We start from the raw sequence: 115343 nt of genomic DNA, 5'->3' as shown, positions 1-115343 counted from the left end.
GCCGATATCGGTTATCATGCTACTTATTGCGGTAATAGGTGTGCATATCTTTTTGACGTATACGAAATATGGTCGCCAGATGTACATTACAGGCGGTAATGAGGAAGCTGCACGTTTGTCTGGAATCAAGGTGAAAAAGGTGCGTACACTCGCCTATGTAGCCGCTGGAGTGTTTGCAGCAATCGGGGGTATCATCTATGCTTCCAAAGTAGGATCTGGGCAAATCGATGCGGGATCGCCGTTGTTAATGGAATCCGTAGCTGCAGTATTTGTCGGTTTCTCTGTGTTTGGCGCGGGTAAACCAAATGTCATCGGAACCTTCATTGGGTCGGTTCTGATTGGTGTTCTTGTGAACGGGTTAACGATGATGAACGTACAGTATTTCACACATGATATTGTAAAAGGTGGGGTTCTCGTGCTTGCCCTGGCGGTTACATTTTACGTCTTAAACCGCAACCGGACTTGAAATTGTGGGCTGTCTGTATTAGTATGAAATTTGTTCGGCGTCTGAAATGCCCGTGGTTTCAGACGACATTCTGCCGAAAATGACTGTTGACCGCAGGCGGAGATTTGTGTTCATCGCTCAAGATGTACGTAGATTTTTTGCGTATGAACGTATATTTCGCTATAAAACGGAAACACAGTATAACATTCAGGACATTGATACAGGAGGTGAAAAACAAATGAACAAATCAGACTTGATTACACACGTATCTGAAGCGACTGAATTGTCCAAGAAAGATGTAACGAAAGCGGTTGATGCCGTATTCGAAGCAATCTCTGAGGCTCTTCAAAGCGGAGATAAAGTACAATTGGTTGGTTTTGGGAACTTCGAAGTTCGCGAGCGCTCTGCACGTAAAGGACGCAACCCGCAAACAGGTGAAGAAATCGAAATTCCTGCGAGCAAAATTCCTGCATTCAAACCAGGTAAAGCGCTCAAAGACGGAATTAAATAAGATTTCTACATATTCCATATGTCGACAAAAAGACCGTGACTTGTTCACGGCCTTTTCTTTTGCCCTTTAACGATGATTCTTGCGGGTATCCGAGTGCTCAGGATCATCCGGTTGCCCGGTATAAGCAACCAGAATCAGTTCTTCACCAGCAGCTGTAGACAGATGCTGTTCGATTTCTTTTAACTGATGAATATGCTCGTCTGTAAGTGCGGCAGGGGTGTACTTCATGCAGATTCTCCTTTCTGTGGCTGTACAACTGTAGTATGACCCGAGGGTAGCTGATTCTTGCGGTTCATTCGTATAAGGCGCAGGTTGACAAATGAAACAATCTTAATCATCATTAACGCTATCGAACTAAAGAAGGGGACATGCGTGATGGATCATCCAACCGGCAATGATTATATTGTAATTAAGGCAGAGGAAAATGGTGTCCAGGTGATCGGATTAACCCGAGGTCAGGATACACGTTTTCACCACACCGAGAAATTGGACAAGGGTGAAGTGATGTTTGCCCAATTTACCACCCATACTTCAGCTATTAAAATCCGGGGCAAAGCCACGCTGATCACCAAGCATGGACAGATTGAATCGGAGTAATGGACAGATTGAATACATTCAAATGAAGATTGCAGGCATAGCCTGCTTTTTTTCATTGTACAATGAGGTATGAGCCTTTACCGGACAGACTACACTAACAGGTAAAGGCAGGGAGGCGTATATGAAACCGCGGATGATTGTTACTGCTTCAATGCTGGCAACGGTTGCGGCGGTCTTTCTGCTTGTTGCGATACAAACCTTACATATGCGTACATGGGGCGGTGACAACGTACAGCCTGCCTCTGCATCACATCATCCAGTTCAGCTGACGAATGACAATCTGGTTGATGTGCTAAGCTCCATGCAACTATCTACACCCATTGCAAGAGTGGAATGGAAGCAGTCCATTTTGACGCTGGATCTCAAGGTTAAAGGAACGGGTACAAGTTACACTGAAATCTATGAAAACATGGCAGCTGTGGCGGATCTGGGCTTTCGGAGTCTGGATAACGTGGATCAGGTGCTGCTGCGTGTGATGGCAGAAGATGAATGGATGCATAAACGACATCTGTTGCTTGCTGCTGATATTCGGCGTGGAGAGTGGCCCCTGTATGCGATTGAAACATTACGGAACTGGAAAAGTGCGGCCTTTTCAGATGAATTGAAGGGCTGGTTTCATTTGATGGAGACCGAACTCTGGAAGAAGCAATTCGAAATGACAAGTCAGGGGTAATAGAATAGCAGGATTCAGTGCGTGCCCGATCAACATATGCTATAATATATAAGATTGTAGTGCAGAAATGGTTTAACAATGTTAAGGCTCGGAGGCTGAGAATGAATTCATATCGCGTACCCCAACTAGCAAAGAAATATACGGATTACGACATGATTCGACAACATACGGAAATCCCATCATTTCCGGATAGCCGGGCACGTCTGTTGCAGGTATTTGTGGGCCGCACAGGCGAAAAGGTGCATCAAGAGTTATATGCTCTTGCAACTTCGCTCGTTCAGTTGGCCATGGATACGCATGATCGAATCGATACCATTTCCGGTGAGCGGAGAGAGCAGGAGATGCGTTCACGCCAGTTGAATGTACTCGCCGGGGATTATTTAAGTAGCCGTTTTTATCAATTGCTTGCCCAAGCGGGCAGAATTGAAATGATTGGCAAACTCAGTGGTGCTGTATCCGGAGTGAACGCACGCAAGATGACGCTGTATGAACGGATGAAGAAGCTTCTCGTTTCGGCTGACGAATACTTGCGTGAAACGGTACAGCTGAGGATGCAGCTGTTTCTTTCATTTACAGGCATGATTCAACATAACGAAGAGTCATTATGGAACAGCCTGTTGACCGAATTCAGCTCCTGCGAAACGATCGTGGAAGAACTGAAGCGGATGAATGACGAAAAACAATATCTTCACAGCTATGCATACTGGCACATATACGAGCATGGTAATGACGATGAGCGCAGTGTGTTGCGTCAGTCTGAACCGGATGCACGTGCATGGAACGCTATGGTGCTGAGGCATAGGGTTGGCGAGGTTTTGCTGGACAAGCTTCGCGAGTGTACACACCGCATCCAACTGTTGTTGCAAGACGAGGAAGGGCGGATGGGCTTGCATGAGATACATGCAATTCTAGAGCCTTACTTGGCATATTTGCAGCCTTCACATGCGGCAGTAAGGGAAGATTGAGGGGGAGACAGACGAATGGGGAGCGGAGAGACCAAACCGAAAGAAGAATATGTCCATTCGGTTTTTCAGAGTATAGCCGGAAAATATGATGTCATGAATGATATTCTAAGTTTTCGCAGGCATAAGGCTTGGCGTAAATTCACCATGAAAAAGATGAATATGTCCAAAGGCGATACCGGTCTTGATTTGTGCTGCGGCACATGTGACTGGACGCTTGCTATGGCAGAGGCAAGTGAAACGGGGCACATGCACGGACTTGATTTCAGCAGCAACATGCTGGAGGTCGGCCAGACAAAGATCAATGCGGTGCAACGTCAAAAGCAGATTACCCTGACACAGGGAAATGCCATGTCACTTCCTTTTGAAGACAATTCATTTGATTATGTGACGATCGGGTTCGGGCTGCGTAATGTACCTGATCTCAGACAAGTGTTGTCTGAAATGAAACGTGTGGTCAAACCGGGCGGTATGGTTGTGTGCCTGGAATTGTCCAAGCCAACATGGCAGCCGTTCAAAGGCATTTATTATTTTTATTTTGAGAAGGTTTTACCGAATCTTGCCAAAGTGTTTGCTAAAAGTTTTGAGCAGTACAAATGGCTGCCGGACTCACTGGCCATTTTTCCGGGAAGGCAGGAATTGGCAGACATTTTTGCAGAAACTGGATTACAACAAGTGCAGGCCTACCCTCTGACCGGAGGTATCGCGGCACTGCATATTGGAACCAAGGAGAATCAGCATGTTTAGGAAAATTCGCATCTTTTTAGAAATGATCAAGATTGAACACACGCTTTTTGCTTTACCTTTTGCATTTATGGGGGCCATTCTCGGCTCCATGGTAGTGAATGATACCTTCCCAAGCTGGATGCAGATCATGTGGGTATTGCTTGCGATGGTCGGTGCACGTAGTGCGGCTTTTGGTTTGAACCGAATTATTGACCAAGCGATTGATGGCAAAAACCCGCGTACCGCGATGAGAGCGATCCCGGCAGGACTGTTGAAAAATGGGGAAGTTGTTATATTTGTCATTATCTCTTTTATATTGTTATTCTGGGCCTCATCCAACCTTAATGTATTATCGATGCAGCTGTTGCCTATTGCTGTGTTTATGTTGGTACTGTATTCGTACACCAAACGATTCACATGGTTATGCCACATTGTTCTCGGAATGACGATTGGTTTGGCACCACTTGGTGGCTGGGTAGCTGTAACAGGAACGATGGATTGGACAGCGATTGTGCTGTACGTTACGATTGTGTTCTGGACTGCCGGCTTTGATATTATCTATGCATGTCAGGATCTGGAATTTGATCAGGGAGAGGGTCTTCACTCCATACCTTCCCGCTTTGGCCTGGTCAAATCCTTGCAGATCGCCAAGTTCTTCCATGTGATTACTGCCATTGGTTTTCTTGCGTTATTATTGATGACAGATCTGAGCTGGTGGTATGGCGCAGGTATGTTGGTGACGTATGGAATTCTGTTCTACCAACACTATATTGTATCGCCTAATGATATGAGCCGTGTTCAAACGGCATTCTTTACTATGAACAGTATGCTTAGTTTAATCGTATTTACGTTCACTCTGATTGATCTGGCGGTGAAATAAATGGTGCAGCAGCCGGACAATAAACGACTGGTTGTCGGAATTACCGGAGCGAGTGGCAGCATATATGGCATTCGATTAATTGAAACGCTGCTTGATTTGGAATATAACGTTCATCTGGTCATATCCAATGCAGGGTGGCGTGTACTGAAAGAAGAATTGGACTGGGATGTGACGAATCGGGACGCGGTGCTGGAAGAAAAATTCGGCAACCGTGCCGGTTCTCTGATCTATCATCCTGTGAGTGATATAGGGGCCTCCATTGCAAGTGGTTCTTATCTGGCCGACGGCATGATTATCATGCCATGTTCTATGGGAACTCTTTCGTCCATCGCGCAGGGATCGTCGGATAATCTGATGTCTCGCGCAGCTGATGTCATGATGAAAGAGGGAAGAACATTGATCCTCGTACCACGTGAGACGCCTCTTCATGCAATCCATCTGGAGAACATGCTGAAGCTTTCTCGTCTTGGTGTACGAATGATACCGGCTATGCCTGCTTTTTATTACAAACCTCAGACTATGGATGAGTTGATTCTGTTTTTGGTGGGGAAAGTGCTGGATAGCTTGCGCATCCCACATCAACTGTTTACAAGATGGGGAGAACCGGATGAACGGGGATAACGACTGAGTCCGATACAAGGCTGTTTTTTGCCAAAGTGTTGCTCGGTTTATTTGTCCCCCGAATCCCGGGGTATTGGTGAGTGCTGATGGTTGAGTCTTCATGAACCACAGTCTTGACCCATGCTCCGGCAACTTCTGTATTTTGTTTCAGAACAAGTCGCAGAGTTTAATTTCCGGGTGTCGGCTATGACATGCGGAGAAGAAAAATACGTTAGATTACCTTATAGAAAAACACAAGCAAGAACGGTAAGCCGGGTTTTTCGTAATGCCTGCAGGCCCGACTTGCTGGAGGGGAAGGTAAGCATGGATTTATGGACTGACAATACGCTGATACGGGTGAACGAATGAAACTATTGGATATTTTCGGGTTGTTAAAAAAAGACATGGATTACATTGAGAAAGAGTTGTATCGCAGTGTTCGAGGAGAACAGAAGCTGCTGAGTGAAACGTCACTTCATTTGCTCAAAGCAGGAGGAAAACGGTTGCGGCCCGTTTTTGTGTTACTTGGTGGGAAATTTGGTACATATGACATTGAACGTCTGAAGCTGGTTGCGGTTCCGCTGGAACTCATTCATTCCGCATCTCTCGTTCATGATGATGTTATTGATAATGCGGAGACACGCCGAGGCAAACCCACGGTGAAGTCAAAATGGGATAATCGGATTGCCATGTACACTGGAGACTATATCTATGGTAAAGCACTCGAAATGACTGCCGGATTAACTGATCCAGCTATTCATCGTATCCTTGCCAAAGCCATGGTACAGATGTCCATTGGTGAGATGGAGCAAATTCGCGACTTTTTCAATACGGGACAAAGTGTTCGTAACTATCTGCTGCGGATTCGCCGCAAAACAGCACTTCTGATTGCGGTTAGTTGTCAGTTAGGGGCTTTGGCCACACGTGCGCCTGAGCATGTATCTTCCCTGCTGTATACGTACGGATACAATGTGGGCATGGCTTTCCAGATTCAAGATGATGTACTTGATCTGGTAGGTACCGAGAAACAACTTGGCAAGCCACCTGGCAGTGACATGAAGCAAGGGAATATCACTCTTCCTGTACTTTATGCTTTAGAAGAATCCGATCTGCGGGAACCTTTGCTTAAGGAGATTTCCCGTGTCCAGCATGAAGAAGGACGGGCAAGTGCATCGGATGCAATTGGAATGATTCGCCAAAGTCAAGGAATTGCTAAAGCAGAAGCCCTTGCTGACCGATATATGAAGAAAGCGCTCGATGCTCTCGATCAGCTACCTAACATCAAGACGACCAAAAACCTGCGTGATATCGCTCATTTTGTGGTTAAACGTACGCATTAAACTTTGTATGACCTTCGACTCTCGGATTGCTCATACCCAAAGATGAACAGAACTGTGAGATTCCTCATTGGGAGGATTTGGACATGTATGTTACAATCAGAGGGATTGCGTTTACATAGTGATTAACTTTGAACCGTGAGTGAGGAGTGAGCTGATGGATCGTACATTTTTGATGGTGAAGCCGGATGGTGTGCAGCGTGGATTGATCGGTCGAATTATTAGCCGTCTGGAAGACAAAGGATTTAAGTTGGTGGCAGGCAAATTGGTGCAGATGTCTGAGGATCAGGCAAAACGCCATTATGCTGAACATGAGGGTAAACCGTTTTTCGATGATTTGGTTCGTTTTATCACATCTGGGCCTGTATTCGCCATGGTGTGGGAAGGGGACGATATTGTGGCGCTTGCGCGCATCGTCATCGGAAAAACCAATGTGAAGGAAGCAGCTCCGGGTACCATTCGAGGAGACTTCGCCAGCCACACACCACATAATCTGATTCATGGGGCAGATTCACCGGAAAGTGCTTCCCGTGAAGCAGCAAATTTCTTTGCTTCAGATGAACTGGTGGTATACGACAAGAGCATCGCAGCCTGGTTGTAATTATTAGCCAAAAGGGTGATACACGATGCTGGAGCAAGAACAACTATTAGACCCGGATTACACCGGATTCATTCGTAAAATCAAAGAGAGCACAGGCATTGATCTTGCTCAATACAAGGAAGGCCAGATGAAAAGAAGGCTGACCACACTTCGCAACAAAAACGGGTTTCATACATTTTCTAACTTTTTTGAAGCTATGCAGAAAGATAAATCATTGTTCTACGAGTTCCTTGATCGCATGACGATTAACGTGTCGGAATTCTGGCGTAATCCCAATCGTTGGGAAGTGCTGCGGGACGAGATCCTGCCTGAGTTGCTGGGGTCCAAGCGTCGTGCTAAAGTTTGGAGTGCAGCCTGTTCAACAGGTGAAGAACCTTATACACTCGCCATGATTCTGGACACGATGGGCATTTTGAAGGACAGCTCGATTACGGCAAGTGATCTGGATGAAGGTGCATTGGCCAAAGCCAAGGAAGGGCGTTATATGGAACGCTCACTTAAGGATGTGCCAAAGGAAACGGCGAACCGTTACTTCAAGCAGGATGGCTTGGTATACCGTATCGATGAGCAACTCAAAAATTCGATCAAGTTCATGAAACAAAATTTGCTGGTAGACCGTTTTGACGATGGGTACGATCTGATTGTGTGCCGAAATGTCATGATCTATTTTACCGAGGAAGCCAAAAACCTGTTGTATCACAAATTTGCAGCAAGTTTGCGTCCAGGCGGTATTTTGTTTGTGGGCAGTACAGAGCAGATCTTCTCCCCTGGACAATATGGTCTGGAGACAGCAGAGACATTTTTCTATCGGAAAAAATAACGATAATGCTTGTTCAGCCGTCTGAAGCACATCTACATGTGTTCAGGCGGTTATTTGTATACCAAGTACAAGAAAGAGCCGACTTTCTTGTCAAAGCCGGTCAGCTATACTATAATAAGCAAAGAAATTATGGGATTTTAGCAATGTGAAGTTTAACAGTTTAAAGGGGGAACGTATTATGAGTTTACGCTATTTAACCGCAGGGGAGACGCACGGACCCCAATTAACCGCTATTATTGAAGGATTGCCAAGTAATTTGACGATTGACTTTGAAGAACTGAATTTCCAGCTTCACCGCCGCCAAAAGGGATATGGTCGTGGACGCCGGATGCAGATCGAGAAGGATCAGGCGAATTTCGTTGGTGGTATCCGTCACGGATATACAACAGGTGCTCCGGTAGCGCTAGTTGTTCAAAATAACGACTGGAAACATTGGCAGAATATTATGAATATTGAGCCGATCGAAGGCAGTGACGAAGAGAAACGTCGCGTTCATCGTCCTCGTCCTGGACACGCTGATCTGAACGGTGGACTCAAGTATAATCTCAAAGACTTGCGTAACGTACTGGAGCGCTCCAGTGCACGTGAGACAACGGTACGTGTGGCATGTGGTGCCATTGCACGTCAATTCCTGGCTGAATTCGGAATCAAGGTAGCTGGACGTGTACTTCGTATTGGAGAGATCGAAGCTCCGTATCAGGACCTTCCGATTGATGAACTGATCGCAGTGACAGAAGCCTCCTCTGTGCGTGTTACCGATGCTGAGACAGAGAAGAAGATGGAAGCCTACATCGACCAGATTAAACAAGAAGGCGATTCCATTGGAGGAATCGTGGAATGTATCGTTGAAGGTGTACCTATTGGTCTTGGTAGTTATGTTCAATACGATCGCAAGCTGGATGCACGAATCGCTCAAGGCGTAATGTCCATTAATGCATTCAAAGGTGTAGAGATCGGTATCGGATTCGAAGCCGGAGTCATTCGTGGATCACAGGTGCATGATGAAATCATGCATACGGATGAGCGCGGCTACCACCGGGCAACCAACCGTCTGGGTGGATTCGAAGGTGGGATGACGAACGGTATGCCAGTCGTTGTACGTGGTGTGATGAAGCCAATCCCAACGTTGTATAAGCCACTGCAAAGTGTCGATATTGATACAAAAGAAGCATTTACGGCTCAGGTTGAGCGCTCGGACGCTTGTGCTGTACCCGCAGCGAGTGTCGTTATGGAGCATGTTGTAGCATGGGAAATTGCCAAGGCATTCCTGGAGAAATTCGGCGGGGATTCCATGGAAGAGATCCGTGCTAATGTTGCAAGCTATAACGCTCAACTGGAGAATTACTAATATGCGTCAGCTGACGGTACAGTTGGAGGAACGCTCATATCCGATTCTGATTGGCAGCGGCCTATTGGCACAAGCCCCTCAATATTTTGAGCAATATGGCTTAACCAAAAAAAGTCCGTTACTCATCATTACAGATGAAAATGTGGCTCCCAAATACTTGTCAGGTTTGGAGCAAACGCTGCGTACGGCTGGTTATACAGTCGTATCGGCAGTTGTACCCTCTGGTGAAACATCGAAATCCCTTTCGGTGTACCAGGATATGATGACCGTTGCGATCGAAGGCAAACTGGATCGGAGTTCTGCGATTCTGGCCCTAGGTGGTGGTGTCGTAGGTGATCTGGCTGGCTTTGTTGCCGCTACATATATGCGTGGAATCAAGTTTGTTCAAGTACCTACAACGATTTTGGCGCATGACAGCAGTGTAGGCGGTAAGGTAGCTGTCAATCATCCGCTGGCTAAAAATATGATCGGTGCATTCCACCAACCCGAGCTAGTACTCTATGATGTGGACACACTTCAATCCTTGCCGCCACGAGATGTTTCGGCAGGGTTGTCAGAGATGCTGAAGCACGGACTGATCCGTGATGAGGCTTTTGCAAATTGGTGTGAGGAACATGCTGAAGAACTGCTTGCGCTTAATCCGGAAGCACTTGGATACGGCTTGGAACGCGGTTGTGGTATTAAGGCAGAGATTGTATCCAGAGACGAACGTGAAAATGGAGAACGTGCGTTGTTGAACCTGGGACATACGATTGGTCATGCCATTGAAGCGATTGCCGGTTATGGAGAATTCCTGCACGGAGAAGCGATCTCGATCGGTATGGTTGGATCAGCATTGCTTGGTGAGAAGCTTGGTGCGCCAGCAGGGCTCTATGAAGATACGGTCCGCATGCTGCGTTCACTTCGCCTTCCAACAACGATGCCTGCACATCTCGACACGGATGCATTAATGGAAGCGATGATGCATGACAAAAAGTTCCGTGAAGGTCATATGGTGTTTATCATTCCTGATCGGATTGGGGCTGCAAGAATTGTGAAGGACGTACCTGTGTCGGCAGTTCGGGACGTCATTGAAATGCTCAGGAAGGGAGAATGACAGCAATGGTCACACGGGGAATTCGCGGGGCTACAACAGTCACGCAGAACAACGAAGAACAGATTTTGAAGGAAACGGCTGTATTGTTGCAGGAGATCGTGGATCGCAATGAGATCCAACCGGAAGATATCTGCAGTGTGTGGATTACGTTAACTGGGGATCTGGATGCTGCTTTCCCGGCAAAAGCTATTCGCCAACTGGATGGCTGGGAACTGGTACCACTGATGTGTGCACTGGAGGTCCCGGTTAAAGGTGCTTTGGCGCAGTGCATTCGTTTCATGGTGCATGTGAATACGAACAAAGCTCAGAATGAAATCAACCATGTGTACCTGAACGGTGCACAGGCATTACGTCCGGATTTGGCAGCACCTTCTGGCTCTTAAGTAGTGGGTTGTCAAACCGATCATAATGATGTATAGTGAGAACCAGTTGAGTAGAGTAGAGATTGAGCTGAGAGCAGCTGAGCTAGTGGAGTATATAGCAGAGTCCAGTGGGTGGTAACCGGGGCAACAGAAACCGGTCAACTGATTCACGGTACGTCGTGCTACGGAATAGGTAACAGGAACAGGGAAAACAAACGTGTCATAGGACATCTTTGTTTTAATATATTTTTGGCATAAACACAATCAATGCACTCTCCTATATTTTACGAAATATTGGAATGAGTAATTGAAGTGTTATAACTGATATATTTTCCCGAATTGGATGATGTGAGATGCATCAATTCAGCGACCTGTGAATAATCCGACAGCGAAGTATAGGGACTTGTTATTTATGAAGCATCACCCTGTTGAATACAGCTTATAACCAAACCTCTACCTGATGGTAGAGGTTTTTTTGTATATTGAATTGTTTCTTCTACACCTATAAGTTCTACTAAACTTTTACACAAAAACGGAGAGGACAGAAATAACGTGAAGAAGCGAAGCGTTCGCCTAAAAGCTTTCTGAAAGAAAGCTACATCGGAAGCATACACTATCACCGGATTTTCCCTTTTGAAAGGGAATCAAAAAAATCTGGGGATAACAGTGATTGGAAGGTTGTTCTGTCATCGAAGTGCTCAGTGTAAAAAATCTTTAGTTGAACTTACCTAAATCTGAAAGGACGTGATCTGATGATAACGCCAAACGTTAATCAAGTACTGAAAATGTCGAATGAGTATAATCTGATTCCGGTAGTCAAGCGGATTCTGGCAGATATGGAGACTCCGATTCGAATATTCCGCCGTTATGCTGACAACGATCGGGCATTCCTGCTGGAAAGTGTAGAGGGTGGTATTCAATGGGCGAGATACTCGTTCATCGGTACAGATCCGTTCCTGATGATTTCGGCCAAGAAAGGCCGGATCGTTGTAGAAGAAGCAGGGAAGACCCGTGAATTGCCAGGCAAACCGATCGAAGAACTGAAAGCACTGCTGCGTAAGTATCGCAGTCCAAAAGATGATGAACTGCCACCATTCACAGGAGGGGCAATTGGTTTCTTCGGATATGATCTGCTCTCCTATTATGAGAAACTTCCAGCTCACGCCTTGGATGACCTGAATATGGATGACATTCGCTTTATGTTCTGTGACCAGATTATCGTGTTTGACCATGTGAAGCAGCAGATGCTGCTCGTCGGGAATGTACACGTCAAGGACGGTGCAACAGATGACGAGATACGTCAAGCGTATGCAGTGACTTCGGAGAAGCTGGAGCAGGCCGCAGAACGTTTGCAGCAGCAAGGACCAGGGGAGAACCTGAATCCGCGTTCTATTCCGGGAGACGTGGAACTGGGGGATATTCGCTCCAACCTCACGAAGGAGCAATTTATCGGTAATGTGGAGCAAGCCAAAGATTACATTCGCGCAGGTGATATTTTTCAAGTGGTATTATCCCAGCGTTTCCACATTGATACGGAGGTTTCTCCGCTTCACGTGTATCGTGTGCTTCGGACCCTGAATCCATCACCTTATATGTACTATCTCAAAATGGATGATGAGATTATCGTGGGTACTTCGCCTGAAGCGCTGGTCAAGGTGGACGGGAATCGAGTGGAGACACGTCCGATTGCAGGTACACGTCCAAGAGGAGCAACAGAAGCGGAAGATCGTGCACTCGCTGCTGATCTGCTCCAGGATGAGAAGGAACGCGCAGAGCATCTGATGCTGGTTGATCTGGGACGTAACGATCTGGGCCGGGTATCCAGCTTCGGCAGTGTGAAGTGTGACATGTTCATGGAGATTGAACGGTATTCTCACGTGATGCACATGGTATCCAACGTTACGGGCGAGCTTAGAGAAGACAAGGATTTTTTCGATGCGTTCCTCTCATGCTTGCCAGCGGGTACCGTATCCGGTGCACCGAAACTGCGAGCAATGGAGATTATCGCGGAACTGGAGAAAGAGGCACGGGGTGCTTATGCAGGAGCAATCGGATACCTTGGTTTCTCGGGTAACATGGACTCCTGTATTACGATTCGTACGATTATTTTCAAAAAAGGAAAAGCATATGTACAGGCCGGAGCGGGAATCGTATGGGATTCTGTGCCTGAGAATGAATATGAGGAAACGGTTAACAAAGCTAAAGCATTGCTCAAGGCGATTCGAACAGCAGAAGCAATGTTTCCTGCCAAAGAAAAGGACAGCACGTTGAGACTGGCGAATGCAGACTACTTTGTCACACCAGCGGCCGCTAAGAACTGAGAGAGGAGAGACCGGAGATGAACATAAACCCAATAATGAATGAGAACCCTGTAACCCCCATTGCTGAGATTACTCGTGAGGAAGGCATGAAGAATGGCCTGGCGAAGATTTTGGAGGGCAGCCATCTGGAGCAAGCCGAAGCAAGAGATTTGATGTACTCGATTATGAGAGGTGAGGCAACGCCGGCTCAAATCGGAGGTTTGCTGATGGCGCTGCGGATGAAGGGGGAAACGGTGGATGAGATCACCGGTTTTGCTGAAGCCATGCGTGGTCAGGGCGGACGAATTCTAACGGATGGCAGCGGCTTGCTGGACACTTGTGGAACAGGTGGATCGGGTATTCACAAATTCAACATTTCCACAGCATCCGCCATCATTGCTTCGGCCGTCTCGGTTCGGGTCGCCAAACATGGCAACCGTTCAGCTTCAGGCAAAGCGGGTAGTGCAGATGTATTAGAGGCACTCGGTGTAAATATCCATCTGAACGGGGAGCAGGCCAGACAATGTCTGGATGATATCGGAATCTGCTTCTGTTTTGCCCAGGTATATCACCCTTCCATGCGACATGCGGCAGGACCAAGAAAAGAGCTGGGTGTTCGTACCATTTTCAACATGCTCGGACCTTTAACGAATCCTGCGGGAGCAGATCGCCAATTGCTTGGCCTGTATGATCGTTCCCGGACGCCGATGATTGCTGAAGTACTGAATCGTCTTGGTCTCAAAAGAGCGTTGGTTGTGGCCAGCCATGATGGTCTGGATGAAATCAGTATCTCGGCACCGACTCAGGTGTCTGAACTTCGCAATGGTGAAGTGCACACCTATGATATTGAACCACGTGATATGGGCTTGTCTCTGCATCCGCTTGAAGCAGTACTTGGAGGAGATGCGGCACAGAATGCCGAAATTATTAAGAGGATCTTCCAGGGTGAGCAGAGTGCCTACCGTGATGTCGTTCTGTTGAACGCCGGAGCTTGCATCTATGTATCCGGTCTTGCAGATAGCATAGCTGAAGGGGTGACACTTGCCGCAGAAGCGGTAGATTCGGGCAAAGCTGCCGGGAAGCTTGAACAGTTAATTCATACAACGGAGGCGTACAGTCATGTATCTTGATCGAATCGTTGCAACCAAACATAAAGAAGTTGAAGTTCTGGCACAGACATTTCGCATGGATGAAGCTATCCAAAAAATCGAACAACTACCCGCAACCCGGGGGTTTGAACAAGCATTATCGAGCGGACGCAATCGCAAACTCGGCCTTATCGCTGAAGTGAAGAAAGCTTCGCCATCCAAAGGGTTAATTCGTCCGGATTTTCATCCGGTAGAGATTGCTGCTGCTTATGAGCGGGCGGGTGCAGACTGCATCTCCGTATTAACGGATGTGTCGTATTTTCAAGGGAGCAACGAGTACTTGCAGGCGATTCATCAGGCGGTGAACATTCCGCTGTTACGCAAGGATTTTATTATAGATGAACGACAGATTGCCGAGGCAAGATTGCTGGGTGCGGATGCGATACTGCTGATTGCCAGTATTCTGACACCTGAACAGATTAGTCAATATCTGGAATTTGCCAAAAGTTTGGGGCTGGATGCCTTGATTGAAGTTCACGATCGAACAGAATTGGAGCAGGTATTGGAGATTCCGCAGGCAACACTTGTGGGCATCAACAATCGTAATTTGAAAACATTCGAAACCAGTCTGAACACGACACTGGATTTGATGGAATTGATTCCGAGTGGCGTTACCTTGATTAGCGAAAGTGGTATTGACGGACCAGAATCAACAGTACCTCTGATCCAGGCCGGTGTTCATGGTATTCTCGTAGGTGAGCATCTCATGCGCAAGGATGATGTCGAGGCGGCTGTATATGATCTGATGGGACCCAAATGATGAATACTTCCATACACGATGGCACAGGCGACAGTATGTCAGAACTGAGAAACCCGCTGCCAGCGGCCGTAAAAATATGTGGACTTCAGGACGTTGAAGTGCTAAAATCGATGATAAACTTGCCTGTGGATTACATTGGTGTTGTTTTTGCCAAATCACGCCGCCGAATCGAACCCGAGCAGGCTGCTGCATTAAGAACGGTATTGTTCGAATGGTCTACCTATGATCGGCCGAAGCTTGCGGGTGTATTTGTGAATCCTACGCTCGAAGAGCTGGAACACATTATGGAGATTGCTCAACTGGATGTTATTCAGCTGCATGGACAGGAGACTGCGGAATTTTGCCAGCAGGTGAAGCAGCGGTGGAATGCCAAAGTGTTCAAAGTTTTTTCTTTTCCCAAAGATGAAACGGGGCCGGAAGCTGATGATGCAGCCATAAGGGCTCTTGATACTTACGATAAATTCGTGGATGCGATATTGCTTGATACCCATGATCCTCTATATGGAGGGGGCTCCGGGAAAACGTTTGCCTGGGAGCGAATCCCTGCCTATGCTGAATGGGCGAAAAGTCGTGAAATTGCTCTGTTCGTTGCAGGAGGTTTGCAGCCGGACAATGTACAACAACTAATACAGACATATGCACCTTTCGGCGTCGATGTATCCAGCGGCGTGGAGACTGAAGGTGTGAAGGATATTGCCAAAATTACAGCATTCGTAGAAAGGGTGAAGCAGGCATGACACATCAATTGCCGGATCAACACGGGCGTTTCGGTCACTTCGGAGGCCGCTTTGTACCTGAGACACTAATGAACGCACTTATTGAGTTGGAGGAGGCATATAGCCACTTCTCTGAAGATGAGGAATTCAACAAGGAACTGAACTATCTGCTGAGCGAGTATTCTGGACGTGAAACGCCATTGTATCATGCAGAGCAATTGTCACGCCGATTGGGCGGACCAAAAATTTATCTTAAACGTGAAGATCTGAATCATACAGGTGCGCACAAAATTAATAACGCCATTGGACAGGGTTTGCTTGCTAAACGGATGGGCAAAAAGAAAGTCATTGCCGAAACAGGTGCAGGTCAACATGGCGTTGCAACGGCAACCGTAGCTGCATTGCTTGGATTGGAATGCAAAGTATTTATGGGCGAAGAAGATACAGAGCGTCAACAGTTAAACGTATTTCGGATGAAGCTGCTCGGAGCAGAAGTGATTCCGGTTACGTCTGGAACACGGACACTGAAGGATGCTGGTAATGAAGCACTTCGCTACTGGGTCAGCAATGTGGAGGATACGTTCTATGTGCTCGGATCAGTGGTTGGTCCTCATCCATATCCGATGATGGTGCGGAATTTCCAACGTGTGATTGGTGATGAGACCCGTCGTCAGATTCAGGAGATCGAAGGGCGTTTGCCAGATGTAATTGTAGCAGCTGTTGGTGGAGGAAGTAATGCGATCGGTATGTTCTATCCATTTATCGGTGATCAGGATGTGAAGCTTGTTGGAGTTGAAGCCGCAGGCAAAGGGGTCGAAACCGAGTATCACGCTGCGACGATGACCAAAGGTACACATGGTGTATTCCAGGGATCTATGAGTTACCTGTTGCAGGATGAGTATGGGCAGGTTCAGCCAGCGCATTCCATCTCGGCAGGACTTGATTATCCGGGTGTTGGTCCGGAGCATTCCTATCTCAAGGATATTGAACGGGCAAAATATGTACCGATCACGGATCAGGAAGCACTGGATGCCCTGCAACTCCTATGTCGGACGGAGGGAATCATTCCTGCTCTGGAGTCTGCACATGCGGTAGCTCAAGTTGTCAAACTGGCGCCTGAACTTACAGCAGATGATATTGTAGTCATTTGTCTGTCGGGACGTGGAGACAAGGATGTTGAATCGATCATGAAATACACGGGAGGTGACTTGGGATGAATCTGATGGACCAGACCTTCCAGCAATTGAAGCAACAGAATCGCACGGCACTTATTCCATTCTTAACCGTGGGAGACCCGGATGTGGATACAACGATTGATATCATCAAGGAGCTTGAACAGGCTGGAGCGGATATTTTGGAACTGGGTGTCCCCTATTCCGATCCTCTTGCAGATGGCCCAGTCATTCAGCGTGCTTCTGAACGTGCGCTGAAAAGCCAGATCACTATTCGTACTGTTATGGAAACCGCTGCAAAAGCTCGTAAGGCAGGTGTGAAACTGCCGTTTGTACTGTTCACCTATTATAATCCGGTATTGCAGACCGGACTGGATGTATTCTTTGATGAATTGGTCAAACATGATATTAGTGGCATGATCATTCCGGACCTGCCGATTGAGGAAGCGGAAGAGATGCGACAACGCGCAAATCGTGCTGGTGTGCATCTGGTGCCGCTTGTTGCACCTACATCTAATGCCCGGATTGAGCGGATTGTAACGGGAGCGAGTGGCTTTATCTATTGCGTATCATCCCTTGGGGTAACCGGAGAGAGAGCTTCTTTCTTTGATGGCGTAGAGAGCTTCATTGAGACGGTGAAAAGTCTGACAGACCTCCCTGTAGCGGTAGGTTTCGGTATCTCCAGTCATGAGCAGGTAGCACATTTCTCCCGCATCTGCGATGGCGTTGTTGTAGGTAGTGCCATTGTTCGTCAGGTGGAAGATGCGATTCCTCTGCTGGAAAATCCGGATACGCGTGCAGTAGGACTGTTGCAAATTCGCAACTTTGTGGCACAATTAAAGGGATAGGCATGTCCTGAAAGACATCTTTTGGACACGTTAGGTGCACGCTGATTCGTGTCTAACATTATTTCAATAACAGGAGGCGGTCGGGTTGAAACCGAAATCCCAGATTGTCAATCTGCCTGTGTACCAGCCGGGCAAACCGATTGAAGAAGTGAAACGTGAACTGGGGCTTGAACAAGTCATCAAGCTGGCCTCCAACGAAAACCCGTACGGCAGTTCTCCTGCCGCCCTGGAAGCCATTACGAGAGAAATGACTAATATAAGCATATACCCAGACGGTAGCTCAGTTGAGCTGACGGGAGTTCTTGCCAAGCATCTTGGCGTTGAACGGAACAACTTAATATTTGGTTGTGGTTCCGATGAGATTATTGCTTTGATCACGAGAGCTTTTTTCTTGCCGGGCGACGAGACTATCATGGCAGATCAGACATTCTCCGTATATAAAAGCAATGCAGATATTGAGGGTGCCGTGACCATCGAAGTGCCTCTGAAAGATGGCACGCATGATCTGAGCGCGATGCTCGCGCAAATTAACGACAAAACCAAAGCGGTATGGGTGTGTAATCCAAATAATCCGACAGGTACGATTATCTCCGAGCAGGAACTTATAGCCTTTATGGACCGCATGCCTGCTCATGTGATGGTCATACTGGACGAAGCTTATTATGAATTCGTAACCGATGAAGCATACCCGCAAAGTATATCATTGATCGAACGGTATCCGAACTTGGTCATACTGCGGACATTCTCCAAAATTTACGGTTTGGCTTCACTCCGGATCGGGTACGGCATTGCACGTCCCGAAATTATTGATTTGATTAACCGTGTACGTGAACCGTTCAACACCTCCCGTTTTGGACAGGTTGCGGCAACCGCTGCACTACTGGATCAGGATTTTGTTCAAGAGTGCTCGAAGCGGAATGCAACGGATCGGGATTTCCTGCAAAATGAATTTACACGGCTCGGATTGTCGTATTTCCCTTCACAGGGTAATTTCATTATGGTTGATCTGAATATGCCTTCAGCAATTGCGTTCCAATCCTTGCTCAAACAAGGCATTATCGTTCGCCCAGGATTCCACGTATACCCAACTTACATTCGTGTGTCCGTCGGAACATCAGAACAGAACCGTGCATTTGTCACGGCACTGGAGAACACGCTGGCTGAGAAGGCGGTAGCACGCCCTTAATACTGGCGATGAAAGAGTGAGGACCCATGAAACTAAAAATTGCAATGATCGGTGTAGGACTTATCGGCGGTTCACTTGCGCTCTGCTTCAAAGGCAAGCCAGGTGTAACCGTGATGGGTTACGCCCACTTGGATGAACTGAAGGACAAGTACATAGCGAGCGGTGTAGTGGATGATGCTACGCTCTCTCTGGAAGAAGCGGTAGAGGATGCCGACTTTATTTTTTTGTGCGTTCCTGTAGGTTTGTTAGAATCCTATTTCGAGAAGCTCTCCAAGCTGCCATTGAAAAAAGGATGTATCATCACGGACGTAGGAAGCACCAAGGCTTCCATTGCCGCTTGTGCCGAGCATGTGCGGTTGACTGACGCTTATTTCATTGGTGGTCATCCTATGGCAGGGTCGGAGCGTGCAGGCGTAGATGCGGCCTCAGCCGTGTTATTTGAGAATGCATATTATGTCTTAACCCCTTCAGAACATGTACCTGAGGAAGCCTACAGCAGGTTGTCTGGGCTGCTTGCGTATACGCGGGCACAGATCGTGCGTGTGGAGCCTCTGCTGCATGATGACATTGTGGGGGCGATTAGTCATCTGCCACATGTTATTGCTGTTGCGCTGGTGAATCAGGTGCGTGAATATAATGAGTCGAATCCACTGTATAAAATGCTGGCTGCAGGTGGTTTCCGGGATATTACCCGGATTGCGTCCAGTGATGCGATTGTATGGAGGGATATCTTGCTTAGCAACCGTGATGTACTGCTGGGCTTGCTTAAGGACTGGAATAGCCAGATGACGGCCTTTACGGATATGCTGGAGCATAAGAACGGTGAAGGCATAGAGGAGGCATTTCGTCAGGCCCGTGAGTTCCGCAGTGTATTGCCAGAACGACGCAAAGGCATGATTTCGCCGTTATTTGATCTGTATACTGATGTCCAGGATGCACCGGGTATGATCGGTAAGATCGCAACTGAGCTTGGGGCGAATGACATCAACCTGAGCAACTTGGAGATTATCGAGAACCGGGTGGATGTGCCGGGCATTATGCGTCTGTCTTTCCGTCAGGAAGAAGATATGGAACGAGCCAAGACGTTATTGGATTCCTTAGGTTATCAAGTGTGGATATAAGACGAGAAAGAGGGCGAAAGCCCTCTTTTTTGTGAGGTTATATTGGAATTGTTATTTGATTTTCAGTTACGAAAAAAAAGGATGTATTATCCTTATTTACCGAAAGATATAATTAATTCAAACAATTTTACTGAAAGTGTTGACAAAATGAAAACGTATACATATAATAAGGGTACAGTATGGTTTCTCTCCACTCCTATCCAATAACTGTATTGCTCCACGTGAGCAATGGCCGCTTATGTAAGCGGTCTTTTTTTTGTCTTAAAAAGTGATGGGTAAGGCATTTATATGTTAATAGTTACATTTAAACTTACATCCTCTATTTACATCTCTCTCCTTGATCAGTTAGGATACCTTAGATCAAAAAAATATCACATTTTTGTAACCTTTTCAGTATGTCGTCCGTCTATATAAGAAAGGCTTACCAAAAAGGCTCAAAATGAAGTCATGAACGTGAAAATGACTGCATATGAATGACAGGTCGGGTTCTGGCGATAGCAATGGATTTGCCAGGATGATGCAGACCGTTGTACAATAAATACTGTTAATGTAGAAACGTTGGGGAAATTGCCATTACATAGGGGAATTTGGCGGGAAGACCAGTTATGGTGCTGAACGCTGTTTATATGCGGTGAGAACCGCAACTTTTTTGTGCCTGTTCGGTAATACATGGATAGAGTCGAACGGGGAGAAGCACATGGATGGGCGAGGAGGGGTCGCACTCAAATGACGGATTCCCAGTTGATTCGAGAGATCAAGGAAGGTAACCTGGAGTTATATTCCGAGCTGATGAGTCGTTATCAGCGTAAAATACTGGCTTTCGTATATCATATGTTGAAAAGTTCCAATATGGAGCTGCTTGCGGAAGATCTCTGTTCTGAGACTTTCTATAAGGCGTTCCGCAGTCTGCACTCTTTCCGTGAGGTGGATGCCTCATTCTCAACTTGGTTATATACCATTGCGAGAAATACGGTACTGAGTGAGCTTCGCAAACAGCGCAGCGGAAATGTCCCACTTGAAGAGAGCGGGATCGTTCCCGTTGCTCCTTCGGAGAATGCACCGGAGTATGCTGTACTACGCAGCGAGCGGGTGATGCTGGTTAGGGATGCGATTAACAATTTGCCAGAGAAGCAGCGTTCTGCGATTATACTCCGCGAGTATGATCAACTAGACTACCAGGAGATTGCGAATATTCTTGGGCAGAGCGTCAGTTCTGTGAAATCGCTATTATTCAGAGCAAGATCAAGCGTAAAAACTCAATTGGAACCTTATTTCTTCGAACCGGTGTACGAGCCATATGAAGGGATGAAGAACCGATGAATTGCAATGAAGCCCAGGAACTGTTTGCACTGGTCTGGGACTTGCCGGAAACTCATCCTCAGCGGATTGCATTTCATGCTCATCTCGCTGGTTGTGAAGAGTGCTCTGAGCAGTTTGAGGTCTGGGAAGAAGCTCAGATCTTGCTGCACAGCATTCCGGTTCCAGTGACAGAACAACAGGCAGAGAGAGTGAACCGTAACGTTATGGACCGGATCTACGCGGAGTCTCCATGGCTACTGCCGGAAGAGGCAAAGGTTAATCGTTTCTCTGCTGCGATCCGCAAGCATATGTCTTTGTGGATTGCCGCGTTCCTGGCTATTTTTTTATGCAGCTTTCTGTATATGGCAATGTTTAAGCCAGACGTATCAGAAGCTGAGCAAACCAAGGTTGTTGCTACGGGTATTCTGGAGACAGGGGTTGCCGGAAGCGGACCATCGTCCTCTGGAATGTATCAGTACAACATGACTGGGGCGGATAGAGGAAGCATCATAGAACCTTTTGTAGTGAGCATGGGACCTGCTTATCCGCAGTATTGGATGGCCCTGTCTTTACTTGCAATAGGCATGGCGTTATTTTCTCTTGGACGTATGCATCGAACAACGAATAAACGTAAACAAGGTGCGAGTGCATAGGTAATAACCTTTCGTTCGCCGTGTGGAGAAATGAGGGATGTAAGTGCGAATCGGGCTTATTCGTCACGGTCTTACAGACTGGAATGCGGCGGGCCGTATACAGGGGCAGACTGATATACCTCTGAATGGGGAAGGTCGTGAACAGGCAGAGCGACTGGGAAGACGTCTGTTGACGGAAGAATACCAGTGGGACTATATCATCACAAGTGGGTTATCGCGGGCACAGGAAACAGGGGAGATTATCTCTAAACTGTTGAATGTACCTATGCTTGAGCCGGACGCACGGTTGAAAGAAAGGGCTTTTGGTCAGATTGAAGGTCTGACTTCAGAAGAACGGGTTGCCCGTTGGGGCAAATCATGGGAGACATTGGACTTGGGACAGGAGCAGATTGCGGATATCCAGATTCGTGCACTGGCGTCTCTGGAAGATCTATGGTCTGCCTATCCGGACCAAAACGTACTCATTGTCACTCACGGAGCTTTCTTAGCCAGCCTGTTAACAGCCTTGTTTAAAGATCAGTATACAGAACGGATTGGAAACCTGTCACTGACGATCCTGGAAAAGGAACGTGATGACTGGAGTCCACTGTTATATAATTGCACACGACATCTGTCTTTGGACACAGCGAAACAACCTGAGTAATTCAACTTGGGTTGTTTTTTTGCGTTTTACGGGGAAATAAAGACTTTATATGATTTCAAACCTCTCATTTTTCTTCTGATTGACCAACTTGAGGCATAGTATGGTTTAAAACATAAAAGATTTCCAAAAAGAGGTTTAGATTATGGGAATTCCGTCAACGATGTTTACAAAACCAAACTATTTCAGGCTCCTAATCAGCAGTCGAAGTAGTAAACGGGCGAGGCGATGGACCCATGAATCTAGCGGATATGCTTACTTTTGCCGATATTGGCCAGCTTAATCGAATAGCAGACTATTACCAATGTGAATGCAAGCCCAATTCCAAACATGAACTCATCCAGAGTATTCTCACTACATTGGGCAGCAGACCCTTTTTTGAGCAGCAGGTACGTCAACTGAATCAAGCAGATCAGCGCTTTTTGAACAACTTGTTGTTTGATCCTCGCCAGTATTATGGTATGGAAGAACTCATTGCCATAGCCCGTCAATCGATGGACAAAAAGGAGAGTGAGGCTGGCGCGAGTCCACGTGATCTCATCATTCGCTTTAATAAGAGTGGATGGTTGTTCAATGGGACAACGCAGCAGACCAGGTATTTGTATCAGGTACCCCAGGATCTGAAATTAAGATTCAGGGATGTGTTATCCACACATCTGCGAGCAGGCATTACCAAAACAACGGAACCACCCATGTATCGGGATGAATATCATCTCTTAGCGGATGATCTCAAGTTGTTCCTGCAGTTTGTCCAGCAGCACGAAATTACCCTTAACGCTGAAGGCATGATGTACCGTCGCTCTCAACAGCAGATTATGGAGCATCTGCACATTAGTGAGGAATTGGTGGGCAAAGGTGGATGGAGATTCGGATATGGCCGTTCCTTCAAGGATTACCCGGATCGTTTTGCACTTCTCTACGACTATGCATTTCACCATCGGCTGGTTCGTGAGGAGCAAGGCATGCTGAAGCTGTCACCAGCTGGAGAAGACAAGCTGGGGGCTGAGAAAACAGCCGAAATGATACAGCTATTTAGGTTTTGGTTAAGATTGTATAAAGGTGCTATTCCCAATCTGTCCTCTATTGTGTATTGGACAGGCGAATGTGCCCTGGAATGGTCAACCGCCGAGTCGCTGTTTCGTCAAATCGGTCCATTCATTCAGCCGTTCTATTATGATACGGCCGAGGCCATCTATGATAACAGAATTGTTAAAATGATGTTGCATCTTGGCATGGTTCGTATTGGGGAACATGAGGAAGGCCGGACGATACAAATGACAGCCTGGGGCACACGTCTTGCTGCATCCTGTCGCTCCATCTCAGGAGACATTACACCTATTATGTTTGACAAGTGAAGGACAAGTTGCTAAAATCACTCCCAAATTAAGGAGTGATAATAATGATAATTCCATACAAAGGTCTACAACCTCAGTTACACCCTTCGGTATATATGGCTGAAGGTGCAAAACTGATCGGTGATTTGAGAATGGGAGAAGAGTCTTCCGTCTGGTTCAATGCAGTCCTGCGGGCTGATTTGGCTCCTATTATCATTGGAAAGCGCTGTAATATTCAAGATAACGTTGTTGGGCATGTCAATACGGATCAACCTTTGATTGTGGGAGATGATGTCTCAGTAGGACATACAGCGATCATTCATGGTTGTCATATTGGAAGAGGATCATTAATCGGCATGGGAGCCATTCTGCTGAATGGAGCCGATATTGGCGAATATACGCTGATTGGAGCCGGTTCTGTTGTTACTGAGAATAGTAAAATTCCGCCCTATACTCTTGCTTTGGGGACACCTGCCAAAGTGATACGTGAGCTGACTGATGCCGATCTGGAGCGGATGTCCAGAACTTCACTGGGTTATGTTACCAAAGGAAAAGAATATAGGAGCTCTTAAATCCGTTTTGGAGGTGCATCCTATTGGATAAAATGAAAGTTACTTATGAAGTCATGTTGGGGCTGGCAGCTGAGATGGTGTGGGACGAAGCGCTTCGCAAACAGCGCAGCGAGAAGCTCTATTTGGAAATTGATAAAGCGTTAGCTACCGGAGACGAAGTAGCTTTCCGGAGTCTGACGGATGAACTGAGGACCATAAATTGATAGGCAAAATATATTCTTTCTGAGATAAAAGGGAATGCGCAGATGCGTATTTCCTTTTTTGATATGTGTAATTCCGAAATGATTGTCTGGATTTATAAGATATGGTCATATATAATATGGGAATAAAATGGATAGAGAGGGGATATAGGGAATTGAAATTCAGTGAGGTGACTCAAGACAGCTGGGCTGAACTGCAACTCTATCTGGATACATGCCTTATTCCATACACAGCTCTTAGCGGTGAGCAGTCGCCAGTTGAAGCTATCGAGGCATTGGAGCGGCTGAGAGATTTTCTGGATCTGGTCGAAATTCCTTTCAAAGGGAGAATCATGACTTATCCAGCCTTTCATTATGCTAATTCGGAATTGTCAATGACATTAAATTCCTTGTCCGCTCAGCTCAAATCTTCAGGATTCAAATATGTGGTTATTATGTCATCAGATGGTCATTTGAATGAAGTGGACATTCCATCTGCTGATCTGGTTTTGAGCCGGTCCGTGTTAACTCATGAGGTCGGAGAAGAGGGGATTGCGAGATTTGTAGGGGAAAAGATACGAGAGTTGTGGAAAAAATAGTTTTTGACGACAAATGTGACAATTTACCAACATTTTTTTAATAACGCTTACAATTGAACCTTAAAAATGTGTGACAAATTCTTGACGGTGTTCTAGGGCTACTATATGATTATGTATGTTCTAGTAAGTCGTGGAATTTATGAAAATGAAAACGTTTGAGAGAGTTGGCTGAAAAAGGGGGTTGGAGACAGTATGAGCAGTGAGCATGACCACCACGAAGCTTCATTGAAATTGCCAAGCCGCATGGAGATGTCACGCAGGCAGTTTTTGACGTACACGCTTGGTGGAGCTACAGCCTACATGGCCGCCGGTGCAATCCTTCCTATGGTCCGTTTTGCGGTGGACCCGATTTTGCAACATAAGGGAGAAGGCACCTCTGTCAAAGTAGCTGAAATCAGCAAAATTACGAATGAGCCTCAAGAATTCACCTTTGAACTTAAACAACAAGATGGTTGGTATCTGAGTAATGCATCGTTAGTGGCGTGGATTCGCAAAGACGAGCAGGGTAAAATTTATGCACTCTCACCTATCTGTAAACATCTGGGATGTACAGTAGGCTGGAATAGTGACAAGCAGTACCCTGACGAGTATCATTGTCCCTGCCATGGCGCGCACTATGACAAGGAAGGGAAGAATCTTGCCGTAGCCCCCAAACCGCTGGATGAGTATGTAGTCAAGGAAGAGCAGGGTTGGGTATATCTGGGCGACATTGTTCCGAACACCCGAGTGAATTAGGAGGCGTGAACGCAGATGTTTAAAAATGTCTATGACTGGATTGACGAGCGTCTCGATATCACGCCAATCTGGCGGGACGTTGCGGATCATGAAGTTCCAGAGCATGTAAATCCGGCTCATCACTTTTCCGCATTCGTGTACTGCTTTGGTGGATTGACGTTCTTTATTACTGTTATTCAGATTCTGTCAGGCATGTTCCTGACCATGTATTACGTACCTGATATTATCAATGCCTACGCAAGTGTGGAGTACCTGCAGACCAAAGTAGCATTCGGCCAAATTGTTCGCGGCATGCACCACTGGGGAGCCAGTCTGGTTATCGTAATGATGTTCTTACATACGATGCGTGTGTTCTTTACAGGCTCTTACAAGGCACCGCGTGAAATGAACTGGGTTGTCGGCATGCTGATCTTTTTCGTCATGTTGGGCCTGGGGCTGACAGGGTACTTGTTGCCATGGGATAACAAAGCCTATTTTGCAACAAAAGTAACACTGGAGATTGCCAATACGGTTCCTTGGCTGGGACCGATTATTAAAGAATTCCTGCAAGGCGGTACGATTGTCGGTGCACAGACACTAACCCGATTCTTTGCCCTGCACGTATTCTTCCTCCCCGCTGTGCTTCTGGTGCTTCTGGTCGGACACTTTATCATGATCCGCAGACAGGGCATTTCGGGACCACTATAAACTGAGAAGGGAGGAATCGCAATGGCTCACGGACATAAGAAGGATGATGAGGAAAAGGTTATCTTTGTCGGTGATTCACGGGTCCGTAAAGGGGCGGGATTTATTACCCCTCCTGATTACACGGCGTATCCCGGCAAATCAGAAGCCTTTATTCCCAACTTCCTGCTGAAAGAATGGATGGTTGGTGTCGTTGTATTGGTGGGGATTCTGGTTCTCACGATCTCAGAACCTGCACCTTTAGGCTATCCGGCCAATCCGAGCGCATCCGTAATTCCCATGCCGGACTGGTACTTCCTTTTTCTGTATCAGTACTTGAAGTATCCATACGCATCGGGCGATTACGTTCTGCTTGGGGTACTGGGGGTTAGCGGAGTTGCTTTTGGAGCTTTGCTGCTGGCGCCCTTCCTGGACACAGGCAAGGAGCGGCGTTTCTATAAACGCCCAATTGCTTCATCACTGATGATTTTGTCGGTCATTTCTGTATTCTACCTGACAAATGTAGCGTGGACGCACTACGAGCATGAGTTGGAAGCAAGTGGACAGAAACCTGAACATATTCAACGTGAAGAAGAAGCGCTGGAGAGGCGTGAACAGGGGCTCCCACCCGTTTCCAATGCACCTGGACAGCAAGAAGAAGTTGCGATCGTGGAACAGGATGATCCTGCAATGGAAACGTACAAAAAGGCTGGATGTATTGGTTGCCATGCCGCTGATATGAAGGGCGCAACTGGACCTTCACTTCGAGGCGTAGGTGACAAGCACAACCAGGAAGAGATTCTGACAATTATCAAAGAAGGCTACAATGAAATGCAGCCTCAGTACAATAACGCTATCGCTCAAGGTGTCACGGATGAAGAGATCACTCATCTGACCGAATGGCTTGCGAAACAGAAAGCAGAACAGTAAAATCAAAATAACCAATGAAACCTGATCGTTTATGCGGTCAGGTTTTTTTGAAGTGTTTTTTGGACAGCACTGTATCGTGAACAATATATGATGAAGGAAGGGGCAGGGAATGTGGCTTTATCGTATTTCTGGAGTAGGGAATTTCTAACCAATCGTTATTTCCTGTGGCTATTATTTTGGTGTAATGCGGTAGGAACGGTATACGGATACATCTGGTACGGAGAGCAAATGAAATTAACGTTGGCTGAGCAACCGGTGTGGCAGATCGTATTTGTGCCAGATAGCCCAACAGCGAGTTTGTTTTTTACTTTAGCGTTGTTATGGGTCTTGTACCCACCACGGTCCATCATTATCAAACGGATCGGACATGTGATTCAGGCGCTTGCCGTGGTCACATCTGTGAAATATGGCGTGTGGGCCGTATCCATTATTTTCGCTGGCTGGATGCAAGGTGGTACACAGCACTGGCAAGACTGGATGTTGATTGCTTCGCATAGTGCGATGGCCATTGAAGCTCTTATTTATGTACGCTTTTTCGGCTTTCGCTGGGCTGCCCTTGTTGTTGCAGGTCTCTGGACGCTGTTGAACGATACGATGGATTATACATATGATATTTACCCTTGGTTACCCGCTTCCCTCTATGATCATGTAGATGGTGTGCGTAATTTCACATTCGGACTGACACTGGTGAGCATTCTGTGTGCGTGGCTGGCCTTAAGACAGGCAAGACGTACCTGATCTGGACCTCATACTTTGGAGAGAGAATAACACGCATGAAGAGTCGCTATTTTAGCGGCTTTTTTTGTGTCCAAAATGTGTCCATATCGTGCTATTTCATGGCTTGAAAATCAAGGATATCTTCATTCAGCACCTTATAATAAAAGTGAAACTGGATTTTGAAATTATTTTCCATAATTACTCAATATTGAAAGGAGTGACGAGTGATCAGCTTTGTAAGATAATCTGGAAAGGCAAGGTGACATGTATGATGAACAGAACAAGAATAGTAAAACTATTAACTGTATTTTTGATAGCGCTATCCATTTCATATCAAGTTGATAATGGGAATTCTCAAGCCAATGCCGCTCCACAAACTCCATCTCAGGCATATGTGCAGAAAATGGGTAAAGGTTGGAACGTATTCAATACCTATGACAGTTTTAGAACCGACGATCTCTCCCTGTCTGACGAAACCTCCTGGGGGCAGCCACAAGTAACCCAAGAATTAATATTATCAGCCAAAGCAAAAGGCTTTGATAGTATTCGGATTCCAATGACTGCCTATACAAGGTATACACTAGGTGCAGATGGACACTATGTGATCCATTCCGAATGGTTGGCCAAATATAAACAAGTGGTTAATTGGGCCGTTGATGCAGACCTGTATGTAATGATCAACCTTCATCATGATTCATGGACATGGCTTTCCAATTGGGATGGAAATAAGGCGTCAGAGGAATATAAAAGATATGTAGATCTCTGGACGCAGCTTGCTAATCATTTTAAGAATGAACCTGAGCGGGTCATGTTTGAGACAATGAATGAACCTTATTTTGAAAATGATACAGGAACCATCACTAAACAGGATAAATTGGATATGATCAATCAGGCTGCATATGATGTTATCCGCAGCTCTGGTGGACTTAATGCAACAAGAATGATTGTTATTCCAACGTATTCTACAAGCGCAGATATGGATAGAGCCAACGCAGCCTATCATTTTATCGCGGGGCTGAACGATCCAAACTTGATAGCCACTGTGCATTTTTATAGTGACTGGGTCTTCAGCGGCAACTTGGGTAGAACGGGCTTTGATGAAAAGCTTTACGATGGAGTTCAAGATACGCCAAGAAGTAATATAGACCAGATGTTTAACACATTAAATCATGCCTTAATTTCAAAGGGAATTGGAGTTGTTATTGGTGAATATGGCTGGTTATCCCCTGATGATGGCGCGGCGAAAATGCAGTCAGGTGAAAAACGGAAATATCTTGAATATCTGAACTACAAGGCATCGCAATATGGAGTTAGCTCAATGATATGGCCAGGTGCGTTTTGGAGGGTTCCACCTTTTGACTGGCATGATGAATATGGAACTACCATTCAAGCAGCTAATATGAAACAGCGTTCTTCCTATTCCACAGGTCTAAATGAAATCTATGTTAATCAGCAAGCTGCAAACGATATCCAAATTCCGCTTACTCTGAATGGAAACAGCTTTAAGCACATTAAGGGAGTCCATAAAAAATATTACTCATTGGATGAAGCTACCTCAACACTTACGATCTCTAGAGAATTTATAAACGAGAAATTCAATCAGGCTTCAAACGGCACTATTGCTGATTTGGTTTTTGAATTCTCGAAAGGCGCAGAATGGCATCAGCTTATTATCAAACATTCAATGCCTGTGTTTGAAATGACCGCTGGCACAATAACCGAAGGAATCGTCATTCCGGTCCAATATAACGGGACCAACGTAAGACGTGCCTCACTTCTCGATGAATCTGGTAACCGAATAGGCGGCAATTCCTGGTTTCCATATATGAAGTTTGGCAGTGATTTTACAGCTGACTATACGGATGGAACATTCACCCTTTTGAAAGATGCGTTTGACAGCTCGGTTCCGGATGGAAAACTGAAGGTCAGGATCGAATTTTACGATGGCCAGAGTATGAACTATTCCATTCAGAAAAGCGGAAATAATGTAACAGGTTTAGGTATCGTTTTCTAAATGAACTGTCATAAGTCGAGTAGGATACGGAATCGTCCTCTGCTTGTTCTAACGATCTGTCCCACGCCATACATTGGTGGTGGGAGGGATGTCCATGAAGAGAACGTTTGGGATCAAAACTGGCTTATTGGTGGTATCGTTCATGGCTCTGCTGCTTTGGACGAACTTAGCATATCGTGTATCCGCGCAAAGTGAAGCATTGAATTCGAATTCAGATCAACAAGTGACCACAAGTAATTCAATTGCACAACTGAATGAGGAAGCAGCCATATTGTATCGTCAGGCGCTCGAGAACAATATTGAAGAAGTGCGAGGAAGCATTCTGCGTATCAGTAAAAGTCTGGAGCATATTTCCTTTGAGGGACAAACAACAGTTGAGGGCATTCACGCCTTGTCCGAAACCATAGTTGAAGTGAAACAAGCCGTTGTAAAGGTGAAAAATGACGATGCTTCTCTTCAGCAGTCCTCAGCCAAACTCAGACTTGCAGCAGATAGTCTCGCGAATCCAACCAAGCCTTTATGGCTTCAGTATTATAAAATCGTGAAAAACGATCTGGACGCTTTATCCGCTGCTACAAATCAAGGGCAAACTGCGGCCGAACTGGCAAACCGCTACACCGTTCTGGAGGAGCATTATGAGACCATTCGTCCTGCCGCACTGATTCGCCGTGAACCGTATGAGATTGCTCAGATGGACGCTTGGTTATCTCATACCAAAGGGCTTACCAATGCAAAGCAGCCAGATCTGGCTCAGTTAAAGAGCATGGTGGGCCATGGGGAGGAACTGGTGAACCAGTTATTTGGTCGCGAGAAAGACGAGAGTGCCTTTGTACCGTTTGTACAAGGCCCTGATCGCCGGGCAGCCGGGCTGCTCATTAGTTCGGTCATTGTGGCGACGCTAAGTTACGCCGGATATCGTAAATATCGTGCACAGCAGCAGGGGATTTTTCCTTTTCGGCGCTAATCGGATGTGAACGTGAGCGTGGTATATTTTTTTTGAAAAAAGACCTCTTTTTGCATAAACAGCCACGATAACGGCTCTTCATGTGAAAAGAGGTTTTCTTGTAGTTTCTGTAGTATTGTCAGCTTTCTTTGAAACCTTCGCCATGTACATCGTGAACATCGCTGATGATGACAAAAGCTCTGGGATCAATGGAACGTACAATGGTCTGCAGACGCCTGAACTCTTGCCTGGAGATCACGCAGTAGGCCATGTGTTTGGCCTGTTTAGAGTACGCGCCAATGGCTGGAATGAGGGTAACGCCACGATCCATATCCCGTGTGATCTGGTCCGCAATCTCGGGTGCATGGTCACTGATGATCATAAATGCCCGGGCAGAATATGCACCTTCCTGAATAAAGTCGATGACTTTGGAAGCGATGAATACAGCTACGAGCGTATACAGAATTTTTTCTTTGGGGATGTAGATGAGAGAGAGCCCGATAATGACAAAATCGATGCCCAGTAACACTCGCCCCATACTCCATCCATACTTGCGGTTGAGAATACGAGCAATGATGTCTGAACCGCCCGTCGTTCCACCCCAACGAAATACGATGCCAAGACCGGCCCCGAGGGTAACACCCGCGTATAGTGCTGCTAACAGTAAGTCATTCTCGGTATGTAATGGTTCAATCCAGCCCAGGTGAATCAACTTCTCAAACAGCCATAGAAAAACGGTCAATGCCCCGATTCCGATACCCGTATAGATCATCTGTCTGCCGCCCAAAATTTTGAGCCCGATCAGAAAGAGGGGAACATTAAGAATCAAGGTCGTAAGTGAAGGTGAGATGCCGAAAGCATAATTGATCAGCACCGTAACCCCGGTGAGACCACCTTCCATAAGCTTGTTGGGGATTATGAAATAGAGGAGCCCAAAGGCATATAAGGCTGTACCCAGCAGGATGGGAAGAACCAGTTTAACTTGAACCCAGGTTTTGGCAGTGCTCATAAGATCCCTCGCTGTAGATAAATTAGAATGAAGAAGCAATCATTCCCATCTAGTATACCTGTTTATTGATTCTTTAAAAATGATTTGTCGCTGATGATGGTGGAAGTGAATCTAAATAACTGATATTATTAGGAACAAATACGACATCATTTCAAAAGGAGAATCCGTTCTCATGGAGAAAAGCATCGCAGAAATGCAGCGTGAGGTTGATCAGTATATCTCCCAGTTCAAGGAGGGGTATTTCAGTCCTCTGGCCATGTTGGCCCGGATGTCTGAAGAGGTTGGAGAGCTCGCCAGAGAAGTGAATCATGAATTCGGCGAGAAGCCGAAGAAATCTTCCGAAGCAGCCAATTCCATTGAACTTGAGCTTGGAGATATTTTATTTATCACGATTTGTTTTGCAAACTCACTGGGAATTGATCTGGCTGAGGCGCACGATAAAGTCATGCATAAATTTAACACCCGCGATGCCAATCGGTGGACTCCCAAAAACACCGATTAGGCGTAGATTACATATGCTGTACCATCACCCGATCGGGGAGGGTCAGCTTAATGATGAAACCGGAAGAATATATGCAGCAGGCTTACCGCTGTATATTGCAAAATGATTTTGAGCAGGCGATTCGTTGGTTCGAGTCAGCCATTCACGCTCATCCAAAACATGCGGAGTTATATTATCGCTGTTCCATTACACACGCCCGCAGCAAACATCTGGTTCCAGCGCTTGAATATGCGCGCAAGTCGGTTGAATTGTCGCCAGGAACTGAAGAGTATATTTTGCATCTGCAGACGTTGGAAGCAAAACAATTGACCTCCAGAGCGAAGTTGCTGTTGGAGCAGGCTGGTATTGCAACACAGGAGCGCTATGTGGAAGCGTCAACGCTACTGCAAGAAGCGGTCAAACTTGATCCGCTTTCGGTTGAAGCTCATGTTATGCTTGCGCTGGCTTACAGTGATTTGAATGAATTTAACTATGCAATTCAGGCGCTGCGTGAGGCAATTTTGCTGGACCCGCAGAATGGGCAGCTGCATCAAATGTTACAGGAAATCAAGCAACGTATGAAATCCATTCAATAAGAATTCATTTTGCAAAGATTTCTTTTGAGTTGAAATGGATTCAACGATATGAATGAACCAACATAGCGAGGAGATGCAGTCAATATGAGTGAAGTAATCAGAGTTGCCGTGATCGGAGCGGCTGGCCGTATGGGCCGTGAAGTTGTGAAATTGGTACTTCAGGACCCGGAATTGGAGCTTGCAGCGGCTGTCAACCGCTCCGGAGCAGGTACGGATGCAGGAACCCTTGTTGGTTTGCCAGAGTGTGGGGTGCTGGTGACTGATGATATCGAAATGGCTTTTGCCGAAACAAAACCTCAGGTTATGGTTGATTTTACAGTGCCTCAATATGCTTTTACACATACCGAGATCGCGATCCGTCATGGAGTCAGACCTGTCATGGGTGTTACCGGCTTTACGCCGGAGCAGATTGAACAGTTGGACAAGCAATGTCAGGACAAAGGAATTGGAGGGCTTATTGCCCCTAACTTCTCGATCGGTGCCATTCTGATGATGCGATTCGCAGCACAGGCTGCCAAACATATGCCAAATGTGGAGATTATCGAATATCACGGGGATCAGAAGCTGGATGCTCCTTCAGGAACTGCGATCAAAACAGCGGAACTGATTGCTGCCAATCGGGAAGAACTTCGTCAAGGTAATCCGAATGAGGAAGAAACCATTGAAGGATCTCGCGGCGGGTATTACAACGGCTTCCGAATTCACAGTGTACGATTGCCTGGTGTATTCGCGCAGCAGGAAGTTGTTTTCGGAGACTATGGACAGTCACTCAAAATTCGGCATGACTCCTACGAGCGCGCAGGTTATATGCCTGGTGTTAAGATTGGTGTACAAAAGGTTATGGAGTATACAGGAATGATCTACGGATTTGACCACTTTATCGACTAAAGGAGATTGTCATGTTGAAAATAGCATTTATCGCCCATGATCGTAAAAAAGAAGAGATGGTTAACTTCGTGACGGCATATGAGCCTGTTTTTACGGACCATCAATTGTATTCTACAGGAACAACGGGCCTTCGTATTATGGAAGGAACGTCTCTGAAGATTCATCGATTCGAATCAGGCCCATTGGGCGGAGATCAGCAGATTGGAGCTTTGGTTGCGCAAAATGAGATGGATCTGATTATTTTCCTGCGTGATCCACTGATGGCACAACCTCACGAGCCAGATATTAATGCGTTGTTACGTCTTTGTGATGTGCAGGGAATTCCACTTGCCACCAATATCGCAACCGCTGAGATTCTGGTTAAGGCTCTGGATCGTGGCGATTTTGCCTGGAGAGAGCTGGTACATAAATACAAGCCGGAGGCTGGATTAAATTCGGGTGATTCCGAATGAGCCTGGATATTCTTATCTTTGGAGCACATGCGGACGATGCGGAGATTGGTATGGGTGGAACGATTGCCAAACATACCGCTGCTGGTTTGAAAGTAGGCGTGTGTGATCTGACTCGTGCTGAGATGTCTTCCAACGGAACAGTAGAGCGCAGAACCGAGGAAGCGGAGCAAGCCTCCCGCGTCCTCGGTCTTTCGTGTCGAACGAATCTGGGGCTTCCTGATCGTGGTTTATATCTTACGCCTGAACATGTACAGGCGGTAACGGCTGAGATACGGCGCCATGCCCCCCGGATGGTGTTTGCTCCATATTGGGAAGATCGTCATCCGGATCATGTCAATTGCAGTAAGCTTGCGCAGGAGGCTGTATTTAACGCCAAGCTTCGCAACTACATGCCGGACATGCCTGCCGTGCAGGTGAAGGAACTTTATTTTTACTTTATTAATGACATCGGGCCTACGGATTTGATTGTCGATATTACGGAACACTATGAGCAAAAAGAAGCTTCATTGCTCTCTTATCGATCCCAATTCGAACTGGGAGCCGGAGCGGTCTCGACGCCATTGAATCAAGGGTATATTGAACGTGTAAGAGCCCGTGATTCCTTGCTCGGACAACGCAGTCTCATCCCGTTTGCAGAAGGGTTTGCTACAATTACACCTTACGTGGTTCATCAATTTGGCACGGGTGCCAAATAAACGATTTCACATTTTACGTTTAATGAAACGAAGGGTTTCATTATTCCGTTGCATTATATCAACCTGCTTAAGCGGGAGATCAAAGGAGCGTCCACAGGATGGATAAAAAGCTAAAAATCGGCATCACCTGTTATCCGTCCCTCGGCGGGTCTGGCGTTGTCGCAACGGAACTGGGCAAATTACTTGCCGAACAGGGGCATCAGGTTCATTTTATTGCCAACAGTATCCCGTTCAGACTGGGTACGTTCCAGAAGAATATTTTTTATCATGAAGTTGAAGTAAATGATTATTATGTGTTCCGTTACCCTCCGTATGACCTGTCACTGGCAACAAAGATGGCTCAGGTGGCTAAGTCACAGCAGCTCGATCTGCTGCATGTTCACTATGCCGTTCCCCACGCAGTATGTGCCTTTCTTGCCAAACAAATGGTAGGGGATGGCCTGAAAGTGGTCACCACGTTACATGGAACGGATATTACGGTTCTGGCTCAGGATGAATCTCTGAAGGATCTGATCCGTCTAGCTATTAATGAAAGTGACGCGGTCACTGCAGTATCCAAAGATTTGATTCGGGAAACGGTCGAATTGCTGGATATTCAGCGTCCAATCGATCTAACCTATAACTTTATTGACAAACGAATATATTATCCGCGGGATGCTGCAAGTTTGCGAAGAGACTTTGCTGCGCCCGACGAAAAAATATTAATGCACATTTCAAACTTCCGACCGGTGAAGAGAACTCAGGATGTGGTAGAGGTCTTCCGTCAAGTACAGGAGCAGGTTCCAGCCAAACTGTTATTTGTAGGTGAAGGGCCTGATTTGCCGAAGATGCAATGGAAGATTAATGATCTCGGCTTGAATGATAAAGTTCATTTCCTTGGCAAACAGGATGACATTGCTCAAGTCATTTCCATGGCTGACGTGTTGATGCTTCCATCGGAGAAGGAAAGTTTCGGACTTGTGGCGCTCGAAGCAATGGCTTGCGGCGTACCCACGATCGGTTCACAGGCCGGAGGAATTCCGGAACTGGTCTTACACGGTAAGACGGGATTCTTATCCGCGATCGGGGATACACAGTCCATGGCCGAGAACACAATCCGTTTGTTAACAGATGATCGTTTGGCTGCGGAGTTCAGGGAAGCATGCCTTCAACGCGCACATCACGACTTTTGCAATGATGCCATTCGGCATGAATATGAACAGATTTATTACCGGGTGCTGGGAAGGGAAGTTCCGAACTTGAAGCCGGTTTGCGGTTAATCAATTGGTTTGACGAAATTATACTGTGCATACCACAACAGGCAAGAGAAGAGGTGATATGTGGTGGTTCAATGGACACAGGTAGATCGTGAAATGGCAATTCAAAGCGAGAATGTACTCACAACATTAAACAAACATGGCTACAAGGCATATTGGGTAGGTGGTTGCGTTCGTGACGAATTGCTGGAACGTGTTGTGGACGATATGGATATCACGACATCTGCTTCTCCTGAGCAAGTCATGGAACTGTTTGACGATTGTATTCCTACAGGTTTGCAACACGGTACGGTTACCGTTCGTTCAGGCGGTTATTACTTTGAAGTGACCACGTTTCGAACAGAATCCGAATATCAGGATAACCGCAGACCTGCTGCGGTTCAATTTGTTCAAGATATCAAGGAAGACTTACAGCGGCGTGACTTCACGATGAACGCTCTGGCTATGGACGTCACTGGGACAATCGTTGACCCATTCGGTGGACAGGCAGATATCAAGGAAGAGCGAGTCAGATGTGTGGGTTCTGCGATGGAACGATTTGGTGAAGATGCACTGCGGATGCTCCGCTGTGTCCGGTTTGCTTCCGTATTTGATTTCAAAATTGCCCATAACACGTGGAAGGGTCTTGTAAGGCAGAAAGACCTGCTTCAACATATAGCAATGGAACGGGTACGTACCGAGATGGTAAAAATGATGTCGGGACCGCATCCTCTAAGAGGATTGGAGCTGTTATTCAGAAGTGATGCGCTTGCGCACATCAAAGCGCCGGTTAGTTCGGCGCGTTTTAACAAGACGTTGTTGTCCAATCTGGAACAGTTGTCAGGTGAACATGTGTTGCTCCGCTGGTCACTCCTTCTGATTGCTGGCGGTTATAGCAAGGACGAAGCAGACGTATTATTACGTCAGTGGACATTCTCTAATGAACATCGTTCTCGTATAACAGGTGTCCTTCAGGTGGAACAGTTGATTCATACTTCCGTTCAGGAGCAGAAGGATACGGTTAGTCTCCGTTCCGATTGGATCGTTACTGTTCTGGCTTGTGGTGTTCAGGCGGCGGATGATTGGCTTCAAATACAGTCTGTACTGCCAGCAGGGTGGCGGAATCAGTCCGAACAGGCAGCAATGCAGGTTGTTTTGGTTCAAGAGCTTGCAGCCGAATGGAGTCAATCGATCCCTGTGCATGACTTGAAAGAGCTGGATATCACAGGGGAACAAGTGTTACAAATGGTGCAGCGCAAAGGCGGGCCTTGGCTGGGGCAACTGATGAAACATTTGTTAAGAGAAACGGCGATTGGAACGATAGCGAATCAGCATGCAGCACTAAGTGCAGAAGTGAAGCGGGTGGTTCAAGATGACCAAACATGAAGATCTGTTACATATGTTATTAAATGCAGAAGGACGATTTGTATCGGGTGAAGAGATTAGTCGTAATCTGTCCATCAGTCGGACCGCTGTGTGGAAACATGTGAACAAGTTGCGAGACATGGGTTATGAGTTTGAAGCGGTATCCCGCAAAGGATACCGTCTGGTAACGAAGCCGGATAGCATTGACGCTACTGCCCTCCAATTGGCACTGGATACAACCTTATTTGGCCGTAAGGCTGTTTTGTTGACTTCGACCCTGTCTACGCAAGGGGATGTTCTCAAGCTAGCTGAGAAAGGGCAGGCAGAAGGTGCTGTGGTCATTGCAGAAGAACAAACAGGAGGAAGAGGACGTTTCGGTCGACAATGGTTCTCTCCTCCGGGTAAAGGAATCTGGATGAGTGTCCTGTTACGCCCTGATCTACCACTTCAGCATACGCCGCAGCTAACTTTATTAACAGGAGTGGCTGTATGTCGTGCCGTTCGAGCTTGTTCAGGAGCTGATGCAGGCATCAAATGGCCAAATGATGTGTTGATTGACGGACGTAAGGTATGTGGCATATTGCTTGAATCCACGGTGGAAGATCATGAAGTCAGATACTGCATTGCAGGTATAGGTGTTGACGTGAACTTTGATCCCGAGGATTATCCGGAAGATCTGACCACAATCGCTACTTCGCTCAAGATGGAGACGGGACAATCCGTTGATCGCACCAAATTAACGGCTGCCATTTTGACGGAGCTTGAACAGTTGTATTTTTTGTATCAAAAAGAAGGGTTCGGTGTGATCTCAGCTCTATGGGAGGCCCTGTCCGTATCGATGAATCGAGAGATAACAGTGACGAATCCTCATGGTGTCATTGAAGGGAAGGCAATCGGCCTTGACCCTTCTGGAGCACTTATCGTGGAGAAGCACGATGGAGAACATACACTAATCATCTCTGGTGAGATTTCCTGGAAATCATAAACAATTTGTCGAATTTTCAATGGTAAAATGAACATAAGACGTGAAGTTTGAGCAGAACTTTGGTATACTGTGTTCGTGAGGCGATATCGGCTAATGCAGACCGAATTGCACTCCCGTAACAGTAACCTTTGTTCTGCTTTGATGTGTTTTATATAAGCAGACCGCAGTGCAAGAATGAAATACGTTTAAGTGAGTTGTTGGATTCTGCTCTGAGCCGAAGAGGACCGAGACAGAAGGGACGATCGCAAGTGACTCTTTTTTGACTTTTCGGGACTTTTTAGTGGAAAACTAAAAGGTTTTTTTGTTGCGTTTATTTGAAAAGAAGAAAGGAGCCATGAGAGAAAATGGCGAACAAACAAGCGTTGAATATTGTGAAAATGAAAAAATATAAGCAGGATGGCGTGCCGCTTACCATGATCACGGCTTACGATTATCCAACAGCGCTCCTAGCAGAGGAAGCAGGTATTGATCTGATCCTGGTTGGTGATTCACTCGGCAATGTAGTACTGGGTTATAACTCGACGCTTCCGGTGACCATTGACGACATGGTGTACCACACACGTTCCGTAGTGCGCGGAGCTGAGAAGACGTTTATTGTGGCTGATATGCCTTTTATGACCTATCATGGCAGCGTGGATGAGACACTTAAGGGTGTACGTCGACTGATGCAAGAGGGGCATGCCCATGCGGTTAAAATGGAAGGCGGAGTCGAGATTGCGGACACCGTCAGAGCCGTTGTGCAAGCAGGTGTGCCTGTTCTTGGACATATCGGGCTGACACCTCAATCGGTTAATCAGATTGGTGGTTACCGCATTCAGGGCAAGGATGCAGCGGATGCGAAACGTCTGATGGACGAAGCCAAGGCCTTGGAAGCTGCTGGTGCGTTCGGTATTGTGCTTGAACTGGTTACGGAAGAAGTTGCACGGGCGATCTCGGAGGAACTATCCATCCCTACCATCGGAATTGGAGCAGGACGAGGCTGTGATGGTCAGGTACTGGTATTCCATGATGTGGTTCAATACGCCTCTCCGTATACGCCCAAACGTTTTGTCAAAACCTATGGAGATGTGGGTACATTAATCAGAACAAGCATCGAAGCTTACGTGAAAGAAGTGAAAGATCGTTCGTTCCCGGCCGAAGAGCATGTATTCAATGCTGCGGATGGTGTTCTGGATCAACTGTACGGCGGACAACGCAAGGAAAAGGTGGGGAGTAACTCATGAAAGTATTACGGACAATCGCAGAGTTAAGACAGGAACTAAGCTTGAAGCGTCAAGCGATTCGGTCCAGTGCATCCGTTGTAGGTCTGGTACCGACAATGGGTTATCTTCATCAAGGTCATGCAAGCTTGATGCAGGCAGCCAGACAACAGAGCGATATCGTGGTATTAAGCATATTCGTTAATCCGATTCAATTTGGCCCTAATGAAGATTTTGACAGCTATCCGCGGGATGAAGCCAGAGATGTGGAAACAGCACGTTCACAAGGAGTGGATATCGTATTTATTCCCTCAGTTGAAGAGATGTATCCACAGGCAACACAAACGACGGTATCTGTCTCAAAACTGACGGAGCGCTTATGTGGCGCTTCCCGTCCGGGGCATTTTGACGGGGTAACGACCGTAGTCTCCAAACTGTTTAACATCGTACAGCCACAGCGCGCATTTTTTGGAATGAAAGACGCTCAGCAGGTTGCGGTCATTCAACAGATGGTGAATGATTTGAATATGCCTGTAGAAATTGTACCCTGTCCGATTGTTCGTGAAGAGGATGGTCTTGCCCTGAGTTCACGTAATGTCTATCTTAGCGCAGAACATCGCACACAGGCATTGGTTCTGTCGAAGGCACTGCGTGCAGCTCAGGAAGCTGCAGATACAGGTGTAGCTATCAACGCCGCAGATATCCGTCGTATTCTGCGCGAGCAGATCGCAACCTCACCGCTTGCCGTTATCGACTACGCCGAGATTCAGGCTTTCCCAAGTCTGGAGCCGCTCGCAGATCAGGAAGAAGTTCAAGGACGTGATGACCTGCTCATTGCACTTGCAGTGAAATTCGGAAAAACAAGATTGATTGACAATATAAGGTTGCAAAAATCGGAGGTACTGTCCCATGTTTAGAACACTGATGAAATCCAAAATTCACCGGGCTACGGTAACGGAAGCCAACTTGAACTATGTGGGTAGCATTACCATAGATGAAGACTTGATGGAAACATCCGACTTGATGGAAAACGAGAAAGTGCAAATCGTGAACAACAACAATGGTGCACGTCTGGAAACTTATGTGATTCCAGGACCACGCGGAAGCGGGGTCATATGTCTTAACGGCGCAGCTGCACGTCTGGTACAGCCTGGAGATAACGTCATTATCATTTCTTACGCCATGATGTCGCAAGAAGAGGCAAATACTCACAAACCAACCGTTGTATTTGTAGATGGCCAGAATAAACCTGTACAAACGATGAAACAGGAAGTCCACGCAACAATTATGTAATCGACTGGTAAGGAGAATGAAATCGGCCCTTGAAGCAAAAAATGAGTACAGGTCACTGCACTAATCCATTTTTTCAAGGGTGGGGATGCATCGATGTTCCAGCATGTTTTCGCAGAAATGAACGACATGTTAGATGAAATTATCAAGAGCTATCCTTCCGCTGAAGGCCTGAACAAACAAGAATTGCTGCAAAAGTGGAATTTACTCAAGCGGATGAGTGACGGAATGCTGGATGAATGGCTGATGTTTGAAGAAAAGATGAGCCAGGTGAGGGAGCGGGAGATGGATAAGCCTGCTTCCCTTGAACCGGAACAGGAAGCTGTTACCGCTCTGCCTGAACTCCATCTGGAATGTTTCAGTCGAGGTCAGGGCTATTTCAAATTGCAGATGTATCCGCAGGCGATCATGCAGTTCTCCCGGGTTGTGACCGACCATCCGGAGAGTGCATTGACTCGTTTTTACCTGGCGCTCGCGTATCTGAATCTGGAACAAATGGCGGAAGCCGGGACACATTTGCAGCAGATCATGTACCTTAAGGGTTCACCTCGCTTAAAAGGGCTTGTATGTAACGCCCTGGGCTGTATTCAAGCCAAGCTTGCGAATCCCGAAGCTGCATGTTCACTCTTTGCACAGGCCCTTCAGTATGACCCGACATTGACCGAACCACTGTACAACATGGAAGCTTGCAGGTTGAACAGGGGAAAATTGCAATATGCTAATCAGCTGACGACCCTTCATTAAGCGGGAATTCGGCGACAAAAAACGGTGTTCCCTCCTTTGGCATAGCGGCGGGGACACCGCTTTTTTGTCAGTTAATTTTCAAATCCCCTTTTTTTTGCTATGCTGTAACATAGACTGGAATGGAAGGGACCGTACATTGCAATGAAATTTGCCGTATTGGATTTCGAAACAACCGGCACGCAGTCCGACGGTGAGATTATACAGGCCGGACTTGCCATCATAGATCATGACTACAGCATAACTCAAATATATAGTTCTTATGTGAACCCTGGTGTACCGATTCCCCCGTTTATTTCGGGGTTGACGGGTATTACCGATGCAGATGTAGCGGACGCTCCTTCACTCGAAGAGATGATGATGGAGATGGTTCCGCTGCTTAATGATGTGGTGCTTGTTGGACACAACGTCGCTTTTGATTTTCACTTTTTGCAGAATGCTCTTGACCGTTGCGGTTATTTGCCGTTCACTGGCCGCATTCTGGACACGATTGATTTTCTGAAGATTACATTTCCATCACTGGGTTCTTATCAACTCGGTTATGTGTCTTCCGAATTTGGATTTCAACATGATCGCCCTCACCAGGCAGACAGTGATGCACTGGCGACAGCCTATGTGCTGCTCAAGTGTTTGGATGAGTTAAAGGAATTACCGCTCATAACGATTCAGCGGCTCAGTGACCTGTTCGCACCAGAAGACAGTGACTTGGGCTGGTTCTTGGATGGAATGCGCAGTGAGAAGGAAGCAGAGCCGATTCAGGATCTGGACGGACATACCTATTATCGTCAGCTTGCTCTTAATGTAAGTGATTGGACCGATATTGGTGCACCACGCGATGAGCGAGAGGGCAACCCCCTCGATGGCGTAAGCTTCGAACAATTTATGGATCAGGTTCGGGAGAACCTGAAGGATACGCTGGATCATTACGAAGAGCGGGAAGCGCAGACTCAGATGTTCAGCAGTGTAAGGCAAGCCCTGGATGAAGAGAAACATCTCTTGATCGAAGCTGGAACGGGTACAGGTAAATCTCTGGGTTATCTGTTGCCTGCTATTTACGAAAGTGTGAAGCAAGAACAGAAAGTCATGGTCAGCACGCATACGATCAATCTGCAGGAGCAATTGAGAGAGCGTGACATTCCAATGCTGACCCAAGTGGTTCCGTTTCCGTTTAAAGCTGCTGTCTTCAAAGGACGTGGACATTATCTGTGCCTGCGCAAATTCGAACACAAAATCAATAAACGTGAATTCGCCACACCTAAAGAGGATTATTTCACGGCCGCTCAGATGATTGTGTGGCTTACACAGACCGAAACTGGAGATGATGAGGAGCTTAACCTTAGCGGACGCGGAGGCGACTTCTGGGAGACGGTACAGAGCGAATCGGAGTCCTGTCTGGGAAGATCTTGTCCATGGTTCCGCAAATGTTTCTATCATCGCGCCAAACATGAGGCCGGGTTGTCTGATATCGTAATTACCAATCACTCCAAATTGTTTACGGATGTCAAAGCAGCGCATCAGCTGTTACCAGCCTATGAAAGTCTTGTGATCGATGAGGCCCATCATCTGGAGGATGTAGCTGGTAAACATCTTGGAATGCATATGAAATATTTCACGTTGGTTCATACGCTGACCCGTCTGTTTAAAGACAGTCGTAATGGACAACTGCCTATGCTTCGTTCGCAGTTATCGGGGCATGAAAATTCGGTGCAGTGGGGCTCCATGGTGGATCAGATGTTCCCGCTGGCTGTTGAGGTTAAGGAACTGTGGGATCGGATGAGCGATGCCCTGTTCGGTCTATTGCCTGAACGAAGTGATGCTTCACCGGGCGAGACGGGGCAATTTTCCCTGCGTCTAAAGGCATCTCAAAAACCTGCGAAATGGCAGGAGTTGCAGGATCTGGAGAACCAGATCTATGTGACTCTGGGCGATTTGGTTCGCAAAGGGGACAAATTGCTGCTTGAGGTGAAAGAGGATCAGGATGATTATCAATCGGATAGCTTGATCACGGACATTACAGGACTGCTGAAAGATCTGACCACATTGAAGGAGAATCTGCGTTTCTTCATGCGTATGGATGATGCCAAAACGGTGTACTGGATGGAAGCCAGCGGTCAGTTCCGCAGTAAATCTCTTCAGCTGTATGCTGTACCTGTAGATGTAAGTGCACAACTTAAGGATTTGTTTTTTGATAAAAAGAAAAGCGTTGTGCTTACCTCGGCTACGCTCTCTGTGGATAAGTCATTCCAGTTCATGATTGAGCAGCTTGGCTTGCAGGAAGCAGCCGATAATAATCGGCTGTTGACATCGATGTTGCCATCACCTTTCAACTATCGTGATCAGGCACTTCTGGTGATTCCGCGTGATTTCCCGAGTGTGAAGGGCAGTGTGGGTGATGCGCACTTTGTCAATATGCTGGTGCAATCCCTCGCAGAGACCGCAATTGCAACGCGTGGACGCATGATGGTTCTGTTTACTTCATACAAGATGTTGCGACAGGTCTATGACCCGCTGAAGGAGGCGCTGTCTGGTAACGACATCTCGTTGCTAGGGCAAGGCGTGGACAGTGGAAGCCGCTCCAAGTTGACTCGTAGGTTCCAGGATGCCAAAGCTACGGTACTTCTGGGCACAAGCAGCTTCTGGGAGGGTGTAGATATCCCTGGTGATGCACTGACCTGTCTTGCTATTGTGCGATTGCCTTTCCAGCCACCGAATCATCCGTTGGTGGAAGCCAAGAGTGAGTTGCTTCAGGAACAGAAGAAAAATCCGTTCATGAAACTTTCCGTGCCACAAGCGGTTATTCGTTTCAAGCAGGGATTTGGCCGATTGGTGCGTACAGCGAAGGACAGAGGTATTGTCATTGTTTATGATACACGGGTGATTGAAGCGTACTATGGTAAATTCTTTTTATATTCTTTACCTGGTCCCAAAATGGAGCACATGCTCACGGAGCAGATGGTTCCACGAATTACCGAGTGGTTAGAAAAACCTGCTAATGAACAAGAATAATCGTTGTTTTGTTCGTTATATCATTGCATGACACTATCGTTTGGCGTTAAACTTTATTAGATATTTCCGTATTCGATTAAAGCAGTTGCACGTAAGAACTTATAACCTAAATTACAAGGAGCATTCTGTATAAAATGTCACGTTTATCTTTGAGTTTTATACAGAATGCTCATCTTTTCATCTATTATTTTATCGTGGCCTTGGTAAGGGGGAGCAAGAATGAAATCGGATAAAATTTCGGAAGCGGTGGTACGACGGCTGCCTGTATACTTGCGTTATTTGAGCGAGTTGCATCAGCGTGAGGTGGCTACTGTTTCTTCTCAAGAGCTTGGACAGAGGCTGGATCTGAATCCGGCCCAAATTCGTAAAGACCTGGCTTACTTCGGTGATTTTGGTCGTAAAGGGATCGGGTATGATGTATCCTATTTGATCGAGAAAATTCGTCATATTCTCAAAATTGATCAGCAAATTAATGTAGCTCTGGTAGGCGCGGGTAACCTTGGACAGGCTTTGTCCAACTATAACGCATATCTGAAAGACAACATGAAGATTGTTGCTGTATTTGATGCATATGGACCGAAGATTGGTAGTCAAATCAACAGTTTGACGGTAAAACCAATGAATGAATTGACAGAAGCGGTTAAAACGGACAACATCCGCATTGGAATTATCACGGTTCCGGATACGGAAGCCCAGAATGTAGCCGATCAGCTTATTGAATCCGGAATCGAAGCAATCCTTAATTTTGCACCAACCATTCTAAAAACACCGCCGCATATCCGCATTCACCATGCTGACTTTACAACGGATCTGCTTAGTTTGGCCTATTACTTGGAGACTGGAAAGGACGACGAGGAAGATGACAACAAATAGATGGGTAATCCACAACGGCAAATTTGCCGTTAATGAAGGCGGCACAACATGGAATGTGGTTCAAGGATACATGGTTGTCGAAAATGACAAGATTGTGCATATTGGTGAGACATTGCCGGATGGAGACAAAAATTGTACCAAAGTGGATGGAAAAGGATTGTTCTTCCTGCCGGGTCTGATCAATACGCATGGTCATGCTGCGATGTCGTTGCTCAGAGGGCACGGAGACGATCTTGCATTGCAAGTATGGTTGCAGGAAAAAATGTGGCCGATGGAAGCGAAAATGACTTCAGAAGATGTATATTGGGGAACTTCGCTATCGGTGCTTGAAATGTTGAAAGGCGGAACTACAGCGTTCCTGGACATGTACGATCACATGGATCAAGTTGCCAAAGTTGTGAAGCAATCCGGAGCTAGAGCAGCACTGGCACGTGGTGTAATCGGGCTGTGCTCGGAAGAAGAGCAATTGCGGAAGCTGGAGGAGTCGGCAGCGTTTGCGCGTGAGTGGAATGGACAGGCAGATGGTCGCATTACAACCGTAATCTCGCCACACGCACCATATACATGCCCTCCTGACTACATAGAGAAGCTTGTGCAGGTCGCGAACGACCTAAACCTTCCCCTTCATACACATATGTCGGAAACGCTTCGTGAAGTCGAGCAGAACGTGGCTGATTATGGACTGCGCCCTGTGGCACATCTGGAGAAACTGGGCTTTTTCTCCCGTCCATCTCTGGTTGCACATGCGGTGCATCTGAATGACGAAGAGATTGAGATTCTGGCCCGTCATGATGTGGCTGTATCCCATAACCCGGGAAGTAACCTGAAACTGGCTTCCGGTGTTGCGCGGGTACCTGCGTTGCTGAAAGCAGGAGTTACCGTGTCACTCGGAACAGACGGACCGGCAAGCAACAACAACCTGGATATGTTCGAGGAAATGAGACTGGCTGCATTGATCCACAAAGGTGTATCTGGTGACCCGACGGCAGTGCCAGCAGGCGAAGCGTTACTACTCGGAACGTCATATGGCGCCAAATCCATCTTCTTGAACAATACCGGAGCACTCCAGGTCGGCATGAAGGCTGATTTTATCGCCTTGGACATTGAACAGGCACATTTCTATCCACATACAGACCTGATCTCGCATACCATCTACTCGGCTTCTGCCAAAGATGTAGAGCACGTATGGGTGGATGGGAAACAAGTGGTTAAACATGGTGAATGTCTGACACTTGATGAAGAGCGCATTTTGCGTGAGTCTCAATTGGCATTTGATGGTCTGCTTGCTCGATAATTGCAGGACAGCATCATAGGGAAAGGAAGTTCGGCTTTTGAAGAAAAAAAAGAAGTGGATATGGATTTCGCTGCTTGCACTTGTTCTGATTTTGTTTGGACTTCAGCGTTATTACGTCTATGTCACGCAGGACCAGCGCAAGGAAGAAGCGCTCGCCATACAGGCAGCACAGAAGCAACTGGGCATTACATCCTATGATGAATTGCGCAAGTACATCTGGGGAGACAAAGAAGGCTCTGACAACATCTACTGGACCCTGATCGGCAAAAACAAGGACAACCAGGATGTTATGGTCTGGGTCAAATTCGATGAAAACAATCAACCTGCTACGGGTGCAAACGCTGTACACAGTGAGCTGCTGCAGAATGGCTTGTCCGAAGCGCAGATACGCAATCGCTTTAGTTCCGAAGTTCCTGCCGGTGAGATTAAACGAATCATGCCCGGCGTTGTGAATGGAATATATGTGTGGCAAGTGTATTATAAAGACGGTACGCATAACCACTATCGGTTTTATCGTTTTAGCAATGGAGAACAGGTGGACCTGGTCTACACACTCCCGAACAGCTAGAACAAATAGAGGGACATAGCTAGAGAATTAAAGAAACGAAAGAACCGGCAGACGGATATCAGACTGAACCGGTTCTTTGTGTTGCCTGTAAACATATTTGATTTAAATAGTTAAAATTAATAATTTATTCATATTTTCGCCTTCGAAATTGTATATACGATGTGATATACTCAGATATGTACTCGAAGTTACATTCAAAACAAATAATCCTGTCGAAATTCTCGCAGGAGTCAATGTGCACATATTCGTATATACCAATAAGCCAGTAGGTTAGGCCAAAATCTGGGAGGGGTAATTCACTTGAAGCTAAAAGTATTGCCTATTGCTTTAACTGCCGTCATTTCAGCCGTTGTGTTGTTTGGAGGTTGGTTTGTGTATCGTCAGGTGGCTGTGCAGAATCCGATTGAAAAGATGGTTACCCAGTACGATGGAGTCAATGACGTTCAATTAACTATTAACCGCAATGACGTACAATTGAAACTGGATCTGCAACCTGATGTTGATTTGGGCAGACTGGTACAATATATTCACAAAGAAGGACAGACCTTGATTGGAACACGTTCACTAAAGTTGGATGTTGTGGATCATTCCAGTGAAGCACTGGAGAGTTGGTGGGGTGATGCAATGTTTACCGTAGCTCAGGCGATGGAGAACAAGCAGTACACCGAGATTACACCAACGTTGTCGAAGATGGCAACGAATGGAATAAAGGTAAATACAGCGATGGATGACAACAATGTATATGTCAGTCTCAGAGACGGAGATGCCAGCAAGTTTATTATTCTGCCGCGTGTGCCCGGTCAGATAGGAGTGTGGCCTAATGCCTAAGTGGACAAAAGAAGTTGCCATCGGATTTTTTCCCGTATTGATTATTTTCCTTGCTTTTACTGGTGTTAATATTGTTCCGATTCTAATTGCAGCGGTGTTTGTCGGAGCTTTGCTGTTCATGATGCAAATGCGTGGCGGGATTACAGTAGGCGCTGCACAGGAACGTAAACGGAAGAAAAAAGGACCTTCCAAGCTTACTTTTGAAGAAATTGGTGGTCAGGACAGTGCCAAGCAGGAATTGCGTGAAGCGCTTGACTTTCTCATCAAACATGAAGAAATTCGCAAGTTCGGGATTCGCCCGTTAAAAGGGATCTTGCTGACGGGCCCTCCAGGGACAGGCAAAACGTTGATGGCCAAGGCTGCTGCCCATTACACCGATTCTGTTTTTGTAGCAGCATCGGGTAGTGAGTTCGTGGAAATGTATGTTGGTGTGGGTGCCAGCAGAATTCGGGATTTGTTCAAGGACGCGAGAACCCGTGCCACCAAGGAAAATAAGGAAAACGCTATTATATTTATCGATGAAATCGATGTCATCGGGGGTAAACGTGAAGGTGGTCAACAGCGTGAATATGATCAGACCCTGAATCAGCTCCTGACGGAAATGGATGGAATCTATTCTTCCGATACGCCAAGAATACTGGTTATCGCTGCAACGAACCGCAAAGAAATGCTGGATAGCGCCTTGACGCGTCCGGGACGTTTTGACCGCCACATTCAAGTGGACTTGCCTGACAAGAAGGGCAGAAAGCATATTTTGGAACTGCATGCGGTGAATAAACCTCTGATGAAGGAAGTTAATCTGGAGAAGACAGCCGAAGAATCGTATGGTTTCTCCGGTGCACAGCTCGAAAGTGTGATGAACGAGGCAGCTATATACGCCATGCGGGACGGGCTGTTAAACATTGAACAGCGGCATTTGTCCTTGGCTATTGATAAAGTCATGATGGGTGAGAAGACAGACCGTGAGTCCAGTGTGGAAGAGAAGAAAAGGGTCGCCATTCATGAGTTGGGACATGCCATTATGGCTGAACTCGTGCGTCCAGGCAGTGTAAGCCAGGTGGCACTCAGTCCGCGTGGGCAAGCGCTGGGCTATGTGCGTCATAACCCGCAACAGGAACAGTTCCTCTATACGAAGCGCTTTCTGGAAGAGCAGATCATGATTGCACTCGGAGGAGCAGCTGCGGAGGAAATGTACTACGGTGGACGTTCCACAGGTTCACGCAATGACTTCGATCAGGCAACCAACGTTGTGCAGACGATGATGGCTTCCGGGTTGACTTCACTTGGGATTGTGAACATGGATATGGTAACAACCGAGGAACTGATGCGAGAGAATAAATTAATTCTTCAAGAACTGATGGAACAGACAAAGCGGTTGCTTGAAGAACAACGGACAATTTTCGACAATTCACTCGACATCTTGATTAGTGAGGAAGTATTGTCTGGTGAACAATTTCGTTGTCAATTTCGTGACAGTGCCCTTCTACCAGCATAATTTATTTATGCTGGTTATTTTTTTTTACATTTCACTCGTGCTAAGATATTATTATATGTTGGGTCGAAATTTGTAATTTTCGGCGAACAGGGTACAATAGAGAAATAGAGAACCGAAAGGATGGAGCAGAACCATGTTTTTCAAAAAAATAGGAGTTGTCGGCGGCGGTACGATGGGGCAAGGTATTTCCCAGATGCTCGCAGCCAAAGGACTTGATGTGCTTCTCGTGGAGCACACAACACAAAAGCTGGATCATGCATATGACATGATCGAAACCAATTTGGATAAACAACTGGAGAAATGGGCGATTACAAAAGCGGAGAAGAAATTGATTCTTTCCCGTATTACCAAGGTAGCTCATTTAGCTGAACTTGGAACTTGCGACATGGTCATTGAGACAATTTCAGAGGATCTGGATGCGAAAAAAGCAGTATTCAGCCAACTGGACCAAGTTTGCCCAAGCAATGTCATTTTGGCAAGTAATACATCCACGCTGAGTTTGACCGAGCTTGCAAGCTCGACCAAATACCCGGAGCGTGTTATTGGTATGCACTTTATTCACCCGGTATCCCGGGTTGATCTTGTAGAGATTATTCGTGGACTGAAAACTTCAGATACAACATTCGAAGAGACTAGACGTTTTGTTGAAGAAGTAGCGGACAAAAAAGGAGTCATGATCTATGAATCACCTGGATTCGTAACTTCCCGCTTGATCTGCCTGCTGATTAACGAAGCGTTGCATGTATTGCAAGAAGGTGTTGCATCTGCTGAAGATATCGATGATGCAATGCGTATCGGATACAACTTCCAACATGGACCACTCGAAATGGCTGACCGTTTCGGATTGGATTCTGTTGAAGCTGCACTCGAAAGAATGTTCCGTGAATTCGGAGAATTGAAATATCGTCCTTCTACGGTCCTGAAGAAAATGGTGCGTGCAGGACACCTGGGTGTCAAAACAGGCGAAGGATTCTTCAAGTACGACAAGGATGGTGACCGACTGTGAAAGTACTCGTAATTAATGCGGGGAGTTCCTCGCTCAAATATCAACTGTATAATATGACTGACGAATCTGTACTTGCTAAAGGTCTGGTAGAGCGGATCGGAATGGATTCCTCCATTCTGACACACAAACCGACAGGCCGTGAGGATGTTACAGAAGTTAGTGAAATTTTGGAACACACAACAGCGATCCGTAAAGTCATAGATATTCTGACTCACAAAGAAAATGGTGTACTGGATTCTGTAAGTGAAATTCAAGCTGTTGGACACCGTGTTGTTCACGGTGGTGAAGCATTTAAAGAATCTGCATTGGTAGATGATGCTGCCAAAGCTGAAATTCGTCGTTTGTTCGACTTGGCTCCACTTCATAACCCTGCTGCAATGATGGGTATTCGTGCAGCTGAATTAAATATGCCAGGTGTGCCTCAGGTAATGGTCTTTGATACAGCGTTCCATCAGACGATGCCGGAAAAAGCTTATCTGTATGCTATTCCGCGTGTGCTTTACAAAAAATATAAAGTTCGTCGTTACGGCGCACATGGTACTTCCCATGATTTCGTAAGCAAGGCTGCTGCTGAGTATCTGGATCGTCCATTGGAAGATCTGAAAATCATCACTTGTCACGTAGGTAACGGTGGTAGTGTAACAGCAGTTAAAGGTGGCGTATCCGTGGATACTTCGATGGGTATGACTCCACTTGAGGGACTGATGATGGGAACACGTAGTGGTGACCTTGATCCAGCTATCGTACCTTATGTAATGAACAAGGAAGAACTGAGCGTGAGCGAAGTGAACTCCATGCTGAACAAACACAGTGGATTGCTTGCGATCTCGGGAATCAGCAGTGACATGCGTGAGATTACGGAAGGTATGGAGAATGGCGATGCCAACTCCACGCTTGCTTTTGAAATGTACGAATACCGTCTGCGTAAATACATCGGATCATATGCAGCTGCAATGAACGGTGTAGACGTGATCGTCTTTACGGCTGGTGTAGGTGAGAACTCCGTTGTTCTTCGCCAAAAAGTATGTGAGCAGCTCACTTATCTGGGTGTTGAACTGGATGAAGCGCTGAATGCCATTCGTTCTGGCGAACCACGCCGGATCACAACAGCGAATTCCAAAGTGGAAGTTCTCGTTGTGCCAACAAACGAAGAATTGGTAATTGCACGCGATACACATCGAATCGTATTGAATTCCCAGTAATCTAACTGTAAAGTAAATATAGAATGACAAGGAAGTGCAGAGGACAGGCATAAGCCTGCCCGCTGCATTTTCAAATTCAGGAACCAAGGGGAGATATGGGCATGAATACGAATTGTGTAATTCGTAATGTGAACGAGCATGTGGGCGAAACCGTAACAATCGGTGCCTGGATTAACAACAAACGTTCCAGCGGTAAAATTCAGTTTTTGCAGCTGCGTGATGGAACCGGATATATCCAAGGGGTTGTTGTAAAAAGTGAAGTTAGTGAAGAGATCTGGAACAATGCCAAGAGCCTGACACAAGAAAGCTCTTTGTATGTTACAGGTATTATTCGTGAAGAACCTCGCAGTGCGTCTGGTTACGAGATGACTGTTACAGGGGTTGAGATCATTCACCTGACTGAAAACTATCCAATTACGCCTAAAGAGCACGGTGTTGATTTCTTGATGGACCATCGTCATCTGTGGCTTCGTTCTACGAAGCAACGTGCTGTTATGGTGATTCGTGCAGAGATTATTCGCGCTGTTCAGCAGTTCTTTGATGGTAACGGATTCACACAAGTTGATCCTCCGATTTTGACACCATCGTCTGCGGAAGGAACAACTAACCTGTTCCACATCAAATACTTTGATGAAGATGCTTATCTGACACAAAGTGGTCAATTGTATATGGAAGCCGCAGCGATGGCGCTGGGCAAAGTATACTCCTTTGGTCCAACATTCCGAGCTGAGAAGTCCAAAACACGTCGCCACTTGATTGAGTTCTGGATGATTGAGCCGGAAATGGCATTTGTAGATCACGAGGAAAGTCTGCGTGTACAAGAGAAATTTATCGCTCATGTCGTTCAATCCGTGGTGAAAAACTGCCGTGCAGAACTGGAATCTATCGGTCGTGACGTATCCAAACTCGAAGGCATCGTAGCGCCATTCCCACGAATTACGTATGATGAAGCGATTGAATTCCTGCATGGACAAGGCTTTGATATTCCTTGGGGAGAAGACTTTGGTGCACCGCACGAAACAGCAATTGCTGAGAAGTACAATACACCCGTCTTTATCACGCATTACCCTGCTGGAATCAAGGCATTTTATATGAAACCAGATCCGAATCGTCCTGAAGTTGTCCTCTGTGCTGATATGATTGCACCAGAAGGCTACGGAGAGATTATTGGCGGTTCGCAGCGTATCGATGATCCGGAATTGATGCAACAACGTTTTGAGGAGCACAATCTCTCGGATGAAGCTTATCAATGGTATCTGGATTTGCGTAAATACGGATCGGTTCCTCACTCCGGTTTCGGTCTGGGATTGGAGCGGACGGTAGCATGGATCTGTGGATTGGATCATGTACGTGAAACAATCGCTTTCCCACGTATGCTCTATCGTCTGTACCCTTAATGCTTAACCGAGGAGCATCTATGGAAGACACCACATCCAAAGCTTGGTTGGATGGAGCAGCTTATGGCATGACATCAGGTACAGCCCATCTGCCGTATGCCTTGTTACGTTATTATCACCAGCTTGGCCTATCAGATGCAGAAGTGCTTCTTCTGATTCAACTGCTAGGGTTCCGTCAGGCAGAGTTCAATGAGTTTCCCACGCTTGAAGAGCTTGCGGCGCGCATGGGACTTGCACCTGAAGGCATTGCCAGAATGTTGCAACGACTGATGAGGGATGGGTATATTGCTATTGACGAGCACCGTGACGAAGAACGGGACATCCAGTACGAGAGATATGATTTACATGGATTATATGCCAAGCTTGCAGCTTGCACTGCTGAAGAAGTAGCCGCATTCCGTGCGGAGCAGCTGAGCAGTAATACAGCACGTCAAGATTCGAACAGTGTTCAAAAAGAAGAGGAAGAACGGAACATGTTCTCCATTTTTGAAAAAGAATTCGGACGTCCGCTCTCTCCAATGGAGTGTGAGACGATATCCAGCTGGTTGGATCAGGACCGTTATCAAGAGGAATTGATTCTAATGGCTCTGAAGGAAGCGGTTTTTGCAGGCAAAGTACATTTCCGGTATATCGATCGAATACTGCTTGAGTGGAGTCGTAATCGTGTAAAGACCGTTCAAGACGCAAAGGCGTACACGCAGCGGTTTCGTAATGGTGGACGTTAATTCAAGTGTAGACATGGACAAAAAACAGGCCAGAAGTCATTCTGTGCCTGTTTTTTTTGGATTATAGATTGGATGAGTGATCAGCGACATCAACCTTTCGGGCAATGAATTCACTTTGTTTTACAAAAATTTGATGGATTACGCAGGGGTTAACGCACAAGCTGTCGTCTATTGTATTGGAGAGGAGGGGAGAGTTATTGATGAAGCGCGCGTAATAGAACAAATCCGTCAAGGAGATACATCCCAGATGCGTACTCTGATTGATAAGTATAGCCAGCATGTATACCATGTGGCCTATTCCGTACTCAGGAACGATCAGGAAGCACAGGATGCAGCTCAGGAGGCGTTCATACAGATGTATAAGTCTCTCCCCGAATACCGTTCTGAAGGTTTCAAAACGTGGTTAACCCGAATTGCCTTTCACAAAGCGATTGATGCCAAACGCAAGCTGGGCAGAAGAACTGCTGAGGATCTGGGTGGAGAAGAAAAAATAATCAATATGCCCGGACGGGATGAAGACGTTCTTACCCGTCTTGTTCGTGAAGAACGTCAGGATAAACTTCGCGAACGAATTAATCAGTTGCCTGCTCAGCACCGTGACATTATCACTGCGTATTATCTAAGCGAAAAAAATTATGAGCAGATTGCCAGTGATGCACAGGTGGCTGTGAAGACCGTGGAATCCCGCTTGTATCGTGCCCGGCAGTGGATTCGAAAACATTGGAAGGAGGATGAATGGCGTGAGTAAACAGGAGAAGTATACCGCTGCGCAATGGACTGATTATATTGAAGGCCATATGAGTGAAACTCAAGCGAACCAAATGGAACAGCTTCTGATGGAAGATCCGGATGCGATGGACATCTATCTGGAAGCGCTTGGTATCCATGGAGAACTGCCTCCGCTACCTGACCCGACAGGGTTTGCGGATTCAGTCATGCATCGGATTGAGGGCATTCAATCACCCAAGGTACAACGCAAATCCCGTGCTGGACGAAACCGGCGCTGGCTTGATCATAAAGTGTTCCATTACGCGGTAGCGGCCTGTTTGACATTGATCTTCCTCTCGTCTGGACTTTTTGACAAGGTAGCACCATATCACAAGTTCCAGGATGGCAACCACAGAGGGTCTTTTACGGAGAAATGGACGGAGGTAGCCACTTCATGGCTGGATAACCTCAAGCCTAAACCATAAATAGTTTCGCATTGCCTGAAAAGAAAGGATGACGACTGTGCACTCAGATCGTAACAAATTACTCGCATTTCTATTAAACCTGATACCCGGTCTTGGTTTTATGTATTGGGGGCGGCCTACCAGAGCTGTGGTCTATCCATTACTCTTTTTTGGAACAGGCATTGGCTTCATCATGTTGGCGTTGTTGACTGATGAAAAGGAATTGATGATTGTCGGGTTCCTGGGAGCCATATTCTTCTGGTGTATCAGCATGCTGGACATGATTATTGTTCTGCTCCGTGCACCTTCTGCCCGAGAAGCATATTACAGGGGATATGGTGCCCATTACGGGCCACAACATCCAGGAGCAGCCTACCAGGGAGCACACATGGGTCAGCAAGGGCCTACGGAGCATATGAATGAAGATGAGCTGCATCAGCATCCTGGTAGTGAATATGGTCACCCCGAGGGTGGCTATGGTCAACCTATGTATCAAAAAGGCAGTGAGGGTGAACGATTCTTCACCATTTTGCTCTCATTTGTTCCAGGATTGGGACATCTTCATCTGGGATTGTTGCATCGCGGATTGTCGTTTCTGATGGCGTTCTTTGGTTCATTTGCCATGATGGTTTTTGTGGCTTCGATCACTAATGAATCGGTGTTTTTAATGTTCCTACTCATTCTGCCTGTAATTTGGGTATACTGCATGTTTGATGCGGTGCAGCATGTCCATCGTAAGCAGGCTGGTGAGGTGTTACAGGATCGGACATTATTCGAAGAATTGGAAATGGGCAGAGTAGCCGGACGACGCAGCAAAGTGCTTGCAACGCTTTTATCCGCTTTTCCAGGTGCGGGTCATCTCTATCTGGGATTGCAAAAAAGAGGCATGCAATTAATGTTCCTGTTCCTTGCAAGCATCTATGTTCTCGACCTGCTTCACTTATCGGTGTTTCTGTTCATGATTCCACTGATCTGGTTCTACAGCTTCTTTGACGGGCTACAGTGCTCCAGTCGTTATGGACGCGAGCCTTTGGTTGATCAACCAATCTTCAAGGACTGGGCCCGTCATCAGCGTCTGATTGGATTCGGGATTGCGGCGTTGGGTCTATATTACCTGACGATCCGGCTTGTAATTCCACAGCTGAATGAACTGTTCCCTAATGCATTTATGACATACGAGATTCGTTCCTATTTGAACACTGTCATTGTATCCTTGCTGCTCATTTTTGGCGGCTTGAAGCTCCTGTTTGGCAAACAGAGGGGAGCTGACACAGATCATGCGGTTCATCGGAATGAAGAACAAGCAGATAGCCTCTTTTTATTCAAGGATCGGGATGATCAACTGTAGAGTGACCTAAAGATTATTTACACTGACACTACGATGACAGAACAACCTTCTAATCTCTGTTATCCCACATAACCAAAAACACGCCAAGGGCTATGTATACCAGCCTCTGGCGTGTTTTTGGTTGTGCAGCTTTGATTTCGAATAAATGATTGCTATTTCGTAGCACCCTTCAGCAGAAGTTGACGGTACATCACTTCGAACAGGAACTCGAACGCTTCCAGATGACGTTTCGCTTCAAAAGCATCTTTACCCCACGCATAAATACCGTGGTTACGCAGCAAAATTCCTGGTACGTTGGCATCCAGTACATCCGGTACCAATTCAGCAATGGACGGAATGTCCGCAAAGTTAGGCAGGACAGGTACACGAATCTCCGCATTTTCTTCCCAGATGTTGAAAGCTTTAATCAGTTCGATGCCCTGGATCGGCACTTGACCATCTGCTCCAAAGAATTCGCTAATCAGGTTGTTAAACACGGTATGCACGTGGAATACAGCACCGCAGCCGGTCAAACGATAGATTTCACAGTGAATCAACGTCTCGGCACTTGGTTTCAACGTTGTTGTCTCAATTGCTTTGCCGTGTTTGTCCACAAAAAGGAAGTCTTCCGGTGTGCGAAGAGATTTGTCTTTGCCTGAGGCGGTAACCGCAAAATAAAATTGCTCCGGGTCAAAGTCTCCTACACGCATCGACAGATTGCCACTTGTTCCGGGGAACCAGTTACGGCTGGCGAACAATGCTTTAATATCTGCCAGTTCTTCAAGGACCTGACGTTTGTGTTCCAATGTAATCTTTTCAAAGCCCATCGTTTACAGCACTCCTTGTGTTTGCTTCTGTTTCATATCTTCGATGATATCGTAAAAGGTAGCGAATGGCACATGGTCCACACCCAGCTCAATACATTTGTCCGTCAAAATGGAGCGAGAGTAGACGAGATCGGCAATTTTGGCACCTTCAAAATCCGTCAAACTGTCTCCAATGAGGATTCGATTGTATTGATCTTCCGGGAAGGTACGAATCACGGTTGTTTTGCACATGCCGCAGCCGTTCTCACAAGGGGGCTGGCAAGGGTTCGGCCATTCAATCTGAATAGTTTCACCCGAGAAGTCAGCTCCGTTGCAATAGACATGATCCTGCGGGATATGAAATGGTGCGAGTAACGGTTCGATAAAAAAGTCCATACCACCGCTGGTCACATTGAATTCGATCCCTTCGCTGCGAACGTAGTCAAGAAACTCGCTGAATCCTTCACGGATCCCCGCTTGTCCAAGCACAAATTCCACAATTTCATCTTTCTGCGATGCAGGCAGAAGAGCGAACATGGCTCCAACACCTTCACGCAGCGAAATGTTCTGCTCGATCGTATCTTTCATTATGGCTTCAATGCCCTCAGGCTTGAAATATTTCATGATCGCTACGATGTTGTCCGAGAGAGTAATCGTACCGTCAAAGTCACAGAAAATGACTGTTTTTTTATCACTTCTCATCGTTCGCCACCCCACAGGTCCAGTGCGCTTTTCAGCTCCGGATGATCGGTTGCATATTGCGCGAGTGGAATGGAACGCTGAGCTGCCTCAATGGCTTGCAGGAATGCACGTCCGCCTGCCTCAGTGCCCATAGGATGTCCATGAATACCGCCACCAGCATTAACGATGACATCTGTGCCAAAGTCGCGCAAAATAAGCGGTACAAGGCCTGGATGGATACCGGCTGAAGGCACTGGCATACTGGTTCGTACAGGCAGATCAGCTGTCAGTAATTGCTCCGTGATCGCCATATTTTCTTCCTTCGGCATCGTTACCGATCCATAAGGAGAAGGGAAGAGCACCAGATCGGCACCCGCAAGACGCATCAACTGGCCAAGTACAACCGAAGCCGACATGCCGTAATGTGGTGAAGGATACAGTGCACCTGCAAGAGCAGGGTGAGCCATAATCGGCACATTAATATCTGGATCACTGCTGAGTTCATGCAGGACATCATATCCGTAGGACAACACATTGAACAACAAGGCATTCGCTCCAGCGCCAATGGCACGTTTAGCTTGCTCTTTCAGACGTGATGTAGGTCCAGTGAGATTGGTTGCATACAGAAGTTTTTTGCCGGTCTCCTGGCGTGCCTGTTCGGCAGCTTTCATGCAGACCTCGACTCTTTTTTCGATAGGTGTCAATTTATTTTCGAACAGAATCTCATCGTCCTTGATCAGATCAACGCCACCAAGAGCCTGACGAATAAATTGTTCACGCAGTTCATCTGCATCCAGCCCGATAACCGATTTGAAGATACTCATTAACAGTGGACGATCATGCACACCAAGCAGATCACGAACACCATTCAGTCCAAACTTTGGTCCCGGGAATGCACTAAGGAAGCCATCCGAGAAACCAAGCTTTGTTAATTTGATCCGGCCATCCATTGAGATTTTGCCAAAGACCGTCACGAGCAGTGCAGGGATATCTCGGCTGAAGTTGATATCGGGATATCCAATGGTAATGTCTGCGTAACGCTCACCTGCAGCCATGCCATCAGCTTCATGTACTTCTACACTTATTACTTCACCGAGATGCTTCTGCATCGCTTCACGCTGGGCTTGCGGCAATTCAGTCCAGCTGCCAACGGTCATGCCGATTGCGATGGACTCGGCCTTCTTGCGAAAGTCTGCATGATCATCATGAAGACGATATGTGGCTGTGCACATGTTATTCATTTTTCAAATCCCCTTCCAAAGCAGCTCCCATCTCCCGTGAGCGCTCTGCACAGCGATTGACGGCTGCGATTACATTTTCAAAGAAATCTCCTTCGTCCAGCGTTTTAAGTGCTGCCTGAGTTGCCCCTCCCGGGGATGTCACATCACTACGAAGCTTCATCGGTTCCAAACCGGTTTGTTGTACCATTCGTGATGCACCAAGCACCGTCTGAACAGTGAGATCACGAGATTGCTGGCTGGATAAACCACCACGAATACCTGCGGCAATCATGGCCTCCATTAAATAGTATACATAAGCAGGGCCGCTTCCGGAAATCCCTGTGAGCACTTCAAGTTTATCTTCAGGCACGATGGTCACGATACCAACCGCTTCAAACATAGTCATCACTATACTGCGCTGTTCATCCGTAATCTCCGCAGAGAAGGCAAGACCCGTTGCACCGAGTCCAATGGTACTGGATGTATTCGGCATGGTTCTGGCGATCGGCTGTTTACGACCGAGCAAGGACTGCATCGTGCGGATCGATAATCCGGCAATGACAGACACGATCAGTTGATCAGGTGATAACAACGGACCGAGTTCACGCAGCGCTGCGGCAGCATCTTTGGGTTTCATACAGAGTACAATGACCGGAGTTGAGGCAAGATGATCCAGAGATTGTGAGGCCGTTCCGGTATGTACCGCATAACGGGTGCTGAGCTCCTCCTGACGTTTCTGGTTGCTGCGGTTCAGCATCGTAATATCCTGAGGACGAACGACTAGGCGGGAGATCAGTCCGCGCACGATGGCTTCAGCCATCGCGCCTGCTCCGTGGAAAGTAATCTTCTGTTGTAGTAACGTCTGTTGCTCTTGACTCATATTTATCGTTCCTCCTATATAACTAGTGCTGGGATGTTATTGGCGAATCTGTCCATTGCCTGTAATCCGATATTTGGTTGATGTCAGTGCTGGCAGTCCCATCGGTCCACGAGCATGCAGTTTCTGGGTACTGATTCCGATCTCGGCTCCATAGCCAAATTCAAATCCGTCGGTGAAACGTGTGGACGCATTGTGATAGACGGCTGCCGCATCCACATCATGCATGAAGCGCTCTGCATGGGCTGTATCCCGCGTTACGATACACTCGGAATGTTTGGTTCCGTAATGTGCGATATGCTGCATCGCTTCGTCCAGGTTCTCGACCACACGGATATTTAAAATATAATCGTTGTACTCGGTCGCATAGTCTTCCTCGGTTGCCTCAAGGGCAGAAGGAACAAGACGACGCACCGTGTCGCACCCTTTCAAGACCACATTAGCCTCACGGAATTGCTCGGCAAGAGCAGGCAGATGTTCTTCCGCATATGCGGCATGCAGCAGCAACGTTTCCATGGAGTTACATACGGATGGACGTTGTGCCTTGGCATTGACGGCAATTTCGGCTGCCATAACTGGATCGGCTGATTCATCCACATAGGTATGGCAAATGCCTGCCCCAGTTTCGATAACAGGTACGGTTGCATTGGCAACCACATTACGAATGAGGGAAGCCCCTCCGCGTGGAATGATGACGTCCAGCAGTCCGTTCAACTTGAGCATCTCATCTACGGAAGCACGATCTGCATCTTCAACCAGTTGCAAAGCATCAGCAGGCATGTCTGTCGTTGTGAGTGCCTGATGCAGCACCTCCACAATTTTACGATTGGAGGACAGGGCTGAGGAGCCGCCGCGCAGAAGTACTGCATTACCTGTTTTGAGACATAATCCGGCTGCGTCTACAGTTACATTAGGACGAGCTTCGTAGATGATGCCAATCAGGCCAATCGGCACTCTTGATTTTTCAACATGCAATCCGTTTGGACGGGTGAATGTTTCTAGGACTTCGCCGACTGGATCAGGCAAATCTGCAATCTGACGTAATCCTTCAGCAATGCCAGCAATGCGCTCTTTATTAAGGGCCAATCGATCCAGCATGGATTCCGGCGTACCTTGTTCTCTGCCGCGTTCCAGATCTTCAGCGTTTGCCTTAATGATGGAATCCGTCTCTGTAATCAATGCATCTGCCATGACACGCAGGGCCGTATTTTTCTGTTCTGTATTCAATCGGTTCAGCTGTTGAACCGTGGCTTGAGCTTTGCTGGCTTTTTCTCTCACTTCACTCATCGTAATTCCTCCTCATATATATAAAGTTAAAATTTTAACTTAATATAGCTTCATGTTTATTTTAACGTAATCCATTCGTCTCTATGAATAACCTCAAGTCTGTGGATGCTAGCAAGTTGTTTCATCACTTCGCCACTGGGAAGTCCGGCAATGAGTCGAAGCTGGTCATCATCATAATTGACAATACCGCGACCGAGCAAGGTTTCATCCATGCCAATGACCTCCACGACGTCTCCTGCATGGAAAGTTCCAAGTACCCGCTTGACCCCTACAGGTAGAAGACTGTGCCCCCCATGGACAAGGGCTTCTTCAGCACCATCATCCACAACGACTGTTCCCAGCGGAGTAGACATGAAGCCAAGCCACTGCTTTTTACGGGATAACGAAGCGAGTCGTGTCTCAAAGTAAGTTCCTTTGCCCGTGCCATCAACCGCTTTCTGCATATCTCCTGGTTCTTTCACACTTCCCACGAATACAGGTACGCCTCCACGTGTAGCAACCTTGGCTGCATCAACTTTGGATCGCATTCCACCTGTGCCAACCGATGATCCTGAACCGCCGGCAAAAGCATAGATCTCAGCCGTGATTTCGGGAATACGGTCGTAACGCATGGCAGAAGGATCTTTACGCGGATCTGCGGTGTACAGCCCGTTGGTATCCGTAAGAATGATCAGATGCTGTGCCTTCACCAGGTTTGCAACTAATGCGGACAACAGATCGTTATCACCAAACTTCAATTCATCCACCGACACTGTATCATTCTCATTGAAAATCGGAATCACTCGCTGTTTGAGCAGTTCCTCCACAGTCATACCTGCATTACCCATGCGTTTACGACTGTGAAAGTCTGTACGGGTTAACAGAATTTGCGCTGTAGTAACGCGGTGCGCTGCAAAAGCCTGTTGATATGCCTGCATCAGTAACGCCTGCCCAACAGCCGCTGCAGCTTGTTTCTCATGCAACTGTTTGGGGCGCTGAGGGTAACCGATCTCCCGGAATCCGGCAGCTACCGCTCCTGAGGTGACCAGAAGTACTTCATGACCCTGATCAGCCAATGCTGCAATTTCTCCGGCAAAAAAAGTGATCGAACTGCGATCCAGACCGCCTTCCTCCGTTGTAAGCGAGCTGCTTCCAATTTTAACTACAATACGTGAAGTCATGGTTTCACTTCCTTAAACATGATTAATAAGTGCTTCTGGAGCAGGCTTTAGCGGGTACAAAAAAAACTCCCGCCCTTTAGTTAAAAAGGACGAAAGTTCGTTACTTCCGCGGTACCACCTTTATTGATGATTAGATCATCCGGCTTCATGCCCTGTAACAGAAGGCACTGTCCTGTACGTAACAGGCCGCTCAGGGGTAGGTTTCAGAGAAGAGCCGCGGTAAATTCTTTCAGCAGGGTGGAATTTACTCTCTGTGCGCGACTGATATTCTCTTACTGGTCCCGTCATCACGTTTCGTTCAATATTTCTTATAACATACCATGGAAACTTGGCATATGCAAAGGGGTTATCGTCCTGTAAATTACTTGAATAAGTTCAGCTTGCCAATCCGTTCCACAGCTTCGCGTAATCGGTTTTCATCACTTAGCAGTCCTGCGCGCACATAGCCTTCACCATGCGAACCAAAACCAATACCTGGAGCTACGGCCACCTTGGCTTCCCGCAGTAACAAGTCTGCAAATGAAGCGGAAGTATAACCTTCAGGTACAGGCAACCAGCTGAAGAATGAACCCGCTGGTTTCGAAGCTTGCCAGCCAATCGAGGACAGCGCGTCATAAAACGCATTACGACGGGACTCGTAACGTGAAACCAGCGAAGTGACACATTCCTGAGATCCAGTAAGTGCTTCCGTTGCGGCAGCTTGAATCCCACCGAAAAGACTAACATAGATATGATCCTGCAGCAGATTGATTTTAGAAACAATCTCTGCATTGCCTAGCGCGAATCCAACACGCCATCCAGCCATATTGTATGTTTTGGATAACGTATAGAACTCAATGCCCACTTCTTTGGCACCAGGGGCTTGTAGGAAACTTACTGGACGATGTCCGTCAAATCCAATCGCGCCGTAAGCAAAATCACTGGCAACTACAATTTGATTTTTAATGGCGAATTCAACCGTATCTTCGTAGAACGAAAGTGGAGCCGTTGCCGACGTTGGATTGTTGGGATAGTTGAGGAACATCAGCTTGGCCTTCTCCCGATCTTCGGCTGTAACAGCTTCATAATCCGGCAGGAATGCATTGGACTCCAGCAAAGGCATAAATGACATGTTTGCTTTGGCGAGTGCAACACCAGACCAGTAATCCGGGTAGCCTGGATCTGGAACGAGAACGGTGTCGCTGGGGTTAAGCAGGACCTGAGGTAACTGAACCAATCCGGTTTTGCCTCCGAACAGAATGGCTACTTCAGTCTCGGGGTCCAGATCAACGTTGTAATCTTCCTTATAACGTTTGGCGACAGCTTCCTTCAGGAAAGAGTACCCTCTAAAAGGGGAGTATTTGTGGTAGAGGGGATTCTCAGCCGATTCTTGCAGTGTTTTCACAATATGAGGCGGTGTAGGTGTATCCGGGTTCCCCTGACCCAGGTTGATCACGTCATGTCCACTTGCGATTTCACGATTTACATTTTGAACAAGGGTAGCAAAAAATTGCGTTGGCAGCTGTGTCATCACATCAGAAGTCGGTATCTTAAAAGCTGAACGAGCAGATGTACGGTCTGAATGGGTCATTATTTTCATCACTCCGGTTATTAAAAATGGCAAATAGTTCTCATTAATTTATCACGCCAATCCCGAGCTGTATAGAGGGAAATGCACTTGGTTATGCAGTACATAGGAGCAAAGAGCGGAGGATTGTACAAAACTGAAAGTGCTCATTTAGTTTTGTCCATTGAGCTGAGAGAAGCCTTGTTTTATGATAATATCCGATAATGATAATCAATATCATTAAATTATATTGCACTATGTATATGATACAGGGGGAGAAATAGAAATGAAAAAGGGCATTCGAAATACGGCAGTATTATTAACGATTACGTGGTTATCCATTCTGCTGCTGGCTTGTGGGAATCAGGCTGAAACACCTGCTGCTGGCGCAGATGATTCCAAAGCAGCCACAGGAACCACGGAGACTCAGACTGCAACGGAAGAGACAAATGAAGGTGAGACCCGGGTATTCAAAGATTGGACTGGTCATGAGGTTGAGGTCCCTGTAAACCCGAAGCGAGTCATCTATCATGGAGAAGTTACCGGGGATCTGCTCGCGCTTGGTGTTGTTCCTGTAGGTATACTTCGTCAAGATGGAACCGTATACGATGATCAGGTTGCTCAGGCAGAGGATATAGGGTTTCCGATCAGTGTGGAAAAGGCGCTAGCCTTGAATCCCGATCTAATCATTTTCTCGAACAGTGATGAGGCACAATACGATCAGATCGCAAAGGTTGCACCCACGGTTACATTTGATTCGTTCGGGTCAATAGAAGATCGTATGCGTATCCTTGGCGACTTGTTGAACAAGAAGCAAGAAGCGGAGGACTGGATTACGGCTCATCAAAAAGCGACTAAAGAGATGTGGAAGCAACTTCATGAGAACGGATTAAAAGAAGGGGAGACGGCTTCGGTATTCACCATGTATCCCGGGAATCGTCTGTTTGTCATGGCAGGTGCAGGATTGCCACAGTTGTTATATGGAAAAGACGGGCTGAAACCAACCGTGGAAATTCAGAAAGTATTGGATCAAGACATGGGATTCGTAGAGATTTCGACTGAAAAATTATCTGAATTTGCCGGTGATCGAATATTTATTCTGGATCCTGTGACTGACGATGCGAAGCAATCCACCAAGGAATTGCTGGATAGTACAATCTGGAAGAACCTGCCTGCGGTGAAAGAAGGAAAAGTATATCGTTTTAATATCGTAAAAGCTTCTAGTGATGCTCTTTCGAGGGAGTGGCTGTTACAAGAGCTGCCAAAACAGATGATTCAATAATGGTGACGAGCTAGTGAGGCAGCAGTAACACCTTTGAGTAATGCAGTTATAAAAAAAGTAGAAGGGGCCTTCAACATTTCGTTGAACGCTCTTTTTTGCTGATTAAAGTCATATCTGGATTATTGACCATCGCTCGCTTATAATCAGAGAATGATTGATAATCATTCTCATTTTAGGAAAACGAGGTGAACCGACATGCAGGCTTTGGATGCCGATGGGGGAGCGTTGTTCTTTTCAGCATTCATGTTTCGGCTGGATCATCTGGTACGACGAATTGAACCACCTGAACAGGTGATGCTGGAAGTTGCTTGCGAGAAACATGCCTTCCTGATCTGCGAAGAAGGGGATGGGCGTTTATATATTGGACATGAACAGTTTCCAGTTACTACGGGATGTGTTTATCCGCTTTCTCCGGGAGAGGGGTACCAGATTGAACATCGTAATAACTCGGAATTGAAATATATCGTAATGGCTTTTGATGTTATTCATGTGTTGACGGGTGATCCCGAGCTCTATACCCGCCCTGTATTTGAGCACAGAAACCAATTGAATGGTTATCCCTATGCTCCGTTAAGTGGGCTGCTTGAGCAAATGTATGTCATTCGGAAGTATAAAACAGATGCTGAATACAGTCATTTGAATGCACAGTTCCAAAAATGGATGGAGATGATTATTACTCGGTACACTTCTCCAAAGACGAAACAGAGTATGGAAGCAAGACTACACAGCACGATTCAGTATGTAGACGACCATTATGCTGAAGAAATCACTGTACAGAAACTGGCACGTCTTGCGGAGATCAGACCTGTACAATATACGACCCTGTTCAGACAACTTACAGGTCACAAGCCGCTCGATTATGTGAATCATGTACGCATCAAACATGCCAAGGAATGGCTACGCAAATCGGATGAACCACTTCGGGATATAGCGAGCCGCGTGGGGTTTAAGGATGAGTATTATTTCAGCAGGCGTTTTCGCCAAATGACCGGATTATCTCCCCGTCAATATGACAGATCGATTCAGCAGCAGACGTTGGTACAAGATTGGTTGGGTCATGATGTGAATATTCCAGTAAACCCAAAGCGAATTATGTATTACGGAGATTCCGCTGGGGATCTGCTGATGCTGGGCATTCAGTTGCTGGAAGATCGGACATATGATGCGGTCGCACCGGTTAATGTGGAAGCGGCTGTTCAAATGAAGCCGGATTTGATTATTTTTGACAGCAGCAATGAACAGCAGTATGAACAACTTTCCCGGATTGCACCGACGCTTGCTTACAATTCACATGCCTCGTTGGAAGAACGAATGCGCAGATTGGGCAACTGGTTTGGCAGACAACCTCAGGCTGAACAATGGTTAACCTCCTATGCGGAGCGTACTGAGCAGATGTGGGCGAAGATCCATACTGTGATTGAAAAGGGGGAAACGGCTTCCGTATTTACATACCATCGGGGTGCACGATTATTTGTTATGGGCAATATCGGGCTGGCGCCATTGTTATATCATCCAATGGGATTCAGGCCAGTTACCAAAGTGAAGGAAGCACTTGCGGCAGGCAGAGCCTATAAGGAAATTTCGGCTGAAGCGGTACGTCAGTACGCGGGAGATCATGTGTTTGTTATGCTGCCTGAGGAAGTTGTGGCAAGACAGGCTACAGAGATGCTGATGAAAAGTCCCAGTTGGCAGGCCCTTCCGGCTGTGCAGAATGGACGGGTATACCCTGTGGAGGAGTCAACTTGGAATGTGGGTGATGCACTCACGAGTGACCGATTGCTGACCCTGCTCCCTGAGTTGTTATGTGCAAGTTCATAATAAAAACAGGCTTGCAGTCCTCAAGAGGATCAAGCTATGATAGCAGGTATTACGGTTCAGAGGAGTGCTTGTCATGACAGAAAAACAACAGGGAGAAATGCGTGTAGCCCTGATTCAGGGCGATATTCAGCTCGGAGACCCTGAGGCCAATCATAAACATATGCAGACGTTGCTTGAGCGTGCGGTAGAACAATATCCGGATCTGGGGCTGGCTGTGTTACCTGAGATGTGGAATACCGGATACGCTTTGACTCAAATTCATGAACTCGCTGACCCGGAAGGCCAGAAATCTCGGGAATGGTTATCTGCTTTTGCTCAAAAACATCAAATTTCCATCGTTGGCGGTTCCATTGCCGAGAAACGGGATGGTCAAATATACAATACAATGTATGCTTATGATCGTGAAGGAAAACAGGTAACACGGTACGATAAATTACATTTGTTCCGTCTGATGGACGAGGAGAAATATTTACAGCCTGGTGCGGAACCTGAAATTTTTGAATTGCAGAACGGTCTTACAGCGGGTGCTTCGATCTGTTATGACATCCGGTTTCCGGAACTGGCCCGCACCCTTGCTCTCAACGGGGCCAAGGCATTGATTGTACCGGCCGAATGGCCGAACCCTCGTCTGCACCACTGGCGTACGTTGCTTACGGCACGAGCGATTGAAAATCAGATGTATGTGATCGCCTGTAACCGTGTGGGTAAAGGGGGAGAAACCGAGTTTTTCGGACATTCCCTCATCATTGATCCTTGGGGTGAGATTGTGGCTGAAGGTGGCGAAGGGGAAGAGATCGTGACCGGAATGATTCGCCCTTCCCTGGTGGATGAGGTCCGCGGACGTATTCCCGTATTTGAAGACCGTCGACCTGGCATTTATTTTGGCGAAAAACAAAAACTGAAATAAAATTCTTCAGAAAAAGTGTTTATTCTTCCAGGACGCGGGTAATGATAACTATCCCGTCACCAAGGAGGATGATCAATCAATGGACAACCATGTGAAAGATACGCTCAGGAGACTGGAACAGGATAACACAAGGGAAAATCACTTAAGGGCATTCTTAGAGAATGGAGCAGGAGGGCTATCACCCCCTGATTCAATTGTTCAGGACGAAGGCCGTGTAATGAATCAGCAAAACAGGCTGACAAGCGATCGTAATTTTCGTAAATAAACCGCCAAACATGAAGTTTTCTTATGTACGTTTCTACGTTAACATTATAAATTAGCATGAGTTAAACAACTTAACAAGCAACATTGTACTGGAACCAGTTACTATGATTGCGATGTAAGAACTCTATCCTGCGGATGCGGGAAACGAGTATATGACAAAGGCTTGGCCCATAAGTCATAAAAATGGCTAGGGACCGCCCTGTTTTCAAAATTGTAACACAAAAAGAAACCGTTCCTTCGTAAAATGGAAGTGCGACCCACCATTTGAAAGGAGACGGTTTCTTTGTACATTCAATATACCATGGAACAACTTTTCTTGCCAATGGATTTGGAGACAGATATCCCTAAAAATCACCTCGTTCGTGTTGTGAATGACGCAATCAATCGCCTGAGCGACTCCATTTTTAACTCGGTGTATCCTGGCGGGGGCCGCCATAGCTATCATCCCAAAATGCTCACTAAAGTCATCATCTACGCCTACACTCAGCGCATCTACTCTTCCCGGCAAATCGCGAAGGCCGTTCGCGAAAATATCATGTTCATGTGGCTCGCCGGGCGGCAACAACCGGATTTCCGGACCATCAATCGCTTCCGCTGTGAGCGGATGAAAGAGGTCTTGGAAACCGTGTTTACCCATGTGCTGGAGCTGCTGGTTCAGGAGCAATACGTGTCCTTGGATCACTATTTTCTGGACGGAACCAAGCTCGAAGCGAATGCGAATCGCTACACCTTCGTCTGGAAAAAAGCCGTCGTCAAGCACCAGGGCAAGCTGCAAGAAAAAGTACATACCCTGTTTCAAGCCATCGAAGAGGCCGAAAACGAAGAAGATGCACACCAAATTGGAACGGATCTGTCCGAACTTGGTGAAGCATCCACGCTCACGGCGGAGAAACTGGAGCAAGCCGTCATACAATTAGAGGAAAAGCTAAGCGAAAAACCGAAGAACCAAACCTTAAAAAAAGCCGTGCGCCAGTTACGGAAGGACTTGCTACCACGACTACAAAAATATGAACAACAGATTGAAACTGCCGGCGAGCGCAATAGTTACAGCAAAACCGATCCAGATGCAACATTTATGCGAATGAAAGAGGACCACATGCGAAATGGTCAACTGAAGCCGGGATACAACGTACAGCTCGGAACGGAAAACCAGTTTGTTTTGGGCTACAGTGTGCACCAGCGGCCCACAGACACCAAATGTCTGAAACCGCACCTGGATCATCTGGAAGAGCAGCTGGGCCAACGAGTGAAAACCGTCATCGCAGATGCCGGGTATGGAAGCGAAGAGAATTACAGTTATTTGGAAGAAAAAAACATCCAAGGGATCATCAAATACGGGACGTACCACAAAGAGAAAACGAGGGCATGGAAGCAAGCCGTTGGGAAAGTGGACCACTGGAGCTACAACGAAACCGAAGATACATGGACCTGTGCGGCTGGGCAAACGTTACATTTTCGGTATGAAAGTCAGGCGGTCACGGAGAGTGGCTACGCGATTCAGACCCGCCATTATCGAAGTGCAGATTGTAACGAATGTCCCCTGAAAACAAAATGCACCACAGCGAAGGGCAATCGGGAGATTACCGTCAGCCTCACCTATATGCGTCAAAAAAACGAGATGCGGGAACGGTTGCGTAGTGAGGAAGGATACACCCTTTCAGTTCAGCGCATGACGGAGCCTGAGAGTGTGTTTGGACAAATTAAAAACAACCGAGGATTCCGAAGATTCCTGCTTCGCGGCTTGCAAAAAGTAAGCCTGGAGGTCGGGTGGCTTTGCCTTGCCCACAATCTGCTCAAAAAAGCCACAATGACAGAAAAACGCAAAAAGGACAAAGCAGGATAAACCTCTGCTTTGTCCTTTCTTGAACGTATGAGTGTTATTTCTTTTTGCCTATACATTTTTTAAGGGCTTTTGAGACAGCCTCTTTGTTTTGTTTCAGTATGAAATGTAATCATATCTATAGGAGCAATTCCTTAGTCTCCCTTTGACAGTTCGGCCACGGTTTGTTGAAACGTATGGATGAATGCCTCGGCTGCCTTCGACAGCACTCTGCCTTGACGATAAGCCACAACAAGTGTTCTGCTGGGAGTAGGCTCAGCAAGCGGGACGTACACAGGTACGAATTCACTGCGCGGCGCACGGGCAATAAAGCGTGGAACCAGTGTAATACCCATACCCGTGGCGACCAGCGACTGAACGGTTTCAATATTGGTACTCTCAAACACAACTTGGGGATCAAAGCCGGCCTGCTCACAGAGATCAAATGTAAGTTTGCGGAAACCCTGTCCTTTTTTCAATACAACAAACGGTTCATCCCGAAGCTCTTCAATTCGCACAGGAAGCGGATGTTCCGGATCTGCCCTGCGTGCCAAAGGGTGATTCGGGGGAACTGCCAGATCAATCTTTTCCTCTCCAATGGCAACATAGGCGAGACTTGGCTCTTGTAAAGGAAGAGATAGCAGACTGAGATCTGCTTTGCCGCTTGCTGTCAATTTCTCAAGCGTAAGCCCGGAGTCTTCCAATAAGGTAACCTCAATCTCGGGATAAGCTTGTTGAAACGCAGGAAGCACGTGTGGGAGCAGGTGTGATCCCGTGATCGGCATGCTGCCTACAACGACTTTACCTTTGCGAAGCTGGGAGATGTCTGACATTTCCTGACGCAATAGCTCCACGGCATCTACGATCTTCTGGGCTTGTTCGACAAACGTAACACCCGCATGGGTTAACTCCACGGTACTTGTATTACGCTGAAACAGAAGTACACCCAATTCTTTTTCCAATTTGGATAATTGCTGGCTTAAAGAAGGTTGGGCAATATGCAGCTTCTCTGCTGCCCGGGAGAAATTGCGTTCAGCCGCAATTTGCAGCGTATATTGAAGTTGTCTGAATTCCATCGTCATTGGTCATTCCTTTCGTTATGCCACCATTATATCACTATAGATGAAGAAATCATTAATTTCGCTTAACCGCTTGCACTCCATCAGAAGAGTTGATATACTGATTTTGAAAACGCTTAATAAGAACCACTTACCCGGGTAAAACAAAATCAACGTTTTCATGTGTACCAGTTTCAAGTGTTAGTACGGAACCATTTCAAATGTTCATATTCTTTTTCGTTCATATAATTGAATAACAATCATCCAACGATGGCGTGTTACTGTACGGCAGGCAAGACCTAGATTGGGTGGGAAGAGTTTCTTTTTCCTACCCTTTTTAGGTCTTTTTTTGTTCCCATCAAGAAGAAATGGCGGAGGTGTCGTTATGAATTCCAAAAAGTTGGCTCAGGAAATTTTGGAGCATGTAGGTGGAAATAATAACATCAATCAAGTAATTCATTGTTCAACAAGATTACGTTTTACACTTAAAAATTCAAAGTTAGCCAATACAGAAGAGATCAAACGGTTGGATGGAGTCATAGGAGCCGTGGATAGTGGCGGGCAATATCAGGTCATCATTGGTAATGATGTGAGTTATGTATATAACGAACTGGCCCCGTTAATAAACATGGAAACGGCCAGTGATGAGGTTAAGCCTCCACGGGATTACAGTCCCAAAGGTTTGTTTAATGCTTTTGCCAATGTCATTGCAGGCATCTTCCAACCAATTATTCCGGCTATCGCAGCTTCTGGGATGCTCAAAGCTCTGCTGTTGCTGGCTACCGTTTTCGGGATTATGGCTAAGGAAGATCAGGCTTACGTATTTTTGAACGCAATAGCAGATGCAGGCTTTTATTTCCTGCCCATGCTGCTTGCCTTCTCCAGTGCAAACAAGTTCAAGGCTAATCCATATATAGCTGTATTACTTGGAGGCGTCTTGCTTCATCCAAACATGATTGGTCTTCTGGGTGGAGAGGAACCGGTATATTTCCTTGGCATGAACGTACCGAATGTCGCTTATGCGACTTCCGTCATCCCGATTATTTTGACCGTTTGGTTTATGTCGTATATCGAACGTTTCGCTGATAAAGTATCACCCGGTCCTGTGAAAATATTTTTGAAGCCGCTCATTGTTATCCTGATAGTTGCCCCCATTTCATTGATTGCACTCGGTCCATTGGGCACATATATCGGTACAGGGATGTCAGAAGGTGTCTTCTGGATACAGGATAAAGTAGGCTGGGTAATGGTCGTTATTATGTCGATGTTAATGCCATTTATCGTGATGTTTGGCATGCACAAAGTGTTTTATCCTGTGATTTTTGGAGCAATTGCTTCACCAGGTTACGAGACACTGTTCCTCGTTTCTATGCTTGCTGCCAATATGGCACAAGGAGGAGGGGCACTCGCGGTAGCGTTCAAATCGAAAGACCCAAAAATGAAACAGATCGCTCTTTCTGCCGGAATTTCCGGTATGTTCGGGATTACTGAACCAGCAATCTACGGGGTGCATCTCCGTTTGAAAAAGACATTTTTGGCATGCCTCATTGGCGCAGGAGCGGCGGGCATGTTCGCCGGAATCGTCAATCTGAAGGCGTATACAGCAGTTGGTCCTGGTCTTGCCACATTGCCGATCTTTGTCAGTGATGATCCCAACAATATTTTATATGCGCTGATTACGGTTGCGATTTCTTCCGTTATTGCATTTGTAGGCGTGTTCCTTATCGGGTTCCAAGATACAGCAGCAAGTGCGGAGTCTGGTAAAGCGGGTAAGCCATCTGCTGAGCCCGTTTCTCCAGTCCGTATGGATTCTCAGTCGCAAACTTCGGCTTCCGGCATGAAGTCCAAAAAAGTGGTGTTTGCTCCATTGGAAGGTAAGGTTTTGCCATTAAGAGAGGTGAAGGACGAGGCCTTCTCGCAAGAAGCCATGGGACAAGGTATGGCCATTCAGCCAAGTGTTGGCAAGGTGTTTGCCCCGTTTGATGGTACCGTTGAGACGGTGTTCCGTACCAAACATTCCATCGGTCTGAGATCGGTAGAAGGGGTAGAACTTCTGATTCATGTCGGATTGGATACGGTGAAACTGAAAGGCCAGCATTTTGATGTAAAAGTCAACGAAGGAGAACAGATCTCTCATGGTCAGCTCCTGATCGAATTTGATCTTGAAGCTATACAAGCAGCAGGTTATGACACCACGACCCCTGTAATTGTGACCAATTCATCGGATTATCTGGAGATACTGGGCAATGAAACTGCGGCGACAACAGGACCGGAGAAACCATTAATTACGGTGTTATAACCCGCTGAAATATGAATGAAAGGCAGGCAGCCTGATATGGAAGTCATAAAAATACTGAATTCGAGCATTGTTCTTGCCAGACGTGGTGAGGATGACAAGGAAATTATTGTGATGGGAAAGGGCATCGGCTACAGGAGCAAACCGGGAGATGTCGTGGGGGAGGATGAGATCGAGAAGATATATGTCCTTGAAAATGAAACAATCTCTTCGGATCTCACCGCCCTGATGAAGGAAACGCCAAAAGAATACCTGATTCTGGCTGATGAAATCATCTCCCATGCCAAACATACATTGTCCCGCCATCTGAGTGATCATCTCTATGTCGCATTAACGGATCACCTGTATATGGCCATGAAGCGATTCAAGGACAATATGACGATCCAGAACCGAATGTTGTGGGAAGTGAAAAAGTTTTATCCGCAGGAGTTCAGTATCGGGTTGCATGGTCTGTCTCTCATTCAAAAACAGCTTGGTCTCTCCTTGCCTGAAGAGGAAGCGGCGAATATCGCCTTTCATCTCGTTAATGCCCAGCAGAATGATGACAATATGAATCAGGTCATGATGATGACCAATACAGTCAAGGATGTACTCAATATTATCAAAATTCACTATCAAGTGGAGCTGGATACACACAGCATCAACTATTCACGCTTTTTGACCCATTTGCAGTTTTTCATTCAAAGGCTTTTTGAGCATAAAACATTAAACACACAGGATCATGAGCTCTTTGAGCAGATCGCGAATAAATACCCGCAGGAAGAAGCCTGCGTACTGCTAATCAAGGATTATATTGAAGCCCGGTTTGAACATACGATCTCCAATGAAGAGATGATGTATTTGATTATTCATATCAATCGGGTCATGAGTCGTAATTGAGCAAGAATGAAAGATTCACAGAGATAATCCAAGGAGGAATACACAATGACCAATACAACAAGAACGTTTCCAGAAGATTTTCTATGGGGAGGAGCGATTGCTGCCAATCAGGCAGAAGGAGCGTGGAATGTGGATGGCAAAGGTCTGTCTACAGCCGACATTGCTATCTATCGAAAAGGTGTAGCCAAGAGTGAGTATAAAAAACATAATGCGATCAATGAAGAACAGATCAAGGTTGCGACGGAGTCTACCTCGGACAGAGAATATCCGAAACGCAGAGGCATTGATTTCTACCATCGTTACGAGGAGGATCTCGCCCTGTTTGGGGAGATGGGACTCAAAACGTTGCGACTTTCCATTGCATGGACCCGAATTTTCCCGAATGGCAACGAAACAGAGCCGAATGAAGCCGGTTTGCAGTTTTATGACCGTGTTATTGATGGCATGCTGAAACAAGGGATCGAACCATTGATTACGTTGTCGCATTATGAGATGCCGATGTATCTGGTGAATCAACATGGTGGATGGACGGATCGGAAAGTCGTCGAGTATTTTGTTCACTTTTGCAAAACCGTGTTCACCCGTTATAAGGACAAAGTGAAGTATTGGATTACATTTAATGAAATTGACAGCATAGTTCGTCATCCGTTTACGAGTGGTGGTATTGTTCCGGAGCGTTTCGAAAATGTGGAGCAGGCTGTATATCAGGGGTTGCATCATCAATTTGTAGCGAGTGCGCTCGCAGTGAAATACTGTCATGAGATCATTCCTGGCTCTCAGATCGGATGTATGCTTACCAAACTGACAACATACGCTCATACATGTAATCCCGAAGACGTACTTGTTGCTTCCCGGGATAATCAATTCAATCTTATGTTTACGGACGTACAGGTGAGGGGGGCTTATCCATACTTTACGAAGAGATTTTTTGCCGAAAAAGGGATTAACCTCGATATGCTTGAAGGGGATGAGGAGATTCTGAAAGTACACACTGTGGACTTTATCTCATTCAGTTATTATATGTCCCTGGTATCAAGTGTGGATGGCGACCGATTGGAGCAGGTGAGTGGCAATACAACTGGAGGGGTGAAGAACCCGTATCTCCAAACCAATGATTGGGGCTGGCAGATTGACCCGGTAGGTCTGCGCATCTCACTGAATGAACTGTACAGCCGTTACGAGGTGCCCTTGTTTATCGTTGAAAATGGAATTGGAGCGGTAGACACGATTGAAGCTGATGGTAGCATTCAGGATGATTATCGTATTGATTATTTCCGCTCTCACATTGAACAGATGCATGAGGCGATTCTGGACGGTGTTGAACTGCTGGGCTATACCAGTTGGGGAGTGATTGATCTGATTAGTTATTCTTCTTCAGAGATGGAGAAACGATATGGCTTTATTTATGTAGATCAGGATAATGACGGCAATGGAACACTGGAGAGAAAACGCAAGAAGAGTTTCTATTGGTACAAAGATGTGATTGCGAATAACGGTTTGTAATACAGTAGTAGGACAAGCGCTCTCATAAAAGGCGTTGATATGATCATTTTCATTTCATAACAGAAATTAGGAAAGCAGCTCTGGACTCAGGGCTGTTTTTTTATGTTCTAGATAAAAAGCATTGACAGCGCAGCAGCGTAAACGTAGTATAAGACTTATATGATAATGATAATTGTTATCAATTGAAACCTCTGCGATGAGCAGTGGTTTATTTGTCTTTCTCTCATTATAGGTTAAACCTATTACATCTATAGATATTATATCTTGGAACAATGAAGGACGGGGTGATATATTTATGTCATTCAAGAGCTTCACTTTTTAAAGGAAACAGAGGCTCTTCCAAGGACCGAACTTATAATGAGGTGAAAATGATGAGTAAAAAAACGATGTTTGAGAAAATTTGGGAAAACCACGTGATTCATCAAGAAGAAGGCAAACCAAGCATTCTGTATATCGATCTGCATCTGGTGCACGAAGTAACTTCTCCGCAGGCATTTGAAGGTCTTCGTCTGAGCGGACGTAAAGTTCGTCGCCCTGAGCTGACATTTGCGACAATGGACCATAACGTTCCAACGAAAGACCGTTTCAACATTACAGATCCAATCTCCAAACAACAAATTGATACACTTTCGCAAAACTGCCGTGATTTCGGCGTGAAATTGTATGATCTGGACACCATTGATCAAGGCGTTGTACACGTTATGGGACCTGAACTCGGTCTGACTCATCCGGGTAAAACGATTGTATGTGGTGATAGTCATACGTCCACGCACGGTGCGTTTGGCGCACTGGCATTCGGAATCGGAACAAGTGAAGTTGAGCACGTTATGGCAACTCAATGTTTGCAACAAGCGAAAGCCAAAACGATGGAAGTTCGTTTTGTCGGCAAACGTAACCCGGGCGTAACCGCAAAAGACATGATCCTCGCAGTTATCGCCAAATACGGTACAGACTTTGCTACAGGTTATGTTATTGAGTACACAGGCGAATCCATCCGTGAGTTGAGCATGGAAGAGCGTATGACGGTCTGCAACATGTCCATCGAAGGTGGAGCAAGAGCAGGATTGATCGCTCCGGATGAAACAACATTTGAATATCTGCGTGGACGTGAATACGTGCCAGCGGATGCCAAATTCGATGAAGCTGTAGCAGGTTGGAAACAACTTGTAACAGATGAAGGTGCCGAGTTCGACCATGTGGTTGAAATCGATGTGGAGACATTGATTCCGCAAGTAACTTGGGGAACAAGCCCAGGTATGGGAACCGACATCTCTTCGAAAGTTCCTGTTCCGGCTGAATTGCCTACAGAAAACGAACGCAAAGCGGCTGAAAAGGCGCTTGAATATATGGGACTTGAACCGGGAACACCAATCGCCGAGATTCCAATTGATTATGTATTTATCGGTTCTTGCACCAATGGTCGGATCGAAGATCTGCGTGCAGCAGCAAAAGTGGCTAAAGGTCACACGGTATCCAGTCAGGTTACAGCAATTGTTGTACCAGGTTCAGGACGAGTTAAAATCCAAGCAGAACAAGAAGGTTTGGATAAAATCTTTACGGAAGCTGGATTTGAATGGCGGGATGCGGGATGCAGTATGTGTCTGGCGATGAACCCGGATGTATTGAAGCCAGGACAACGTTGTGCTTCGACGTCCAACCGTAACTTTGAAGGACGCCAAGGACGCGGAGGACGTACGCACCTGGTATCTCCGGCAATGGCAGCAGCAGCAGCGGTTAAGGGTCACTTTGTGGACGTACGGGACTGGAATTTCAAAACAGAAGCAGCGATCTAATCTATAACAGACAGAAGGGAGAACGTTTAATATGGAAGAATTCAAAACATTACAAGGCATCGTTGCACCGGTAGACCGGGTCAATGTAGATACAGATGCAATCATTCCGAAACAGTTCCTGAAACGGATTGAACGTACCGGATTTGGACAATTTTTGTTCTATGAATGGCGTTTTGATGAAGAGGGCAACAATAATGCTTCCTTCGAAATGAACAAACCTCGTTATGAAGGGGCATCCATCCTGATCTCACGTGCCAACTTTGGCTGTGGATCTTCCCGTGAGCATGCGCCATGGGCGATTTTGGACTATGGATTCCGTTGTGTCATCGCTCCATCTTATGCAGACATCTTCTATAATAACTGCTTTAAGAACGGAATCTTGCCAATCAAGTTGTCTGAAGAGCAAGTTGAAGACTTGTTCCAACGTACAGCGACACATGAAGGCTATGAGATGAATGTAAATCTGGAAAACAAAACGATCACCGATGCATACGGACTGCATATCGATTTTGATCTGGATGAGCATCGTCGTCAATTCCTGTTGCAAGGACTGGACGATATCGGTCTCACACTTCAACATGATGATGAAATTGCTGCGTATGAGCAACGCCACGCGGCAAAACTGTTCGGTTAATCGTTAAAGTATCGCATAGCAGAAAGCTTCTGCCTCGCCAAAGGGATCTTGTTCCCATCGGTGAGACAGAAGCTTTTTTTGCAATATTTCCTATTCCCATATATGTATACTTTAAAGTTACATTAATAGATGGAATTTCATCAATTTATGACATCACTGATACGAAATCGATACACATTCATGTAAAAGAGATTATGTTCTTAAATGTGATCTGCTTTTTTATCTTATTTCCGACCGAATATGACAACGTTGTAACCGGATGAAGGGACAATATCTGATAAACTGATTAGTAGATTATGGAAGGTTACATAGACTTATTGATGTTACGCTGTGCAAAGAATCAGGTCGGATGTTCAAAAGACAAAAAGAATGGTGGATGAGGTATGAAAAAATGGTCGGCAGCAGTCGTTTTTCTTCTGTTCCTATGTTTATTCCCAGTCATGGCCCATGCAGACACCACTCCCTCGATTGTACTCGACGGTGTAACCATTAACCAGCAGACGGGTGCACCTGCAGAGAATATCGGGAAAACGGTCATGGTTCCAATTCGAATTGTATCCGAGAATCTGGGTTATAAGGTCAAATGGGAAAAAGCAACCCAGTCAGTCCAGGTTCAAAAAGGAAACAGCACGATTCTAATGACGGCTGGCAAAGATGCAGCTACAGTGAATGGAAACGTGGTGAATCTGGATTCGCCTCCACTGATCAAACAGGGAACGACGCTTGTTCCGTTACGCTTTGTCGGGGAAGGCATGGGTCTGCGTGTTGGTTGGGACAATGGAACCAAGACAGTAAGCCTATTTAGTCTTCCTCCCGTAGTTGGAACGGAAGGTGACAGTGACCCCCTCGAGGCTCCTGTCCCGGATGGTCTGACAGAACTTCAAGGCATCAGCTTCAGCGGAGATCGGTTGATTGTAGCAACAAATGGCAATATCAGTCCCAAAGTATCCAGTCTTGGCGGGCCAGACCGTATTATTGTTGATCTGCCTTCAGCGACATTCTCTCAGGAATTCATTCAGGGACAAGCCTCAAACGCGGATGGCAGTGGACAGATTCTTGTTACGGATTCATCATTAGTTTCCAAAGTTCGGTATGCCATGTTTAGTAAATCGCCTTCTACCGTGCGTGTCGTTCTGGATCTGAGTCAGACGGCTACTGCCAAATGGTCTGTTGGAGATAACAATGTCTTGCTCGTTGACCTGACAGCCACGAGTGGAGAACCCACAAGCCAACCGGAAGTACCTACCAATGATGGCAAAACCATTGTGGTCATTGATCCGGGACATGGTGGTCGTCAATCGGGTGCAGTAAGTTTGTCAGGAGCTTATGAGAAGGATTTCAATCTGGCTGTAGGACTGAAGGTACAGGCAATCCTTCAACAATACCAAAATATTCAAACAGTCATTACACGCCAGGACGATACAGAGCTTTCACTCAAACAACGTGTGGATATTGCTGAATTGAATCAGGCAGATGTTTTTGTGTCCATTCATGGAAACAAATTCACCACACCCGTACCAAACGGCATTGAAACGCTCTACAGTCGTAAAGAAAGCAAGACCCTGGCTGACACTCTTCACAAATATGTGTTGCCGGTAACAGGACTCAAGGATCGTGGGGTTAAAACGGCAAGTCTGCATGTGACGCGTGAAACAACCATGCCTGCTGTGTTACTTGAACTTGGTTTTTTAAGTAGCCCTACAGATGAAGCAGTCATGCTCACAGAAGAATACCAGGACAAATGTGCACAGGCGATTGTCGACGGAATCGTTGAATTTTTGGGACTGTAAATTGAATTGTGCGCAAATATGAAGGTTAGGGTAGTACGTTGTTTAGAGATGTATATTTGATAAATAAGGAAAAAAGAAGACATTAAAATGTAAAAAAAGCTTGATCTGACAACGTTTTTTTTCTGTTATGTTGGAATATATTCGCAACTTTTGAGAGCGAGGGGCGTCTAATAGGTGTCTGGTAATGCCCAAGCGGTCAGTCGGAGTTGGAAAATGACAACATGCGGCAAAAAAATATGAGAATGGTAGGGGTGAAGGATGAAAAAGTTCGGTTTTTTGGTACTGTTATTTGTCTTTGGGCTCGTATTCCCGGGCTATAGTCACGCAGCAACAGACACGAAAATTATCCTAGACGGAAAAGAAATCGTACAGCCATCGGATACAAAAGCGGAAATTATCAACAGCAAGGTGATGGTTCCGATCCGGGTTGTGTCCGAAAATCTTGGATATAGCGTGGAGTGGAAGCAGCAAACGCAAACGGTGACTATCAGCAAAGACAACACTGCCATGCAGATGATTGTTGGACAGAAGACGGCAACGGTGAACGGCAGTAACGTAAACCTGGATGCCCCGCCACTCGTGAAAAACGGTACTACACTCGTGCCTCTCCGATTTATTGGTGAGGAAATGGGTCTTAAGGTGGGTTGGAACAATACCACGAAGACGGTAACATTAGTTACCCAGAATTCAGGTTCCGGAAACGGGACAACCACACCTCCTAACTCTGGCAATGAAGGCGGAGGATCGGATCAGGAAGGTCTTGTACTGGTGAACGGCATCAGCTTCAGCGACAACCGCCTCATGATAGCAACAAGCGGAAGTACGAAGCCGAACGTCTTCACGATGACAGGACCAGATCGAATCGTTATAGACTTGCCGAATACCGCATTTGCTGATTCATTCAGTGAAGGACAGGCTTTAGACAGCAACCAGAATGGACAACTCGTCGTTAGCGGCTATCCGGATGTGTCTAAGATTCGTTACTCGTTATACAGCAACAGTCCATCCACACTTCGTTTTGTGATCGATCTGTCCAGTTCGAAAGGGTACAGTGTGCAAAATGATTCCGGACTGATTATGATTAACCTCGACAATCAAAGTGGTACACCTGCTCCTCCAGTTGGTAATAATGGCAAAAAAGTTGTCGTTATCGATGCAGGTCACGGAGATCAGGATCCTGGGGCAATCGGTGTAACTGGTAAACGTGAAAAAGACTTCAATCTGGCAATGGCTCTGAAAGTGGAAGCCTTGTTGAAAAAAGAATCCAAAATTGACGTTGTGTTAACGCGCAGCGATGATACATTTTTGGCATTGAAAGAACGTGTGAAGATTGCACAAGACATAAAAGCGGATATCTTCATCTCCATTCATGCTAATAGTGGCCCTACTGCTGCGAACGGTGTAGAGACATTCTATACACGATCCAACAGCAAAGCACTTGCTACAGTGATGCACAAGTATCTTTTACAGTCTTCCGGATTGAAAGATCGTGGAGTGAAAACGGCAAGTCTCCATGTAACCCGTGAAACGACAATGCCAGCAGTTCTGCTGGAAGGTGGATTCCTTAGCAATAAGAGCGACGAAGCAGCCCTGTTCACTGAGAGTTTCCAGAACAGTGTTGCCAAAGGCATTGTTGCAGGAATCAAGGAGTATCTGGGAATTCAATAAGGGACAAGCCCTTACGTTGAGGAGGCGGAGTTAGAATGAACAAGAAAATATGGATTGCAGCCTTGCTGGTAACAGTTATGGCAGTTGCTGCTGGATGTGGAAGCAAGCCAACAGCTGCTCCGAATCAGACGCAAGGCGCAGGAACTGAGACCAATGTGACCGAGGTTGAAGGCGAAACAATTACCGAACCGGTAACCGCTGAACCTGAAGAGAACACAACACCTACAGAATCCACGGAAGGCAGCTCGGAGGGAACGACTACAACTACTCCGCCAAGCGAAACGTCTACGGAGACGCCAGCAACTTCTGAAAGTAATCAAAAGAAAACGATCACTGTATTCTATACGGATGAAGAAGAACTGGAGTTGCACAAAGCTTCGGCAGAGATTTCATACGCATCAGATGATGCCAAATATAAGGCTGCGTTTGAATCACTGCAACAGAGCAAAGACAATAAACTTGTTCCGCTGTGGTCTAAAGAAATTGAATTGAAGTCTGTTCAGTTCAAGGATGGAGCTCTTACGCTGGATATTCATATGCCAGATACGGCACGTCTTGGAGCAGGTGGAGAATCTTATGCGCTGGATGCTCTAAAACAAACGTTCTTCCAGTTTGATGAAGTGAAATCACTTGATTTACTGGTGGATGGTCAGCAGATTGAGAGTCTGATGGGCCATGTGGATCTTGAACATCCAATGACAAGATCCGAATAGGCTGTACAGTATACTGTTGACCGTGAATCCACGGAATAGGTTCGTTTTACATGAGAGAGGGGAATCATAGGTGACTTTTAAATATAACAATTCATCACACTCTAAAAAAGTAGTATCAGCCGTGCTGGCAGGCATGATGGCCCTTAGCGCTGGCGGAGCTGCCATGGCAGCAGAATCAACAGAAACGGGGCAGGGTCAGACTGCTGCAATAACAAATACGGCTGCACCAACTGGTTTGTTCAGTGACATCAAGGTCGGATACTGGGCTGAGAAACATGTGTACAAACTGGCATATCAAGGCATTCTTCTCGGTAACAACGGCCTGTTCCGTCCAGGAGACGCGGTAACACAGCAAGAAGCTGTAACGATGGCAATCCGTTTTATGAATCAAGAGGGCCAGTTGAATACCGACACGGCTGCGGCATTACCGACAAACATGGAAGTGGGAAATTATTTCAAGCCATATGTCGCGCTGGCACTTCAACTGGGACTGATTGACAAAACGGAAGAATCAACGGTGGATGTATCCAAGACCTCCTGGGGTCAAAAGCAGGCTTCACGGGAATGGATTACGAAATTGTTAATCCGTTCATTGGACAAGGATGCTGAAGCGAAGGCACAAAACAATCAATCTACCGGATTTGCTGATAATGCAAGTATTTCCGAAAGTGGTAAAGGTTATGTCAATCTGGCTGTTAGCCTGGATCTGGCCAAAGGTGTGGAAGGCAACAAATTCAATCCAACCGGTTCCGTAACCCGTGCTCAACTGGCTACCTTCTTCAGTCGTGGTGAATCGTTAACGGATACAAAGTACCCGAACACATCCACGGGTTATGTGACAGGATTGAAAGATGGGCAGATCACGCTGGTTGTGGACGGTAAAGCCGTTAACTTCGCAGTGAACAGCAGTACGCCTTACTTTACGAAAGACAGTGAAACTCGTGCTTCCGCCACAGATGTGAAGCTATATACGAAAGTTATGGTTGTAGGTTCTGCAGGTGGGGCTTCCTATGTGGAAGTTGTTGATGCTACACCTCAGGTGGAAAGTGTTGAAGGTACATTCGCACGTTCATTGTCTGGTAATAAAATTGGTATCTTTGTGGGCGAGAATTACGAAACGTACAGTTATGATGAGGCAACTGCATTCATCGATCAGAATGGTAATGCAATCAAACTGTCCGATATTACGGCAGATAGCATCATCGAAGTACAGCGTGAGACGTTCTCGACTGACAAAAAAACAGTCGCTATTCGTGTGAAATCCGGCATTGTTAACAAGAGTGACAATGGCGTAATTGCTGAAGTATCCACTTCTGGCAAAACGATCAAACTTGTCAATGTAGCGGGTGCTACAGAACAGTTTGCATACAATGACAATCTGCTTATCACATATCAAAACCGTATCATGTCAGTGGCTGATCTCAAAGCCGGCAGTGCCGTGAAATACACAGTAAAGGACAGTGTTCTACAAACTATCACATTGTCTCAAGGTGTGGAGCAATCTGTGCGCGGAACATTGGTTGAGATTGGTGGCAACCAGTCCACGTTAACGTTCAAACGTGAAGGGGGTTCCCTTGAGGCGAAACTGCTGACTGAAAAGCCGGAAGTCATTATCAATGGCATTCAGGATGCAACGCTGAATGATCTCATCACGGATGCAACGAACGGGGATCAGGTGGAGTTGACATTGAACTCTGACGACCAGGTAACGCGTATTCAGGTCATTGGACGCCAGATGGAACCTATGAACGGGGTAACGGTTGTATCTTACAACAGCAAAACAAAGGTACTTACCGTACTGGACAACAACAAAAAACCGTTTGTATTTACATTGGATGAGAAAACCAAACTGGATTACAATACGACCAAACCTACACTCGCTGGTCTGGAGTCGATTTTAAATGATGGTCGCAAATTGGATCTGACCTATGTGGGAACACGTGCGTTGTCCGTTAAAGTGATTTACAAGTATGAAGGTACGATCAGTAACATTGACACAACGGGCAGAAAAATCAGTTTGTTGTCTGGTAATCAGACGATTACAGTGCCTTATACTACCGCACCTACGGTTGAGATCTATAACAAATCGGGCGCAAGTCTGGGAGATTTGAAGATTGGTGACAAAGTGACCGTAACGCTTGGAGCAAATCAGGATGTCGTGCAGAAGGTTGCACTGAACACTGTGGCTCAATTCGAAGTGGTTGCCTTGGAAGCAAATAGTCGTATTCGAGTAAAATCCGATCTGTTGACAAGTCAGTTCTACGTGGATCAAGCGGTACTGACAGGAGAGAGTGGTCAGACGATCACGCCTTCACAACTGACAGCAGGCAACTTGATTAATGTAACGTTTGAAGGAGCTACGCCAAAAGCGGTTCAAGTCGTGAAGCGTACGCTGGCTGAAGTTACAGCGGTGGATGCTTCGTCTGTAACGCTCAAGCAGTTTAACGGCCAGACTGAAACCGTGCCTGTTAGCGGTTCTGTTAAAGTCGTAAAATCTGGCTCCACATTAACTTCATTGACTAGTCTTACGGTCGGAGATCGAGTGGAAATGACAAAAGATACGGATAATTCCACTCGCTTCAGAGTACTAACTGTCATGAGCAAACAATTCTGGTCTTATGATGGCGTTGGTAACCAGATTTTGGTTAAACGGGAAACGACAGCAGACACGAACTATCGTTTTGCACTCGGATCAAGTGTATTTGTTCACCAGGGTGACAATACTTTAAGCGTGCAATCTCTCAGAGATAATGATAATATTGTATTGTATCTCCTGAACAATGTTATTCTGGAGATTCAAAAACAGTAATCGTTTCTTTTCGAGGATCAAAAGAATGACCGTCTTGATACGGGATCTTTCCCGCATCAAGACGTTTTTTTTGCAAGCTTTTTGAGGTCCCCGCAAAGTACTCGGATGAAGCTTCGAAGTAAGGCTCCGCAGCGTGGAGTCATTTTGTGGGAGGTAGCTCTTCATGAATGCAGCGACGGTTAGACATATACTCGAAACTATGGAAGCAATGTTTCCTGATGCACATTGCGAATTAAATCACAGCAATGCATTTGAATTGACGGTAGCTGTCCTTTTGTCTGCCCAGTGTACCGATGAAACGGTGAACAAGGTAACCGCAGATTTGTTCCAGAAGTACAGAAGCCCAGCAGATTATCTGGCGGTTCCTCTCGAAGAGTTGGAACAGGATATTCGGCGAATCGGTTTGTACCGGAACAAGGCCAAGCATATTCAGAACATGTGCCGAATTTTAATAGAGCAGTATGGCGGTGATGTACCGCAGGAACATGATCAGCTTGTGACGCTACCAGGTGTCGGGCGGAAAACCGCGAATGTAGTTGTTTCCAATGCGTTTGGAGTACCGGCAATTGCGGTAGATACTCATGTTGAACGTGTATCCAAGCGGCTGGCGCTTGCAGGTTGGGATGACTCCGTACTTGAAGTCGAAAAGAAACTAATGAAGCGCGTACCCCGGGATGAGTGGACTTTAACTCACCACCGGTTTATATTTTTTGGACGCTACCATTGCAAGGCACAGAACCCTGCGTGTCATATTTGTCCATTGCTGGACATATGCAGGGAAGGGAAAAAACGTATGAAAACGTCCCAAATCAGGAAAGATAAGGAACGTGTCACCACCCGAAAACGAAAAATAAATTAATGAGCAGAAAAGGATGAATAATCATGAAATGCATTTCCGTGTACACTGACAATTTTGAGGCCTTCTCCGATATTTTTGAACAAATCGTTGAACAGGAAATGGCTGAAAATGAAGAAAAAGAAGTAGAAGGCATCACAGTAAGCCATTCTGGTGACGTGCCTGAACATTATCTGGAGCGTATGTCCGTTAAACCAGAAGTTGTTGTTATGAGAGACAAAGGAAGAGACATTACAATTCTGCAACATGGACAAGTATTTGAAATCTTGCTGCCATCCATGGAGAACGCAGTTTCATAATAAGTGATTACACTATTGGTTCTGTTGTATTAATGTCATGAGGATCGTTGTGTTTAAGATGATCGCATCGCATTCATGCAACAGAAACTTGGCGTAAGCATTTTGCTAAATATGAGTATAGAACGTATTACAGATAAAACCGACTTGTTCGGTTTTATTTTTTTTAGATTATAGATTTATACGTTCGTTCATGTATATTCAATTCCAACCGTTCAAATTCAAACTTGATAATGTTAAAATAAATGTTGTAAAAGAGATAGACGTCGAAACGGATGTCAAATTAGAGGAGCCAGGGGGAAGGCCAGTCATGTCCAGAACAGATTACCCAAAAGAAATGGCCAAACCTCTGCTTCCGCTGCGTGAAGCGATGGAGCAGACAGGGGACCATACGGCTGTACAGGCTATAACGGATTTAATCAGCAAGGCGGAAACGAAACATCTGACGATTGCGTTCTGTGGTCATTTCTCTGCAGGCAAATCAAGTCTCATCAACAGTTTATGCGGTAAGCGGGTGCTGCCTTCAAGTCCCGTGCCAACAAGTGCAAATGTGGTATCCATACGTAACGGTAAGCCGAGAGCGCTTATTTATACTACGCCAAACGTAAGCGCTGACAATGGAGCAGGAACACTGGAAGTTTCTCCAGATGAATTGGAGGCGTATTGCAAAAATGGTGGAGCTTACAGCTCAATTGAGGTATGGGATGATATTCCTCTGCTGAAAGATGATGCTGTTCTGCTGGATACACCAGGTGTGGATTCTACAGATCGAGGGCACAGTCTCGCGACCCATTCTGCGCTCCATCTGGCGGATGTGGTCTTCTATGTCATGGACTATAATCATGTCCAGTCCGAGACAAACCTTTCATTTGCCAAGAGTCTGTCGGATTGGGGCAAACCGTTGTTTTTGATTGTGAACCAGATCGACAAACATCGGGAGCGTGAGCTTTCTTTTGACCAATATATCGAAGGTGTCGAAGCTATATTTGCAGCCTGGGAAGTCAGATATGACGGACTGTTGTTTACTTCCCTCCGCGACAAGCAGCATCGCTACAACCAGTGGGATGTGCTTCCGGAACTCATTGGACACATGATGCAAGAGAAGGAAGCGTTAATTACACACAGTTTGGCAAGCTCGGCTAGTCATGTAACGGAGCAACACCTGACGAGAGAAGCGGAGAAACGCGAGGATGAAGAGAATTCCCTGCTAGATGAGATTGGTGGCAAAGAAGGAATTGAACGCTTGGAACGAGAACTGGAGCTTCTTGATCAACAAGCAGCAGACATTCGTACCGGGCCTTCGCGAGTGCGTGAGAAATTCCGGGCAGAGCTTGAACCTCTTCTGGCAAATGCAAATCTTACACCTGCGGATATTCGTGCGTCGGCTGCTGCCTATTTGGAGAGCCGCAAACCGGGCTTCCGGGTGGGTTTATTGTTCTCAGGTGGCAAAACCGAGCAAGAGAAACAACGTCGTGCTTCTGAACTGGTAAGACTGTTACAGGATCAGGCTTCCGGACAAGTGGAGGTACATATTCGCACAATGCTTAGACAGCTGGGTGAATCCCATCAGCTATGGGGAGCAGAGTGGGAGCAGGCGCTTAATACGGAGCTGCCTGCTGTAGATGAGGCACTATTGGAGATGAAACGCAGTGCCAGTGCTGAGGTATCTCCCGAGTATGTGATTCAATTCAGTAAAGATGTGCGGGGCGAGATTGAGGCCCGATATCGCAGGTCGGCCATGATGCTGGCCGACCGCATGCTGGAAGCGCTGGGCGCGCAAGGCGAAGCCGCGCTCCAGGCGCTGGACGTCAGCCGCGCAGCGCTGCTGGCGCAATCCGCGGCGGCTGCGCGCTACACGGCGCTCCAGCGCAGCGCCGCCGCAGAGGCAGCAGGGCTGCGCAGCCTGCTGCCCGATGCGGGCCCCCTCCCCTCCGGGCTATTGCCGGAGGTGAAGGGCCCGCACGTGCCCGCGGTGCCTGAACCGGGCGAAGCTCCCGGTTCGCATGCGGGCACGTCAACGTCTGTGGCTGCGCAGCCACAGACGATGGAGGCACCGCCGCAGCAGCGCGCAGTCGCAGCGGCGGTGCCAGGGCCAACGGCGGCGGCTGGCGCTGAACGCCGCCGACGCCTGGACGCAACAGCCGCACGGCTCGAAGCCGCTGCTGCGCTGGTGGAACCGTACCCCGCCATGGGGTCAGCGGTACGGGATCTGCGTGCACGCGCGGCTTCGCTTGCGGGCGGCACGTTCACATTGGCGCTGTTCGGAGCATTCAGCGCCGGCAAATCCTCCTTCGCCAACGCGTTGCTGGGCGAAGCTGTACTACCCGTCTCGCCGCATCCAACAACTGCGGCGATTAACCGGATCATGGCTCCTGCCGGGGGCGCGGAGCACGGAACAGCCCGGGTACGCATGAAGACCCGGGACGCCTTCCAGGAAGACCTTGGCTATTCCTTCCGATTGCTCGGACTGGGTGAGCCTGGAGCGGAGTGGCAGAAGCGAGTACGTTCCCTCTCGCCACAGGATGTACATCCGGCGGGGCGCCCACATTACAGCTTTTTGCAGGCAGCGGCAGCCGGTTGGGAAGAAACAGCGGACCAGTTAGGTCAGGATGTGCTGGTGGATCTGGACGGTTATCGTAACTTTGTCGCAAACGAGAAGAAGTCCTGTTTTGTAGACAGTATCGATCTCTATTACAGTTGCGATGTGACTGAACAAGGAATTGTATTGGTAGACACACCAGGAGCGGACTCCGTGAATGCTCGTCATACGGGTGTAGCCTTCAATTATATGAAGAATGCGGATGCACTCATTTTTGTCACGTATTACAACCATGCTTTCTCACAAGGAGATCGCCAGTTCCTGAATCAGTTGGGACGTGTTAAGGATAGTTCTGCCATGGATCAGATGTTCTTTGTCGTGAATGCCAGTGACTTGTCTTCCTCTGAGGAAGAACTGGAGCAGGTTCTCGATCATGTGAGCACCCAACTGCGCAGTAATGGAATTCGGGCACCACGACTCTTCCCGGTATCCAGCATACTGGCGATGGAAGGCAAGATGGCAGGTGATTCGAAGCTGCTTGAGCAATCCGGTTTTATCCGTTTTGAGGAAGAGTTCAACCAATTTGCAGGCAGAGAATTAGCCGATCTTGCTGTAGGTGGAGCTTCTGAAGAGATGGCACGTGTCATTCAGCGGCTGAAGAAGCGTGCGGAAGATGCGGCTCAGGGGGAGGAAGTATTGCAGCAACGGCGGGATGAACTGGAGACTATCCAGGGACAGTCACGCCAGCGCATACAGCAACTTGCAGCAAGATCCATGAAGGAAGAATTGTCACAGGAAACAGCAGAATTGCTCTTCCATGTGCGGCAGCGACTTGCCTATCGCCTTGGTCTATTCATGGCAGAAGCATTCCATCCATCCGTACTTCGGGAGGATCGGGGCAATCTGAAGATGGCTTTTGCAGCCTGTGGACGTGAACTGTTGCGCATGATTGCCATTGAACTGGAGCAGGAACTGCTCGCTACCACCCTCAGACTTGAACAGGCAGGTCAGACTTGGCTGATGAAGCAAGTTACGGATTGTATAGATGAGGTGAGACAGTTATCAGGGGGCGTGGATGTGTCACTGCCACTGAACGAACGCTGGAGTACACCTGTGCTTGAAGAAGTTCGTCTGGAAGAACCGTCTGGATGGAAAAGCTATTTGAATTATTTCCGCAATCCGAAACAGTTTTTCGAAGGGGATGGGCGTCAGCGGTTACAAGAGGCACTTGATCCTGTCCTTAAACAGATGATCATTGAAGTTCTTCCTGCTGCGCAAGACAAACTGATTCAGTTTTATGACAACCAGCTCTGTCAATCATTGCAACACCAATCCCGTCAGTTGGAAGAACGTCTGGACGAGGCGGTAAGTGGAATTCAAGATACACTGGAGAGCGGAATTCCGGCGGAGCAATGGACCAGCTTGTCTAACCAACTGGACCAGCTTGAACGCAGTTAAAATCACGGCATAACGCGTATTCTCTGGAAGTCTTTGTAAAACAAAATGAATGATACAGCAACACATTGAAAATGTTGTGAAAATCAACCCAAAAAGGCCCCTGCCGAAAAGGCATATAGGGAGCCTTTTTTTGGTACGAACAACCTGAAATAAAGAGAATATTCAAACATTTGATTGAAAGGTGGGTATTTACCTTCGTTAATGCGTCAATAAGCTGAAAGCAGGCAGAATATGGTCTGTTATTCGCTTTGCCGCGAATGGGGTACGGTGATAAACTTCATAAATGTTCATAGTATTTTTGAACGACATAAGAGGAGGAGAAACATGGATGTTCTTAGGCAACTGCAAACCTTTTTTTGGGAAAAGCGAACGTATTTATTTGTATCAATCTTGTTCCTCGCCTTAGCGACCGCACTTGGGTTGGTGTATCCGTACATGCTGAGGATACTGATTGATGATGTTATTGTTCCGCGCACTTTTGAAGACGTTCCCATAATTGCCTTGACTGTGTTAGGTGTAGTGATTTTGAAAGCGGGAATGCAGTTTTTACATGGCTTTTTTGGTGGACGCTTGGGTAACTTTCTGGCGTACAGACTTCGTAACGCATGTTATGAAAAGCTTCAATTTTTATCCTTCCGTTATTATGATACGGCCAAGACAGGTGATCTGATGTCCCGCCTCACGGGAGATTTGGAAGCCATCCGTAACTTTATCGGATTTGGTTTCGCCCAGATTCTCAACATGGTTTTGATGGTCGTATTCGGCGCAATCATGATGATGACCATGAGCTGGCAGCTGACGCTGTTCACACTCATATGCATCCCATTACTTGCCTTCGTTGCGCTGAGATTCGAATCCAAAATTCACCCTGCGTTTCAGGAGATGCGGCTGGCGCTCAGTTCACTGACAACAGCGGTACAGGAGAATATCACTGGAGTACGTACTGTAAAATCCTTTGCACGTGAGCCATATGAAGTGGAAAAATTCTCCACACGTAATGAACGTTACAAGACAAATCAGATTCATGCCGCAACATTGTGGAGTCGTTATTTTCCGATCATGGAGATTCTTGCTTCGGTGAGTATCGTGCTGTTGCTGGTGATCGGTGGAAGAATGGTTATACAGAAGACGCTGACACTCGGTGAACTCGTTGCCTTTTTCAGTTTGATCTGGTACATAATCGGTCCAATGTGGAACCTTGGGTTCCATATCAACAACTATACGCAATCTAAAGCTTCAGGTGAACGGGTGCTCGAGCTGCTGAATACGCCAGTGGATGTGGAAGAAACGCAAGATCCAGTCATTGTTGAGGCAGACCAAGTGAACGGCCATGTGACATTTGAATCTGTTACCTTTGCCTACGGCAACAAAATGCCAGCGGTAACCGATATTAATTTTGATGCTGCACCCGGTTCTGTAATCGGTTTCCTCGGGGGGACAGGGTCTGGTAAATCGACCATCATTCAGCTTCTGATGCGTGCATATAACGTCAACTCGGGAACGATCAAGCTGGATGGCAAAAACATCAAAGATATAGGCATTCGCAGTTTGCGGAGTCAGATCGCTTCTGTTTTCCAGGAAACATTCCTGTTCTCATCCAGCATTCGCAATAATATTTCCTACGGGCTTAAGAACGTCACTATGGATGAGATTATCCGTGCAGCCAAGCTGGCCAAGGCTCATGACTTCATTATGGAGTTCCCGGACGGATATGACACAGTGGTTGGTGAACGGGGCATGGGATTATCGGGTGGACAGAAACAGCGGATTGCGATCGCAAGGGCTTTGCTGAAAAATCCGAAAATCCTGGTACTTGATGATGCAACCAGCGCCGTGGACATGGAGACGGAACACGAGATCCAGTCCGGTTTCCAGGAAGTTATGCGCGGCAGAACGACATTCATTATTGCACACCGTATATCTTCACTACGACATGCAGATGAAATTCTGGTGCTTGATGAAGGCCGCGTGGTACAACGTGGCAAACATACCGAACTCATTGAAGTGCCTGGACCATACCAGGATGTTTATAAAATTCAATATGCAGATTATATTGCCCGCGGTAAGCGGGAGGCTGGGGAGCAGGTGAATTCATGAGTGCCGAAACGATAGCAGACAGGCGCGAGGCAAAAGTGGCCTCTGAGAAGAAACTGAATGAACGATTTGTGTATCAGGATGATGAAATTATTGAAAAACCGTTTAACTGGAAAGAGTTCGGACGTTTATTTGCATACATGAAACCTTATGCGAAACAACTGTTACCACTCGTTATTCTAATGATGATCTTGGGTACCATTACGAAATTGTCCGTACCTTTTCTGATCAGTCTGGCGATTGACCGGGCCATCGCACCGGCAACGGGGTTGCCAAGCATGACTATGCTTTATCTTATAGCTGGCTCCATATTCGTGTTGTATCTGATTCAATGGGCAGCCAATACGTACCGGATCAAACTGACGAACATTATCGGACAGCGCGTTATTTATGATCTTCGCTCGGATCTGTTCAAGCATATCCAGAAGCTGTCCTTTAACTTTTTTGACAAAAGACCGGCAGGTTCGGTACTGGTGCGTGTTACGAATGACATTAACTCCCTTCAGGATCTGTTCACCAACGGTGCAGTTAACGTCATGATCGACTGCGTGCAGCTGCTCGGGATCATTGTGATCTTGCTGTTGATTAACTGGAAACTGGGTCTTGCCGTAATCATTACGGTGCCAATCATGTTTATCATCTCGACCAAGCTGCGGGTGCTGATCCGTCGTGCCTGGCAGGATGTGCGCATGAAGAACTCTCGGATTAACTCCCACTTGAATGAATCCATTCAAGGGATTCGAGTGACTCAGGCTTACACACAGGAAAAAGAGAACATGAAATACTTTGACAACATGAATCTGTCCAGCAAAAAGTCATGGGATAGAGCATCAGCAATGAACCAGGGCTTCGGACCACTGATTGAGATTACCGGCGGATTTGGTACATTGATTCTCTTCTGGTTCGGTGCCTATCTGATTCAGGAAGGTCAGTTGACTGTGGGATTGCTTGTTGCTTTTGCCAACTATGTCGGCAACTTCTGGGACCCAATCAACCGTCTGGGACAGATGTACAATCAGTTGCTGGTTGCCATGGCATCATCGGAGCGTATCTTCGAATTCATGGATGAAAAACCAAGTATTGCGGATAAACCAGGTGCCAAGCCACTTCCTTCTATTAAAGGAGATATCGCATTCGAAAATGTGGTGTTCGAATACGAGAAGGGCAGACAGGCGCTGAAAGGAATCAGCTTCTCGGCGGCTGCGGGACAATCGATTGCACTTGTTGGTCATACGGGCTCAGGTAAAAGTACGATCATCAATCTGATCAGTCGTTTCTATGATATATCCGGTGGACGTCTCACCATTGACGGACAGGATGTGCGGGATGTAACGGTAGAGAGTTTACGCAGCCAGATCAGCATTGTATTACAGGATACCTTCATCTTCTCGGGTACGATTCGTGACAATATCCGATTTGGGCGACTGGATGCAACGAATGAAGAGGTGGAGGACGCAGCCAAAGCAGTCAATGCACATGAGTTCATTATGAAGCTGCCTGGCGGATATGATACCGAAGTAGAGGAACGCGGGAACGTATTATCCATGGGACAGCGACAATTGTTATCCTTTGCCCGTGCGCTGCTTGCTGATCCACGCATACTGATTCTGGATGAAGCTACAGCCAGCATTGATACGGAGACAGAGCTTAAAATCCAGGAAGCGTTGAAGGTGCTGTTGCAGGGAAGAACGTCCTTTATGGTCGCTCACCGTCTCTCAACCATCCGGAATGCAGATAACATTATCGTCCTGGATCATGGTGAAATTAAAGAAGAGGGTAACCATGAACAGCTTATCCAAAAACAAGGCGTGTATAATGGATTAATAGAAGCTCAATACAGATTTTTGTGATGAAATCCTTGGACGCCTGTGAAGCATCTGAACAGATATGAACTTATAACACTCTGGTGTTCTTTAGCCTGATCCTTCAATAATAAGTGCATCTTATTCATTGAAGACAGGTTAGAGGATAGCCGGAGTGTTTTTTTTATTTGTCAGTGTGGTATGTTATATTTTTGAAGAATGAAATTAATACAATCGTTCATGGCTGGAGGGAGATCAATGCAGATGGACAACAACGAAATAAATTCAAAGCATTTGGATCACCTGGATCATATGAATTTTAGGCTCCTTCACGTGAATTATACGAGTGACTCTGCGACGGAGTGGCTTCTGAGGAAACACTTCATTGAAACATACATGTTATTATTTGTAGCCAGTGGACAAGGGTGGTTAAAGATAGATGGCAGTTTCATTGAATTGAAAGCGGGCGGACTGTATGTAGGCTTCCCGGGGCAACTGGTTGAGGCAAATGTGCATTCGTTGGATGAACGAGGCGTGTATCACATGAGTTTTGATGTCATGTACGCACTGGAGCAGGAGGGTGGAACCGCCCTTGATATGATGAAACAACTTTTACGTAATGAAGTGAATGGCGAGGTCAGCTCATCTTCGCCCGTTGCTGTTGGCGTGATCTGTCAGATGATTTACCACCACACATTGAAGAAGGATGGCTTGCAAAGGTACTATGGTCAGATTCGTTTTCAGGAACTGTTGTATACCCTGTTTTACGACGTGGCCTGTGCCGAAAAGACGGATCTGACTTCACCAATTGAACATGTTAAAGCCTACATGGAGCAGAATTATTCCAAGAGATTAACCATTGAGGAATTAGCAAATGTGGCACGAATGAGCCCGCGACACTTCATGCGTTTATTCAAGAAAAGGTATGGCTATAGTCCTGTTGACTATTTAACTCTATATCGAATTAAACAAGCCCAGATCTTAATGAGAAATGATCACAGTTATCGACTCAAGGATGTGGCATCGTACGTGGGTTATCAGGATGAGACGTATTTCCGGCGTAAATTCAAGCAAATCTCTGGCATTCCACCAGCAGCGTTTATACGTAATAGCAAACAAAAAATTGCTGCAGTTCATTCTTTGAGCATTGGTATACTGCTTGCATTGCAGATCATTCCCTGTGCAGCGCCAGCAAGTCATCCATGGACATACTATTATAGACGTAAATATGAAACGGACAAAGTTATGCCACTCGCAGAGAGTGAGTCTACCTGGCTGGAACAGCTTCGATTAGTTAAACCTGATTATATTATTACTGTTGGGACGGAGTCTGAGGATTTGCAAAGACAGCTTCATTCCATTGCTCCTGTGTGTGACCTCCCGTGGGAACAAGGAGATTGGAGAGAGCATTTGAGATATGTTGCAAGCTTTTTGGACAGGTCTGATATTGCAGAGGTATGGCTTCAAAGATATGAAGAGAAGGCAACGACCATAAAGGACCGGCTTGCGGATTTCATACGAAAAGACAGATTAGTTGTACTCAGAGTTTATGGTGAAGCGTTGCAGATGTTAGGCCGAAGGAGCATTGCTTCCGTTTTTTACGTTGATATGCAAATGGAGGGTCCCGAAGGAGTTGAGACTTATTGGGAACGGGGCACAGTAACCATTAGGGAGTTGTCTGTTCTCAACGTTGAAAGAATATTACTGATTGTGGGTGATGATGAGACATCCAGACAGACATGGTCTGCTGTGCGTAAGTCTGAAGAATGGCTTGAGTTGTTAGCGGTACAGAATGGCAGAATGGATATCCTTTTGTCGAGCGTCCTACTGGACTACACTGCGTTTACTCATGAGCTTATATTGGATGAAATATTAAAGTTATGGCAAGATCGTCCATAGCAAAAAGTCTGAATAGTCAATATCATACCTGAACATATTTTAATATACTTACTCCTATATCATAATGATAATGATAATTATTATTAATTAGACGTTGTCATAACTAAATGCCATATAGGGGGTACATAAAGAATGAGATTCAGATGGTTAACGGTACTATGCACCATGATGTTGGTGCTCATTATTTCGGCTTGTGGTGCAGCGGGGCAAGATGAGGCTACGAGCGAAGGTCAAAAGACTGGTTCTGCCAATACATCCACAATAGAAACAAGTCAGGTAAAAAAAGTGACTACAAAGATGGGAGAAATTGAAATCCCGGTTGAACCACAAAGAGTAGTGGGTCTGTCCCTAGTATATCCGGAGTTTTTGTATGCACTTGGCATCGTACCTGTTGCTGTGCAGAACTATCACGAGGATCATCCTTCTTATTTGGAAGAGCCATTCGCGAATACCATGAAAATGGGCATCGCACGAACGCCGAATTTTGAAGCGGTTATGGAGACAATGCCTGATTTGATTATAGCTCCTGACTGGTGGTCCGAAAAGGATTATGATCAGCTTTCTCTGATTGCACCGACTGTACTTCTTCCACAACGTGATGATTGGCGGGACGAATTGCGGGATATTGCCAAAATTCTGGACAAAGAAGAACAGGCAGAAAAGGTTATTGAAGATTTGGTAGCGAAGGAAAAAGTTGCAGCCGACAAATTAAACGAGATGATTGGAGAAGAAACAGTTCTCTATATTCGAGTCATGGAAAAAGAAATCGTCCTTCACGGGGAGAACCTTGACCGTGGAAACTTTGTGCACAAGCGTCTGGGTATGAATCCGCTCCCGAATTTCCCAAAAGATCAAGTTGCCATGTCCGTATCCATGGAAGTGTTGCCTGAATACGATGCAGATCACTTGATCGTTCAACTGGATGACGATAAGAATCCTGAAATTAAGAAGAAATTTGAAGAGATGTTGGCAACTTCACTATGGAAAAATCTGAAAGCAGTCAAAAATGATCATGTGTACATGGTTGGTGGTAAGGAATGGCTCAATCTGGGGATGTCTCCACTGGCTGACGAGTATGTTATTGATGACATTGTAGCTGTTTTTGAAGAGAAAAATAAATAAGGCAAACGGTTCATGTTACACATATCTCTAAATTCACTACTAAATAACAGGATGTGTCCAAAATGAATAAGGAAGATATCTATGACTTGACCATCGTCGGAGGCGGACCGGCAGGATTATATGCGGCCTTTTATGCCGGGATGCGTGATATGAGAGTTAAGATCATTGACGGCAAAGACCAACTTGGTGGTTTTCTGCATACCTATTCCGAAAAAACTATTTGGGATGTGGGTGGCCTGCCACCAATGAAGTGTTCAAAGTTGATTGAGTATCTGGTTCAGCAGGCGAATACCTTTAATCCAACGGTTGAATTGAATTGCAAAATAGATCGGTTCGCTCGACTGGACAACGAGATTTTGGCTCTGTATACTGCTGAAGGCGACATACACTATACGCGTACAATCATTGTCGCAGTAGGCCGCGGTATCGCAGAAATTCAGAAATTGGAGCTTCAGGAGCCGATTCAATATGAGCATGAGAATCTTCATTACACCGTGCAAAATCCAGAACATTTTTCCGGGAAACGTGTGCTCATTTCAGGAGGAGGCAACAGTGCAGTAGATTGGGCAATTGAACTTGCTCAACTTGCACGGAGCGTAGTGGTCGTCCACCGAAAAAATGAGTTTCGTGCAATGGAACGCAATGTTAGCGAGATGAACAATGTAACGGATGTCAGAACACCATATAGTATCACACGGCTTCATAATCATGGTGAACGTATCCATCAGGTTGTAATTACGCATATGGAGAGTCAGGACAATGTATTGTTAGATGTGGATGAAGTCGTAGTTAGTCATGGATATAAAAGCAATTTAAGTGATCTTGCCAGTTGTGGCTTAGAAATGGACGATGGAATGGTTATAATGAGTCACCATGCACAGACGAGTCTGCCGGGTGTTTTTGCAGCAGGAGACTGTGCGACGCACGATAGCAAAGTTAGGCTCATTGCAGGAGCTTTCAATGATGCGATCGTGGCAGTTAATAGTGCGAAACAATATATGACGCCAGACGCACCCCAGATGGCTTACGTTTCTTCACATAATGAAATCTTCAGAGAAAAAAATCGACAAATCCCAAGTCTTTAAACTTGGGATTTGTTTGCTTATTTCAATTCGCTGGAGTATTGAAGTCTGCTCTTTTAACATTTCCTTAATTTTGGGAGGAATGGAAGGAGTATCGAATCTGTGAGCGGTAATTGTAAAATTTGATCGAAAAAACACAAAAAATCTTGTAAAATTCACAAGAAAAATAGGGAGCACTCTTGCAATCTTTAACCAAAACCCCGAAAATAGAGAGACAGATATATAGAAGATTTCTCTTTGGGAGGATTGGAAAGAACATGTGGGGTGCTCCTTTTACGGCTCAAGCCAAAAAAATGCTGCTATTAGGCAGTGGAGAATTGGGAAAAGAGGTCGTTATTGAGGCCCAACGACTGGGAGTAGAGACGATCGCTGTTGATCGTTATGAGAACGCACCTGCAATGCAGGTCGCGCACCGGTCTTACTGCATCGACATGCTGGATGCCGAAGCTTTGAAACAATTGATCCGTAAAGAAAAACCTCATTACATCGTACCTGAGATTGAAGCTATTGCAACAGAAGCTTTACTGGAGCTTGAGGAAGAGGGATTTTGTGTAGTACCTACTGCCCGAGCTGCACGTCTAACGATGGATCGCGAAGGCATCCGTCGGCTTGCAGCCGAACAATTGAAACTTCCGACAGCTGATTACCTTTTTGCGGACAACCTGGAACAACTTCAGGAAGCCGTACGTGAGCTTGGCACACCTTGTGTCATTAAACCATTAATGAGTTCTTCCGGCAAAGGGCAGAGTGTATGCCGAACACCGGGCGACGTGGAGGATTGCTGGAACATTGCTCTTTCGGGGGCTCGTGGCAAATCCGTTCGTGTTATTGTGGAGAGCTTTGTGCAATTTGACAGTGAGATTACATTACTTACCGTTAGGTCTGTATCAGGCACCGTATTTTGTCCTCCGATTGGTCATATTCAGAAGGATGGGGATTATGTCGAATCCTGGCAACCTCATGCAATGACTCCTGAGCAATGGCAGCAAGCTTGTCATATTGCCAAATCCGTCACGGATGAACTTGGCGGGTATGGACTGTTTGGAGTGGAATTGTTCCTCACATCGGATGGTGTTGTGTTCAGCGAGGTATCTCCTCGTCCACATGACACAGGTATGGTTACAATGGTGACGCAAGACAGTTCCGAGTTTGCGCTGCATGTACGTGCAATTCTTGGTTTTCCGGTCACAGGTGTACATCTGTTGACACCGGGAGCTTCAGCAACGCTGAAGGCTAATGATGAAACATCTGACTTTACTGTAGGCGGGATTGAAGAAGCACTGGCTCTTCCTCGTACTCAGATTCGTGTATTTGGCAAACCTGAGACCAAAGTAGGACGCCGAATGGCTGTAGCCTTAAGTGCTGGTCAAGATGTGGAAGAAGCTCGTAAAACAGCGGTAAAAGCCGCTAATATGCTGAAAGTGGAGGTAAATCATGTCCAATAATGTTGAGGCCCCTGTACTGATGATCCGAGAGTGTGAACTGCGAGATGCTGAAGCGGTAACGGGACTGATGCGAGAGGTCAGCTATCCGACAACAGCCAATGTCATGAAAGAACGTATTGAATGTTTGGAAACCAATCCAAACGCATGCATGCTTGTTGCCGAAGTGGATGAACAAATTATTGGTGTGATTGGCTTGCAATGTGTGCAAAGTCATGCCTATCCAGAACCTGCCGCACAGATTACTTCCCTGATTGTAGGTCAAGAACATCGTGGTAGTGGTATTGGCCGTCGTCTGATGGCTCGTGCCGAAGATTGGGGCAAACAGCAAGGTGGTAAACAACTGTTTGTCACGGGTGCGAACCGTGAAGTGACTTCAACAACGTACTCTTTTTATGAGCACATTGGTTTTCAGAAGAGAGGCTATCGGTTCAGTAAAGTTCTTCTATAGTATATAAAAAGTTTATTCTATTGCATGGAAATTCTCATGATATCCTGATCTGCACATTCTGGTGTAGTGAATGATAAATAGATGGTGAAGCGACATTCGACTAGCATTTTTAGTCTGAATGTCTTTTTTTTATGGTTTTGTCAACGGGGATGGAGCATTACAGGATAAGCGATCAGGACAAATCTGAAACATTCTAGAAAATGACAAAAAAGTTACTTTTCCATATTTTATAGGTTCACAATCTCCTGTCGAATTGATATACTGCTAGAGTATTAATTACAAAGTTGTAATAACTAATCTTAAGGAGATGAATGAATTTGAAAAAGAAATGGATGAAAACTGTCGTAACGAGTAGTCTGACAGCCGTACTGGCCGTAGGGGTAATGCTTCCTGCTTCAGCGTCTGCTGCAGATTCAACATATAAGACTATCACAACGTACAAAATTACAAGTACAGACAGCTTGAAAGCTTATATTGAGAAATGGCTCAAACAAAACGGATTCACCGTATCCGACGGGCAAATTGTAGAGAAACCTGCTACGCAGCCTGATCAAACGACGAAACCTGCTGAGCCGACAACAAAACCAACTCAGCCAACAACAAAACCTGCTGAGCCAACAACTAAGCCTGAGCAACCGACTAAACCAGCACAACCAACTCAAGAAGAAAAACCGGCAACTACACCGGCTAAAGATCCTTCAAACACGGGTAACACAGGTAATACAGGTAACAATACAAGTAATAATGGTAGCGAAAGCACACAATCTGATTTTGCTACTCAAGTTGTAAAACTTGTGAACGCTGAGCGTGCTAAAGCAGGTCTGAATGCTCTGACTTCAGATGCTCTTCTGGACAAAGTAGCTGTAGCCAAAGTAAAAGATATGAGTAACAATAACTATTTTGATCACCAGTCTCCTACGTATGGTTCTCCGTTTGATATGATGAAACAATTCGGAGTAACTTACAGCTATGCAGGTGAGAACATTGCCAAAGGACAAAAAACACCTCAGGAAGTTGTTACAGCCTGGATGAATAGTGAAGGTCACCGTGCCAATATCCTGAGCAAAAACTTTACACATATCGGTGTAGGTTACTACAACGGATACTGGGCACAAGAGTTTATCGGTAAGTAATCGATTTATAATGAAGAAAGTATGAATTTCTTTTCCAGAAGGTTATGCCAGCACAGTTCAAATCTGTGTATGGTATAACCTTTTTTCCGTAAAATGACATAAGGAAAATGAATTCTGCGAATATAGCGCCAAAATTTGCAAATTAACGACAGAACATTTATGTTATTTAGGAATAGCATCATTAAGGCGTGTCTGAAAACTCCGAAGGAAGCGGATTTTCAGACACGCCTTAATGTAAAGTCATTATAAATTATAAAGCACCCAGACTGGTGTACATGAGCGGAGATGTGATGATGAAAAAGAAAAAAAGCCTTGATTCAGCACCATGGATCTGGAGAACTGTCAGTACAGTATCCATCTTGGCAACCTTGTTGTTGTTATTTGGATTTGGATACGCTATAAAAGACGTGATTTTCCCCGAGGGAGATTCCGCATTAAGTACAGGCCAGGAGACAACTGTACCACCTAAGAATAATGAGGGGCAAACGGCTGTCGTGGAAGATGGCAAGATTCGGATGGCCGTCATTGGCGATTCCCTGGCAAGAGGTACGGGGGATGATGAAGGACTTGGTTTCGTGAGACGTGCAGGAAATCTGCTTAAAGATAAAGGATATGACGTTCAGGTTCTTAATAATCTGGGTGTTAACGGTTTGAGAACGGATGCTTTATTGGAAAAACTCGATGAGCAAGGCGTGCGTTACGTCCTGCAGCAGTCCAATTTTATTTTGCTCTCGATTGGCGCAAATGATTTGTTCCAGGGAGGACAAGTTTTGCAGGGGCAAGATCCGCCAACAGCAGAGCAACTGGCAGCGGCTTTGCCGAAAACGTCCAAACGCCTTCAAGAGATATTGAAGAAAGTCAAAGAAATTAATCCCGATGCACAGATTGCGTACATAGGGTTGTACAATCCATTTGGCGATGTGAAGGAACTGGAGAAGCCGGGTAATGCAGTGGTTGCAGCATGGAACGATGCTGCACTGGCTATTTTGAACAATGAGGACAAGATGACACTGGTCCCTACATTCGATTTGTTTGAAAATCATCTGGGGGAGTATCTCTCGTCAGATCATTTCCATCCCAACGGACAAGGTTATGAGCAAATTGCAGTTCGGATTGCACAGGAATTCCAGGCGGATACACCAGCAGAAGGGAGCGGAAATTAAATGGCAGAGCAGCAGTATGATTCCGTCCTATCGGTACAGAATCTGAAAAAGCGGATCGGACGCAAGTGGATCATTAAAGACGTTACATTTGACGTAAAACCTGGTGAAATCTTCGGATTTCTCGGTCCCAACGGTGCCGGAAAAACAACTACGATACGGATGCTGGTGGATCTGATCAAACCGACAGAAGGAAAAATTAAAGTCTGTGGTTATGATGTGAATCGGGACCCTGAGCGTGCTTTAAAGTATGTAGGCTCCATTGTTGAGAATCCGGAGGTATATACATATCTGACAGGGTGGGAGAACCTGGAGCATTTTGCCCGCATGCAACCAGGTGTGGACAACGAGCGCATTCAGGAAGTTGTGGATATTGTGCGTCTGGATCAGCGCATTCACGATAAAGTCAGAACATACTCATTGGGTATGCGTCAGCGGCTCGGTATTGCACAAGCGTTGCTTGGGCGACCGCGTCTGCTCATTCTGGATGAACCGACGAATGGCCTTGATCCAAAAGGCATTAAGGAACTCCGTGTCTTTATTAAGCAACTTGCCAGTGAAGGTATGGCTGTATTTGTCAGCAGTCACTTGTTAAGTGAGATTCAACTTCTCTGTGACAGAGTAGCGATTATCAGTGCTGGGCGTGTGCTTGCCGTTGGAGGCGTAAGCGAACTGATTGAAGATCATTCCAAGTTGGCTATATGGCATGTTTCACCTCTGGAGCAAGGCAAAAAGATGTTACTGGATGCAGGCATTGCTCTGGTAAGTAGACCTGCGGATGTGATGGATGATACCATTGTTGCGGGCCTTGGTCTCAACGCTGTGGTTGCCGAGATGCATGAAGATCGAATCCCTGATCTGGTGCAGCAGATGGTTCAAGCTGGTGTACAGGTTGAAGGGGTACAGCGGATTCAGCCTACGCTCGAACAACTATTCTTAAAAATGACAGAAGGTGAATCCATTGAGTAATATCATGCCGCTGATCCGCAATGAAACGATTAAGATGGTGAAGAAAAAACGGCTTTATATTATATTTATTGTACTTGCGGTCCTCGTACCGATGTTTACGTATGCCCAGATGAAATCTGCGGAGAATAATCGCGACAAGTTTGGCGGCGATTGGCGGCTTGAACTGCAACAGGCCATCACAGACAATCAAAACTCCCTCGGTAGCGATCGGGTACCTGAAGAGTACAAGAAATATAGGACAGTATATATCCAGCAGATGCAGTATTATCTTGAAAATGACATCAATCCCAAAGAACCGGGTGGTGTTACCTTTACGAGGGAGTTCATGAACAACGCGGTTGGATTGTTTATTCCATTGTTAATCATGGCTATTGCTTCAGATCTTGTTTCGGGTGAACGTACGACAGGTACGATTAAAATGCTTTTAACGCGTCCGGTTAGACGCTGGAAAGTGCTTCTTAGTAAATTAATTACGCTGATTATGTTTGTTTCGATCATAGTGGTATCAGCCTACATTATATGTTATGTCATATCGGGTGCGGTCTTTGGTTACAAAGGCTTCAACATGCCAATCTTCACAGGATTCAAAGTTGTGGGAACAGATGTTGATATGTCGTCAGTGCATGCTGTAGACCAGTGGCTGTATATGCTTATGCAGGCAGGACTGATCTGGTTTGTGAGTGTAATTGTGGCTATGCTTGCATTTATGGTATCCGTACTTGTGCGAAGTACAGCTGCAAGTATCGTTATCATGATGGCTGCGCTGATTGCAGGAACAATCTTGACCAGTATGGCTGCATCCTGGCAGACAGCAAAATATCTGTTCATGGTTAATCTCGAACTTCCTGATTATTTGTCAGGCGGATTACCACCAATCGAGGGTATGAATTTAGGTTTTTCCCTTATTGTGCTTAGTGTTTGGGGCGTTGCTTCACTCATTGTGTCATTCATTGTCTTTACGAAACGGGATATCTTGAATTAAAATGGACAAGGATAAGAAAACATCTGTTTGCATTTTAGGCATTTTTTTAGTTGCAAGTTAAGAAGGGGGAGCATGAATGGTCGAGCAAATCGATATGTCGGCAGGTTCGACAGGCGGAGGACAGGGGTCTTCAGGCTACGACGCGGACGACATTCAAGTACTTGAAGGGTTGGTAGCGGTACGGAAACGGCCGGGGATGTACATCGGCAGCACCAGCACTTCGGGTCTACATCATTTGGTATGGGAAATTGTCGACAACGCTGTCGACGAACATCTCGCCAAATTCTGCTCCAAAATCGATATCACGCTGCATAAGGACGGTTCTATTACGGTTCAGGATAACGGAAGGGGAATTCCGACAGGTATACATAAAACAGGGATTCCTACTCCCCAGGTCGTGTTTACGATTTTGCACGCAGGCGGAAAGTTCGGTGGATCAGGATACAAAAAATCAGGCGGTTTGCACGGTGTAGGTGCGTCAGTTACAAACGCATTGTCCGAGTGGCTTGAAGTCGAGATTTTCCGTGATGGCAAGATTCATCGTCAGCGATTCGAGTATTGGAAGGACAAAAAAGGGATTGAACATGTCGGTGAACCGGTCTCCGGTCTCGAAGTGTTGGGCAATACCAATCGTACAGGTTCAAAAGTTACATTCAAACCGGATATTCGGGTGTTCCAGAACGGCATTCAATTTAATTATGATACATTGGCAGAACGCCTTCAGGAGATTGCTTTTCTGAATTCAGGTCTGAGAATCGTGCTCAAGGACGAACGTTCGGGCAATCAGGATGAATACATGTATGAAGGCGGAGCAAGCCAGTTTGTTGCTTTTCTTAACGAAAATAAAGATGTGCTGCATGATGTTATTCACTTCTATGCGGAGAAGGATGACATTGAAGTCGAAGTGGCAATCCAGTATAACGCGGGTTATACGGAAACACTGGCTTCGTTCGTGAACTCGATCCCTACTCGGGGCGGCGGTACACATGAGACCGGATTCAGGGCTGCGTATACCCGTGTAATGAATGATTACGCACGGCGTACCAGCATGATTAAGGAAAAAGATAAAAACCTCGAAGGTAATGACCTGCGTGAAGGTATGATGGCCGTCATCAGTGTCAAAATGTCAGATGTTGAGTTCGTAGGTCAGACGAAGGATCAGCTCGGTAGCGCTTCCGCTCGAAGTGCAGTGGATTCGGTCGTGTCCGAAAATATTCAAAGGTTTCTGGAAGAAAACCCGCAGGTAGCGCAAACGTTAATTCGCAAAGCGGTTCAAGCCTCCAGAGCCAGAGAAGCAGCTCGCAAAGCACGTGATGATATGCGTACAGGCAAGAAACGCAGTGAGAGTTCCAACCTGAACGGCAAACTGACGCCGGCACAATCAAAGGATTTTACCCGAAATGAGTTGTTTATTGTCGAAGGTGATTCCGCAGGTGGTTCTGCCAAACAGGGACGTGACTCGAAGATTCAGGCTATTCTGCCGCTCAAGGGAAAACCGCTCAATCCGGAAAAATCGAAGCTGGCCGATATTCTCAAAAATGAAGAATACCGTGCCATTACAGCGGCGATCGGGGCGGGCATTGGAACCGAATTTGCAGTTGAAGACAGCAATTATTCCAAAATTATCATTATGACCGATGCGGATACGGACGGCGCACATATTCAGGTGCTGTTGTTGACCTTCTTTTATCGTTATATGAAGCCTTTAATTGATGCAGGCAAAGTATATATCGCTCAGCCGCCATTGTACAAACTTACTCGTAAGTCTGGTAAGCTCGCGAGTGTTCGATATGCATGGACGGATGAAGAACTGGCGAATTATATGAAAGAATTCGGTAATAATGTTGAGCTTCAACGTTATAAAGGTCTTGGTGAGATGAATCCGGATCAACTGTGGGAGACAACAATGAATCCGGAAACTCGTGCGATGCTGAAGGTACAGATTGTTGATGCAGCAAAAGCAGAACGTCGTGTATCTACGCTCATGGGTGATAAGGTTGATCCGCGGAAACGCTGGATTGTAGAGAACGTCGACTTTACAGAGTACGAAGAATAGAAGGTGCTTGGAATGAGTCCATCAGAACAATTTATGCCGGCCTTTCTCGAAGAGGTCGTAGGGGACCGTTTCGGTCGCTACTCCAAATATATTATTCAGGATCGAGCCATTCCGGATGTCCGGGATGGGTTGAAGCCAGTACAACGGCGTATTCTGTACGCCATGTACGATTCAGGTAATACGCCTGACAAGACTTACCGCAAGTCTGCCAAAACCGTTGGGGACGTAATGGGTAATTATCATCCACATGGTGACTCATCCATCTATGAGGGCATGGTGCGGATGGCTCAGCCATGGAAAATGGGCCATATGCTCGTGGACGGTCATGGTAACTGGGGATCACAGGATGATGACCCGGCAGCGGCGATGCGGTATACGGAGGCCCGTTTGTCGCCCATCGCGATGGAGATGCTTCGCGATATCGAGAAACGGACGGTGCTGTTTAAGGATAATTTTGATAATACGGCCAAAGAACCGGTTGTATTGCCATCCCGTTATCCGAACTTGCTGGTTAATGGTGTCAGCGGTATCTCCTCAGGGTTTGCAACGGAGATTCCTCCACACAATTTGCGTGAAGTCATTGATGCTTCCATCGCTGTGATGGAGAAACCGTCGATTGAACTGGACGAGATCATGATGTTTATGAAGGGTCCTGACTTTCCAACAGGCGGATTGATTATGGGCGGTGACGGTATTCTGGATGCCTATCGCACAGGTAAGGGACGGATCTATATCCGGTCCAAAACCGAAATCGAAAACATGCGCGGTGGCAAACAGCAGATCGTCATTACCGAAATTCCTTATCAGGTCGTGAAGTCTCGACTGGTTACAGCGATGGAGAACATCCGACTTGAGAAGAAGGTTGAAGGTATTGCCGAAGTGCGTGATGAGAGCGGGCGAGAAGGTCTGCGAATCGTGGTTGAGTTGAAAAAAGAAGCGGACGCACAAGGTATTTTGGCCTATTTGCTGAAGAAAACCGACCTGCAGGTCACCTATAATTTCAATATGGTTGCTATTGTGAATAAAGCACCTCACCAATTAGGATTGAAATCGATCCTCGAGGCTTACATTGCCCATCAGCGGGAAGTTGTGACATTCCGTACCCGGTTTGAGCTGGAGAAGGCGCAAGACCGTGCGCATGTGCTCGAGGGCCTGGTAAAAGCACTTAACATCCTCGACGAGGTCATTGCAGCGATCAAAGCATCGAAAAACCGTCAGGATGCTCAAAATAACCTGATGTGGATGTTTGGATTCACAGAACGCCAAGCGGATTCCATCCTTACGTTGCAATTGTACCGTTTGACGAATCTGGAGATCAATTCTCTGGAGAAGGAACTCGGTGAACTGATGAAAAAGATTGCCCAATTACAATCCATTCTGGATAGTGACCGCAAGCTCATCGGAGTTATCCGCAAAGAATTGATGGAGATTCGTGAGAAATACGGCATAGACCGTCGTTCTGCGATCCAGGGTGAAGTGGAAGAACTCAAGGTTAATCTCGAAGTACTTGTGAATGCGGAAGATGTATTTGTTACGTTATCCAAAGAGGGATACGTGAAACGTACAGGCATGCAATCCTTTACACGTTCTGGTGGTGAACGGAGCGGAAGTGGTGTAAAAGAAGGCGATTATATCGCGCAGGTTCTGGAAGTAAATACACTTGAGAATTTGCTTGTCTTTACGAGGAAAGGTCAGTACTTCCTGTTACCTGTTCACCAGGTACCTGAATTCAAGTGGAAAGATCCAGGCACAGCCATTGTGAATGTCATTCCACTTGCGAAAGATGACCGTATTGCAAGTGTGCTTGCTGTGAAATCCTTTGAAGAGCCGAATCACAGTCTGGTCTTCGTCACGCGAAGAGGACAGGTGAAACGAACGGAGCTGAAGGATTACGTTACCAAGCGTTCCGGTGCAGTTGCGGCTTGTAAAGTGGGCAAGGACGATGAAGTGTTATCTGTACATCTGAGTACAGGTGGTCAAGATATTATGTTGATTACAAAAGAAGCCATGGCGATTCGTTTCCGAGAGGATGAGGTTAATCCAATGGGACGTGTATCCGGTGGTGTTCGTGGTATTCAGTTAAGAGATACAGATGAAGTTGTATCCGCTCTATGGGTAGAAGGAGATGAAGGTGAAGTTGCCGTGTTGTCCGATCTGGGATATGGTAAACGATCATTACTTCTGGATTACGCTATACAGAGCCGTGGAGGCAAGGGGCTTGCCACATTTGAGTTCAAAGAAGGCAAGCGTGTGAAACCGAATGGTAGCCGTATTGTTGGAGCGTTTTATTGCAAAGAGCAACGTAAGATCACTGTAATGACCAAAGAAGGCCAAGTGTTCCCGATCTCTTCGGAAGGTGTTCCGATTACAGAGCGCAAACATATTGGCAAGCTGATCGTTCCTGTGGACAAACAGGACGAGATCGTTGAACTTCTAAGGGACTTCAATGAGAATCAACCAGCATCATCTTCATAAAAACAAACAAACGAGACTTTTCGCAGAACAGCTAATCCTGTCATGCGAGGAGTCTTTTTTTGTTGTTCGAAGGCGGATTAGAAGAGGGCATCTATGCGAAGTTTAACAACCTTCGTCGATTACGGTCGATCGCTAGGAAATTGAAAAAAGGCAGCAGGAATGCGGCTTTGGAGCGCGAAAACTTAAGCAGGTGAAGTGATAACCGGTTGCAGAGAGGAGCGATGCAAGATGTATAATTCCGATTTTGCCAAGTGCTGGTCCAGGTTAACCAAAGATTATAAATTGCATATGGATCAAGAGCTGGCACCCTCATTAACGGAGGCTCAGCTGGCTGTTCTGGAGGTACTTGAAGATCATCAGAAGATGAAACCTTCGGATCTGATCCCTTATCTGTCGACTACGCCAGCTGCTGTAACCATGCTGCTCGATCGAATGGAGAAGAATGATCTGATTCGCAGGAATCGGGATAATCAGGATCGACGCATTGTGTGGGTATCTCTGTCAGAGAAAGGAAGAATGGAGACAGAGCGGGGAATCACCATCCGTAATGAATTCATGAACTCTGTTCTCAGTAACATTTCGATGCACAATCAACAATTGCTGGTATATCTGTTAGGCAAAATGACAACATCCAAGACCAAAGAGCCTGCCTTATCTACTTCGGTATGATACCATGCTGATTCTTCTGAATAACCATAGGAGTGCCTGCTCGTTTCATGCAGGAGCCCTATGGTTATTTTATTTACAAATTACATATGCTACACACTGTGTCCAGGTTCGTTGAGTAGAGGCATGGATGTAACACAGTTAGTATGTCCTAATATTATTTTTGTGAATTCATATGTAAAGAGTTGACTATGTAAATATTTTTGTTATAATAAATAATTGTTCCCCTGATATTTCGTGTACGAAATATTATATTCCAAAAGTAAAAGGGTGAATCAATGACTGATACGTATGAAGTATTCTATATTATTAATTCGTTCCGCCAAGTGAATCAAATGCTTTTTCGAGCATTTTGGAATGAAAACAAGGAGATCGAGCTGACTTCGATCCAGTTCATGGTGTTATCCATCCTGAGGGAGCGTCCTTCCATCGGCATCAACGAAGTGGCTGAACTATGCCATATGGGTAGTAGTTCCATGAGCGCAGTTGTGGAACGACTGGTCAAAGGCGAGTATATTGTTCGGACACGTTCGGATGCTGACCGCCGATCCGTTAAGCTTCAGATTACGGATAAAGGGGAACAGGCCCAACAGGAAACGCACCATTTGTGGATGGAAAGAGTGTCACCCATTCTGGATATATCGAAGGAAGACCTTGAGCACCTACTTAGAATTCATAGTCAAATGATTGAAAAGTTAGAAGGAAGAGAGATGAACAACATATGAGTACGACTACTGCTGCAGCCCCATCCTCAGCGATGGACAACATCAAGAAAGGCCCGATTGTAGCGGCATTGTTAATTGGTGCCTTTGTGGCATTCCTGAACCAAACCCTGATGAACGTAGCGCTTCCTAAAATCATGGAAGACCTTGCGATCAATGCAAACAAAGCCCAATGGTTAACCACGGGTTACATGCTTGTGAACGGTGTACTGATTCCGGTTACGGCATATCTGATTGCGAAATTTTCAACACGTCAAATTTTCATTACAGCCATGACTCTCTTTACCATAGGAACGTTAGTCTGTGGTCTTAGTCCAACCTTCACCATTCTGATGGTAGGTCGTGTTATTCAAGCGGCAGGTGCGGGTATCCTGATGCCTCTCATGACCGTTGTATTCCTGACCATCTTCCCAATCGAGAAACGTGGTCAGGCCATGGGAACCATGGGGATCGCGATGATTCTGGCTCCTGCGATTGGACCTACACTTTCAGGTTATGTGGTTGAGCATTATTCCTGGAGATTGTTGTTCTACATCATCTTGCCATTCTCTATCATTGCAACGGCAATCGGTATTGCTTTTGTCAAAAACGTAACACGTCAATCCAGACCTAAACTGGATTATCCAGGCGTTATTTTATCTACACTAGGTTTTGGTAGTTTGCTCTACGGATTCAGTGATGCGGGTACCGATGGATGGGGCAGTGCAATTGTCATTGGATGCCTCGTTGTAGGTGCGATATCCCTGATTCTGTTCGTTATTCGTCAATTGACAACAGATCATCCGCTCCTTGAGTTCCGTATTTTCAAGTACAACATGTATACATTAACAACGATTATCAATATGCTCGTGACCATGGCGATGTTTGCAGGTATGATCCTGCTTCCTATTTTCCTGCAAAACATTCGTAATTTCTCACCGATTGAATCAGGACTTCTGATGATGCCTGGTGCGATATTGATGGGGATTATGTCCCCAATTACAGGTCGCATATTTGATAAAGTGGGCGCACGCTGGCTTTCGGTTGCAGGTCTTGCCATTACGGCAATTACAACTTTTGGACTGAGTCGCCTGGCAATCGATACTACTTATGGCTACATGATGTTTATCTACACGGCTCGTATGTTCGGTATGTCGATGCTGATGATGCCGATCCAGACAGCAGGTCTGAATCAACTGCCTCAACGTCTGAACGCGCATGGTACAGCGATGTCCAACACATTGCGTACTGTTGCCGGTGCGATCGGTACAGCCATTCTTGTTACCATCATGAGTAGCAAGCTCAAAACCCATCTGGCGGATGCAGTGGCTGCGGGTCAGGTTAATCCAAATGATAAGACAGCAATGATAGCTGCTACAGCAGATGCAACGATTTACGGTGTTAACTATGCATTCATCGTGGCTACCGGAATGACCGTGGTTGCTTTGATCATGGCGTTCTTTATTCGTAAAACGAAACCAGCTGTTGAACCTGTTACTGTAGAACAGGAAAAAGCGACGGCTACAGCGTAACGAATATCAGATAAAACCAAAAAAGAGAACTCTAGCAGTCGAAGGGGTAACCCTAACTACCGGAGTTCTCTTTTTTTGGTGTGCGCGATAGGAGGAGAGTACTCTTATTGTTCGGACTGGATCGTTGGATCGATAAGAAATACAGGATCGGGCTCATGACCGAACTGTTTGAGATTAATGGTTCCGTTCAGTTGAAACTCCACACCTTCGCTAATCAGTTCTGTTTCTTGCATCATGCGCGAGTGTTCGTCCGGTATGGAGATTTCGCCTTTGACGTTTACGACACGGTGCCAGGGCAGACGTTCCTTGCGGCTCATAGAGTGCAGGATTCGTACGACTTGTCTCGCAGCTCTTGGACTTCCAGCATGGGCTGCAATCTGACCGTAAGTCATCACTTTACCTTCGGGAATCGCCGCGATGATTGCAATGACTTGTTTGGTAAACGGGGTCATCATGATGTCTCCTCTCTGTATCTTAGATATATAGCTGAAAATATGAAAAAACGTGTCGTTCAGATATAGAATCTGAACGACACGTGATATGGACAGATCCAACCTGATCCTGTGCACTTATAGAGGTTGTTCAAAAAAAACGCTTTTGATTACGAATGATGCCTATCGGCATCATCAGCATCGAATATGGAATTCAGCCGAAATGTCCGTTGCTCACGTAGCTTTTCTACGCTCCGCTACTCCATTTCTAGCTTCATCCCATCTTCTCGGTACTGAAAACCAGTCTTTTTGAACACGTACTTATAGAGGTTGTCCAAAAGCTTTTTGGTACACGGCAGCGGGCCATTCTGCCCAAGGAAATTCTCTTGCAGGCAAAGATTGCAGAATAACTTCTTCCTTGGTAACTGGATGAGGAAAAGCTGCAATGGCAGACCACAGAGCAATCTGTTGTCCGGGTTTATTCACGCTTGCACCGTACTTCTGATCCCCGTATAGAGGGCAGCCGATTTCTTTCATTTGCACTCTAATCTGATGAGATCTGCCGGTGTGCAGTTCGATATGGACGAGGCTGTAACGGTCTGTCTCCCCGATAACACGGTAATCCAGAACGGCATCCTTACCGCCAGCCGTACCCTTAGGTACAACAGTAACGGTATTTGTACGCGCATCTTTCAGGAGCGTGTGCTTTAACGTTCCCTGCTGTGCAGGCAACTTGCCATGTACAACAGCCGCATATATTTTACGGAAATGACGTCCCCGCACAGTCTCGGACAATCTCGAAGCTGCTTTGGAAGTCTTAGCAAAAATCATCGCCCCTCCAACAGGACGATCAAGTCGGTGTACTAACCCGAGATAAACATTGCCAGGTTTGTTGTATCGTTCTTTCAGATCATGCTTCAGCAATGTAAGCAAATCCGGATCACCGGATGAATCTTCCTGGGTAGGTACATTGACCGGCTTCGTAATACCTAACAGATGGTTGTCCTCGAACAGAATCGGAATCGCATCGTGGTCATGCCGATGTTCTGACATAATTAAGACTCCCAACGGCCCAGAATACCACAAGGCAGATCAAGACCACTACGTGTGATTGGCAGACCAATTTCACCTGCAGTAATGTCACCACCGTACTGAGCAGACATCGTCATGGTCAACATGTTGCGCAGAACAGTAGAGGAAATGCCCGTAGTGTAGGAGTTAACCAGCATGAATAATGGATTATCCGACAAGATCGTCATACATGACTTCAAGAAAGGATATAGGTTCTCTTCCAGTTTCCATGTCTCTCCATTAGGGCCTCGGCCATATGAAGGAGGGTCCATAATAATAGCGTCGTAACGATTTCCGCGACGTTGTTCCCGTTGTACGAATTTGAATACATCATCTGTAATAAAACGAACAGGGCGATCAGCCAGTCCGGATAATTGAACATTTTCCTTGGCCCATTGAACCATGCCTTTAGCTGCATCCACATGCACAACAGAAGCGCCTGCGTAAGCTGCGGCTACCGTTGCTCCGCCTGTATAGGCAAACAGGTTCAAGACAGAAATAGGGCGTCCTGCATTGGAGATTTTATTCATCATCCAGCTCCAGTTGGCGGCTTGTTCAGGGAACAGGCCAGTGTGCTTAAAGCTGGTAGGTTTAATGTGGAATTTCAAGTTTTCGTATCCGATCGTCCAACGATCAGGAATGGGCTTTTTCATATCCCAGTTACCGCCACCGGAAGAGCTGCGATGATAGTGACCATGCACCTGACGCCATTCATTGGTTTCTTGCTCAAGGGGCCAAATAATCTGTGGATCGGGTCTGCGTAAAATCACATCTCCCCAACGCTCCAGTTTCTCGCCGCCTCCTGTATCGATTACTTCATAGTCCTTCCAATTCTTAGCTACGTACATAATGATTTATCCATCCTTCAAAAGTCATTTGGATACTATTGTACAACAAAAAAGGGCTTGGACGCCAGTTGGGGGACGGGATCATTACATCTGACCTTAAAAGGGTGAAGTATGTTTAGCTGTGTTGAAATCCAATGTGGGCCATATACTGA

106 protein-coding genes and 1 other annotated feature (1 of these 107 running past the window's edge) are annotated in these 115343 nt (G+C 46.3%); of the genes, 93 read left to right on the top strand and 13 right to left on the bottom strand.

From position 1 onward, the window contains the following. Positions 1–466, top strand: the final stretch of a protein-coding gene (locus QVE09_RS05770) for an ABC transporter permease (protein WP_017687695.1). The gene continues 521 nt to the left of window position 1, outside the view; 466 of the gene's 987 nt are visible here — the last part of the coding sequence; its start codon lies beyond the left edge, outside the window; it ends in the stop codon at positions 464–466. A 217-nt stretch (positions 467–683) separates the two neighbouring features. Next, complete coding sequence (locus QVE09_RS05765) at positions 684–956, top strand: HU family DNA-binding protein (protein WP_024630670.1); 273 nt, start codon at positions 684–686, stop codon at positions 954–956. A 66-nt stretch (positions 957–1022) separates the two neighbouring features. On the opposite strand, the gene QVE09_RS05760 is transcribed toward QVE09_RS05765, so the two are convergent. After that, the gene (locus QVE09_RS05760) at positions 1023–1184 is read right to left on the bottom strand and encodes a hypothetical protein (RefSeq protein ID WP_315936043.1); all 162 of its coding nucleotides are present in this window, start codon (positions 1182–1184) and stop codon (positions 1023–1025) included. A gap of 147 nt (positions 1185–1331) precedes the next feature. Here QVE09_RS05760 and mtrB point away from each other — a divergent pair, with 147 nt between their 5' ends. The 33 genes from mtrB to QVE09_RS05595 all read left to right on the top strand — a co-directional run bounded on the left by mtrB (position 1332) and on the right by QVE09_RS05595 (position 31508). Then, entirely contained in the window at positions 1332–1553 is a 222-nt protein-coding gene (mtrB, locus tag QVE09_RS05755) for a trp RNA-binding attenuation protein MtrB (protein ID WP_017687697.1), read from the top strand. Between the two features lie 121 nt (positions 1554–1674). Beyond that, complete coding sequence (locus tag QVE09_RS05750) at positions 1675–2226, top strand: hypothetical protein (protein ID WP_315936042.1); 552 nt, start codon at positions 1675–1677, stop codon at positions 2224–2226. Between the two features lie 101 nt (positions 2227–2327). Beyond that, the gene (locus QVE09_RS05745) at positions 2328–3191 is read left to right on the top strand and encodes a heptaprenyl diphosphate synthase component 1 (RefSeq protein ID WP_315936041.1); all 864 of its coding nucleotides are present in this window, start codon (positions 2328–2330) and stop codon (positions 3189–3191) included. A gap of 15 nt (positions 3192–3206) precedes the next feature. Continuing rightward, entirely contained in the window at positions 3207–3935 is a 729-nt protein-coding gene (locus QVE09_RS05740) for a demethylmenaquinone methyltransferase (protein WP_036607690.1), read from the top strand. Next, positions 3928–4794, top strand: a complete 867-nt coding sequence (locus QVE09_RS05735; protein WP_315936040.1) for a UbiA-like polyprenyltransferase — start codon at positions 3928–3930, stop codon at positions 4792–4794. The genes QVE09_RS05740 and QVE09_RS05735 overlap by 8 nt, the downstream gene beginning before the upstream one ends. Further along, a complete protein-coding gene (locus tag QVE09_RS05730; RefSeq protein ID WP_017687702.1) occupies positions 4795–5415 on the top strand; it encodes a UbiX family flavin prenyltransferase in 621 nt (206 codons plus the stop codon). 344 nt (positions 5416–5759) lie between these two features. Then, the gene (locus QVE09_RS05725) at positions 5760–6734 is read left to right on the top strand and encodes a polyprenyl synthetase family protein (protein WP_315936039.1); all 975 of its coding nucleotides are present in this window, start codon (positions 5760–5762) and stop codon (positions 6732–6734) included. A 154-nt stretch (positions 6735–6888) separates the two neighbouring features. After that, complete coding sequence (gene ndk, locus QVE09_RS05720) at positions 6889–7332, top strand: nucleoside-diphosphate kinase (RefSeq protein WP_017687704.1); 444 nt, start codon at positions 6889–6891, stop codon at positions 7330–7332. A 25-nt stretch (positions 7333–7357) separates the two neighbouring features. After that, positions 7358–8152, top strand: coding sequence for a CheR family methyltransferase (locus QVE09_RS05715; protein WP_047843560.1), 795 nt, complete (start codon positions 7358–7360; stop codon positions 8150–8152). Between the two features lie 178 nt (positions 8153–8330). Further along, positions 8331–9500 carry a chorismate synthase gene (gene aroC, locus QVE09_RS05710; protein WP_017687707.1) on the top strand — a complete coding sequence of 390 codons (1170 nt, stop codon included), beginning with the start codon at positions 8331–8333 and terminating at the stop codon, positions 9498–9500. 1 nt (position 9501) lies between these two features. Further along, positions 9502–10596 carry a 3-dehydroquinate synthase gene (gene aroB, locus QVE09_RS05705; protein ID WP_315936038.1) on the top strand — a complete coding sequence of 365 codons (1095 nt, stop codon included), beginning with the start codon at positions 9502–9504 and terminating at the stop codon, positions 10594–10596. Positions 10597–10601: 5 nt separating this feature from the next. Beyond that, positions 10602–10979 (top strand): chorismate mutase, encoded by a 378-nt coding sequence (aroH, locus tag QVE09_RS05700; protein WP_047843558.1) that lies wholly within the window; start codon positions 10602–10604, stop codon positions 10977–10979. A gap of 731 nt (positions 10980–11710) precedes the next feature. Next, complete coding sequence (trpE, locus tag QVE09_RS05695) at positions 11711–13279, top strand: anthranilate synthase component I (RefSeq protein WP_036607674.1); 1569 nt, start codon at positions 11711–11713, stop codon at positions 13277–13279. A 68-nt stretch (positions 13280–13347) separates the two neighbouring features. Beyond that, positions 13348–14388 carry an anthranilate phosphoribosyltransferase gene (gene trpD, locus QVE09_RS05690; protein WP_315936102.1) on the top strand — a complete coding sequence of 347 codons (1041 nt, stop codon included), beginning with the start codon at positions 13348–13350 and terminating at the stop codon, positions 14386–14388. Continuing rightward, entirely contained in the window at positions 14378–15166 is a 789-nt protein-coding gene (gene trpC, locus QVE09_RS05685; protein WP_315936037.1) for an indole-3-glycerol phosphate synthase TrpC, read from the top strand. Before trpD ends, trpC begins: the two co-directional genes overlap by 11 nt. 35 nt (positions 15167–15201) lie before the next feature. Next, positions 15202–15903, top strand: coding sequence for a phosphoribosylanthranilate isomerase (locus QVE09_RS05680; RefSeq protein WP_315936101.1), 702 nt, complete (start codon positions 15202–15204; stop codon positions 15901–15903). After that, a complete protein-coding gene (gene trpB / locus QVE09_RS05675) occupies positions 15900–17099 on the top strand; it encodes a tryptophan synthase subunit beta (protein WP_017687714.1) in 1200 nt (399 codons plus the stop codon). Before QVE09_RS05680 ends, trpB begins: the two co-directional genes overlap by 4 nt. Continuing rightward, positions 17096–17902 carry a tryptophan synthase subunit alpha gene (gene trpA, locus QVE09_RS05670; protein ID WP_315936036.1) on the top strand — a complete coding sequence of 269 codons (807 nt, stop codon included), beginning with the start codon at positions 17096–17098 and terminating at the stop codon, positions 17900–17902. Before trpB ends, trpA begins: the two co-directional genes overlap by 4 nt. 85 nt (positions 17903–17987) lie before the next feature. Then, positions 17988–19088: a histidinol-phosphate transaminase gene (gene hisC / locus QVE09_RS05665; protein ID WP_315936035.1), complete on the top strand. Its 1101-nt coding sequence runs from the start codon at positions 17988–17990 to the stop codon at positions 19086–19088. A gap of 26 nt (positions 19089–19114) precedes the next feature. Beyond that, positions 19115–20209, top strand: a complete 1095-nt coding sequence (locus tag QVE09_RS05660; protein WP_315936034.1) for a prephenate dehydrogenase — start codon at positions 19115–19117, stop codon at positions 20207–20209. A gap of 726 nt (positions 20210–20935) precedes the next feature. Then, positions 20936–21529 carry an RNA polymerase sigma factor gene (locus tag QVE09_RS05655; protein WP_062835180.1) on the top strand — a complete coding sequence of 198 codons (594 nt, stop codon included), beginning with the start codon at positions 20936–20938 and terminating at the stop codon, positions 21527–21529. Continuing rightward, entirely contained in the window at positions 21526–22161 is a 636-nt protein-coding gene (locus tag QVE09_RS05650) for an anti-sigma factor family protein (RefSeq protein ID WP_315936033.1), read from the top strand. Before QVE09_RS05655 ends, QVE09_RS05650 begins: the two co-directional genes overlap by 4 nt. 43 nt (positions 22162–22204) lie before the next feature. Beyond that, positions 22205–22804, top strand: coding sequence for a histidine phosphatase family protein (locus QVE09_RS05645; protein WP_315936032.1), 600 nt, complete (start codon positions 22205–22207; stop codon positions 22802–22804). Between the two features lie 233 nt (positions 22805–23037). Beyond that, the gene (locus tag QVE09_RS05640) at positions 23038–24156 is read left to right on the top strand and encodes a hypothetical protein (RefSeq protein WP_315936031.1); all 1119 of its coding nucleotides are present in this window, start codon (positions 23038–23040) and stop codon (positions 24154–24156) included. Between the two features lie 44 nt (positions 24157–24200). Next, a complete protein-coding gene (locus QVE09_RS05635; protein WP_315936030.1) occupies positions 24201–24707 on the top strand; it encodes a gamma carbonic anhydrase family protein in 507 nt (168 codons plus the stop codon). Between the two features lie 23 nt (positions 24708–24730). Beyond that, the gene (locus QVE09_RS05630) at positions 24731–24910 is read left to right on the top strand and encodes an IDEAL domain-containing protein (protein WP_017687723.1); all 180 of its coding nucleotides are present in this window, start codon (positions 24731–24733) and stop codon (positions 24908–24910) included. 152 nt (positions 24911–25062) lie between these two features. Next, on the top strand, positions 25063–25485 hold the full coding sequence (locus QVE09_RS05625; protein WP_315936029.1) for a DUF2487 family protein: 423 nt from the start codon (positions 25063–25065) through the stop codon (positions 25483–25485). A gap of 192 nt (positions 25486–25677) precedes the next feature. After that, positions 25678–26220, top strand: coding sequence for a QcrA and Rieske domain-containing protein (locus QVE09_RS05620; protein WP_017687725.1), 543 nt, complete (start codon positions 25678–25680; stop codon positions 26218–26220). A 15-nt stretch (positions 26221–26235) separates the two neighbouring features. After that, on the top strand, positions 26236–26907 hold the full coding sequence (qcrB, locus tag QVE09_RS05615) for a menaquinol-cytochrome c reductase cytochrome b subunit (RefSeq protein ID WP_017687726.1): 672 nt from the start codon (positions 26236–26238) through the stop codon (positions 26905–26907). 21 nt (positions 26908–26928) lie between these two features. Beyond that, complete coding sequence (locus tag QVE09_RS05610; protein WP_315936028.1) at positions 26929–27813, top strand: menaquinol-cytochrome c reductase cytochrome b/c subunit; 885 nt, start codon at positions 26929–26931, stop codon at positions 27811–27813. A 111-nt stretch (positions 27814–27924) separates the two neighbouring features. After that, positions 27925–28551 carry a DUF1405 domain-containing protein gene (locus tag QVE09_RS05605; protein ID WP_315936027.1) on the top strand — a complete coding sequence of 209 codons (627 nt, stop codon included), beginning with the start codon at positions 27925–27927 and terminating at the stop codon, positions 28549–28551. Positions 28552–28798: 247 nt separating this feature from the next. Continuing rightward, positions 28799–30544: a cellulase family glycosylhydrolase gene (locus QVE09_RS05600; protein WP_315936026.1), complete on the top strand. Its 1746-nt coding sequence runs from the start codon at positions 28799–28801 to the stop codon at positions 30542–30544. Positions 30545–30638: 94 nt separating this feature from the next. Next, positions 30639–31508 carry a sporulation protein YpjB gene (locus QVE09_RS05595; RefSeq protein ID WP_315936025.1) on the top strand — a complete coding sequence of 290 codons (870 nt, stop codon included), beginning with the start codon at positions 30639–30641 and terminating at the stop codon, positions 31506–31508. A 118-nt stretch (positions 31509–31626) separates the two neighbouring features. On the opposite strand, the gene QVE09_RS05590 is transcribed toward QVE09_RS05595, so the two are convergent. Next, positions 31627–32496 carry a YitT family protein gene (locus QVE09_RS05590; RefSeq protein ID WP_315936024.1) on the bottom strand — a complete coding sequence of 290 codons (870 nt, stop codon included), beginning with the start codon at positions 32494–32496 and terminating at the stop codon, positions 31627–31629. Positions 32497–32668: 172 nt separating this feature from the next. Between QVE09_RS05590 and QVE09_RS05585 the strand changes: the two genes are divergently transcribed. The 25 genes from QVE09_RS05585 to QVE09_RS05465 all read left to right on the top strand — a co-directional run bounded on the left by QVE09_RS05585 (position 32669) and on the right by QVE09_RS05465 (position 57337). Then, a complete protein-coding gene (locus QVE09_RS05585) occupies positions 32669–32998 on the top strand; it encodes a nucleotide pyrophosphohydrolase (protein WP_017687732.1) in 330 nt (109 codons plus the stop codon). A 50-nt stretch (positions 32999–33048) separates the two neighbouring features. Then, the gene (locus QVE09_RS05580; RefSeq protein ID WP_084650368.1) at positions 33049–33573 is read left to right on the top strand and encodes a tetratricopeptide repeat protein; all 525 of its coding nucleotides are present in this window, start codon (positions 33049–33051) and stop codon (positions 33571–33573) included. A gap of 84 nt (positions 33574–33657) precedes the next feature. Next, a complete protein-coding gene (gene dapB, locus QVE09_RS05575; protein WP_017687734.1) occupies positions 33658–34461 on the top strand; it encodes a 4-hydroxy-tetrahydrodipicolinate reductase in 804 nt (267 codons plus the stop codon). 11 nt (positions 34462–34472) lie between these two features. Next, entirely contained in the window at positions 34473–34913 is a 441-nt protein-coding gene (mgsA, locus tag QVE09_RS05570; protein ID WP_017687735.1) for a methylglyoxal synthase, read from the top strand. Then, entirely contained in the window at positions 34910–35608 is a 699-nt protein-coding gene (bshB1, locus tag QVE09_RS05565; RefSeq protein ID WP_315936023.1) for a bacillithiol biosynthesis deacetylase BshB1, read from the top strand. The genes mgsA and bshB1 overlap by 4 nt, the downstream gene beginning before the upstream one ends. A 98-nt stretch (positions 35609–35706) precedes the next feature. Then, positions 35707–36867 (top strand): N-acetyl-alpha-D-glucosaminyl L-malate synthase BshA, encoded by a 1161-nt coding sequence (bshA, locus tag QVE09_RS05560; RefSeq protein ID WP_315936022.1) that lies wholly within the window; start codon positions 35707–35709, stop codon positions 36865–36867. Between the two features lie 63 nt (positions 36868–36930). Next, positions 36931–38229, top strand: a complete 1299-nt coding sequence (locus QVE09_RS05555) for a CCA tRNA nucleotidyltransferase (RefSeq protein ID WP_315936021.1) — start codon at positions 36931–36933, stop codon at positions 38227–38229. Continuing rightward, positions 38216–39193 carry a biotin--[acetyl-CoA-carboxylase] ligase gene (locus tag QVE09_RS05550; RefSeq protein ID WP_315936020.1) on the top strand — a complete coding sequence of 326 codons (978 nt, stop codon included), beginning with the start codon at positions 38216–38218 and terminating at the stop codon, positions 39191–39193. The genes QVE09_RS05555 and QVE09_RS05550 overlap by 14 nt, the downstream gene beginning before the upstream one ends. A 344-nt stretch (positions 39194–39537) precedes the next feature. Continuing rightward, complete coding sequence (panB, locus tag QVE09_RS05545) at positions 39538–40416, top strand: 3-methyl-2-oxobutanoate hydroxymethyltransferase (RefSeq protein WP_036672039.1); 879 nt, start codon at positions 39538–39540, stop codon at positions 40414–40416. Next, positions 40413–41309, top strand: a complete 897-nt coding sequence (gene panC, locus QVE09_RS05540) for a pantoate--beta-alanine ligase (RefSeq protein ID WP_315936019.1) — start codon at positions 40413–40415, stop codon at positions 41307–41309. Before panB ends, panC begins: the two co-directional genes overlap by 4 nt. After that, the gene (gene panD, locus QVE09_RS05535) at positions 41302–41685 is read left to right on the top strand and encodes an aspartate 1-decarboxylase (protein WP_017687742.1); all 384 of its coding nucleotides are present in this window, start codon (positions 41302–41304) and stop codon (positions 41683–41685) included. The genes panC and panD overlap by 8 nt, the downstream gene beginning before the upstream one ends. Positions 41686–41778: 93 nt before the next feature. After that, entirely contained in the window at positions 41779–42426 is a 648-nt protein-coding gene (locus tag QVE09_RS05530; RefSeq protein ID WP_036607621.1) for a tetratricopeptide repeat protein, read from the top strand. Positions 42427–42567: 141 nt separating this feature from the next. Next, positions 42568–45429 (top strand): ATP-dependent DNA helicase DinG, encoded by a 2862-nt coding sequence (dinG, locus tag QVE09_RS05525; protein WP_315936018.1) that lies wholly within the window; start codon positions 42568–42570, stop codon positions 45427–45429. Between the two features lie 219 nt (positions 45430–45648). Beyond that, positions 45649–46302 (top strand): redox-sensing transcriptional repressor Rex, encoded by a 654-nt coding sequence (locus QVE09_RS05520; RefSeq protein WP_062835163.1) that lies wholly within the window; start codon positions 45649–45651, stop codon positions 46300–46302. Beyond that, on the top strand, positions 46289–47596 hold the full coding sequence (locus tag QVE09_RS05515; RefSeq protein WP_315936017.1) for an amidohydrolase: 1308 nt from the start codon (positions 46289–46291) through the stop codon (positions 47594–47596). Before QVE09_RS05520 ends, QVE09_RS05515 begins: the two co-directional genes overlap by 14 nt. 37 nt (positions 47597–47633) lie before the next feature. After that, complete coding sequence (locus tag QVE09_RS05510; RefSeq protein ID WP_315936016.1) at positions 47634–48164, top strand: cell wall elongation regulator TseB-like domain-containing protein; 531 nt, start codon at positions 47634–47636, stop codon at positions 48162–48164. Positions 48165–48464: 300 nt separating this feature from the next. Beyond that, complete coding sequence (locus tag QVE09_RS05505; RefSeq protein WP_017687748.1) at positions 48465–48992, top strand: hypothetical protein; 528 nt, start codon at positions 48465–48467, stop codon at positions 48990–48992. Beyond that, the gene (locus QVE09_RS05500) at positions 48985–50487 is read left to right on the top strand and encodes an AAA family ATPase (RefSeq protein ID WP_315936015.1); all 1503 of its coding nucleotides are present in this window, start codon (positions 48985–48987) and stop codon (positions 50485–50487) included. Before QVE09_RS05505 ends, QVE09_RS05500 begins: the two co-directional genes overlap by 8 nt. A gap of 133 nt (positions 50488–50620) precedes the next feature. Then, entirely contained in the window at positions 50621–51493 is an 873-nt protein-coding gene (locus QVE09_RS05495; RefSeq protein WP_062835158.1) for a 3-hydroxyacyl-CoA dehydrogenase family protein, read from the top strand. Next, on the top strand, positions 51490–52695 hold the full coding sequence (locus QVE09_RS05490) for an acetate/propionate family kinase (protein WP_315936014.1): 1206 nt from the start codon (positions 51490–51492) through the stop codon (positions 52693–52695). The genes QVE09_RS05495 and QVE09_RS05490 overlap by 4 nt, the downstream gene beginning before the upstream one ends. 101 nt (positions 52696–52796) lie before the next feature. Continuing rightward, a complete protein-coding gene (asnS, locus tag QVE09_RS05485; protein ID WP_017687752.1) occupies positions 52797–54092 on the top strand; it encodes an asparagine--tRNA ligase in 1296 nt (431 codons plus the stop codon). A 20-nt stretch (positions 54093–54112) separates the two neighbouring features. Next, a complete protein-coding gene (locus QVE09_RS05480) occupies positions 54113–54817 on the top strand; it encodes a DnaD domain protein (protein ID WP_315936013.1) in 705 nt (234 codons plus the stop codon). A gap of 247 nt (positions 54818–55064) precedes the next feature. Further along, positions 55065–55565: an RNA polymerase sigma factor gene (locus QVE09_RS05475; RefSeq protein WP_315936012.1), complete on the top strand. Its 501-nt coding sequence runs from the start codon at positions 55065–55067 to the stop codon at positions 55563–55565. Further along, complete coding sequence (locus QVE09_RS05470; RefSeq protein WP_315936011.1) at positions 55558–56010, top strand: hypothetical protein; 453 nt, start codon at positions 55558–55560, stop codon at positions 56008–56010. Before QVE09_RS05475 ends, QVE09_RS05470 begins: the two co-directional genes overlap by 8 nt. A gap of 37 nt (positions 56011–56047) precedes the next feature. Continuing rightward, entirely contained in the window at positions 56048–57337 is a 1290-nt protein-coding gene (locus tag QVE09_RS05465) for a multi-tm2 domain protein (protein WP_397387000.1), read from the top strand. Between the two features lie 152 nt (positions 57338–57489). Here the strand turns inward: QVE09_RS05465 and QVE09_RS05460 are convergent, their stop codons facing one another. The 7 genes from QVE09_RS05460 to QVE09_RS05430 form a co-directional block, all read right to left on the bottom strand. Continuing rightward, the gene (locus QVE09_RS05460) at positions 57490–58143 is read right to left on the bottom strand and encodes a methylthioribulose 1-phosphate dehydratase (protein ID WP_315936009.1); all 654 of its coding nucleotides are present in this window, start codon (positions 58141–58143) and stop codon (positions 57490–57492) included. A gap of 3 nt (positions 58144–58146) precedes the next feature. Beyond that, positions 58147–58824 (bottom strand): 2-hydroxy-3-keto-5-methylthiopentenyl-1-phosphate phosphatase, encoded by a 678-nt coding sequence (locus QVE09_RS05455; protein WP_315936008.1) that lies wholly within the window; start codon positions 58822–58824, stop codon positions 58147–58149. After that, positions 58821–60044 carry a 2,3-diketo-5-methylthiopentyl-1-phosphate enolase gene (locus QVE09_RS05450; RefSeq protein ID WP_315936007.1) on the bottom strand — a complete coding sequence of 408 codons (1224 nt, stop codon included), beginning with the start codon at positions 60042–60044 and terminating at the stop codon, positions 58821–58823. Before QVE09_RS05450 ends, QVE09_RS05455 begins: the two co-directional genes overlap by 4 nt. Then, positions 60037–60903 carry a pyrroline-5-carboxylate reductase gene (gene proC, locus QVE09_RS05445; protein WP_253438477.1) on the bottom strand — a complete coding sequence of 289 codons (867 nt, stop codon included), beginning with the start codon at positions 60901–60903 and terminating at the stop codon, positions 60037–60039. The genes QVE09_RS05450 and proC overlap by 8 nt, the downstream gene beginning before the upstream one ends. 36 nt (positions 60904–60939) lie before the next feature. Beyond that, the gene (locus QVE09_RS05440; protein WP_315936006.1) at positions 60940–62187 is read right to left on the bottom strand and encodes a glutamate-5-semialdehyde dehydrogenase; all 1248 of its coding nucleotides are present in this window, start codon (positions 62185–62187) and stop codon (positions 60940–60942) included. A gap of 56 nt (positions 62188–62243) precedes the next feature. Beyond that, entirely contained in the window at positions 62244–63347 is a 1104-nt protein-coding gene (gene proB, locus QVE09_RS05435; RefSeq protein WP_315936005.1) for a glutamate 5-kinase, read from the bottom strand. Between the two features lie 82 nt (positions 63348–63429). Beyond that, positions 63430–63644: a binding site (T-box leader), on the bottom strand. Between the two features lie 64 nt (positions 63645–63708). Continuing rightward, positions 63709–64917, bottom strand: coding sequence for a pyridoxal phosphate-dependent aminotransferase (locus QVE09_RS05430; RefSeq protein WP_315936004.1), 1209 nt, complete (start codon positions 64915–64917; stop codon positions 63709–63711). 262 nt (positions 64918–65179) lie between these two features. Here QVE09_RS05430 and QVE09_RS05425 point away from each other — a divergent pair, with 262 nt between their 5' ends. The 5 genes from QVE09_RS05425 to QVE09_RS05405 all read left to right on the top strand — a co-directional run bounded on the left by QVE09_RS05425 (position 65180) and on the right by QVE09_RS05405 (position 71007). Continuing rightward, positions 65180–66175 carry an ABC transporter substrate-binding protein gene (locus tag QVE09_RS05425; protein WP_315936003.1) on the top strand — a complete coding sequence of 332 codons (996 nt, stop codon included), beginning with the start codon at positions 65180–65182 and terminating at the stop codon, positions 66173–66175. Positions 66176–66370: 195 nt separating this feature from the next. Next, positions 66371–67993 carry an AraC family transcriptional regulator gene (locus QVE09_RS05420; protein WP_315936002.1) on the top strand — a complete coding sequence of 541 codons (1623 nt, stop codon included), beginning with the start codon at positions 66371–66373 and terminating at the stop codon, positions 67991–67993. A 73-nt stretch (positions 67994–68066) separates the two neighbouring features. Further along, complete coding sequence (locus tag QVE09_RS05415; RefSeq protein ID WP_315936001.1) at positions 68067–68900, top strand: carbon-nitrogen family hydrolase; 834 nt, start codon at positions 68067–68069, stop codon at positions 68898–68900. Between the two features lie 79 nt (positions 68901–68979). After that, the gene (locus QVE09_RS05410) at positions 68980–69165 is read left to right on the top strand and encodes a hypothetical protein (RefSeq protein WP_315936000.1); all 186 of its coding nucleotides are present in this window, start codon (positions 68980–68982) and stop codon (positions 69163–69165) included. 282 nt (positions 69166–69447) lie between these two features. Then, a complete protein-coding gene (locus QVE09_RS05405) occupies positions 69448–71007 on the top strand; it encodes an IS1182 family transposase (protein ID WP_315935999.1) in 1560 nt (519 codons plus the stop codon). A 131-nt stretch (positions 71008–71138) separates the two neighbouring features. Here the strand turns inward: QVE09_RS05405 and QVE09_RS05400 are convergent, their stop codons facing one another. Then, entirely contained in the window at positions 71139–72059 is a 921-nt protein-coding gene (locus tag QVE09_RS05400) for a LysR family transcriptional regulator (protein ID WP_036607891.1), read from the bottom strand. Between the two features lie 367 nt (positions 72060–72426). On the opposite strand from QVE09_RS05400, the gene QVE09_RS05395 reads away from it, so the two are divergent. From QVE09_RS05395 to QVE09_RS05260, 28 genes are all read left to right on the top strand, one after another. Further along, positions 72427–74340: a beta-glucoside-specific PTS transporter subunit IIABC gene (locus QVE09_RS05395; protein WP_315935998.1), complete on the top strand. Its 1914-nt coding sequence runs from the start codon at positions 72427–72429 to the stop codon at positions 74338–74340. Between the two features lie 36 nt (positions 74341–74376). After that, positions 74377–75216: a BglG family transcription antiterminator LicT gene (gene licT / locus QVE09_RS05390; RefSeq protein WP_221820387.1), complete on the top strand. Its 840-nt coding sequence runs from the start codon at positions 74377–74379 to the stop codon at positions 75214–75216. A 45-nt stretch (positions 75217–75261) separates the two neighbouring features. Next, complete coding sequence (locus QVE09_RS05385) at positions 75262–76719, top strand: glycoside hydrolase family 1 protein (protein WP_315935997.1); 1458 nt, start codon at positions 75262–75264, stop codon at positions 76717–76719. A gap of 371 nt (positions 76720–77090) precedes the next feature. Beyond that, positions 77091–78512, top strand: a complete 1422-nt coding sequence (leuC, locus tag QVE09_RS05380) for a 3-isopropylmalate dehydratase large subunit (protein WP_062835140.1) — start codon at positions 77091–77093, stop codon at positions 78510–78512. A gap of 31 nt (positions 78513–78543) precedes the next feature. Further along, positions 78544–79146, top strand: a complete 603-nt coding sequence (gene leuD / locus QVE09_RS05375) for a 3-isopropylmalate dehydratase small subunit (RefSeq protein WP_036607574.1) — start codon at positions 78544–78546, stop codon at positions 79144–79146. A gap of 383 nt (positions 79147–79529) precedes the next feature. Continuing rightward, positions 79530–80936, top strand: coding sequence for an N-acetylmuramoyl-L-alanine amidase family protein (locus tag QVE09_RS05370; RefSeq protein WP_315935996.1), 1407 nt, complete (start codon positions 79530–79532; stop codon positions 80934–80936). Positions 80937–81194: 258 nt separating this feature from the next. Beyond that, on the top strand, positions 81195–82604 hold the full coding sequence (locus QVE09_RS05365; RefSeq protein ID WP_315935995.1) for an N-acetylmuramoyl-L-alanine amidase family protein: 1410 nt from the start codon (positions 81195–81197) through the stop codon (positions 82602–82604). A 35-nt stretch (positions 82605–82639) separates the two neighbouring features. Further along, on the top strand, positions 82640–83317 hold the full coding sequence (locus QVE09_RS05360; protein ID WP_315935994.1) for a GerMN domain-containing protein: 678 nt from the start codon (positions 82640–82642) through the stop codon (positions 83315–83317). 70 nt (positions 83318–83387) lie between these two features. Continuing rightward, positions 83388–86126: an S-layer homology domain-containing protein gene (locus QVE09_RS05355; RefSeq protein ID WP_315935993.1), complete on the top strand. Its 2739-nt coding sequence runs from the start codon at positions 83388–83390 to the stop codon at positions 86124–86126. A 163-nt stretch (positions 86127–86289) separates the two neighbouring features. Next, entirely contained in the window at positions 86290–86985 is a 696-nt protein-coding gene (nth, locus tag QVE09_RS05350) for an endonuclease III (RefSeq protein WP_036607558.1), read from the top strand. 23 nt (positions 86986–87008) lie between these two features. Then, complete coding sequence (locus tag QVE09_RS05345; RefSeq protein ID WP_017687779.1) at positions 87009–87281, top strand: hypothetical protein; 273 nt, start codon at positions 87009–87011, stop codon at positions 87279–87281. Positions 87282–87588: 307 nt separating this feature from the next. Next, positions 87589–91275, top strand: coding sequence for a dynamin family protein (locus QVE09_RS05340; RefSeq protein WP_315935992.1), 3687 nt, complete (start codon positions 87589–87591; stop codon positions 91273–91275). A gap of 324 nt (positions 91276–91599) precedes the next feature. Further along, positions 91600–93372 carry an ABC transporter ATP-binding protein gene (locus QVE09_RS05335; protein WP_315935991.1) on the top strand — a complete coding sequence of 591 codons (1773 nt, stop codon included), beginning with the start codon at positions 91600–91602 and terminating at the stop codon, positions 93370–93372. Then, on the top strand, positions 93369–95219 hold the full coding sequence (locus tag QVE09_RS05330; RefSeq protein WP_036613270.1) for an ABC transporter ATP-binding protein: 1851 nt from the start codon (positions 93369–93371) through the stop codon (positions 95217–95219). Before QVE09_RS05335 ends, QVE09_RS05330 begins: the two co-directional genes overlap by 4 nt. 210 nt (positions 95220–95429) lie before the next feature. Further along, positions 95430–97070 carry an AraC family transcriptional regulator gene (locus QVE09_RS05325; protein ID WP_315935990.1) on the top strand — a complete coding sequence of 547 codons (1641 nt, stop codon included), beginning with the start codon at positions 95430–95432 and terminating at the stop codon, positions 97068–97070. Between the two features lie 132 nt (positions 97071–97202). Continuing rightward, positions 97203–98192 (top strand): ABC transporter substrate-binding protein, encoded by a 990-nt coding sequence (locus QVE09_RS05320; RefSeq protein WP_315935989.1) that lies wholly within the window; start codon positions 97203–97205, stop codon positions 98190–98192. A gap of 62 nt (positions 98193–98254) precedes the next feature. After that, entirely contained in the window at positions 98255–99277 is a 1023-nt protein-coding gene (locus QVE09_RS05315; protein ID WP_315935988.1) for an NAD(P)/FAD-dependent oxidoreductase, read from the top strand. 254 nt (positions 99278–99531) lie between these two features. Then, the gene (purT, locus tag QVE09_RS05310; RefSeq protein WP_315935987.1) at positions 99532–100719 is read left to right on the top strand and encodes a formate-dependent phosphoribosylglycinamide formyltransferase; all 1188 of its coding nucleotides are present in this window, start codon (positions 99532–99534) and stop codon (positions 100717–100719) included. Next, entirely contained in the window at positions 100709–101167 is a 459-nt protein-coding gene (locus QVE09_RS05305) for a GNAT family N-acetyltransferase (protein WP_315935986.1), read from the top strand. The genes purT and QVE09_RS05305 overlap by 11 nt, the downstream gene beginning before the upstream one ends. Before the next feature lie 317 nt (positions 101168–101484). Then, complete coding sequence (locus tag QVE09_RS05300) at positions 101485–102300, top strand: CAP domain-containing protein (protein ID WP_315935985.1); 816 nt, start codon at positions 101485–101487, stop codon at positions 102298–102300. A 293-nt stretch (positions 102301–102593) separates the two neighbouring features. Beyond that, the gene (locus tag QVE09_RS05295) at positions 102594–103463 is read left to right on the top strand and encodes a GDSL-type esterase/lipase family protein (protein WP_315935984.1); all 870 of its coding nucleotides are present in this window, start codon (positions 102594–102596) and stop codon (positions 103461–103463) included. Then, positions 103464–104429 (top strand): ABC transporter ATP-binding protein, encoded by a 966-nt coding sequence (locus QVE09_RS05290; RefSeq protein ID WP_315935983.1) that lies wholly within the window; start codon positions 103464–103466, stop codon positions 104427–104429. Then, positions 104422–105411, top strand: coding sequence for an ABC transporter permease (locus tag QVE09_RS05285; RefSeq protein ID WP_315935982.1), 990 nt, complete (start codon positions 104422–104424; stop codon positions 105409–105411). The genes QVE09_RS05290 and QVE09_RS05285 overlap by 8 nt, the downstream gene beginning before the upstream one ends. Before the next feature lie 76 nt (positions 105412–105487). Beyond that, positions 105488–107467, top strand: a complete 1980-nt coding sequence (gene parE / locus QVE09_RS05280; protein WP_315935981.1) for a DNA topoisomerase IV subunit B — start codon at positions 105488–105490, stop codon at positions 107465–107467. 12 nt (positions 107468–107479) lie between these two features. After that, entirely contained in the window at positions 107480–109942 is a 2463-nt protein-coding gene (gyrA, locus tag QVE09_RS05275) for a DNA gyrase subunit A (protein WP_315935980.1), read from the top strand. Positions 109943–110170: 228 nt separating this feature from the next. Next, positions 110171–110611 carry a MarR family winged helix-turn-helix transcriptional regulator gene (locus tag QVE09_RS05270; protein ID WP_315935979.1) on the top strand — a complete coding sequence of 147 codons (441 nt, stop codon included), beginning with the start codon at positions 110171–110173 and terminating at the stop codon, positions 110609–110611. Between the two features lie 275 nt (positions 110612–110886). Then, on the top strand, positions 110887–111333 hold the full coding sequence (locus tag QVE09_RS05265; RefSeq protein ID WP_036613308.1) for a MarR family winged helix-turn-helix transcriptional regulator: 447 nt from the start codon (positions 110887–110889) through the stop codon (positions 111331–111333). Further along, on the top strand, positions 111330–112841 hold the full coding sequence (locus QVE09_RS05260) for a DHA2 family efflux MFS transporter permease subunit (protein ID WP_315935978.1): 1512 nt from the start codon (positions 111330–111332) through the stop codon (positions 112839–112841). Before QVE09_RS05265 ends, QVE09_RS05260 begins: the two co-directional genes overlap by 4 nt. Before the next feature lie 104 nt (positions 112842–112945). Here the strand turns inward: QVE09_RS05260 and QVE09_RS05255 are convergent, their stop codons facing one another. From QVE09_RS05255 to QVE09_RS05245, 3 genes are all read right to left on the bottom strand, one after another. Further along, positions 112946–113293: an MGMT family protein gene (locus QVE09_RS05255; protein WP_315936100.1), complete on the bottom strand. Its 348-nt coding sequence runs from the start codon at positions 113291–113293 to the stop codon at positions 112946–112948. A 300-nt stretch (positions 113294–113593) separates the two neighbouring features. Beyond that, complete coding sequence (locus QVE09_RS05250) at positions 113594–114325, bottom strand: RluA family pseudouridine synthase (protein WP_315935977.1); 732 nt, start codon at positions 114323–114325, stop codon at positions 113594–113596. A 2-nt stretch (positions 114326–114327) separates the two neighbouring features. Beyond that, a complete protein-coding gene (locus QVE09_RS05245; RefSeq protein ID WP_315935976.1) occupies positions 114328–115191 on the bottom strand; it encodes a class I SAM-dependent methyltransferase in 864 nt (287 codons plus the stop codon). Positions 115192–115343 lie beyond the last annotated feature (152 nt).

The organism is Paenibacillus sp. ClWae2A, assembly GCF_032452295.1.
GTDB lineage: Bacteria > Bacillota > Bacilli > Paenibacillales > Paenibacillaceae > Paenibacillus.
The sequence above is the reverse complement of the archived record's forward strand: the minus strand, read 5'-3'. Positions and strand labels throughout refer to the sequence as shown.

Bases quoted from the DNA above. Each gene is read 5' to 3' on its own strand.
- QVE09_RS05765 (WP_024630670.1), top strand. From the start codon at position 684: ATGAACAAATCAGACTTGATTACACACGTATCTGAAGCGACTGAATTG.
- QVE09_RS05760 (WP_315936043.1), bottom strand. From the start codon at position 1,184: ATGAAGTACACCCCTGCCGCACTTACAGACGAGCATATTCATCAGTTA.
- mtrB (WP_017687697.1), top strand. From the start codon at position 1,332: ATGGATCATCCAACCGGCAATGATTATATTGTAATTAAGGCAGAGGAA.
- QVE09_RS05750 (WP_315936042.1), top strand. From the start codon at position 1,675: ATGAAACCGCGGATGATTGTTACTGCTTCAATGCTGGCAACGGTTGCG.
- QVE09_RS05745 (WP_315936041.1), top strand. From the start codon at position 2,328: ATGAATTCATATCGCGTACCCCAACTAGCAAAGAAATATACGGATTAC.
- QVE09_RS05740 (WP_036607690.1), top strand. From the start codon at position 3,207: ATGGGGAGCGGAGAGACCAAACCGAAAGAAGAATATGTCCATTCGGTT.
- QVE09_RS05735 (WP_315936040.1), top strand. From the start codon at position 3,928: ATGTTTAGGAAAATTCGCATCTTTTTAGAAATGATCAAGATTGAACAC.
- QVE09_RS05730 (WP_017687702.1), top strand. From the start codon at position 4,795: ATGGTGCAGCAGCCGGACAATAAACGACTGGTTGTCGGAATTACCGGA.
- QVE09_RS05725 (WP_315936039.1), top strand. From the start codon at position 5,760: ATGAAACTATTGGATATTTTCGGGTTGTTAAAAAAAGACATGGATTAC.
- ndk (WP_017687704.1), top strand. From the start codon at position 6,889: ATGGATCGTACATTTTTGATGGTGAAGCCGGATGGTGTGCAGCGTGGA.
- QVE09_RS05715 (WP_047843560.1), top strand. From the start codon at position 7,358: ATGCTGGAGCAAGAACAACTATTAGACCCGGATTACACCGGATTCATT.
- aroC (WP_017687707.1), top strand. From the start codon at position 8,331: ATGAGTTTACGCTATTTAACCGCAGGGGAGACGCACGGACCCCAATTA.
- aroB (WP_315936038.1), top strand. From the start codon at position 9,502: ATGCGTCAGCTGACGGTACAGTTGGAGGAACGCTCATATCCGATTCTG.
- aroH (WP_047843558.1), top strand. From the start codon at position 10,602: ATGGTCACACGGGGAATTCGCGGGGCTACAACAGTCACGCAGAACAAC.
- trpE (WP_036607674.1), top strand. From the start codon at position 11,711: ATGATAACGCCAAACGTTAATCAAGTACTGAAAATGTCGAATGAGTAT.
- trpC (WP_315936037.1), top strand. From the start codon at position 14,378: ATGTATCTTGATCGAATCGTTGCAACCAAACATAAAGAAGTTGAAGTT.
- QVE09_RS05680 (WP_315936101.1), top strand. From the start codon at position 15,202: ATGTCAGAACTGAGAAACCCGCTGCCAGCGGCCGTAAAAATATGTGGA.
- trpB (WP_017687714.1), top strand. From the start codon at position 15,900: ATGACACATCAATTGCCGGATCAACACGGGCGTTTCGGTCACTTCGGA.
- trpA (WP_315936036.1), top strand. From the start codon at position 17,096: ATGAATCTGATGGACCAGACCTTCCAGCAATTGAAGCAACAGAATCGC.
- QVE09_RS05660 (WP_315936034.1), top strand. From the start codon at position 19,115: ATGAAACTAAAAATTGCAATGATCGGTGTAGGACTTATCGGCGGTTCA.
- QVE09_RS05655 (WP_062835180.1), top strand. From the start codon at position 20,936: ATGACGGATTCCCAGTTGATTCGAGAGATCAAGGAAGGTAACCTGGAG.
- QVE09_RS05650 (WP_315936033.1), top strand. From the start codon at position 21,526: ATGAATTGCAATGAAGCCCAGGAACTGTTTGCACTGGTCTGGGACTTG.
- QVE09_RS05640 (WP_315936031.1), top strand. From the start codon at position 23,038: ATGAATCTAGCGGATATGCTTACTTTTGCCGATATTGGCCAGCTTAAT.
- QVE09_RS05635 (WP_315936030.1), top strand. From the start codon at position 24,201: ATGATAATTCCATACAAAGGTCTACAACCTCAGTTACACCCTTCGGTA.
- QVE09_RS05620 (WP_017687725.1), top strand. From the start codon at position 25,678: ATGAGCAGTGAGCATGACCACCACGAAGCTTCATTGAAATTGCCAAGC.
- qcrB (WP_017687726.1), top strand. From the start codon at position 26,236: ATGTTTAAAAATGTCTATGACTGGATTGACGAGCGTCTCGATATCACG.
- QVE09_RS05610 (WP_315936028.1), top strand. From the start codon at position 26,929: ATGGCTCACGGACATAAGAAGGATGATGAGGAAAAGGTTATCTTTGTC.
- QVE09_RS05600 (WP_315936026.1), top strand. From the start codon at position 28,799: ATGATGAACAGAACAAGAATAGTAAAACTATTAACTGTATTTTTGATA.
- QVE09_RS05595 (WP_315936025.1), top strand. From the start codon at position 30,639: ATGAAGAGAACGTTTGGGATCAAAACTGGCTTATTGGTGGTATCGTTC.
- QVE09_RS05590 (WP_315936024.1), bottom strand. From the start codon at position 32,496: ATGAGCACTGCCAAAACCTGGGTTCAAGTTAAACTGGTTCTTCCCATC.
- QVE09_RS05585 (WP_017687732.1), top strand. From the start codon at position 32,669: ATGGAGAAAAGCATCGCAGAAATGCAGCGTGAGGTTGATCAGTATATC.
- QVE09_RS05580 (WP_084650368.1), top strand. From the start codon at position 33,049: ATGATGAAACCGGAAGAATATATGCAGCAGGCTTACCGCTGTATATTG.
- dapB (WP_017687734.1), top strand. From the start codon at position 33,658: ATGAGTGAAGTAATCAGAGTTGCCGTGATCGGAGCGGCTGGCCGTATG.
- mgsA (WP_017687735.1), top strand. From the start codon at position 34,473: ATGTTGAAAATAGCATTTATCGCCCATGATCGTAAAAAAGAAGAGATG.
- bshB1 (WP_315936023.1), top strand. From the start codon at position 34,910: ATGAGCCTGGATATTCTTATCTTTGGAGCACATGCGGACGATGCGGAG.
- bshA (WP_315936022.1), top strand. From the start codon at position 35,707: ATGGATAAAAAGCTAAAAATCGGCATCACCTGTTATCCGTCCCTCGGC.
- QVE09_RS05550 (WP_315936020.1), top strand. From the start codon at position 38,216: ATGACCAAACATGAAGATCTGTTACATATGTTATTAAATGCAGAAGGA.
- panB (WP_036672039.1), top strand. From the start codon at position 39,538: ATGGCGAACAAACAAGCGTTGAATATTGTGAAAATGAAAAAATATAAG.
- panC (WP_315936019.1), top strand. From the start codon at position 40,413: ATGAAAGTATTACGGACAATCGCAGAGTTAAGACAGGAACTAAGCTTG.
- panD (WP_017687742.1), top strand. From the start codon at position 41,302: ATGTTTAGAACACTGATGAAATCCAAAATTCACCGGGCTACGGTAACG.
- QVE09_RS05530 (WP_036607621.1), top strand. From the start codon at position 41,779: ATGTTCCAGCATGTTTTCGCAGAAATGAACGACATGTTAGATGAAATT.
- dinG (WP_315936018.1), top strand. From the start codon at position 42,568: ATGAAATTTGCCGTATTGGATTTCGAAACAACCGGCACGCAGTCCGAC.
- QVE09_RS05520 (WP_062835163.1), top strand. From the start codon at position 45,649: ATGAAATCGGATAAAATTTCGGAAGCGGTGGTACGACGGCTGCCTGTA.
- QVE09_RS05515 (WP_315936017.1), top strand. From the start codon at position 46,289: ATGACAACAAATAGATGGGTAATCCACAACGGCAAATTTGCCGTTAAT.
- QVE09_RS05500 (WP_315936015.1), top strand. From the start codon at position 48,985: ATGCCTAAGTGGACAAAAGAAGTTGCCATCGGATTTTTTCCCGTATTG.
- QVE09_RS05495 (WP_062835158.1), top strand. From the start codon at position 50,621: ATGTTTTTCAAAAAAATAGGAGTTGTCGGCGGCGGTACGATGGGGCAA.
- asnS (WP_017687752.1), top strand. From the start codon at position 52,797: ATGAATACGAATTGTGTAATTCGTAATGTGAACGAGCATGTGGGCGAA.
- QVE09_RS05480 (WP_315936013.1), top strand. From the start codon at position 54,113: ATGGAAGACACCACATCCAAAGCTTGGTTGGATGGAGCAGCTTATGGC.
- QVE09_RS05475 (WP_315936012.1), top strand. From the start codon at position 55,065: ATGCGTACTCTGATTGATAAGTATAGCCAGCATGTATACCATGTGGCC.
- QVE09_RS05460 (WP_315936009.1), bottom strand. From the start codon at position 58,143: ATGGGCTTTGAAAAGATTACATTGGAACACAAACGTCAGGTCCTTGAA.
- QVE09_RS05455 (WP_315936008.1), bottom strand. From the start codon at position 58,824: ATGAGAAGTGATAAAAAAACAGTCATTTTCTGTGACTTTGACGGTACG.
- QVE09_RS05450 (WP_315936007.1), bottom strand. From the start codon at position 60,044: ATGAATAACATGTGCACAGCCACATATCGTCTTCATGATGATCATGCA.
- proC (WP_253438477.1), bottom strand. From the start codon at position 60,903: ATGAGTCAAGAGCAACAGACGTTACTACAACAGAAGATTACTTTCCAC.
- QVE09_RS05440 (WP_315936006.1), bottom strand. From the start codon at position 62,187: ATGAGTGAAGTGAGAGAAAAAGCCAGCAAAGCTCAAGCCACGGTTCAA.
- proB (WP_315936005.1), bottom strand. From the start codon at position 63,347: ATGACTTCACGTATTGTAGTTAAAATTGGAAGCAGCTCGCTTACAACG.
- QVE09_RS05430 (WP_315936004.1), bottom strand. From the start codon at position 64,917: ATGACCCATTCAGACCGTACATCTGCTCGTTCAGCTTTTAAGATACCG.
- QVE09_RS05425 (WP_315936003.1), top strand. From the start codon at position 65,180: ATGAAAAAGGGCATTCGAAATACGGCAGTATTATTAACGATTACGTGG.
- QVE09_RS05420 (WP_315936002.1), top strand. From the start codon at position 66,371: ATGCAGGCTTTGGATGCCGATGGGGGAGCGTTGTTCTTTTCAGCATTC.
- QVE09_RS05415 (WP_315936001.1), top strand. From the start codon at position 68,067: ATGACAGAAAAACAACAGGGAGAAATGCGTGTAGCCCTGATTCAGGGC.
- QVE09_RS05410 (WP_315936000.1), top strand. From the start codon at position 68,980: ATGGACAACCATGTGAAAGATACGCTCAGGAGACTGGAACAGGATAAC.
- QVE09_RS05400 (WP_036607891.1), bottom strand. From the start codon at position 72,059: ATGGAATTCAGACAACTTCAATATACGCTGCAAATTGCGGCTGAACGC.
- QVE09_RS05395 (WP_315935998.1), top strand. From the start codon at position 72,427: ATGAATTCCAAAAAGTTGGCTCAGGAAATTTTGGAGCATGTAGGTGGA.
- licT (WP_221820387.1), top strand. From the start codon at position 74,377: ATGGAAGTCATAAAAATACTGAATTCGAGCATTGTTCTTGCCAGACGT.
- QVE09_RS05385 (WP_315935997.1), top strand. From the start codon at position 75,262: ATGACCAATACAACAAGAACGTTTCCAGAAGATTTTCTATGGGGAGGA.
- leuC (WP_062835140.1), top strand. From the start codon at position 77,091: ATGAGTAAAAAAACGATGTTTGAGAAAATTTGGGAAAACCACGTGATT.
- leuD (WP_036607574.1), top strand. From the start codon at position 78,544: ATGGAAGAATTCAAAACATTACAAGGCATCGTTGCACCGGTAGACCGG.
- QVE09_RS05370 (WP_315935996.1), top strand. From the start codon at position 79,530: ATGAAAAAATGGTCGGCAGCAGTCGTTTTTCTTCTGTTCCTATGTTTA.
- QVE09_RS05365 (WP_315935995.1), top strand. From the start codon at position 81,195: ATGAAAAAGTTCGGTTTTTTGGTACTGTTATTTGTCTTTGGGCTCGTA.
- QVE09_RS05360 (WP_315935994.1), top strand. From the start codon at position 82,640: ATGAACAAGAAAATATGGATTGCAGCCTTGCTGGTAACAGTTATGGCA.
- nth (WP_036607558.1), top strand. From the start codon at position 86,290: ATGAATGCAGCGACGGTTAGACATATACTCGAAACTATGGAAGCAATG.
- QVE09_RS05345 (WP_017687779.1), top strand. From the start codon at position 87,009: ATGAAATGCATTTCCGTGTACACTGACAATTTTGAGGCCTTCTCCGAT.
- QVE09_RS05340 (WP_315935992.1), top strand. From the start codon at position 87,589: ATGTCCAGAACAGATTACCCAAAAGAAATGGCCAAACCTCTGCTTCCG.
- QVE09_RS05335 (WP_315935991.1), top strand. From the start codon at position 91,600: ATGGATGTTCTTAGGCAACTGCAAACCTTTTTTTGGGAAAAGCGAACG.
- QVE09_RS05330 (WP_036613270.1), top strand. From the start codon at position 93,369: ATGAGTGCCGAAACGATAGCAGACAGGCGCGAGGCAAAAGTGGCCTCT.
- QVE09_RS05325 (WP_315935990.1), top strand. From the start codon at position 95,430: ATGCAGATGGACAACAACGAAATAAATTCAAAGCATTTGGATCACCTG.
- QVE09_RS05320 (WP_315935989.1), top strand. From the start codon at position 97,203: ATGAGATTCAGATGGTTAACGGTACTATGCACCATGATGTTGGTGCTC.
- QVE09_RS05315 (WP_315935988.1), top strand. From the start codon at position 98,255: ATGAATAAGGAAGATATCTATGACTTGACCATCGTCGGAGGCGGACCG.
- purT (WP_315935987.1), top strand. From the start codon at position 99,532: ATGTGGGGTGCTCCTTTTACGGCTCAAGCCAAAAAAATGCTGCTATTA.
- QVE09_RS05305 (WP_315935986.1), top strand. From the start codon at position 100,709: ATGTCCAATAATGTTGAGGCCCCTGTACTGATGATCCGAGAGTGTGAA.
- QVE09_RS05295 (WP_315935984.1), top strand. From the start codon at position 102,594: ATGAAAAAGAAAAAAAGCCTTGATTCAGCACCATGGATCTGGAGAACT.
- QVE09_RS05290 (WP_315935983.1), top strand. From the start codon at position 103,464: ATGGCAGAGCAGCAGTATGATTCCGTCCTATCGGTACAGAATCTGAAA.
- parE (WP_315935981.1), top strand. From the start codon at position 105,488: ATGGTCGAGCAAATCGATATGTCGGCAGGTTCGACAGGCGGAGGACAG.
- gyrA (WP_315935980.1), top strand. From the start codon at position 107,480: ATGAGTCCATCAGAACAATTTATGCCGGCCTTTCTCGAAGAGGTCGTA.
- QVE09_RS05270 (WP_315935979.1), top strand. From the start codon at position 110,171: ATGTATAATTCCGATTTTGCCAAGTGCTGGTCCAGGTTAACCAAAGAT.
- QVE09_RS05265 (WP_036613308.1), top strand. From the start codon at position 110,887: ATGACTGATACGTATGAAGTATTCTATATTATTAATTCGTTCCGCCAA.
- QVE09_RS05260 (WP_315935978.1), top strand. From the start codon at position 111,330: ATGAGTACGACTACTGCTGCAGCCCCATCCTCAGCGATGGACAACATC.
- QVE09_RS05255 (WP_315936100.1), bottom strand. From the start codon at position 113,293: ATGACCCCGTTTACCAAACAAGTCATTGCAATCATCGCGGCGATTCCC.
- QVE09_RS05250 (WP_315935977.1), bottom strand. From the start codon at position 114,325: ATGTCAGAACATCGGCATGACCACGATGCGATTCCGATTCTGTTCGAG.
- QVE09_RS05245 (WP_315935976.1), bottom strand. From the start codon at position 115,191: ATGTACGTAGCTAAGAATTGGAAGGACTATGAAGTAATCGATACAGGA.